Here is a 109,664-nt window from a genome sequence, read left to right as displayed (position 1 = left end):
GCCTGAACAACATTTCCTTCTGGCTGATCGTTCCGGCCTTCATCCTGCTGCTTCTTTCGCTCTTCGTGGAAGGTCCGGCGGGCGCCTACGGCGTCGGTGGCGGCTGGACCATGTATCCGCCGCTTGCCACAAGCGGCATGCCGGGACCGGCGGTCGATCTGGCGATTTTTGCGCTGCACGTTGCGGGCGCGTCCTCGATCCTCGGTGCCATCAACTTCATCACCACGATCCTGAACATGCGCGCACCGGGCATGACGCTGCACAAGATGCCGCTCTTTGCCTGGTCGGTTCTGGTTACGGCGTTCCTTCTGCTTCTATCCCTGCCGGTTCTGGCTGGCGGCATCACCATGCTTCTGACGGACCGCAACTTCGGCACCAGCTTCTTCTCGCCTGAAGGCGGCGGCGACCCGATCCTTTACCAGCACCTGTTCTGGTTCTTCGGTCACCCGGAAGTGTACATCCTGATCCTGCCCGGCTTCGGCATCATCAGCCACATCGTGTCCACCTTCTCGCGCAAGCCGATCTTCGGTTACCTCGGCATGGCCTATGCCATGGTCGCCATCGGTGCCGTCGGCTTCATCGTGTGGGCGCACCACATGTACACGGTCGGCCTGTCGCTCGAAGCGCAGCGCTACTTCGTCTTCGCAACCATGGTGATTGCGGTGCCAACCGGCATCAAAATTTTCTCCTGGATCGCGACGATGTGGGGCGGCTCGCTGACCTTCACGACACCGATGATCTGGGCAATCGGCTTCATCTTCCTCTTCACGGTGGGTGGTGTCACGGGCGTTCAGCTTGCCAATGCCGGTCTCGACCGTTCGCTGCACGACACCTATTACGTGGTGGCTCACTTCCACTACGTTCTGTCGCTCGGCGCCGTTTTCGCCATCTTCGCCGGTTGGTATTACTGGTTCCCGAAAATCACCGGCTACATGTACAGCCAGAAGATCGGCAATCTGCACTTCTGGGTCATGTTCGTCGGCGTGAACCTGATCTTCTTCCCGCAGCACTTCCTCGGCCTTGCCGGTATGCCGCGCCGTTACATCGACTATCCGGATGCCTTCGCTGGCTGGAACTACGTGTCCTCCGTCGGTTCGTATATCTCGGCAGTGGGTGTACTCATCTTCCTCTTTGGCGTATGGGAAGCCTTCGCCAAGAAGAGAGTGGCTGGCAACAACCCTTGGGGTGATGGCGCAACCACGCTGGAATGGCAGCTGTCTTCTCCGCCGCCATACCACCAGTGGGAACAGCTTCCGCGCATCCGCTGAGGCATTTTGTCCGAGCGTTTCTTCTGGCGTAACATGATAAATGTCAGTTTTACGCCAGAAGAAAGATGAAAGAAGGCGCCGCCCCGGAGCGTGGCGTCTTCTGTGAAAGCAGGAAATAATGACCGTTATCGACAATCGCGACACGCTTGCCATTGAACCGACTTCGCTTTCCGAAGCTGGCGCGCGCGATTATTTCGAGCTGTTGAAGCCGCGCGTCATGTCGCTGGTGGTCTTCACGGCTTTTGCCGGGCTCATCCTCGCGCCGGGTTCGATCAACCCCGTTCTCGGCGCCATCGCCATCCTCTGTATCGCCGTCGGTGCGGGTGCATCCGGCGCGCTGAACATGTGGTATGACGCAGATATCGATGCGGTGATGACCCGCACTGCAAAACGCCCGATCCCATCGGGCCGTGTGACGCCGGGCGAAGCGCTGGCCTTTGGCCTTACGCTGTCGGTCTTTTCCGTCGTCATTCTCGGTCTTGCGGTCAACTGGTTCGCAGCCGGTCTGCTCGCCTTCACCATCTTCTTCTATGCCGTCGTCTATACGATGTGGCTCAAGCGCTCCACGCCGCAGAACATCGTCATTGGTGGTGCTGCCGGTGCATTCCCGCCCATGCTGGGCTGGGCCTGCGTCACGGGTAACGTTTCCATCGACAGCACCATCCTGTTTCTGATCATCTTCCTCTGGACGCCCGCGCATTTCTGGGCGCTGGCGCTGTTCAAGATGCGCGATTACGGCTCCGTCGGCATTCCGATGATGCCGAATGTTGCGGGCGAACGCTCTACCAAGAACCAGATGATCGTCTATGCCGTGTTGACCATGGCCGTGGCAGTCGCGCCATATTTCACCGGCCTTGCCGGGCTTGGCTATGGCATCTTTGCCGCCGTTCTCAGCGCAATTTTCGTCATCTGTTCCATCTCCGTGCGCCGCATGCCGGATGGCGACGAGAAGATGGTGCCTGCCAAGAAGATGTTCGCCTATTCCGTCTTCTATCTTTTTGCGATCTTCTCGGGCCTGCTGGCGGATCATCTCGTGCCGTCCTTCGTGACGCTTTTCGGAGGAATTGCCTGATGGAAACGGTGAAGCTGAACGAGGCGCAGAAGAGATCGAGACGCGGGCGCAACATTGCGCTTGGCGTAGTGTTGGCGGCGCTGGTGGTGCTGTTCTACGTCATCACCATCATCAAGATCGGCGGTCACTGACCGATAGTTTGAGACCGTGGAGAGGAGGACACGATGGGAGCGAGTGAAACAAAAACGGTGAAGAAGACGAGTAACGGCTCGATCCTCGTCCTGTGCCTTGTCTTCGTCTGCGGCATGGTCGGAATGGCCTATGCCTCCGTCCCGCTTTACCGCCTCTTCTGCCAGGTCACCGGCTATAACGGCACCACGCAGCGCGTCGAGCAGTATTCCGATGTCATTCTCGACAAGACGATGAAGGTGACGTTCGACTCCAACACCTCGAATGGCCTCAACTGGGATTTCCGCCCTGTCGACAGACAGGTCGAGCCGCGAATCGGCGAGACGATACAGGTAACCTTCAAGGCGACGAACCGCTCGCCGGTGGCGACCACCGGTACCGCCGTCTTCAACGTCACGCCGATGGAGGCGGGTGCCTATTTCAACAAGGTGCAATGTTTCTGCTTTACGGAAACCACCTTGCAGCCGGGCGAAACGCTTGAAATGCCGGTGGTTTTCTTCATCGATCCCGAAATCGTAAAGGCTCGGGAAACGAAGAACATTCATACTTTGACACTGTCCTATACATTTTACCCGTCCAAGACGGAAAAACCGGTTGCGTCCTTGCCGGTAAAGACTGAACGTGACGAAACTAAACTGTGAGAGAGGGAGGCGCGGTCTCAATCGACCCGCCGCGGAATGAACGGTTCAGCGACCAAAAGTCGAGGAACGAGTTTAGTGAGATAGGGAAGAGCCTTCGGGGATTGTTCACATGGCAGATACGCATCAGAAAAATCACGACTACCATATCATAAGCCCCAGCCCGTGGCCGCTTCTGGCATCGATCGGCGCTTTCGTTCTGACCTTCGGTGGCATCTGTTACATGCGCTACCTGAATGGCGGTTCGTTCAAGCTGTTCGGGCACGAACTCGCCAATCCATGGCTGTTCTATATCGGCCTCGCCATCGTTCTCTACACCATGTACGCCTGGTGGGCGGATACGATCAAGGAAGGCGATGAGGGCAACCACACGCCGGTCGTATCCCTACATCTGCGCTATGGCATGATCATGTTCATCGCCTCGGAAGTCATGTTCTTCGTGGCATGGTTCTGGGCCTATTTCGATGCCAGCCTTTATCCGCACGAGGCCATTCAGGCGTCCCGTCTGGAATTCACCGGCGGTCAATGGCCGCCAAAGGGTATCGAGGTCATCGATCCCTGGCATCTGCCGCTCTATAACACCGTTATCCTGCTTTTGTCCGGCACCTGCGTAACCTGGGCGCACCATGCGCTGCTGCACAATGACCGTAAGGGCATGATTTCCGGCCTGGCGCTCACCGTTGCACTCGGCGTGCTCTTCTCCGCCGTGCAGGCTTATGAATACATGCACGCGCCGTTCGATTTCAAGAATTCCATCTATGGCGCCACCTTCTTCATGGCCACCGGCTTCCACGGTTTCCACGTTTTCGTCGGCACCATATTCCTGCTCGTCTGCCTGTTCCGCGCCATCTCCGGCGGCTTCACGCCAAAGCACCATTTCGGTTTCGAAGCTGCTGCCTGGTACTGGCACTTCGTGGACGTGGTCTGGCTGTTCCTCTTCTTCGCCATCTATGTCTGGGGCGGCTGGGGCGCACCTCTGGCACATTGAAGCCAGCGTGTATTGTGGTGAGGGGCGGCATCCAGCCGCCCTTTGCGTTTCTGCGACCGGAGGAGCCATGACGCAGAATATTGGTGATTTCCCGCCTGTCGATCCAATCAAGGTCGGATTGCAGGGTTGCTGCCCGCGTTGCGGCAGGGGAAAACTTTTCGATGGATTTCTGAAGATCAAGCCGAGCTGCAGTGCCTGCGGGCTGGATTATTCTTTCGCGGATGCGGGCGATGGGCCTGCCGTCTTCGTCATGCTGATCGTCGGTTTCCTCATCATGGGGCTGGCGCTCTGGTTCGATTCGCTCTTTGCGCCACCGGTATGGCTGCATGCGCTGATCTGGCTGCCGCTTGCCGTTATCGTTTCGCTGGTCCTTCTGCGCAAATTGAAGGGCATCATGGTGGCGCTGCAATATCGCAATAATGCAAGTGAAGGCAGGATCGATCATGGCTGAGCTGAGCGCCATAAAACCCTCGCAGCGCCGCCTGTGGTTCGCGGGGCCGCTGGTGCTGCTGGCCCTTGTCATTCTTCTGTCGCTCGGCACATGGCAGGTGCGGCGGCTTTACTGGAAAGAGGCTCTACTCAGCGATATCCAGCTGCGCGTTCATTCAGCGCCGGTGGAACTTGCCGAAATCGAGAGGATTTTGGCGTCGGGCGGCGATATCGAATACCGCACGGTGCGCCTGTCCGGCACCTTCGATCACGCACATGAGCGCCACTTCTTCGCCACCCATGAGGGGCAGACGGGCTATTACATCTACACGCCGCTGAAGCTGGATGACGGTCGCGAAATCTTCGTCAATCGCGGCTTCGTGCCCTATGAGATGAAAGATGCGGTAAAGCGTGAACAGGGGCAGGTGACAGGCCGTGTCACAATCGAAGGGCTTGCCCGCGCGCAGCTTGCGGCAAAACCCTCCATGATGCTGCCCGATAACGATATCGGCAAAAACATCTTCTATTGGAAAGACATCCGCGCCATGGCCGATAGTGCCGGTGTCGCACGCGCGGGTCTCGTTCCGTTTTTCGTGGATGCGAATGCCGCGCCCAATCCCGGTGGCTGGCCGAAGGGCGGCGTTACCATCATCGACCTGCCGAATAATCATCTGCAATATGCGATTACGTGGTACGGACTGGCTGCCGCCCTTGTGTTCGTGGCCGGTTTTGCCTATGTCCGGGACATAAGAGGCTCGAAAGAGTAGACCTTGAACGTGGCTCGGCGAGACATCGCAGGCCACAACAAGACCGCAAATCAGCAATAGCGACGGGCCGGATAATTTCGGCCATGCCGACGCCAGCGAAGGGGAGGCAAAAGGAGCAGGAATGAATATCGCCGTTTCCAAACCGCCCCTCACGATCCGCCTTTGCGGCCCGCGCGGCTTTTGCGCCGGTGTCGACCGTGCCATTCAGATCGTGGTTCTGGCGCTGAAGGCCTATGGCGCACCGGTCTATGTGCGCCACGAGATCGTCCATAATCGCTATGTGGTGGAAGGTCTGGAAGCCAAGGGCGCGATTTTCGTTGAAGAGCTGAACGAAATCCCGGCGGAACATCGCCAGCAGCCGGTCGTCTTTTCCGCTCACGGTGTGCCCAAGTCCGTGCCGGAAGATGCGCAGGCGCGAAACCTGTTCTATCTGGATGCGACTTGCCCGCTGGTTTCCAAAGTGCACAAGCAGGCCATGCGCCACCAGCGCCTCGGTCGCCACGTCGTCCTCATCGGCCATGCCGGTCACCCCGAAGTTATCGGCACCATGGGTCAGCTCCCCGAAGGCACCGTCTCTCTGGTCGAGACGGTGGAAGATGCCGAACGCTATCAGCCGCTCGATACGGAAAATCTCGGCTTCGTCACCCAGACCACCCTTTCCGTGGACGACACGGCTGGCGTGATCGCCAAGTTGCAGGAACGTTTTCCCGCCATGCAATCACCTGCGGCAGACAGCATCTGTTATGCCACGACCAACCGTCAGGATGCCGTCAAACAGGCCGCCCCCGGTTGTGATCTGTTCATCGTCGTCGGCGCGCCGAACTCTTCCAACTCCAAACGGCTGGTCGAAGTGGCGCTTCGCGCTGGCGCCAAGCGCTCCGTGCTGGTGCAGCGCGCAGCCGAAATCGATTGGAGCGAGATCGGCGATGTGCGCACGGTCGGCCTCTCCGCAGGAGCATCCGCGCCGGAGGTCATCGTCGATGAGATCATTCAGGCCTTCAAGGAGCGTTTCGAGACCACGCTCGATCTGGCCGTGACCGTTGAAGAAACCGAGCATTTTCTGGTGAATCGTGAGCTTCGCAATATTGAACTCACCACGGAAGACATGGCATTCGTCAATGGCAGCGCCCGCGATGCACTTCCGCCGAAAGCTGTGCTGAACAGCTGATTTACGCAAACCTTTTCGTTCAAGAGATATCCATTGGCAGTTTACACGGACATCACAGAAGATGACCTGAGACAGTTTCTCGGTCAGTACGACGTTGGCGAATTGACCTCCTATAAGGGCATTGCCGAAGGTGTCGAAAACTCCAATTTCCTGCTGCATACGACCAGCGACCCGCTGATCCTGACGCTGTACGAAAAGCGCGTGGAGAAATCGGACCTGCCGTTCTTTCTTGGCCTGATGCAGCATCTGGCCGCCAAGGGGCTTTCCTGCCCACTGCCTTTGCCGCGCCAGGATGGCGAGTTGCTGGGCGAATTGTCCGGTCGCCCTGCGGCGCTGATTTCCTTCCTTGAAGGCATGTGGCTGCGCAAGCCGGAGGCGCGCCATTGCCGCGAAGTGGGCAAGGCGCTGGCGGCGCTGCATCTGGCTGGCGAAGGTTTCGAGATAGAGCGCCCGAATGCGCTTTCCGTCGAAGGCTGGAAGGTGCTGTGGGACAAGGCGGAAGCCCGCGCCGATGAGGTTGAAGCCGGGCTTCGGGAAGAAATTCGCCCGGAGATCGATTATCTCGCGGCCCATTGGCCGAAGGACCTTCCGGCTGGTGTCATCCACGCGGATCTGTTTCAGGACAATGTCTTCTTCCTCGGCGATGAGCTTTCTGGCCTGATCGATTTCTACTTCGCCTGCAATGACCTGCTGGCCTATGACGTGTCCATCTGCCTCAACGCCTGGTGCTTCGAGAAGGACGGCGCTTATAACGTGACCAAGGGCAAGGCGCTGCTGGAAGGCTATCAATCCGTGCGACCCATGAGCGATGCGGAGCTTGATGCCCTGCCGCTTCTGGCGCGCGGCTCGGCCCTGCGCTTCTTCCTGACGCGTCTCTACGACTGGCTGACGACGCCGGAAGGCGCGCTTGTGGTGAAGAAGGACCCGCTCGAATATCTGCGCAAGCTGCGCTTCCACCGCTCCATCAGCCATGTTGCCGAATATGGATTGGCGGAATAATGAAGCACGTCGAAATTTACACCGATGGTGCCTGCTCTGGAAATCCGGGGCCGGGCGGCTGGGGCGCCGTTCTTCGTTATGGCGACGTGGAGAAGGAATTGTGCGGCGGCGAGGCGGAAACCACGAATAACCGCATGGAACTGCTGGCCGCAATCTCTGCGCTCAATGCGCTGAAGGCTCCCTGCGAGGTCGATCTTTATACGGACAGCGCCTACGTCAAGGATGGCATTACCAAGTGGATTTTCGGCTGGAAGAAAAAAGGCTGGAAGACCGCGGATAACAAGCCGGTCAAGAATGTGGAGCTCTGGCAGGCGCTCGAAACCGCGCGTGAGCGCCACAAGGTGACGTTGCACTGGGTCAAGGGCCATGCCGGGCACCCGGAAAACGAGCGCGCCGATGAACTGGCCCGCCGCGGCATGGAGCCCTTCAAACGGCGGTAATGAAACCGCGGTCTATTCGCGAACGGAACGATTCCGAACCGTGAAGAACGGATCGGCGCTTGCTTAGTTAGATGATGGGCGTGGTGGGGCGACGGCACCGTTTACCGCTCAACCGGGGCGGGTCTTGTTTGGCGGGTCTCGTAACCTATGTTCGGAAATAGCAGAAGAGGGACACTCAATGATACAGCACTGCGTTTTCCTGCGGTTCAAATCCGCTACCACCCCATCCGAAAAAACGGCGATCTACGAAGCGATTGCCGCGCTCAAAGACGTAATCCCCGGTATCACGGATATCAAATACGGCCAGAACGTCTCGCCGGAAGGCCTGAACGGCGGCTTCCTGGACGGCTTCATCGTCAACTTCGATAGCCTCGAAGCCCGCGACGAATATCTCGTCCACCCCCAGCATGTAGAGGTTGGCGATAGGCTGATCGGGCTGACCGATGGCGGGCTTGCGGGTATACTTGTGTTTGATATGGCGGTTTGAGGATTGGCGCACATCCTGAATTCGTCTGGATGTCATTTGCATCTTCATGCAGTGGGGTTGCAACAGCGCCAAAACCACCGCCGTCATCCTAGGGCTTGTCCCTAGGATCTAATCACGCTTCTGCGGATGGGACGTAGCAGATCCTCGGGACAAGCCCACTGCTGTCCGGTTTAAATTTCTGGACAAGGCGCATGACATTGATTCTACTCGGTTTCAGACGTTTCGCGGCGATCTGGACACGAACAGGAGATCAACGTCATGCGCCACCAGAATAGCGTTTTTCATCAAATACAGAAGCATGTTCCCTGGCAGGTCTTCGAAGGGCTTGTGGATAAGTACAAGGGCGATCACAGGGTTCGGCGGTTTTCGATGAAGGACCAGTTGCTGGCGCTTCTGTTTGCTCAACTTTCCGGCGCGCAAAGCCTGCGCGAGATCGAGGCAGGGCTGTCGAGCCACCGCAACCAGCTTTATCATCTGGGTGCCCACGGCGTGGCGCGCTCCACCCTTGCCGATGCCAATGCCACAAGGCCTGCGGACGTCTTTGCCGATCTGTTTTCCCATATGGCGGCTGCCGCCAGCCGAAGAACCCGTCGCCATATCCGCGATGCGGTGCGCCTGCTCGACGCCACCCGCGTCGCCGTCTCCTCCATGAGCAATGGTTGGGCCGATATGGTCAGCGGGCGCAGAGCCGCCAAGCTGCATGTCGCCTACGATCCGAATGGCGACATCCCCATGGCGATGACCATGACAGGCCAGAGAACCAACGACATCGTGCCCGCAAAGGCCATGCCGATCGAACCCGGCATGACCTATGTCTTTGATCTGGCTTACTATGATTTCGCGTGGTGGGCAGCGCTGGACCGGGCAGGCTGCCGCTTCGTCACACGGCTTAAGACCAACACGCATCTTCAGGCCGCCACCGAACAGCCTCCAAGCGAGAGCGATCACATCCTGTGCGACAGGATCGGGCTGTTGGCACAACGCATGGCGCGCTCGAGACGCAATCCCTTTTCCGAACCGTTGCGCGAGATCGCGGTGCGGATCGACACGGGCAGGACCATCCGGCTCGTCACCAACGATCTGGATGCGCCAGCCGAAGAGATTGCCGAGCTTTACAAACAGCGGGTCAAGCAGAACCTCAGGATACGCCATTTCTTCGGAGCATCCGAAAACGCCGTGCGCATCCAGACCTATGTCGCCCTCATCGCCTATCTTGTGCTGCGCATGGCGCAGGCCTGCCAGAGCGCCATCACGCAACCGCTCACCTTCACCCGCCTCGTACGCCTCAACCTCATGCACAAAAGGCGATCCGACCAACTCCTTAAACCACCCACACAACCGTCCAAATCCCCAAACCAGATGGTGCTGATGTGGGACTGAAATTTAAACCGGACAGTAGTGGGTCAAGCCCGAGGATGACGGCAGTGGGTTATTGGCTTAACCCAAGGGGCCCTAGGATGAATGTCCGCCAAAATCCCTCAACTCGACTTGCTAATAGCCGCCGCGATCTGATCCACATTGTAGCGGAACATCTTCTCATAGGTAGCAGCCGGGCCCTTGGCCTTGGAGAGTGATTCCACATAAAGCTCGCCACCCGGTTCAGCGCCGGTTGCCTTGGCGACCTGTTTCACCAAGCGTGGGTCGTTGGAGTTTTCGAAGAAATAAGTCTTCACATGTTCGGCCTTGATCTGCTCGATCAGCTTTGCCACATCGCCTGCTGAAGCTTCCGTCTCCGTCGAGACGCCGAGTGGCGACAGGAACTTCACATTGTATTCGCGTCCGAAATAGCCGAAGGCATCGTGGCTGGTGAGGATCTTGCGGCGGTCGTCAGGGATCGGGTCGAATTTCGTGTGGGCATACCGGTCCAGCTCGTCCAGCTTCTTCAGGTAAGCGGTCGCATTGGCCTTGAACTCGTCCTTATCCGCCGGGTCGGCAGCGGCGAGTGTCGTCTCGATATTTTCTACCCAAATCTTCACGTTGAGCGGGCTGTTCCACACATGCGGGTCAGTGATGGTCTTGCCGTCTTCGTCCATCTCGCGCGTCTTGATGCCATCCGAAACGGTAACGGGAGTACCCTTGTAACCGGAAGCGGAAATCAGGCGGTCCATCCAGCCTTCAAGGCCAAGCCCGCTGACGAAAACCACGTCCGCCGCCTTCAGACTTTTTGCATCGGCAGGCGAGGGCTCGAATTCGTGCGGATCGCCATCGGGTTTCACCAGGCTGGACACGCTGACATGCTTGCCGCCCACCTGCTTCACCACATCGGCCAGCACGGTGAAGGATGCGACCGCCTTCAACTCGGCTGCCGAAGCGGTTGCCGAAAATGCGATGAGGGCGGGGAGGGCGGTGGAAAGAAGCAAAAAGCGATATGGCATCGGCAGTCTCCTGATTAGGCCTTCAAGTGAGGGCGGGTGAAATAGCGGCCAGCAAGCCCCGCAGGCGCCACCAGAATGGAGAAGCCATAAATGCAGGTTGCGGCGATGATGATGGTGGGTCCGGAAGCAGTTTCCAGATGGTAGGACGCGACAAGCCCGATATAGCCAGAGGCAGCGGCACTTACCGAGGCCAGCACCAGCATGGCAGGCAGGCTGCGCGCCCAAAGCTGCGCGATTGCGGCAGGCAGCATCATCAGGCCCACGGCCATGAGAGTGCCCAGTGCCTGAAAGCTCGCAACGAGGTTGATGACGACGAGAAGCAGAAAGGCGACATGGTAGATCGGGCCGCGCCCGCCCACGGCACGCAGAAAGCCGGGATCGAAGCATTCCGTGACCAGCGGACGGTAGATGAAGGCCATAACGATGAGGGTCAGCGATGTGATCGCGCCGATCTGGTAAAGCGCTGGCGGATCGATGGCGAGAATGGTGCCGAAAAGCACATGCAGAAGATCGACATTCGAACCGTGCAGGGAAACGATCAACACGCCGATTGCAAGGGAAGCGAGATAGAAGCTCGCAAAGCTCGCATCCTCCTGAAGTGGCGTGATGCGGCTGACGATGCCGGATAAAAGCGCGACAGACAGGCCTGCGACGAGACCGCCGAGACCCATGGCGGTGAGCGAGAGCGAACCGGCGATCAGATAGCCGATGGCCGCACCGGGAAGAATGGCGTGGCTCAACGCATCGCCCATCAGGCTCATCCGCCGCAGGGCAAGCAGAACGCCGATAGGGCTTGCGCCGACGGAAAGGCACAGGCACGCGACCAGCGCGCGGCGCATGAAGCCGTAATCCTGAAACGGCGCGATGAAAAGATCATAGGCCGTCATGCCGCAGGCTCGCAAATTTCGCTCATCTCATCCCACCGCTCCGCCATGGCGCGGGCACGCAGCAGGTTGGCGGGCGACATGATGTGCTCCGTCGTGCCCCAGCCAACCAGTTCGCGGGCAATCAGCAGGGTTTGGGGAAAGTGCGCGCGCACCTGATCGAAATCATGCAGCACCGCCACCACAGTTCGTCCCTCGCCATGCCAGCGGGCTACGATGTCGAGCAGATCACGCGTCGTTCTCGCATCAATGGCGGTGAAAGGTTCATCCAGCAGAATGACCTTCGCATCCTGCACCAGCAACCGGGCGAACAGCACGCGCTGAAACTGGCCAGCAGAAAGCGAACCGATTGGCCGCTTTTCGAACCCTTCGAGACCGACGGCAGCCAGTGCCTGTCTTGCGCTGACAGTCTCATCCTTACCGATGCGACCGAATGCGCCCGCAATCTTCCATGCACCGAGAAGCACCGTGTCGAGAACGGAGATCGGGAAACGGCGGTTGATATCGGCTGCTTGCGGCAGATAACCGAAGTCGGTGCGCTTAAGCCCGTGAACGACCCGGCCCTCGGTGGCGCGCAGTTCCCCGATGATGGTTTTCAGCAGCGTCGATTTGCCCGCGCCATTCGGCCCCGTAATCGCAGTCAGGCTTCCGCTGTGGAATTCGCCCGAGATGTGATGCACCGCAGGATGCCGATCATAGGCAACGGTTAGGTTCTCAAAACGCAGGATTGTTTGACCGGTCATGAGAGTGTCACCGCCCAGAGGATCAGCAGCCAAAGGGGCAGAAGAATGAGGATAGTCAGAACCAGACGATGCGCCGCTGAGTATCTTAGCAACTGAGGAAGGCCGAAAAAACGCAACATGGCGCGCTCACATTTATGTTATACAATTACTGTAATGATATAACAAATAAGGCGGAAGAATGGCAAGGGATTTGGCTTCGTCCATGCGTTGAACGATAGGGCGACGGCAACGGAAAAGGCCCGCTGCAATGACAACGGGCCTTTCTAAAATAGCGTTGAACGCGAGACGGTGAACTGCGTATCAGAGTTGCTCGATCATCGTCGCAGCCGAGGAAACGGTTGCCTGGCCTGGGTTCTCTTCGATGTTCAGCGACTTGACGACGCCATCGTCTACCAGCATCGAGTAACGCTTGGAGCGCACGCCGAGGCCACCGGCGGACAGGTCGGCATCGAGGCCGAGCGCCTTGGTGAAGGATGCGTCCCAGTCTGCGAGGAAGTGGATTTTACCCTGGCCGCCCGAAGACTGCGCCCAAGCGCCCATGACGTGCCAGTCATTGACAGCGACGACGGCAATATCGTCCACACCGCGCGAGAGAATGGCGTCACGGTTTTCCAGATAGCCGGGAAGGTGGTTCAAAGAGCAGGTGGGCGTGAACGCGCCCGGAACCGCAAAGACGACAACCTTCTTACCGCTGAAAAGCTGGTCGGTCGTCGTTTCGACAGGGCCGTCCGCAGTCTTTTCCTTGAAGGTGGCGGAGGGCAGCTTGGCGCCGATTTTGATGGTCATGAATATCGCTCCTGTGGCAATGACGGGGCGACTATAGTGCATTTCCAGAAAAAGAATGAGGGTGAAGAGAAAAAAACGGGAAGACCGTTTTCCGACCCTTCCGCCCCGTTATTGCGCCGGAAAATCGAGCGGTGCTTCCATGGCCCTTTCGCCGGATTTAACCAGTATGTGCCAGGTTTGGCCCTTTGGATTGTAGCTCTTCGGCAGGCCTTTGATGTTCATGTAGAAGGAGAGCTTCCGCTTGTCGCGAACCAGATTCTGCGGTTCGAAATAGGCGTAGCCAGATGGTCCGGCGACGTAGATATCGACGTCCTTAGGGGCGTCTTCGGGCAGTCGCAGCTCCACGCCGAGCAGGGTCTTGTCTGGCGTGATGTGGAAGTTCTGAACCCTGAAATCATCGGATGCCTGTTCGGGCAGTATGGCGCTGCTTGCCTTGACGAACGCCATTTCCTCGTCCGTCGCCGCTGCGTTTCTGCGAAGATCGAAGCTCGCCTCGAATGGAATGCAGATGTTGAGGCATACGCCGATGAAGGCGTTCAGTTTTGCATCGTCACCGTTCCCGGCGTCCACCTGAAGCGTGAAGGGAAAGTTCACCGGCTGGTCGTATCCAATGTCGGTGATGTCGTCATTCTTGATCAGCTTGGGAACCGGAAACGACATGGAGGAGAGGCTGATGCCAGCCGCATCGGGTTTGATTTGCGGCGGAATGCCCGCTTCTCCCGGTTCACGCCAGTAGGTGATCCAGCCGGGCTTGAGGTCGATCTGCAAAACCGCGTCGATCCGTCCGCTGGCATCCGGCGGAAGGCTGATGACGCGCATGCGCCCGCCCTCGCTGGTGGCCCATTCGGTGGTATCTGCTTTGGCGCTCTGCGTGCCGGAAAGGACGGCCAGAACCATGGCGAGTGCTGCAGGAATGATGCGGCTTGCGGAGAAAAACTGAGCTATCATACTATTCGTCTAGCGCAACAGACCGGGGCCGACCAGTTACGATTTTGTCTCATTCATCATTTTCGGTTGATTGATCGTCAACTATGCCGCATCCTTAACGAATGACGAAACCAGATGCGGCGGCTTCTAAAAGCCGCGCGGCAACGGGAGGCGCTGGTGACTTTTTCGACCCTTATGGACAAGAAAGAACGCGGCTTCCTGGATGGCCAGTTTCTGATCGCCATGCCGGGGCTGGACAATAGCGCCTTCGAACGTTCCGTCATCTATATCTGCGCCCATTCGCAGGCAGGCGCGATGGGCTTCATCATCAACCGCCCTCAGCAGATTACCTTCACCGACGTCCTTCTGCATCTGAAAATCATGGACAGCAATGACGCCATCATGCTGCCTAACCGCACGCGGGAATTTCCCATCCAGTTCGGCGGTCCGGTTGAGGCGGGCAGGGGCTTCGTGCTGCATTCGGATGATTATTCGAGCGAATCCAGCATCCCGGTCAGCGATGACATCTCCTTGACGGCAACGCTCGACATCGTGCGCGCCATCTCCAATGGCCGCATGCCGCACCGCGCCACCATGCTGCTGGGTTATGCCGGATGGTCCGCCGGTCAGCTTGAAAACGAGATTGCCAATAATGGCTGGCTAAACTGCCCCGCATCCGAAGAGCTTATTTTCGACCGCTCGCTGGATGACAAATATGAGCGCGCGCTTGCGCTTATGGGTGTTGATCCTCGCATGCTTTCCGCCGAAGCGGGACATGCGTGAGAACGCACAAATTTAGCGGAACAAAAATTTACCCGTTACGTTTTCTAGCCGGTTGCCAGCACCGAGACTGGCCTGAAACTAGGGAGAAATGCAATGGGTAGCACATCCGACAAGATCGCTGGTAAGGCCAACGAAGTCGCCGGCAAGGTCAAGCAGAGCGTTGGTTCTGCCACCGGTAACGACCGTATGCGCGCAGAAGGCGCCGCTCAGGAAACCAAGGGCAAGGTTCAGTCCAGCGTTGGCAAGGCCAAGGATGCCGTAAAGGGCGCCGTTGACCGTATGTAATTGACCGGCAACCTCCACCCCAGCTGGAGGTTCGAGGAGCGCGTGTGTTCATAAACAGCACATGCGCTCTTTCTGTATCTGCCCGTTCCCGTACCATCTTCATGCCCGGAGAAACCCATGCAACTCTTTTCGTGTGCTGCCTGCGGGCAGCCCGTACATTTTGATAACCGTTCCTGCGTGCGTTGCGGCCACAGGCTCGCTTTCCTGCCGGAAACGCTGTCCATGGAAGCGCTCGATCCTGCGGGCGAGCCGGAATGGCAGCTTGTGGCCAAGCCGGACAGGAAGGTTCGTTTCTGCGCCAATGAGGTGAATGATATCTGCAACTGGGCCGTTCCGGCGGAAAGCGAAAGCCCGTTTTGCCCGGCTTGCAGCCACAACCGTCTCGTGCCTGATGTGAACACGCAGGAAGGCATCGAGCAGTGGCGGCAGATCAGTCAGGCGCAGCGGCATCTGTTCTATTCCATTCTGCGGCTGAAACTGCCGCATCCCAACCGGGATGCCGATCCTCAAGGCGGACTGGTATTCGACTTCCTCGTCGATGAGATTGCGCCGGATGGCTCCATCATTCCAGCGATGACGGGTCACGACGAAGGACTGATCGCGATCCGCGCAGCCGAAGCCGATGATGTGACGCGCGAGCAGGTTCGCGCCAACATGAACGAGCCATACCGCACCATGCTCGGCCATTTCCGCCATGAGGTGGGGCACTTCATCTGGAATAAGCTAGTTCGCGATGCCAACCTCTTCGAGCCCTTCCGCGCCGTATTCGGCGATGAGCGTGAAGATTACGGCGAGGCGCTGAAGCGCAATTACGAGCAGGGACCGCTACCCGGCTGGCAGGAAACCTTCATCAGCTCCTATGCCTCCGTGCACCCTTGGGAAGATTTTGCCGAGTGCTTCGCGCATTATCTTCACATTGTCGATACGCTGGAAACGGCCCATGCCTTCGGCATTGCCATCGAGCCGGAAGGCCATGAGGAAATGGCGACGGAAGTGGCTTTCGACCCGTACCGCGCACGCAGTGCGCAGCGTCTGGTCAATGCCTGGGTGCCGCTCAGCGTAGCGCTGAACTCCATGCAGCGCAGCATGGGGGAGGCGGATCTCTATCCCTTCGTGCTGACACCTGCGGTGGTAACCAAGCTGCAGTTCATTCATGATCTGGTTCATGGAAACGTCGCGGCGCAGGCGGGTGTCGCTATACCGCAACCCGCGCCACAACAGCAGAACGAGCAGGATCAGGCTCTTTTGACCACCTGAAAACGCTCCCGCAACAGGCGAAGTGCTGCTTCTCCTGTGTCCGGCGTGCCGAACAGGAAGCTTTGCCCGTAATGGCAGTTCATGCGGGCAAGCTCCGTTGCGTCCTCCGGCGTCTCGATGCCTTCTGCTACCACCTGCATTTCAAGCGCACGCGCCATGGCAATGATGGAGCGCAGCAGAACATTGCGCTTGTCGCTGGTATTGGCCACCAGCGCCTTGTCCAGCTTGATCGTGTCGAACGGGAAACGGGTGAGGTAAGCAAGCGACGAATAGCCGGTGCCGAAGTCATCCAGAGCGAGGCTCAAGCCCGTATCCTTGAGCTTGGCCAGAACGAGGCGGGCCTGTTCCGGGTTTTCCATCACGATGGATTCGGTCAGCTCCAGCTTCAATTGCTGCGGATTGCATCGCGTTCGCTGCAACATGCTGCGCACGTCGTTATAGAGTTCGTTGTTGAGCAACTGCGCGCTCGAAATATTCACGGAGATGAAGATCGGCAGCTTGTCGATGGCGTGCTGCCAATCCATCAGATCGGTCGCCGCACGCTCCAGCGCAAACATGCCGAGCGGCTCGATGAGCCCGGAGGCTTCGGCCACGGGAATGAATTCGCTTGGCGGAATATTGCCGCGCTTGGGGTGCTCCCAGCGCATGAGGGCTTCGAAGCCCGCCAGATCGCCATTGTCCAGCTTGATGATCGGCTGGTAGGCAAGCGAAAGCTCCTTGCGCTCGATGGCGCGGCGCAGGTCGCTCTCCATTTGCAGCCGGTCGGTGCCGGAGGTGCGGAAGGCAGGGCGGAACGGCTCGACGCGGTTGCCGCCCGCGCGTTTCGCCCGGTACATGGCCAGTTCCGCGTCGCTGAGCAGCCCGGCAGCACTTTCCTGCTGGTCGATCCATGAGACGAGGCCGATGGATGCGGTGAGGATGATTTCGCGGTTGGCGAAATTTATCGGCACCATGATCGCCTTGTTGACGGCATCCGCGAAGTCGGCAACGCGTTGCGGATCGCGCTCGGAAACGAGGATCAGGCCGAACTCGTCACCACCCAGACGCGCCAGCGTATCCTGCGGCTTCAACAGACGGCGAAGACGACGCGTCAGCGCGATCAGAATATTGTCGCCCGCAGCAATGCCCAGCGTATCGTTGACCAGCTTGTAACGGTCGATATCGATGGCCATGACCGTCGGGCGAACATTCTCGCCATCGGGCGCGAGGTTCAGCATGGATTGCAGACGGTCGAGGAAGACCTGACGGTTTGGAAGGCCGGTCAGATTGTCGTTCAACGCGTCCTGCAACAGTCGCTCGACGGAATTCTTTTGCTCCGTGATATCGGTTATGGTGCCGACGCAACGGATGATTTCACCGTTCGAGCCGAGAACCGGACGCGCACGGATTTGAAGCCAGTGGAAATGCCCATCTTCGGCGCGAATGCGGAATTCGTGGTTCAAACGGCCTTTGCGGTGGTCGAGCAGCACATCGAGCGTCGCCTTGAAACGATCCCGGTCGTCGGGATGCAGACGGGGCAGCCAGTTGCGCGCCGCGCCATGCATGGTGCCGGGGTGAAGGCCGAGCTTGATGGAGACATCGGGTGTCGTGACGATGCGGTCGCGGGTCACGTCCCAATCCCAAACCGTATCGCCGCTGCCGGTCAGCGCCAGAGACTGCCGCTCCAGATCCGAGAACAGGCCCTGCTGATAGGCACTTCCGGCAAAGGCGTGCTGAATGACAGTGAAACCAATCAAAAGCACGATCAATACGAGCCCACCGCCCAGCGCCGGTTGCACGATGTCGTTGTCCAGCTGCCCGGTCACCGTCAGCCAGCCGCCGAAGAGCCAGACGAGGATGAGCGCCCAGGAGGGTACAAGCAGAATGGCGCGGTCATAACGGTTGAAGCCGAGATAGACGATGAGCGCGATACCAGCCGTCGCGGTCAGGGCGAAGGAGACGCGCGCAATGCCCGATGCGATGGAGGGATCATAGATCGCCACGCCGAAGAGCGCGCCGAGACCGATGATCCAGGCAAATGTCGCATAGCCCAGATGCGCGTGCCACCTGTTCAGATTGAGATAGGTGAAAAGGAAGACCACGAAGCTGGAGGCGAGCGCCACTTCGGCGCCCGCCCTCCACATTCGCTCGTCACTGGACGTGACGGTGATCAGTTTCTCGAGGAAGCCGAAATCCACGCAGATATAGGCAAGAACCGCCCAAGCGAGTGCTGCCGAAGCTGGCAGAACCGAGGTGCCCTTGACGACGAAAAGAATGGTCAGAAGAACCGCGAGAAGACCGGCGATACCCAGCACGATGCCGCGATAGAGCGTAAACGCGTTGATCGTATCCTTGTAGGCTTCCGGCTCCCAGAGATAGAGCTGCGGCAACTGCGGTGTCTGAAGCTCCGCAACGAAGGTAATCACGGCACCCGGATTGAGCGTGATGCGGAAAACGTCCGCATCCGGGCTCGGCTGACGGTCCAGCGCAAAGCCTTCGCTGGGCGTAATCGCAATGATGCGCTGCGAGCCGAGATCCGGCCAGAAAAGCTTCGAATTGACTAGACGGAAATGCGGGGCGACGATAACGCGCTCGAGCTGCTCTTCCGAAACGTTGGCGAGCGCAAAAACAGCCCAGTCTCCCTGGTGAGTAGGCGAACTCGCCCGCACTTCGATGCGTCGGCGAATACCATCCGGGCCGGGGGCAGTGGAAACCTGAAAGGCTTCACCCTGATTGGCGTAGATATCGGTCGTGGCCGTCAGGTCCAGCGCATTGTCGTCGCGCGAAATCTTCACCGGCTCGAAGGCCTGAGCCTGCCCGACGAATAGCACGCAGACGAAAAACAGGACCGTGAAGCGTGCCGCCGCTGAAATATGTCCGAAAAGGCGCGACACGAGGCTAATATATGTCATCTATCCTACTGTATCCCGCCGGAAATTTGTCTGTCGCCGATAAGGGAGAACATCACATGATCCCGCCACTCGCCGTTTATTTTCAGATATTCCCGCAAGAGACCTTCCCGCTGAAATCCGGCATTTTCGAGCAGCCGGATGCTTTTGAAGTTTTCTGGAATACAGGCTGCCTCAATGCGGTGCAACTGAAGTCCGTTGAAGATGTAGGGTATTACCAGTTTTAATGCGGCAGACATATGGCCGTGACCGGCGTGAGCCTCGCCCATCCAGTATCCGATCATGCAGCTCTGCGCAGCACCTCGGCGAATATAGCCGATGGTGATGCCGCCGATCAGAGTGCCGTCGGATAGGAAGAGTAGCAGTGAGACGGCGGTGCCGGAGGAAAATTCCTGCCCGTTGCGCGTTACGCGAACGCGAAACGCGCTTTCCGTCAGCTCATCAGCACGCCAGGTCGGTTCCCATGGCTGAAGAAAGCTGCGGCTTTCCGAGCGCAACCTCTGCCACTGCTTGTAATCGGAGTAACGCGGCAATCTCAAAAGATAATCCGCGTTTCTAAGTTCAGGCGTATCGCTGTTGCGGGAGAGAAAACGCAGCATCTAGTCGTCCAACACCATGCTGCGGATCTGTGCCTGCCGTCAGCCGTTTGCCGTTATTTTTATGGATGGCGTCACAGAAAGCTCCGCCGTGATATCGGAAAGCGGCGCGAGGTTTTCCAGCGGGCCGATTGCCGACAATGTCGGAACTTTATCGAAAAACAGGCGGCCTGCAAGATCGGTCAAACGTTCGCGGGTAATGTCGCCAAGACGTGTCATCATCTCGTCATTCGGGATGGGGCGTCCATAGAGCATCATCTGCCGCGCGATCTGTCCGGCACGCGCCGCCGGGCTTTCCTGACCCATCAGCAATTGCGCCCGGATTTGCGCCCGCGCACGGTCGATTTCTTCCTGATGGATCTCTTGCGAAGACTTGCGCAATTCATCGATGATGACCGGAACGAGTTCCGGCAGATCGTTGCTGCCGGTTGCGGCATGAATGCCGAAAATGCCGGTGTCGGAAAAGCCCCAATGGAAGGCATAGACCGAGTAGCAGAGGCCGCGATACTCGCGCACTTCCTGGAAGAGGCGCGAAGACATGCCGCCGCCCAGAATGTTGGCGAGGATTTGCGAACAGTAGAAATCGCGCGCGTGGTAGGCCTTGCCCTCGAAGCCGAGCAGAACCTGCGCATCCATCAGGTCGCGCGTCTCGCGAATTTCACCGCCGGTATAGATCGCTTTTTCCAGAACCGGCGTAGATGCCGGCTTTTGCGGAAGACTGGAGAAACGCTCTTCCACCTGTTTGACGAAGGTTTCGTGATCCACTGCACCTGCGGCAACCACAAAAATACGGTCCGTCGTATAGTTGCGGCCGAGATAGTGGCGAATCTGGTTCGTGGTGAAGGATTGCACCGTCTCCGGCGTGCCGAGGATAGGACGGCCAATCGTCTGGTCGCGATAGGCGACGCCTGAGAAATTGTCGAAGATAACGTCGTCCGGCGTATCGGTGGCGGCACCGATTTCCTGAAGAATGACGTTCTTTTCCCGCTCCAGCTCGCCCTCGTCGAAGGCGGATTCGGTGAGGATATCGGCAAGGATATCCACGGCCAGCGGCACGTGGTCCTTCAGCACGCGGGCGTAATAGGATGTCGTCTCGGTGGATGTCGCAGCGTTGACTTCGCCGCCGACATTCTCGATTTCCTCGGCAATCTGGCGGGCCGTGCGCCGCGCCGTGCCCTTGAAGGCCATGTGTTCGAGAAGATGCGCGATGCCGTGCTCGTCATCCGTCTCGTTGCGTGAACCTGACTTGATCCACACCCCGAGAGCGACACTTTCGAGGTGGGGCATTCTTTCGGTGACAACCGTCAACCCGGATGCAAGCCGAGTTACGTTTACATTCATTTTCACGTCTTTCCGCGTTGCTTAGTTCTTGGCGCGAGCATGGTTGCCGATGAATGTTTCCACGGCGTCCAGCTCTGCTTCCAGAACGTCGAAACGCTCCTCCCGGTTCATGAGATCAGCAAGCCATACTGGTAGGGCAGGATCGATTGCGCAAGCGGATTTTACAGCATCCGGGAATTTCGCCGGGTGGGCGGTGGACAATGTCACCATCGGCGTATTTGTTTTTTCATGCTTTTTCGCCACAAACAGGGCTGTCGCCGTGTGCGGATCGAGAAGATAACCGGTCTCAGCCAGCGTATCGCGGATGGTTGCGGCAACCTGTTTTTCGGTCGCGCGGCCCGCGCGGAAATCGCGCTTGATGAACTTCATCGCCGCTTCCGGAATATCGAAAGCACCAGATTGCTTGAGCCCGTCCATCGAACGCTTCACGGCATCCGAATCGCGCCCATAGGCTTCGAACAGAAGGCGTTCGAAGTTGGAGGAAATCTGGATGTCCATGGAAGGCGAGGTGGTGGCGTGGACGCCACGCATCTCGTAACGGCCCGTCTTCAGCGTGCGCGCCAGAATATCGTTGTCATTGGTCGCAATCACCAGCTTGTCGATAGGCAGGCCCATCTGCTTGGCCACGTAACCGGCAAAAATATCGCCGAAATTGCCCGTCGGTACGGTAAACGACACCTTGCGATCCGGCGCGCCCAGAGAAATGGCGGCGGTGAAATAATAGACCACCTGAGCCATGATACGGGCCCAGTTGATTGAGTTGACACCGGAAAGCTTCACGCCATCGCGGAACTTGCCATCGTTGAACATATCCTTGACGAGGTTCTGGCAGTCATCGAAATTGCCGTTGATGGCAAGCGCGTGAACGTTCGAGGCGGTCGAACTCGTCATCTGGCGCTGCTGGACCGGCGAAACCTTGCCGTGCGGAAAAAGAATGAAGATGTCGGTGCGGTCGCGCCCGGCAAAAGCGTCGATGGCAGCGCCACCCGTATCGCCCGATGTCGCGCCGACGATGGTGGCGCGCTCGCCGCGCTCAGCCAGCGAGTAGTCCATCAGGCGGGCCAGAAGCTGCATCGCAACATCTTTGAAGGCCAGCGTCGTGCCGTGGAAAAGCTCCAGAATGAAGGCGTTCGGGCCAGTCTGCACCAGCGGCACCACTGCCGGATGGCGGAAGGTGGCATAGGCATCATCGATCATCGAGCGGAAGGCATCAGCGGGAATTTCGCCGCCCGTGAAACGGTAGAGAACCTCGAAGGCGATTTCCTGATAGGTCTTGCCGCGAAGCGCACGGATTTCCTTTTTCTTCATGGTCGGCCATTCGCGGGGAACATAAAGTCCACCGTCACGCGCCAGACCCGCCAGAAGCGCGTCGCAAAAACCCAGCGATGGGGCGCTGCCCCTGGTCGATACATACTTCACGGAAACAGTCCTTCGTCGTCAGCAGCTATTGCTGAAAAAGCCGTGTTCGCAGCCAATTTGCAAAATTCAGGCAAATACGAACGCAACCAATCGATTTTTTCCAGCGTCGCTGCTATAGACCATCGCCGACAGGCATGAAAGGCCAATAAATGGCATCTCCGGTCCTGTCGCGGGATAGTTTTAAAGGGTGGAATAGAGTGACAGGGAATATTTTGCGTTTATCCGTCGCAGCATCGCTGCTGGCCGTGCTTGCGGGTTGCAATTCTTCCAATCCATCGGACAGTCTGGCGGTCAATCCTCCAGCGGCGCAAGCCAATGCGATCGCCCCCGTCGTTCAGGCCAATTGCCCGACCATCACCATTCTGGACGCCAATGCCGTCCACCGCGTCTATGCTGGCGGCAATGGCGATCCGAGCAAGCTCGTCTATCAGGCCTCCCTGTCAGACACCACGCGCTCCTGCAGCATGAGCGAATCTACGCTGACCGTGAACGTGCTGGCACAGGGCCGCATCGTTCCCGGCCCGCTTTCCAAGCCCGGTCGCGTTACGCTGCCAATCCGCGTGACGGTGAAGGACGGCGACGGCGAACTTTTCTCGCAGGTAACGAATTTCGCAGTCGATGTTCCGGCGGGCTCTGCCGGCACACAATTCATCTTCAACAACCCCAACGTCGCCATCCCCAACGCCCCGGGCGGCGCTTCCCGCCAGACCAATGTTTTCATCTCGTTCGATGAAAGCGGCGCGAAAGCTGCGGGCAAGAGGGGCCGTCGCGGCTGATTTTTGTCGAATGAGGGCGGCTGTTTTATAGATCAGCCGCCTTGCGCATCGCTTCGAAAAACTCAGGCGGTAGAACATCGACAGCAGGTCGCAGGCGATCGAGTTCTTCGTCGGTCATCTCCGGAAAATCGACGGCGTCCCAATCTGCCTTATCGTAACCATGTCCGACCTCGAACTCAGTCAGCTTTTCGGTCTTGGCCATGGAAGACTTTCTCTGTTCGTGGCGGGACGGAGCGCAACTCAGACGAGGCTGCCCCAATCCGCCAATGCGGCGATCGTTGCGGGCAGGTCTTGCATGCGGGAAATCACGGTTTCTGCGCCTGCATCCGTCAGCTTGTCGGCATGGCTGGGGTAGGTGTGGGAGGCGCCGGTGAAGCCGATGACGCGCATTCCGGCGGCTCTTGCGCCGGTGATGCCGTGGACGGAATCCTCCACCACGACGACCCGCTCGGGCGAGACGTTGAACTGCTTGGCGCCATGCAGGAACACGTCCGGCTTCGGCTTGACGCGGTCGGGGCCGAGGTCTTTGGCGGAATAGATATGGCTGTCGAAATAGGGCTTCAGGCCGACCTTGGTCAGCATCATGTCCAGGCGGTGGCTGGAGGAATTGGAGCAGATGCAGCGCTGCGTGGTGAGGCGGGAGAGGGCGAATTTGACGCCTTCAATGACCTTAACGTCACGCTCCAGCCGCGCATCGAGCAGCTTTTCGGATTTTTCAAGCAGCGTCGCGGAAAGCGGAATGCTGGCTTCGCGCTCGACTTCCAGCAGAATGTTCTTCCACGTCATGCCGGAGAAGCGCTCACCCATTTCCTCGACGGAAATCGGGTAGCCCGCATCCGTCAGCAGGCGGGATTCGACCTGCGCGGCGATGATTTCGGAATCGACCAGAACGCCGTCGCAGTCGAAAATGATGAGGTCGAAGCCGCTCATGGGCGCTCCTTGATGTCGATGGGAGAATTTGAGGTCGGGCGCTTTTAGCTCATGTGAGCCGCAAGCTCAACCGGCTGATATGCAGGGCAGACCTGATGAGCGACGCTATCGCTCGACAATTCGGCGGCCTCGTCCTATGTCAGGTCATGGCCAAAAATCCGAAAACAAAGCCCGACGACACCATTGCCGCCCGGATCAGCAAGGCGCTTGCAGAGCGCATCGTGCGCGGAGAGCTCGGTCCCGGGGAGAGGTTGCGGCAGGACCATATTGCGGATGAATTCGGCGCCTCCCATGTCCCTGTTCGTGAGGCATTCAGGCGTCTGGAGGCGCAGGGGCTGGCGGTCAACATTCCACGCCGGGGCGTTCGGGTTGCCGATTTCGGGCTGGCGGATGTGCGCGAGGTGGCGGAAATGCGTGCAGCGCTGGAAGTTCTGGCCCTGCGCCACGCCATTCCCAACATGACGGGCGCCATTCTCGATGAGGCCGAAGCGGCGACGCATGAGGGGGATCGCGCGCTCGATGTGCGCCATTGGGAGGAGGCCAACCGTCGTTTCCACCGTCTGATTACCGCGCCCTGCAACATGCCGCGTCTGATGGAGGCCATAGACGGCCTGCATTCCGCTAGCGCGCGCTTTCTCTTTTCCGCCTGGCGTGCCGGTTGGGAACGGCGCACCGATACCGACCACCGGGCAATCATAGATGCGCTGCGCGCGGGGCGGACAGAAGAAGCGATCCGAATACTGGACGGCCATGTGCAGTGGATCGGGCGAACCGCTATTCGCACCCCAGCGGGAGCGACCCGCGATGCTTTTGCCATTGTCGGATAAATTATAGATAATTTTATTGGATATTAAATAGTTGAATCGATTGCGATATTGATTCTTCTGTCCACATCGCGTGCGCTTTAGCGATTTAAAATTCTCCCTAAAGTCTGGACTCCCTCCAAATTCGCTTTATCAATATCGCTGTCTTGCAAAAATTATCTATAATTTGGAGATCGCGTAAAATGACGGTTCAGACTCAAACTACGTCCCAGCCCGGCTTCTTCGATATGGCGGCGAAATCTCACATCCAGCAGGCGATCTTCGTCGTGGTGGGCACACTCGTTCTTGCGCTGGCATCGAAAATCTCGGTGCCGATGGTGCCGGTGCCGATCACCATGCAAACCTTTGCCGTGACCATGATCGGCGCGCTTTACGGCTGGCGTCTCGGCACGCTGACGGTGCTGGCATGGCTGGGTGAGGCAATGATCGGTTTGCCCGTTCTGGCCGGAGCGTCGTCCGGTCTTGCGCCCTTTGTGGGACCGACTGCAGGATATCTGGTTTCCTTCCCCATCATGGCGGCCATGGTCGGCTTTACCATGGAAAAGGGCTTCGGCAAGAGCAACATCGTTGCCTGCTTCAGCCTTCACTTTGCTGCGAATGTTGTGGGCCTTGCCTTGGGCTGGGCATGGCTCGCGGGCCTCATCGGTGGGGAGAAGGCCTGGATCGCTGGCGTCGCCCCCTTCATTCTCGGTGCGGTACTGAAGTCGGCGCTGGCAGCGGCGGTTCTCAAGGCGCTTTTTGCCAAAACCGAAAGCAAATGACGATCCGCCTGAGGGGCCACCATCTGCTCTGCATGCTGACCTATATCGGCAAAGGCTACACGCCCGGCTTCACGATCAATTACGATCGTGTGGCCGAGCGGCTGAATAGCGGAGAGGAGATCGAAATCGTCTCAGGCCCGGACGATATCTGTGCGCCTTTGCTGACGGAGAAGAGTCCCCATTGCCATGGCGAGAGCGTAAACGAGCGAGATGCCGCCGCACTTGCCTCGGTCGGGCGTTTGCTCGGACGTGACCTCGTTCCCGGCAGCCGCATAAAACCGGACCTCGCTTACCTCGCCAAACAGCGGCACGCATTCGGTACGGGTACGTTGCGCATGGCATGCAGCGGCTGCGAATGGAGCAGCCTCTGCGATAAAGTCGCGGGTTCCGGCTTTCGTGGCGCGAAAATCGTCGGAGAAAACCGGGCAGAACTCATACCAAGGCTCCTATCATTGAGCCTCGGTGTTACTCAGTGACGTTCAATTCGGTTCGCTCCGATGCCGTCACCACGGCATTGACTTCCTTCGGGTCGCGTTGCGACTTCTTGTCGTAAGTCACCTTCACGGAGTAGTTTCCGGGATGCAGTGTTTCCTGATGCGAGGTGCCGTAGCGCCCGGAAATTTCCTTCTGCGTTCCCTGCAGATCCTTGGTAATTTCCATAATGTCGATACGGTCCGCATCCGGCGCGTTGACGGCCAGAACGCCTGCATCGAGATCGATGGTCAGATCGGTGCGTTGCCCCGCCTTGACGCTGAAAGGCTTCTCGACAGTTACTTTTCCAAGGCGAGCGCGCATGATGAAATCGCCTGCTGGCATCTGCATGATCTTGCCGGGGCCATAGGTGCCGGTAATCGTCTCGCGTGAGCCGTCCAGCGTTTCCTCGGTGGAAAGCGCTTCGAAGCGGATATTGTCGGTCTCGACCTTGCGACCGCCTTCCTTATAGACCGCATTCGTCACAACGACGCCACTCGGAATGATGAGATCGTGGCTAATCGTATCGCCAGCCTTCACGCTGATCGTCTCTTCCGCCCGCGCAGGGCCGATGCGGCCTTCGAGCTTCAGCTCCCCGGCTGGCACGTAAATGTCCTTTGGACCATAGACGCTGTCGCTGAAGCTGCCTTGCGTAACCGTAACGCGAGACTGCGGCTCCGGCTCCGGGCTGTCAGCACTGCGCTTGGGAATAATCGTCAACAGCGCCGCCTCGAAATCCGCTTTCAACTCGGCAACAGCGCCATCTTTCACCTCGAAGGGCATCTCGCGAGTGATGTTGCCAAGTGCGGCCACGGCAACATATTTGCCGGGCGCTATCTTTTCCTCGAACGTCGCATCATAAGCGCCGCCCACATTATCATCGCTCCGCCCGCCGGTGCTGTCGGCCTTGTAGAAATCCCAGCGAACCTTGTCGCTGTCTCCGAGAGATGGCCCGCCTTTGAACAGAACGGCATCTGTCCGCACGTTGACCTGCGGTTTTGGCGCCTGTGGAGCAGGCTGCTGAGAAAAAGCGGCGCTGGCATAGAGCGTCGTTACGATCATCAAGGCAATGCGCATTTTGTTTTAACCCCTGCACCCTTCACTGGCACCATAATACCCCAGTGCGGAAAATTCCTAAATCAAAACGTTAAAAACAATATCCGGTTCCACTCTCATGTTTTTTCGGTTTTTTCATACACTTGTTCAGCCTTTGATAACCATCTTCGGTAACCATAAGGGCAGTTCAGTTGAGTAAGCGTATGGAGCGAGTACCTATGGCATCAGTGTTTCCGCTGGCCGATTTTCGGCGTGCCGGTTTTGATCTTGCAGGTGAGAGCGATGCCTGGAAGGACAGCATCATCAAGGGTGACTGCGTTGCTGCTCTCGAAGCGCTTCCAAGCCAGTCTGTCGATGCAATCTTTGCCGATCCGCCGTACAATCTTCAACTCGGCGGTACGTTGCATCGCCCGGACCAGTCGCTGGTGGATGCGGTGGATGATGAGTGGGATCAGTTCGCCTCTTTCGAAGCCTATGATGCCTTTACCCGTGCATGGTTACTGGCCTGCCGCCGCGTGCTGAAGCCGAATGGCACGATCTGGGTCATCGGCTCCTATCACAACATTTATCGGGTAGGTTCCATTCTTCAGGACATGAATTTCTGGATTCTGAACGATATCGTCTGGCGCAAGACCAACCCGATGCCGAACTTCAAGGGTCGCCGTTTTCAGAATGCACATGAGACGATGATCTGGGCGAGCCGCGATGCGAAGGCCAAGAGCTACACCTTCAATTACGAAGCGATGAAGGCGTCTAACGACGACGTGCAGATGCGCTCCGACTGGCTGTTCCCGATTTGCAGCGGCCATGAGCGGCTGAAGGGCGAGGATGGCAAGAAGGTTCACCCGACGCAGAAGCCGGAAGCACTGCTGGCCCGCGTCATCATGGCATCCACCAAGCCGGGCGATGTCGTGCTCGACCCGTTCTTCGGCTCCGGCACCACGGGTGCGGTGGCAAAGCGTCTTGGCCGCCACTTTGTCGGCATCGAGCGCGAGCAGGATTATATCGATGCGGCGTCCGCCCGTATCGCCGCCGTCGAGCCGCTGGGCAAGGCGGAACTGACCGTCATGACCGGCAAGAAGGCCGAGCCGCGCGTTGCGTTCAACGTGCTGCTGGAAAGCGGGCTGGTGCGCCCGGGCCAGGTTCTGACGGATGCGAAGCGTCGTTATAGCGCCATCATTCGTGCCGATGGTACCATCGCTTCCGGCGGAGATGCCGGTTCCATTCATCGCCTCGGCGCGAAAGTGCAGGGTCTCGATGCATGTAACGGCTGGACGTTCTGGCACTACGAAGATGGGGAAACTCTCAAGCCCATCGATGATCTGAGAACCGTCATCCGCTCGGAGCTGGCAAAGGCCGAATAGTCTGCGATCCACCGCCTCGTGCTGTTTGCCAGATGCCTTATCCGGTTTTAGTACCTTCAGTCCCGGATGAGGAGTAACCAAGACCCGGCGTTCCCTGGACGCCGGGTCTTGGTGTATCTGCCTGCCCGCCGCCATTTGCCTTATTCCGGTCGAAACTAAAACCGGCAAAACGATTCTGTTTCAAAAGGCAATGCATTAATTTTAGCGAAATATTTCAATTGCATGACAAGTTTCGAGCAAGTAAGGCTGTTTAACAAGTTTTCCCAAGGGAAACATAGCAAGCCGCCGATGCATTGCTCCGATAAGCCTGAATGGCTTTGCCGGTAGACGATGCGGGAATAGAAAAAGACGGATGCTTACCCGGTGCTGAAAATTCAAAGATCTGGCCGCTTGCGGCTGGACTGGCGCAGGAAGGGGACCGCCATTCCCGCCTGCGCCAGGAATTCTCAGAGACACGTTTCCTTACTCACTCACCCTTACGGATCGTATAATCTCGCGGAATGCCCTGCGTGACGGTGAACCAGTGCGAGTTCTTCATGCGCTGCTGGTGAGCATCGAAGGACGCCTGATCCGAAAACACTTCCGAGACCAGATAGCGCCCCTCGTTTTCCTCGTCAGCGATGACGTCGAAGGAGAGGCACCCGGGCTCCGCTCGGGTCAGTTCGATATGTGTGGGAAGGGCCTCCGCCACTGCGGAGCGGCGGTCCTCCGGCACATCGATATGGCCGTTCAGGTAAATCTTCTGCTCAGCCATGTCTCAAACCCGGATACCATATCCTGCAAGATCCGCCGCCAGCCTCTCAGCGCCGGTGAAATGAACGGACTGCCAGCCAGCCGCTTTCGCGCCCTCCACATTGGGAAGCGAGTCATCGATGAATATGCTGGTTTCCGGGTCGAGACCGAACGTCTCGGCATGCAGCTTATAGATCGCCACGTCCGGCTTGATGAGGCCGACATCGCCGGAAACCGTCACGCCGCGGGAAAGGGTGAGGAAGGGATACATTTTCTGCGCTTCGCGGAACGTATCGGAGGCGAAGTTGGTCAGCATCGTCACGTCGTGCCCGCTGTCGATCAGCCCGGTCAGGATGGAGACTGAATCGTCATAAGCGTGAGACACCATTTCATGCCAGTGCAGCCGGAAGGCGCGGATATGCTTTTCTCTGTCCGGGTGGCTGGAAAGAAGCAGGGCTTCCGCATCTTCCCATGTGCGACCGCGGTCCTGCTCCAAATTCCAGTCATGCGTGCAGACGTTTTGAAAGAACCACGCGCGTTCGGTCTCATCTGGAATGAGGCGGCTGTAGGGAATATGCGGATCGTAATGGATAAGAACCTTACCGATGTCGAAAACGATGTGATTGATCTGGCTCATTAATTCTTCCTGCTTTTCTCGAATGCCAATGGAATAGCCTGCGAAATCGCCTTTTTCATCACCGTTGGCAGCGCTTGCGCATCAAGATTTGTGACCGGCTCCCACCATCCGTCATCCGTTTTCACATCATTTCCAACCTGTGCCCGGAAAACCGAAAGCCTCAGTTCGAAATGGGTGAAGACATGCACGATGCTGCCTGCCGCCTCCCAATCAGCCGCAAATGGGGCGTGCTCCTTGCCCGTGCCGCCATCGATCCGTGCTGTCCACGCCGTGGTCGGCACCTCCGTCATGCCTCCGAGCAGGCCGCTCTCGATACGCCGCCGCAGCAGAATTTCGCCATCGGCATTGACCGCGACGAAGGCCGCACCAAGTCGCACCGGCTTGTCCTTTTTCTTGGCCTTGACGGGAAATCGCTCTGGCTCATCCTTGGCAAGCGCCAGACAGTGGCTGTTATAGGGACAGAGCGCGCAGGCGGGGCGCTTCGGCGTGCAGATGGTGGCGCCGAGGTCCATCATGGCCTGGGCAAAATCACCCGGCCTGTCCGCAGGCGTAATCTCCGCGACCTTCGCCTTCATCAGAGGTTTGGAGCCGGGCAGGGGTTCGCCGATCAGAAACAGGCGCGAAATCACGCGCTCGACATTGCCATCCATAACCGCTGCCTGACGGTTGAACGCAATCGCCGCAACCGCCGCCGCCGTATAATCGCCGATGCCGGGCAGCTTTTTCAGCCCTTCTTCCGTGTCCGGGAAGACCCCGTCATAATCTGCCGCCACCGCTTCGGCACATTTTTTCAGGTTGCGCGCGCGGGCATAGTAACCAAGCCCTGCCCATGCCGCCATCACATCGTCCGTCGGTGCGGCAGCCAGATCTTTCACGGTCGGCCAAAGGGCCAGAAACTTCGCAAAATAAGGCTTCACCGCCTGAACGGTCGTCTGTTGCAGCATAACTTCAGACAGCCACACATGGTACGGATTGGCCCGCAAACCTTTCGCCGCCATCGGTGGAGACGTCCGCCAGGGCAGGTCGCGGTGGTGGCGGTCGTACCATGCCAGCAGCATCTGCGCATAAGGCGGCTGATCGATTTTATGAAGCATAGTTTGCGGTCTGTCTCCGGTTCGTCCTATACTTGGTCTATCCGTTTCGCCCGATCAAGCCACGAGTTCAGAGTTGAAAAAAAGTCAGCCCCGCAAAGGTGTCATTCAGATTGCCGAAGTCGCAAACGGCATCATCGATCCGGTTCTCGCAAAGAGAGCTGGAATCAGCACATCTCTGCTCGGTTCGTGGGATGAAATTGCAGGCGAGGATTTTGCCGATTGCACGAGGCCGGAAAAGATCACATGGCCGCGCCGCGATGAGGGGCCGGATCGCGGTGGTTACCAGCCGGGCGTCCTGACCATTGCATGCGAGGGCGCGCGCGCGCTGTTTCTTACGCATGCTCAGGGTGAGCTGATTGCCCGAATAAACGGCTTTTTCGGCTTTCCCGCCGTGCGCCAGATCAGGATCGTGCAGAAGCCGGTATCGACGGCCTCCACCCGCCGCCGCAAGCCGCAGCCCCTGCGCGGAGACGCGGCAAAGCGGCTGGACGACATGATGGAAGGCATTGAAAGCGATGCCTTGCGCAAGGCGGTGGAGCGGCTGGGAACGGCGGTTTTGCAGAAGCGACAAAAAGGCCGCACTATCTGAAAAAGGCTTAATGTTTCAACAGTCCTTGACTGGTCACAATTCTTTGACAAGAACAACTGCAATGGCGCCTTGTTAGAAACAATGCCGCGCTATATCGGAATCGTAGACATTTCTCGTCTTTCACAAACAGGTGCTTTCATGCATTTTCCAGAACTGAACATGACCCGCCGTGGCCTTCTTGGCTCTGTCGCAATGGCGTCCGCTGCCGCAACGCTGCCTGTTGCAGCCGGCACCGCTTTCGCGGTGGACCTTCCGGAATCTTCCGGCAATGTGGATATGGCCGAAGTGCTGAAGCCGGGCCCTCTGCCCGAGCGCGCGCTGGGTGATGCGAACGCACCCGTCAAGATCGTCGAATATATGTCGATGACCTGCCCGCACTGCGCGCATTTCCACAACACCACGTTTGAAGAGATCAAGAAGAAGTACATCGATACGGGCAAGGCCTACTTCGTCATCCGCGAGTTCCCGTTCGATCCGCGCGCCGCAGCCGCCTTCATGCTGGCCCGTTGCGCACCGGAGCAGCAGTATTTCCCGTTCGTTTCCATGCTGTTCAAGCAGCAGCAAAGCTGGGCAACCGCGCAGGATGCCCGTGCAGCCCTGCTGCAAATGTCGAAAATGGCCGGTTTTTCACAGGAGAGCTTCGAGGCCTGCTTGACGAACCAGAAGCTTCTGGATGATGTGAACGCAACGATGCAGCGCGGCGCCACGGAATTCGGTGTCAATTCCACGCCGACCTTCATCATCAACGGCAAGAAGTATTCTGGAGACATGTCGGTTGAATCCATGTCGGCTCTTATCGACAGCCTTCTCTGAACCGTATCGTCTTGATGTGACGGGCGGCCCTAATCGGCTGCCCTCATTCCTGTTCCCCGGATCAAGTCCGAGGATGTCACGGGAATCCAATGCGCCCAAGTTTTTGGGCGCGGGAGAGTCATCCACGGCGCAGACGCGCCGTGGCTGGATTCCTGTGACAAGCACAGGAATGAGGGCGGTGGAGATCGCTATCCTCGCCTTCGTCTCTGTATTCTTCTGGACAAGACAAACCGAGGCAGCAGCATGAAGTTCAACAAGCTGCGCCTGCTGGGCTTCAAATCCTTTGTCGAACCTTCCGAATTCATCATCGAGCCGGGCCTGACCGGCGTCGTCGGCCCCAATGGCTGCGGCAAGTCCAATCTGGTCGAAGCGCTTCGCTGGGTGATGGGCGAGAATTCCTACAAGAACATGCGCGCATCCGGCATGGATGACGTGATCTTTTCCGGTTCCGGCAATCGCCCCGCCCGCAACACCGCTGAAGTCGGGCTTTACCTCGACAATTCCGACCGCACGGCCCCCGCCGCCTTCAACGATGCCGACGAAATTCAGGTCACGCGCCGCATCGAACGTGAGAACGGCTCCGTCTACCGCATCAATGGCAAGGAAGCTCGTGCCAAGGATGTGCAGCTTCTGTTTGCAGATGCCTCCACCGGCGCACGTTCGCCTTCCATGGTGGGGCAGGGGCGTATCGGTGAACTGATCAATGCCAAGCCGCAGGCGCGGAGGCAACTGCTGGAAGAGGCCGCAGGCATTTCCGGTCTTCATTCGCGCCGCCACGAAGCGGAATTGCGCCTGCGTGCTGCCGAAACCAATCTTGAACGGCTGGAAGATGTCACGGCACAGCTGGAAAGCCAGATCGAAAGCCTGAAACGGCAGGCACGGCAGGCCAACCGCTTCAAGATGCTGTCTGCGGATATCCGCGCACGCGAAGCCACGCTTCTTCATATTCGCTGGGTCGAATCGAGCCAGGCCGAGCGCGAGGCGGATAGCGCGCTGAACCAGGCCACCAATCTCGTTGCCGAAAAGGCGCAGCGGCAGATGGAAGCTGCAAAGGAGCAAGGCGTTGCCAGCTTCAAGCTGCCCGAACTGCGCGAGAATGAAGCGAAGGTTGCCGCCGCTCTGCAACGTCTGCAAATTGCCCGCACACAGCTGGATGACGAGGCAAACCGTCTGTCGCGCCGCCGCGATGAGCTCGCCCGCCGCCTGTCGCAGCTTGGCGAGGATATTCAGCGCGAAGAGCGGATGGTTTCGGACAATGCCGAAATTCTCGCTCGCCTCGATTCTGAAGAAGCCGAGCTTCTGGAAATCTTGTCGGATTCGGGCCGCTATTCCGAAGAAACGCACGAGGCCTTCGAGGAAGCCACCGCCAAGCTCGCGGAAAGCGAACGCCTGTTTACCGCGCTGACGGCGGAGCGCGCGGAAGCCGCAGCTTCCCGCGCCCAGCTGGAGCGCGCCATCCGCGAGCTTTCCGACCGCAAGATGCGGCTCGAACGGCAATCGGCTGACGCGACCTCCGAGATCGAGTCCATCGATGAGAAGCTGGGCGAACTGCCCGATCCCGCCGAAAAACGGGAAAGCGTCGAGGCGGCGGAAATGGCCGTCGAGGATGCGCTGATCGCGGTCGAGGAAGCGGAGACGGCGGTTGCGCAGGCCCGCTCTGCCGAAGCTCTGGCGCGCGGACCTGTCGATCTTGCCCGCAACCGTTTGAATGCGCTGGAAACCGAGGCCCGCACCATCTCGAAAATGCTGGCAGCGGGCGCCGCATCCGGTTCCTTCACACCTGTCGCGGAACAGTTGAAGGTGGATCGCGGCTTTGAGGCAGCGCTTGGTGCCGCCCTTGGTGACGATCTGGAAAGCCCGCTCGATAGCGCTGCTCCCGCTTACTGGACGCAGAATGGCGATGGCGTGGATGATCCGGAGCTGCCGCAAGGCACTACATCCCTCTCTTCTCACGTCTCTGGCCCGGACGCGCTCAAGCGCAATCTCCGCCAGATCGGAATAGTCGCCAGCGCGGCAGAGGCGCAGCGCCTGATGCCATCCCTGAAGCCGGGCCAGCGCCTCGTCACGAAAGACGGCGCGCTGTTTCGCTGGGATGGCCACATTACCAGTGCCGATGCACCCGGCAGTGCCGCGCTACGGCTTGCGCAGAAAAACCGCCTTGCCGAGCTGGAAAGTGAAGTCGAGGAGGCGCGCTTTGCTTTGGAGGCGGCGGAAGAGCAGCTCTCCGCAAGCGCCGAGGACATTCGTCTGGCGGATACAGGCCTGAATGAGGCGCGCGAACGCAGCCGTCTTGCAGCACGTCAACTGACTGAAGCGCGCGACGCGCTTTCCATGGCCGAGCGCGCGTCGGGCGATCTGCTGCGCCGTCGCGATGTCGTTTCGGAAGCGCTGAACCAGATCGGCAGCCAGATCGAAGAGATCGCCGTTCAGGAAGAAAATGCCCGCATCGAGCTGGAGGATGCCGCCGATCTTTCAAGGCTGGATGAGCGACTGCGCGACAGCCAGCTTGAGGTCGCAACGGATCGCAGCCTTCTGGCAGAGGCGCGTGCCCGCCATGAGGGGCTGAACCGCGAAGCGGAGACGCGCCAGCGCCGCATCAACGCCATCGCGCAGGAGCGCTCCACATGGGCCGCGCGCGTCGCCAGCGCCGCCGACCACATTTCCACGCTGCGCGAGCGCGAAGAGGAAGCGCGCGATGAGTTGGCGGAACTGGATATCGCGCCGGAAGAATTCGATGAGAAGCGTCGCAATCTCTTGAACGAATTGCAGAAGATGGAAGAGGCTCGCCGCGCCGCCGCCGACCGACTGGTGGAAGCGGAAAATCTTCAGCGCGAAGCTGATAAAAGTGCGGCCACCGCGCTTTCCGAACTGGCGGAAGCGCGCGAGAAGCGCGGTCGCGCCGAAGAGCGTCTGGTTTCGGCCCGAGAGAAGCGGCAGGAAAGCGAACACCGTATCCGCGAGACACTGAATGTCGAGCCGCATATGGCGTTCCGCCTCACCGGGCTTGCCGCAGAGGCTGCTTTGCCGGAAGTGCGCGATGTAGAGCGCGATCTGGATCGCCTGAAGATCGAGCGCGAACGTCTGGGCGCCGTCAATCTGCGCGCCGATGAGGAGCAGGCGGAGCTTTCGGCCAAGCTTGCCGCGCTGATAAAGGAGCGCGACGATATTATCGATGCCGTGCGCAAACTGCGCGCCGGTATCCAGAACCTCAACCGCGAAGGCCGCGAGCGTCTGGTCGCCGCTTTCGATGTGGTCAACACACAGTTTCAGCGCCTGTTCACCCATCTTTTCGGCGGTGGCACGGCGGAACTGCAACTGATCGAATCCGACGACCCGCTGGAAGCTGGCCTCGAAATCCTTGCCCGCCCGCCGGGCAAGAAGCCGCAGACCATGACGCTGCTTTCCGGCGGCGAACAGGCGCTGACGGCCATGGCGCTGATCTTTGCCGTTTTCCTCACCAACCCGGCCCCCATCTGCGTGCTGGACGAAGTGGACGCTCCGCTGGACGACCACAATGTGGAGCGTTACTGCAACCTGATGGACGAAATGGTGGCCTCCACCCAAACCCGCTTCGTCATCATCACCCACAACCCCATCACCATGGCCCGCATGAACCGCCTCTTCGGCGTGACCATGGCGGAGCAGGGCGTGTCGCAACTTGTCTCCGTGGATTTGCAAATGGCGGAGAAGCTTGCTGAGGCGGTGTGACCGTTTGATCGGGAAGGTCGTTTCGCATGGAATACGAGCGTAAATTGCAATGCATTCATGCATAAATTCTTGTGCGGAAAGCCGGAGCGTCGCTATCCAGCCATCATATTTGAATTTTAGAATATTGAATATATTGCCTTATCGCCTGATCATCGGCTCGATTAACCTTGCGGAAATGAGTTCACGCTAACGTCCGATTGATATCCGCTTCATGAAGAAGTCATTCCATTTCTGGTGGCACGATGCCAGTCGCCGACCCCTGTCGGCGCCATAATGTGTTCAGCCGGATTGTCTGAAGCGTTTATTCGAGGGGTTTCAAGCTCTGGCACATTACGACAATCGCGCTTGTTCGGTTTTCGTATTCATCAACATCCAAAATTCGTCAGCTCAAAGTTCAGGCGTCCGGTGCGCGGCAAGATCAAACAAGCCCGCACAGCTATGCCTGATCGAAGATTCTTCTACGCCACATAAGTTCAACATGCGTCCTTGGGAGGAATGGCGCATTAAAACCAGAGGGTTATCTCGTGCTCAACAATTTCCGCATTAAAACGCTTTTGCCATTCATGTTCGCAGTCGTCGTTTTCCTTGGCGCAGCGCAAGGCGCGTTTTCCATTTATTCGGTCAACCAGCTTCAGACAGAATTGGCGAGCATGGGATTTCGCCTGTCGCGCTCTGCGCAAATGGCTGATCTGGATCGCCTGCTCGGCGATGTCCGCCGTCAATACGCCTTTATGCTCGGTGCTCGAAATGCAACGGAAATTGCCGAGACAGAGGCCAATCTTCGCAAGGCAAGCGATGCGCGGGAGCGTGCGTTCAACGCATATATCGCCAGCTTGACTACCGAGGCCATGAAGGCGAAAGCGCGTGAAACGGAAGCTGCTATCGGCGAGTATGAGAAAGCAGGAGCCAAGCTGATCCAGCAAAAGAAAGCCGGTCAGGATGATGAGGCGAAAGCCACGATCACCGAACTCACCGCACGCGGCACCGAAGCTGTCGCACGTTTCTCTGAAATGACTGCGCTGAATAAATCCGGCGGAGAAAGCGCGCTGGAAGAAGCCACAGGCATCGCGCAGTTCTCACTCAATGCCACCATTCTGCTTGTCGCCATCGTCAGCGTCATCGGCACGCTGGCTGCCGTCTTCAGCTTCCGAAAAATCGCCCGCCCCATAGACGAAATCACGACGTCCATGAATAGGCTCGCCGCCAACGATACGTCTGCCGAAGTGCCGCATGGTGAAAGGAAAGACGAAATCGGCGCAATGTCCGCCGCCGTCTCCGTTTTCCGCAACAACGCCATCGAGCGCGCCCGTCTTGAACAGGAAGCCGATGCCAATCGCAGCCTGTCTGAGAAGGAGCGGATTGCGCGCGAAGAGCAGAAGGCACGCGAAGCAGCCGATACGCAGTTTGCCGTCGATAATCTGGCAAACGGCCTGTCGCGCCTGTCGGAAGGCGATGTGTCCTACCGCATCGGCCAGCCCTTCGTAGACCATCTCGATGTCGTGCGTAACAACTTCAACGCTTCCGCCGAAAAGCTTCAGTCGGCTCTTTCCCGCGTGGCCGAAAATGCCCGCGGTATCGATGCCGGTGCCAATGAAATCCGTGCTGCCGCAGACGATCTGGCAAAGCGTACCGAACAGCAGGCAGCCTCTGTCGAAGAGACAGCCGCGGCTCTGGAAGAGATCACGACCACGGTGAAGGATTCGACCAAGCGTGCGCAGGAGGCAGGCCACCTCGTTGCCCGTGCCCGCACAGGTGCCGAGCAGTCGGGCAATGTCGTTCGCAAGGCCGTCGTTGCCATGGAGCAGATCGAAAAGTCCTCGTCTGAAATCTCCAACATCATCAGCGTTATCGATGAGATCGCCTTCCAGACCAACCTTCTGGCGCTCAATGCCGGTGTCGAAGCCGCGCGTGCGGGTGAGGCGGGCAAGGGCTTTGCGGTGGTGGCTCAGGAAGTGCGTGAGCTTGCCCAGCGTTCGGCCAATGCCGCCAAGGACATCAAGGCGCTGATCACCACCTCAAACACGCAGGTTCAGCAGGGCGTCGAACTCGTCGGTGAAACCGGTCGTGCGCTGGAAACCATCGTGGCGGAAGTGCAGGAGATCAACCGGCACGTCATGGCCATCGTGGAATCGGCACAGGAACAGTCTTCCGGTCTTCAGCAGATCAACACGGCTGTAAACCAGATGGATCAGGACACGCAGAAGAACGCGGCGATGGTGGAAGAATCGACCGCCGCCAGCCACAGCCTTGCGCGGGAAGCGGCGTCTCTCAACCAGTTGCTCGGTCAGTTCAAGCTTGCCGGTTCCTACGAAGCACCGGTTCGCGCAGCAACGCAGGCCGAACGCCCGGCCCCATCACCAGCCCGCGCACTTGGCCGCAAAATCGCCTCCGCCTTCAACGGCAATGCAGCGGTGAAGCAGGATTGGGAAGAGTTTTGATAGTTTGTAAGTTTTAAATTACTGCGCCCGCGCGAAGCGCGGGCGCAGTAATTTTATAGCCTTCTATTATCTAGCGAAACTGCTTCTTGTTATCGGGAACAGCCGCGTCTACGATAATTTAGTATGCCTTACGTCCAATAAATGAATTCTTTTGCGTCTAAATCTCCAAGGAAAGAATTAAGAACGATACGACCGCTCTTGCTTTTTAGAACACCGTGGATGAGAGCCCCGTTTATCACTACTATATCACCGGTTTTGACTGGAACGTCTAGAACTTGTGCGTTTTCTAGCAGATGGGGTGGATAGGGATAACCTTTGCATTCTAGTCCAATCTCTTCAGCAACATCCGATGAGTGCTTTAGATCGAAAACTCTTAGAATGCCCTGACCAGCTTCGCATTTGGCGTAGTAATTAATGGCCACAAGCGTTTTGATTTCGGTTATTTCCCAGTCTTGGTTTCGCTCACAAAATACTTGAGACACGTCGTCGTGAGGTTGGAGGAGGAAGTCGCCGTCCGCTTTGTCTTGCCACTCGATTGCACGAGTATGAAGAGCTTCTTTGCTTTTATACGTAGCAGGTCTTACCTCTATATTGAGGCCTTCGGCGATATGGCTGTAAAATTGTCTCACTGGGCTCCGCTGTCCGTGGAAAAGATTTTCGACGTCTTCCAAAGTGTCTTGGCACCGCTGGTAGTAATACTCAGGATCTTTGAAATAATGAGATTCTCCTATCATAATCCCAGGCACATTATCTGCTCGTGGCTTCGCCGCTTCAGAACCGTAAAAGTTACGTGCCACTAAGTCACATTTCTCTACCGGGACGAATCCCCGAAGCCAAAGAACATCCAGTTCGTCATTAATAATTTGTCCGATTGCTTCCGCAAAATGATGCGGTTGATTGCAATCGTAATGAATTTCCTTAGAACGTATCATTTTTTATTTACTCCAATGAATATAGCATTAGGTATTGGCAATCGCCATTTGAGATTGATCCCTGCTGCGCCAATAAGAATAAGTGCGACGCCAGCCCATTGTGTGTGATCGAGCTGTACGCCGAGCATGATGGCGTCGAGCACGAGTGCAATGGCCGGATAGAGGAAAGAGATGGAGGCAACGCGCCAAGCCTCGATTTTCTGGATTGCGCCGTAAAGAAGCACATACATAAGGCCCGTATGGACAATGCCCAGCATGAGCGTTGCCAGAGTGGGAATATCCATTTCAGGACGGGTGAGTATGGACAGGTTCGCGAACGGTGCGAGCATTATGGCACCTATCAGGAATTGTATAAGTGCTATCAGCGCTGGAGGAGTTGACTTCAGCTTGCGCGCTATGATCGCGGCCACCGCATAAAGAAGAGCGGCAAGAAGTGCTTCACATATCCCCCAAAGATAAGAGCCCGACGCAACGATCTCGCCGTCTACAAAGATTTTGGAGATGAGCGCCAAGCCAGAAATGGAAATTGCCATCCAGCCCAATGTATTTGACGTGATCTTTTCGCCGAAAAGAACGACACCGAACAGGATCATCATGAGTGGCTGAGTGTTGTAAACGGTAGTAGCAACGCCGACAGACGTATTTCGATAGGCTGAAAAAAGGAAATACCAATTGGCCAGCAAGGCCAATCCACCAAGTGCAGCCCATATAGCCGTTTTGGTGTTCAAGTATGACTGGATGTACTTACGAGGAATGACGATGCCTGCGAGGAATATTGCGCCGAACAGACAGCGATAAAATATCAGATCCAGCTCTGTTTGGCCGGACGCGAGTACGGTTATTCCGATTGTTCCGCAGATCGCCATCGCGGCAATCATTTCGAAAGTGCCTTTATCGATCATTTTTCCACACCGTGATTTTCTGTAAAAATACGGAGTGTCTTTTTAGTTGTGTATATTTTTTATGAGGCACGCTTGCTTAAATGCGTTATAAAAATATCCAATTCACGATTTATCTTTATTTGGTAAGGCGATGGACGGCATCGATCAAAAGATCATCAAAGCACTGCACAGTGATGGGCGTATCACTGTCAAAGCCCTGAGCGAGCTTGTCGGGCTTTCTCAGCCAAGCGTGGCGGAACGCATCAAACGGCTCTGTGAGACCGACGCTATTCGCTTCACAATAGCTACGAATCCGAAAGTTCTGGGTTATCCCATCACGGCTATAGTCCGAATAAGCCCCTTGCCTGGTGCGCTCAAGAAGGTCGAGGATTTGATCTGTAATATCAAGGAAATAACGCAGTGCGACAAGGTGACCGGTCAGGATGCGTTCATATGCCGCCTGTATTTGCGGTCTATTGATGAATTAGACGGCGTTCTTTCGAAAGTGGCGCAACATGCAACGACAAACACCTCCATTGTAAAGGCGTCTCCCGTCGAAGGCGGTTTGCTACCAATTTCGTAGAACGATGGTGGTAGAAACTGAAGCACAGACAAAATCGACCGTCGTAGCCAAAGCCTGCCAACTTAAACGCTCTAAGCCCCAATCAAACGCAGCTTCGTGCCCCATGGATCGACAGCCTCTATCCCTCCGCTGACGGGCGAAACGGCGTACCCACCCGCGCCGAGGCGTTCTTGCTGTCGCTTTAGTTCTGCCTTGTCGCTCACCGTCAGGGAAAACCAGTCGAGGCCGGTTTGGCTTGTGTCTCTCTTTCCGGCGCCTCGGCTGTTCCATGTGTTCAGTGCCACATGGTGGTGGTAGCGGCCGGATGAGAGGAAGGCGGCATCCGCGCGTTCGCCGCGCGTCAACTGCATGCCAATCGTCGTTTCGTAGAATTTGCGCCCTTCTGCCACATCGCCTACGCGAAGATGCATGTGGCCGATCCTGAGAGTGCTGGGTGCCACCATATAGTTGTCCCGGCTGGTGTCGGTCAGCGAAACCAGATTGTCGATATCCAGCTGCTCGGTGCCCATGGTCACGCTGTTGCCCAGCCACAGCCAGCTATCCTTCGGTCGGTCGCTATAGACTTCGATGCCGTTGCCTTCCGGGTCGTTCAGATAGATTGCCTCACTGACATTATGGTCGGCAAAGCCGGTGAAGGGCACCTGGTTCATGGCGGCATGGACCAGCCAGCGGGCCAGATCCTTGCGGATCGGCATGAGGTAGGCGATGTGGAAAAGGCCTGCCGCCGTCTGGCTTTCGAAATCGGCGGAAGGCATATGCTCCAGGGTCAGGAGCGGTGCGTTGCCTGCGCCCAAAATCACCTTGCCGTTTTCTCTGCCGATCTCCTTCAGGCCGAGAACCTTGGTGTAATAAGCCGTCATCGACGCCAGATCCCGCACGCGAAGTGCAGCCTGATCGACATGCATGGGGGTCGTCAATGCGAAGGGCAGGGGTGGCGTACTCATGGGTGCCCCCGCGCCCTCTGCCCGAACCGCGCCGGCAACGGCAGCCGAGGCGCAGGAAAGACCGGTAAGTTTGAGGATATTGCGGCGTGTGAGCTTCATTTTAAAGTACATCCAAATCAGACAATCGCCTGTCTTTACGCCCGGATTTTGCGGAACGCATCTCACGAATGCGTCACTTCGTCGCCTGTTTTCAAGCTGGTTTTTGCGCCTTGTCGCGCGTTGCGCCGTAATTATGCTGCACTGCGATGTAAACTTGGCACATCTGGCGTTCCCAACACTGTGACAATACTGTAAAGGTTTGAAAAACAAGAACGCTTCTGGGTGGAGAGCGTATAATGAAGAAATGGGTCTATACCTTTGGCAACGGTGCTGCCGAAGGCCGCGCGAGCGACGTCGCCATATTGGGAGGCAAGGGGGCACACCTTGCCGAAATGGCGAGCCTCGGCCTGCCCGTTCCTCCCGGTTTTACCATCATCAGCGAAGCCTGCGCCCGTTATCATCAGGGTGGGCGGCACCTGCCGGAAGACCTGAAACTGCAGGTTTCCAGCGGCGTTGCCGGTATGGAGGCCATGACGGGGCGCAAATTCGGTGCCGGTCCACAGCCGCTGCTTCTCTCCATCCGCTCCGGTGCCCGCGCCTCCATGCCGGGCATGATGGATACGGTTCTTAATCTCGGCCTCAATGACGAGACAGTGCAGGCGCTGTGCGAGGATTCCGGCGATGCCCGCTTTGCATGGGATAGTTACCGCCGTTTCATCCAGATGTATGCCGATGTCGTCATGGGGCTGGATCACGAAGTCTTCGAGGAAATTCTCGAGGATGAAAAGGGTCGCCTCGGCCACGAATACGATACCGAGCTTACCGCCGATGAGTGGAAGCACGTCGTTTCGCTTTACAAGCAGATGGTGGAAGAAGAGCTGGACGAGCCTTTTCCGCAGGATACGCAGGTCCAGCTCTGGGGCGCCATCGGGGCCGTTTTTTCCAGCTGGATGAATACGCGCGCGGTTACCTATCGGCATCTCCATAATATTCCGGGGGACTGGGGAACGGCGGTCAACGTTCAGGCCATGGTTTTCGGCAATCTTGGCTCATCCTCGGCAACGGGCGTTGCCTTCACGCGCAATCCTTCCACGGGTGAGAAGGAGCTTTACGGCGAGTTTCTCGTCAATGCGCAAGGCGAAGATGTGGTCGCGGGCATTCGCACGCCGCAATCCATCACCGAGGCGGCACGCATCGCCTCCGGCTCCGAAAAGCCCTCGATGGAAAAGCTGATGCCGGAGGCTTTTCACGAGTTTATGGCCATCTGCCAGCGGTTGGAAACGCACTACCGCGACATGCAGGACATGGAGTTCACCATAGAGCGCGGCACGCTGTGGATGCTTCAGACCCGGTGCGGCAAGCGCACGACACGCGCGGCAATGAAGATTGCCGTCGATATGGTCGAGGAAGGACTGATCTCCGCCGATGAGGCAATCTGCCGGATAGAGCCGTCCTCACTCGATCAGCTTTTGCATCCGACAATCGATCCCTCCATCGAGCGCCCAATTATCGGTTCCGGCCTGCCTGCCTCGCCAGGTGCGGCGTCTGGCGAAATCGTTTTTACGTCGGATGAAGCAGTGGCTGCCGAGGCCGAAGGCAGACGCGTCATTCTGGTGCGTATGGAAACGAGCCCTGAGGATATTCACGGCATGCACGCCGCCGAAGGCATTTTGACCACGCGCGGCGGCATGACCAGCCATGCGGCGGTCGTCGCACGCGGCATGGGCATTCCATGCGTGGCCGGTGCAGGTTCCATGCGTGTGGATCTGCGCAACGGCGTGCTGATCGGCATGGGCTGCATGTTGAAGAAGGGTGATGTCATCACCATCGATGGCTCTTCCGGTCGCGTGCTGAAGGGCGAGGTGCCGATGACGCAGCCGGAATTGTCCGGCGATTTCGGCAAGCTGATGGAATGGGCAGATGGCGCGCGCCGCATGACCGTGCGCACCAATGCCGATACGCCTGCCGATGCCCGCGCCGCCCGTGCCTTCGGCGCGGAAGGCATTGGCCTTTGCCGCACGGAGCATATGTTCTTTGAAGGCGAGCGCATTCAGGTGATGCGCGAAATGATCCTTGCCGAAGACGAAGCCGGCAGGCGTCACGCGCTGGATCAGCTGTTGCCCATGCAGCGGGAAGATTTCACCGAACTCTTCTCCATCATGCATGGTCTGCCGGTCACTATCCGCCTTCTCGATCCGCCTTTGCACGAGTTCCTTCCGAAGACGGATGGTGAAATCGTCGAAGTGGCAGCCGCCATGGGCATGCCGCAGACCCTATTCCGCCAGCGGCTGGATGCGCTGCATGAATTCAACCCCATGCTTGGCCATCGCGGCTGCCGTCTTGCCATCTCCTATCCCGAGATCGCCGAAATGCAGGCGCGCGCGATATTCGAGGCGGCGGTTGAAGCGGCGCGCAGAACCGGGGCGCCGGTGGTGCCGGAAATCATGGTGCCGCTGGTCGGCCTGCGCTCCGAGCTGGATTATGTTCGCGCCGTTATCGATCGCGTCGCGGCTGAGGTTGCCACCGAAACGGGCATGACGCTGGAATATCTCTCCGGCACCATGATCGAATTGCCGCGTGCCGCCCTTCGCGCCCATGTCATTGCAGAAGCGGCGGAGTTCTTCTCTTTCGGCACCAATGACTTGACGCAGACGACCTTCGGCATCTCGCGTGACGATGCCGCACGCTTCATCAACACCTATCAGCGCAAGGGCATCATCGAGCGTGATCCCTTCGTTTCGCTGGATTTCGACGGGGTAGGGGAGTTGATCCGCATTGCGGCAGATCGCGGACGCCAGACGCGGCCCGAACTCAAACTCGGTATCTGCGGCGAGCATGGTGGCGATCCGGCATCCATCCATTTCTGCGAGGATGCAGGGCTGGATTACGTTTCCTGTTCACCCTTCCGCGTGCCAATTGCGCGGCTTGCGGCGGCACAAGCCACGCTTTCCATGGCCGATAAATATGATGCGGCGCCCGTCAGGAAGGTCGTCGCGATCTAAATCAGCGATTTTGAACGACAATGCGGCGCTCCACCACCACAGGCCGGTAGAACATGTCTCGGTTCACCTGCGCCTGCCATGCGCGCGCATCCGCACGACGGTCAAGGTCCAGATCAAGGAGGCAGCCTGCCATCTGGTCCGTATTCGGGCGGAAGCCATAGCCGCGGCAGGTCGCCTCATCCCGCGCTCGCCGCTCCTCGGGCGTCAGCGTCTGGCACGATGAAAGCGCCAACAGAGCCGCAAGTGAACCCAGAACGATTGAAACCCGCATGATCGTCTCTCCTGAAATATCTAGCTGAGTGTCTACGCCCTTTAGAGCGTTTCCTTGTTAAATGGAAACATTCTGCCGGGCATCTTTCCGCCAGGCTCAAAGGCGATTGGCTCGGACGTACCTATGGGTATGCCCTTCGCCAACCGCATTTGCCCTGACGAAAATCTGCTCCGGCAGAATGTTTCCATTTAACAAGGAAACGCTCTGACCGGTGTAGAAAAGTCCCATCCCCGGTAAAGGTTGCTCTGGCAGGCCAGCAAATAAAGGTGAGGCGATTCCATTCGCGGCCAAAAGGCTTTATGAAAATCCCGTACCGGTGATTCCGGCAGGAGACGCCTGTCCGGAGCGCTTTGTTGCCAATGCACGTGCTTCCGGGTGCCCGCTTCATGACTGTGCGTTTCGTTCGGCCCGTTTCCCATGCGGCATATCTCTCCCGCTATCTCGGGCTTTCGGCGCTATTGCTTTTTGTCATCGCTGCTCCGCTGCATCGCTTCGGGCCGTTGACGACGCCGGACTTCATCGCCCTGACATTGATTTCCGCTGGCATCGGCGCGGCGGCATTGCTGCTTGCGGTCATCGGTTTGCAACGCCTGTGGTCTGCGGGCGCAAAGGGCGGCATGTGGTCTCTTTACGCTCTAATGCTCTCGGCTATTCCGCTCGGCGTCGTCGGTTATGCGGGCTTTCTCTATTGGCAGAAGCCCCAAATTTACGATGTCACGACGGATGTTGCGGATGTGCCGAACTGGCTTTCCATCCCCACCGCCAACCAGCAATGGCTGCCGCGCCCGGCTGTCGTGGCAAAAGCGGAGCGGGATTTGCAACTGGCGGCCTATCCCAGCCTTGCGGGACACCGCTATGAAGGCGCCATCGACCGCGTCTATACCGCAGCCCGCAAGGTGGCGAAGGCACAGCACATCCGCATTGCCCACACGGATGGCCTGATCGGTGCCTTGCCGGATGTTCAGCCCGGCGTACCCAGACAGGACCGACAGCCGGAAACGACGGACACGCCGCCTATCGAGGATTTGCCAGCCATCGTGCCCGTGCCGCTGGCCCGCCCGGCAGAGGCCCCGGCCCCAACCTTCTTCAATGGCAGCGGCACGGTGCTGATGCAGGGGGAGATGCGCACGCTGATCTGGGGTGCCCGCTTCGATGTGCTGATCCGCCTGCGCGAAGACACCGAAACCACCCTCGTAGACGTCCGCGTCGCCTCCCGCTTCGGCCCCCACGATCTCGGCATGGGCGCGGAGATCGCCGAAGGCTATCTCGATGCGCTGGATGCGGAGATGCAGGGTTTGAACGACAACTAATTCCACCTCATTGAGAACGACGCAGCGATGCTGTATATGCAATCAATGATGAATGGAGGGCGTGATGGCAAGCATGACGATCCGCAACATCGATGAGGCATTGAAGCGCCGCCTGCGCGTTCGCGCCGCTCATCATGGGCGCTCGATGGAAGATGAAGCGCGTGATATCTTGAGAGCTGCACTGTCTCTCCATGGGGCCGAACCGGCCAATCTGGCTGATGCCATCCGCACCCGGTTGACCGGTGAGGGCGTGACACTCGACATCCCGGCGAGAGAACCCATCAGAGAAAATCCAGACTTCGGCACGAAATGATCATTCTGGATACGAATGTCATCTCGGAGCTCTTCGCTAAAGACCCCTCTACTGTAGTTGTAGAATGGGTCAGACATCTTCCAGTCCATTCCGTATTTACGACCACAGTTACGGAAGCAGAAATCCTTTATGGTCTGAGATTGTTGCCCGAAGGCCGTCGTCGTCAGCAGTTGGAAGATACTATTCAGCCAGTCTTCTCACAGGATCTGGCGGGACGGGTATTGCCCTTTGATCGGGAAGCGGCTGACATTTACGCCCGGATTGCTGTTGCTCGTCGCAAGATTGGCAAGCCGATCAGCCAATTCGATGCCCAGATTGCAGCAATCGCCATATCCCATGGCGCTTCGCTCGCCACGCGCAATGTCAGCGACTTTGAAGAACTTCCACTCCACGTCATCAACCCATGGGCATGAGTTTGATTTTCAGGCCGGATCATAAATGCCGGTAAGCGAAGGCGGGCCGTCCGTCTGGACCAGGCCTTTTTCGATGAGGTCTTCGATATGCGCCAGCACGGAAAGTGCGGCAGCCCCGTGCAGGCGCGGGTCGGTGCGGCGGTAGATCACTTTCACCATATCCGCGATGGTTCGGTCTCCCGCCTTGATACGCGTCAGGACCGCCTTTTCGCGCATCCGGCGGTGGGCGCGAAGACCACGCATGAAGGCGGTAGGATCGTTGACCGGGCCGCCATGGCCGGGCAAAAACAGGCGGTCCTTGCGCTTCAGTAGCTTTTCCAATGAGGACATGTAATCGCTCATTGCGCCATCGGGCGGGGCAACAATCGTCGTTGCCCATGCCATCACATGGTCGGCGGAAAACACGATGCCGCTGCCATCAAGAGCGAAGGCGCAATGGTTGGCGGTGTGGCCGGGCGTGTGAAGGCCGGTGAGTGCCCAGCCATCGCCCGCAACGGTATCGTTGTCGCCAAGCACGATATCCGGCAGAAAATCCGTATCGGCGCTTTCCGCAAACGGATTTTTCTCACCCACATGCAGCGGTCGCGCAGCGCGATGCGGCCCTTCCGCGACAGTCAAAGCCCCGGTCGCTTCCTTCAATCGCCTTGCCAAAGGCGAGTGGTCGCGATGCGTATGGCTGACGAATATATGCGTGACCTCGCGGCCTTTGAGCGCGTCCATCAACGCCTGAAAATGCGCCTGATCTTCCGGCCCCGGATCGATCACCGCAACCGATTTCGTGCCGACAATATAGCTGTTCGTGCCGTGAAAAGTGAAAGCCGATGGATTGTTGACGGTCAATCGCTGCACATTTTCCGCAACTGGAACAGCGGTGCCATAAGCCGGTTGAAATTCAAGGTCGAATACGGGTTCTGCCATGGTCGTCCAAAAGCTCTTAAAATTACGCCCTCCGGCCTAGCATGAACATGTGTCTCTACCCACAAGAAAACTTGCAACCACGCAAACATAATGATTGCCGGTGCCGCTCTGCTTTGCTAATCAGGCGCCGTTCAGGCAGTGGCGCTTCGCCCACCTGCTTCGTTGGGGCGTCGCCAAGCGGTAAGGCACCGGTTTTTGGTACCGGCATTCCCAGGTTCGAATCCTGGCGCCCCAGCCACAATCTTGCTTACGATTTTTGTCCCCAATCAAGATGTTTTGTGCCTACACGGCGTGGAGGGGAAACCGGCTCTTGACGCCACCATGTCCGTAATGCTTCAGCGAAATTCTCAGCCTTAGTCTCATCTTCGAACAAACGCTTGGGTAAAATATGGGTCTGTGTTCCCGAGGTCCAGAAATAGTAACGCTCTGCGTCTTCCTCAACCGTATCGAGGCTTTCCCACGGGCAAAACCATGTTTGCTGACGGACGAGGATATGGACGCCTTTTACATCTATGGTCATCTCGAGTGGAATATTGATTGCCTCGCGTGCATTGAGGAAGCCAATCCAGAAGCCCCAGACCTGTGCCCTGATGAAGCCATAGAGAAGTTTCGCCAGAAGAAGGCCCGCGATCAAAGAGACAGCAGCAATACATACGGCCGTCCAAGTGTCTCCGCTTTTCCACCATCCATGTGCAATTATCAATCCGACAAACAGTGAGCAGATCGTGACAAAACCGGCGAAGCGGCCAAATGGCAGCGGTTCCCTGCGAGCGTAACGGACCGCGAGATGATCTTCCACACTGAGCTCGAATTGTTTTGTGAAAGATGAGGGCGACGATGTTCGCCACACAGACGGGATCATAGATTTGGCCATTTGATCCTCCTGTGACAAGATTGGACTAAATTCTGTCCACAAAGCTGAACGCCGACGTTTTGCCGAACTACACGGCAAACATTTTCAATTTTTGCCACTGGTTGGTAACGGATTCAAGCTTGGATTGTTGAAAGCCGTACCGCTACGGCTGCGCCGACGAACCCAATGTCATCGACCCAGAAACCAAAAGGCACAGCCGTAGCCGTGCCTTTTTAGTTGATGATGCAAGCGCGTTCAAACGCGGCCTGGTGTATATTATAGCGCCATATCCGGCGTCTTCTTAACTGGCGCATCGGCAGGGGCCGCGCCACTGGCATTGATTACAGCCATATCGATCTGCGGCGGGGTTGGCAGTTGCAGGTGTTCGGCGGTGTAAGCCCATTCCTGCTGAACCTTTTCTGGGTCGTCATTCAGCTTGGTGCCGTAGCTGGGGACGATCTGGTGCAGCTTTGCTTGCCATTCCGGCGTTGCGACCTTGTCCTTGAACACCTTCTCGAGCACGCTGAGCATGATCGGGGCTGCAGTCGAAGCACCCGGGGAAGCGCCGAGGAGACCGGCGATGCTGCCGTCCTTTGCTGCGACGATTTCCGTGCCGAGCTTCAGGACGCCGCCCTTGTTGGCGTCGCGCTTGATGATCTGCACGCGCTGACCGGCCTGCCACAGGCGCCATTCTTCGGCCTTTGCCTGCGGGAAGTATTCGCGAAGCGCTGCGATGCGGTCTTCGTCGGAGAGCATCAGCTGGCCTGCGAGATATTCGACCAGCGGATATTCATCCATGCCCACCTTCATCATCGGCCAGATGTTGCTCATCGTGGTCGAGGTCAAGAGGTCGAAATAGGAGCCGTCCTTGAGGAACTTCGTGGAGAAGGTTGCGAAAGGTCCGAACAGCACGATCCGCTTGCCGCCGATAACCCGTGTGTCCAGATGCGGAACGGACATGGGCGGAGAACCGGTCGATGCCTTGCCGTATGCCTTGGCCAGATGCAGCATGCTGACATCCGGGTTTTCGTTGACGAGGAACGAGCCGCCAACCGGGAAACCAGCATAGTCTTCACCTTCCGGGATGCCGGACATCTGCAACAGGTGCAGCGCACCGCCGCCCGCGCCGATGAAGACGAACTTCGCATCCACCGTGTGCGAGCCTCCATTTGCAAGATTGCTGTAGCTGACGCGCCATGAACCATCCGCATTGCGCTCGATGGCGTCGACTTCGCTCGAAACCTGAAGATCGAAATTCGGCGTGCTCTTGAGGTGCGACACGAACTGGCGGGTGATTTCGCCGAACTCCATGTCGGTGCCGAGGGGAGACCATGTCGCGCCGATCTTCTGGGAAGGATCACGGCCTTCCATCATCAGCGGAACCCATTTCTTGATCTGCTCCGGGTCGCTGGAATACTGCATGCCAGCAAAAAGCGGGCTCGCCTTCAGCGCCTCGTAACGCTTTTCAAGATAGGCAATGTTTTCATCGCCCCAGACGAAGCTCATATGCGGCGTGTGGTTGATGAACGAGCGCGGGTTCTTCAGAACGCCGTTGCGCACCTGCCACGCCCAGAACTGACGCGAAATCTGGAAGGATTCGTTGATTTCGACCGCCTTGGAAATATCGATACCGCCATTGGCGGTTTCCGGCGTGTAGTTCAGTTCGGCCAGCGCAGAGTGGCCGGTACCTGCATTGTTCCAGCCATTGGAGCTTTCCATGGCCACGGCATCGAGACGCTCCAGCATCTGGATCGACCAGTTGGGCTCCAGCTCGCGCAGCCAGATGCCGAGCGTGGCGCTCATGATGCCGCCACCGATCAGAAGCACGTCCACCTTTTTATCGGCAGACTGCGCAATCGCCGGTGCGCCCGGAAGAGCTGCGGCAGCAAGGCCCGCAAACGCCGTTCCAAGAACCTGACGACGGTTCATGGTGAAGGCGTCTTTCGAGATTGCGGTCGGCAAGCCATTGCCCTTGTTGTCTTTGATCACGTCGCTACCTGCATGTCTTGAGGAATTTCAATTTTTGTGCGGCGCAATAAACCAAACATCAATGGGGGACAACTCTTGCAACATGTGCCAACACGGCACTTCACTTAGCGATAGCGGGTCGCTTCAAACGGTTAGCAAATGCCTGCGACAAAATGCAGCTGAGGCATTTTGCCATGTTTTTCCAACAGATAGCGCATTGATAAAACGGCTACATGCAAATGCCGAAATTTAGCTTTGCATAAATCTAATCGGTTTAAGTGGTAGCCATGTTTAATACGCATGGCTGATCTGCGCGCCGCATTTTGGCACATAATTCCGATAGGTTTTGCGCCGCGACAAAGAAAAACCCGCCTCGAGCTGAAGCGGGTTACTTTGATTGCCGAAAAGGCGGAGATTATTCCGCAGCGAGGAATTCCGCGCAGTAGCTCGGGCCGTTCACGCCCGGGCGGTCGGAAACGGTGCGGATCGAGCGAATCTTGTAGTCTTCGCCAACAGTCAGCTGAACCGTGCAGGACAGGTAGGACGTGCGGGCAGACGAAATCTGGCGGCCGCGCTTGCCATCCTTCTCTTCATACTTCGCCGGAATCTTGGCCGTCTTGTAGCCACCGCGCCATGTATAGGTCGTGGTGCTGCCGGAATCGACGTCGCTCAGCGGCGGGCCGAACTTGGCGAAGAAGACGCCAGCGGACTGGCCAACCCAGCGGGTTTCGACCGGGCTCTTGGCAGAGATGGATGGGGTTGTCGTGCAAGCGGACAGGGCAATGGCAAGCCCTGCAAGCATTACGCTGCGAAATCGCATGATGAAACGTCCTTTTGTGCCGATCCGGCTCTTTCGCCGGAGATGATGTTCCCCTAACAGATTTACGAAAGACGGGGAGTAGGAAGTGCACATCCGTTGAAAATTTCCTGCCACAATTGCTTTTTTGTAACGATTTTCACCACACTGAATTGGCACCTGAACTCCGGCGTCCCCCTGTCACAAAAAATTCGTGATCGATGCTTGTCCAAAGCAGGAGGCTGGTCTATAGAAACGCCGCTGGTCACGGAGTGTAGCGCAGTCTGGTAGCGCACGTCGTTCGGGACGACGGGGTCGGAGGTTCGAATCCTCTCACTCCGACCAGATTGAAAAAATCCCTTGTTTCTCCATTATATTGCTCCTCGTCCACGCTTTCTATGGTGCGCTTACGTCAGCTTGAGGAAAGCTTGTCGCTCTAGGTCTCGTTCATCACATCTTGCCCATTGTCGCGGGATGCTGGCCGACCAAAGGAGCGAGAGAATGTCCGAGGCTGAACTTTCGACGCGGGCGCCTGCGCTTTCCGAGCTCGCGCTTGGATTGGAGGTTTTGCAGACGCGGATAGAAGCTATCGGTCAGCAGGTCGAAATGCAGGGCGAAATCCAGCTTGAGATCGCAAAGCTTCTTCAGTCTCTTCATGGTGGTCTGCAGTCTATCCCGGAGCAGCTCATCGACGGCATCGATTTGCGCGTAGAGCAGAGGGATCGGGATAAGATCGCTGTCACGAAAGAGGTTCTTGTGCAGCTTGATACGCGTTTGACGCAGCTTCTGACGGGCGTTCACGCGGTAAAACAGACGTCCAATCTTGCTCTGCGAGAGTTGCGTGCAAACGCGCGCGTCGTGCGCGCCGTATTTGTCGTGCAGTCCATTGCCATGTGGGATGCTCTGGTGGGTGTCTATGAGGCGATGATCGAAGATCCCCGCTTCCACCCTCTGGTCGTCTCGATCAATCACAGTCATCTCGGGCGCGGCGATTTTGAAGGCGAGACGGATGTTCATCTTGCCCTGAACGCGATGGGCGTGCCTCATATCCGGCTGGATTTGTCCTCTATCGATGCGTCCGATGTTCTGCGCAATCTGCGGCCCGATGTGGTGTTTCGGCAGCAGCAATGGGACATGCCGGTGCCGCCGGGGTTGCGAACCCATGAGATCACCTATGCGCGCATTTGTGTTGTGCCTTATGGAATGGGTGTGCTTGCCAATCCGGATGGGAAGGATGAGGCCGATGAGGCCTATCATCTGAATTACGATCAGGTCTATCATCGACTGGCCTGGAAGGTGTTCTGCGAGACGGAAAAGACGCAGTCCTATTATCAGTCTTTCCAGCATTCCGACCCGGAGAAATTCGTTCTATCGGGTTATCCCAAGCTCGACAGGTTGCTGGAAGCGCGGGGGCACGGAGTGTGGCCGGTTGAGAGCGGTGATGGCCGCGGTTATCGCGTTATCTGGGCTCCTCACCATTCTCTCGTCATTCAGGGCGCGGGCTTCGGCGTCTTCCATCTCATCTGCAAGCAGATGTACGAGTGGGCTCAAAGCAGTCCCGATATTCAATTCGTCCTAAAGCCACATCCTGCACTCGCTTTTACCGCAACGCGGACCGGCGCGATGGCTCCTGAGGGTTACGATGCCTTCGTGGCAAAATGGTCCGCTCTGCCGAATTGCGCAGTATGCGAGGGTGACTATGCGAAGCTGTTCGATGCCTCGGACCTGATGGTAACCGATGGCGTTGCCTTCCTGACCGAATACCATCTCTTTGAAAAACCGATTATTTTCTTCGACTCTGGCATTCATGCGCCATTCAATGCGCTTGGACGTCTAGGTGAGCAGGCTGCACATCGTGTTGAAGATTTCGATGGCATGAAGCAGGCAGTCCTCGATTATAAAAGCGGAAAATCATGGCCGCTTGAGCAAGAGCGTAGAGCGCTCCTCAATGTCCTTTTGCCATCGGAAACGCCCGCGTCTCAGGTCATCCTGAATTCCATTTATGACGGCATCCATCTCTCAAGGTCTTAACATGTACAGACACGCAATCGATGTGCGGAATACAGCTGCGGAGCAGTCTCCTCTTCATCCTTATCCGCGTTCATCCGGCACCGCTTTCGCCTTTGATCTGGACGGAACCATTACCAAGGCCGAACTGCTTCCCATGATTGCCTCGGAACTGGGGCTCGAGTCAGAAATGCGTCTTTTGACAGAACTGACCATGGCTGGTTCGATCCCATTCGAGGATTCCTTCCGATTGCGTTTTGCCATTTTGCGAAGCGCGGGGATCGATCGTATCCGGTCGATTGTCTCGGAGGTGGAATTCGATCCCGATATCGAGGACTTCATCAGGAACAACATAGACAGATGTTTTGTCGTCACCGGCAATCTCGACTTGTGGATTCAGCCTCTCATCGAGCGGCTAGGCTGCAAATTCTATACGTCCACAGCCACAACGGATGACGAAGGACGGATTACCGGACTTGACGTCGTCATGCGCAAGAATGTCGCTGGCCTGGAGTTGAAAGAGCGCTTCGGGCGCCTTGTGTCCATCGGTGATGGATTCAACGACATTCCGATTTTCGATGTTGCCGATATCGGCGTTGCTTTCACCGGACTTCACAATGCTCCTGATGCGCTTGTGTCCGTATCCAATTATGTCGCGCTGAACGGAAAATCCTTATGTCGACTGTTAAACACGCTGTAATAGCGGCTGCCGGACTTGGGTCGCGTCTTGGCCACGGAAAGCCCAAATGCCTGGTCGAAATCGAGGGTGTCAAAATCCTCAAGCACTTGCTCAGCCTTCTCACGGAGGTAGAAGATGTGAGGGTGGTCGTCGGCTTTGAAGAGAGGGAGGTCATCTCCGAGCTTCGCAAAATCCGGCCCGACGTTCTTGTCGTGCGCAATCCGGGTTTTCGCACCACGACGACCCTTCATAGCTACGAACTCGGCGCACGCCATATCAAGGGCGACTGCCTTTTCATGGATGGCGATATGCTGATCGAAGAAGCAAGCTTCAAAGCTTTCCTCAAATCATGCATGCCGAATGTGCCGCGCCTGGCAATCACGAAAACAAAAACCCGCGATGCGGTTTTCATCACGATCGATGGAGATCAGGTCACATCTTTTCGACGTGAGGATCCGACCGAATTCGAGTGGGCGAACATTTCCTGGCTGCCCAACGAGTTTTTCGCAGATATCGGCAACACGCCAGTCTATGAGCATCTCCGGCAATTTCTTCCCATCAGCGCCCAGGAATTGACTGCCTATGAGATCGACAACGAGGATGATCTCGCACTTGCCCGCGAAAACCTCCATCTTTTTTCCCTGAACGAGCTCGCCTGATATCATGCTGGATTTTACGGACGCGAACAGGACGATTGGAATCATTGGTGGAGCAGGCGTTGCGGCGTCTGCCGAGCTTGTTCGGCGCATCGAGGAGAAGATCACGGCTTTCGGCGCTTTCCGGGATTCGCAACACCCCGAACTCCTCCTTTATAATGCGACGCAGGTTCCAAGCCGCAGCATGTATCTGGAAGGACGCGGGGAAAGTTTCGTTCCGGGTTATGTGAAGGCTGCGGAGAAACTGAAAAACGCAGGCGCTTCCTTTGTCGCCATGTGCTGCAACACAGCTCACTATGCCCGGCAGCAGATTGCCGACGAGGCGGATGTTACGATCATCAACCTTCTGGCGGAGAGCCTCACGGCAGCACTTGCCGCTGCTCCGGACGCCCGAAGAATTGGAGTGCTATGTGCGGATGGCACGAGGTCGATTGACCTTTATGGCGTGGAAGCCGCAAAACTGGGTCTTGCGGTGGAGATTGTCTATCCCGATGCAGCCTTTCAGGAAATGCTGACACGCGGCATTTGCAACATCAAGAAGGGCTACCATCGAACACTGCCGGTTAGCGATGCAGAGAGACCTGCGCATCTATATGCTCTGGCTGCTGCAAATCTGGTGGAAAAAGAGGTGGATGCCATCGTTTTGGGATGCACCGAAATCCCGTTGGACTTTGCAGAGGTTGAAGTCGCCGTACCCTGCATCGATACGATCGAGGTTCTTGCAGATGTCTGCATCGCAATGGCCGCTGGCTCCAGAAACCTGGCGAAGTAAGGCTGATCATGGCTCGGATTTACGATACGCACGAAAACATCGATAGCCTGCAAATTCAGAACTTCTTCAACGCACGGGCGAAAAAAGAGACCGATGCGGTGAACGCGGTGATGTTGCAGTCTGCAGGCTCGTCTCTTGCGACGGATCGTGACATTCACGAGCGTTCTCATCTTCTTCCAAGACCAGCCTCGCGCTCCAAGATTCTGGAGCTTGGATGTGGTGCAGGACGGCTGGCTTTGGCATATCGCGACGAAGGTCACGCCTATCTCGGAATCGATTTTTCCGACGAGCTCATAGCGCGCGCAAATGCGGATGTGGCTATTCCAGACAGAATTCACTTTCAGGTGGGGCAAGTCCCATCGATAGAGGTGGAAGATCTTAGGCTTCAGCCGCCCTTCGACCTTATCATCGTCACGGCGCTCCTGCTTTATCTGAACGATGAGGCTGTGTTGCAGACTTTTGAATTGATCGGTAAACTCGCAGCACCGGTAGCGGAAGTCTATGTTCGCGAGCCGCTCTCCGATATCGCCAAACGCATGACGTTGAAGCAGCATTTCTCGGAAGAGCTGGATGACGTCTATAACGCCATCTACAGGACGCCAGACGAAATGAAAGCCGTGCTGGATCAGACGCTGGTCTCGGGCGGCTTCACCTACAAGGTCTGTGGAGATTACGCATTTCCACCTTCGTTGCAAAACCGGGCAGAAACGGCACAGCGGTATTTTTCCCTGTCGCGAGGCTAGAGCTTTTCCTTTTTAAATGGAAACGTTCCGCTGCACCATCTTACCGCTGTCGGATCAAAAAAGGCGCCGATTTGTTCGGCGCCTTTTCGGTTAGTCCAGGTCTTCCAATATTCTGGAAGCGGTTGCCGCGCTGGTGCGCCGGAGTTCGATTTCGTCGCGGCGGCTGGAGAGGAGTTCGCTGGCGAGCAGCGCTTCGGCCATATCCGCCGGTAGTGAAAGGATGACGCGTTCGCCCTCGGAAATCTTGCCCGTATCGCTGCGCTTGCTGAGAATCATCCCACCCGCGACCGTGTTGTTGGTGTCGGGGTCGATCAGGATGAAGGAGCCGGTGGAGCGGTTTTGCTCATAAGGGTCGAAGATCGCGGTTTCATCGAAAGCCAGACGTACCTTGCCGATGGCATTCATCTGAAGCGTTTCGGCGTGCGGCTGCCACTGGCCGTTCTTCAGGTCCAGCTGGGTTACAGGCTGAACGCTGACGCGCTGGCGGCGGCTGCCGCTTTTTAGCCAGTAGCGCTTGTTCGGCTCGATGCCGCCCGGCTGCAGCGCCACGATCTGCGCATCGAAGGCAAGGCCGGTCTGAGGCTGCGAATCTATGGAGACGATCATGTCGCCGCGCGAAACGTCGACCTGGCGATCCAGCACCAGCGTCACGGCATCGCCCGCAACGGCTGCATTGCGCACCAGATCGAAGGTCACGATCTGCTTCACATTGGCGACCATGCCGGAGGGAAGAATGACGACCGAGTCGCCCGGCTTCACCGCACCACCGGCAACCGTACCCTGATAGCCACGGAAGCTTTCGCCCGGACGCGAAACGCGCTGCACGGGCAGGCGGAAGCCGCCAGTCTGGGTGGAGCGAACGGTGGCCAGTTCCAGCGTTTCGGCCAGCGTCGGACCCTCATACCACGGCATCGAAGCCTTCGCCGAAAGAACGACATTCTCGCCCTTCAGCGCCGACATGGGGATGGAGGTGATCTGCTTGATGCCGAGCGACAGCGCAAATTCCTTGAATTCATGCGCGATCAGCTCGAAACCGGCCTTGTCATAATTGGTCAGGTCGATCTTGTTGACGGCCAGCACAAACTGACGGATGCCCATCAGTGCCGCAATGGTGGCGTGGCGGCGGGTCTGTTCCAGAATGCCGGTGCGGGCATCCACCAGCAGCACGGCGAGATCGGCGGTTGAAGCGCCGGTTGCCATGTTGCGGGTATATTGTTCATGGCCGGGCGTGTCGGCAACGATGAAGGCGCGCTTGTCTGTGGCGAAATAACGATAGGCAACATCGATGGTGATGCCCTGTTCGCGCTCCGCCTGAAGACCATCCAGCAGCAGCGCGAAATCGGGCAGGCCAAGATCGTTCTGCTTGCCGCTATCCCGCTTCAACGTCGCGGCCTGATCTTCCTTCACCGCCTTGGTGTCCCAAAGCAGACGGCCGATCAGGGTGGACTTGCCGTCATCGACGCTGCCGCAGGTGATGAGGCGAAGCGGACGCGTGTCCTTGACTGATTTCGCAGGCTCGACAAATGGCAGAATGGTCGCGGATTGCGCCGTAGAGTTCTGTGTCATCAGAAATAGCCCTCGCGCTTTTTCTTTTCCATGGAGCCGGACTGGTCGCGGTCAATCGCGCGACCTTGGCGTTCGGAGACGGTGGCAATCTCGAGCTCGGAAATCACTTCGTCCAGCGTCGTCGCTTCGGAGCGGATGGCACCCGTGAGCGGGAAGCAGCCCAGCGTGCGGAAGCGGATCGAATCATACTTGATCTCTTCGCCCGGCTGCAGCTCCAGACGCTCGTCTTCGGCAAGGATCATCATGCCGTCACGCTCGATATAGGGGCGTTCCGCAGCATAATAGAGTGGCACGAGCGGAATGTTTTCCGCCTGAATGTAACGCCAGATATCGACCTCGGTCCAGTTGGAGAGCGGGAAGGCGCGAACGCTTTCTCCCTGACGGACCATGCCATTATAGATGTTCCACAGTTCCGGGCGCTGGTTGCGCGGGTCCCATTTGTGGTCAGGCGTGCGGAAGGAATAGATGCGCTCCTTGGCGCGGCTGGCCTCCTCGTCACGGCGCGCGCCACCGAATGCGGCGTCGAACTTGCCGGCATCGAGAGCCTGACGAAGCGCTTCCGTCTTCATAATGTCGGTGTAGAGCGCCGAACCATGGGTGAATGGCGTTACATTCTCAGAGGCACCGCGAGGATTGGTGTAGGAGATGAGATCGAGATCATATTCCTTGACGATATTATCGCGGAATTCGATCATCTCCTTGAACTTCCAGCCGGTGTTGACGTGCAGAAGCGGGAAGGGGATGCGGCCCGGAAAAAACGCCTTGCGCGCAAGGTGCAGCAGCACGGACGAATCCTTGCCGATGGAATAGAGCATCACCGGTCGGTCGAACTCGGCTGCAACTTCGCGGAAAATATGGATGGCTTCGTTTTCGAGGGCTTTCAGATGAGGATCGAGCGGCTGCTTGGGGCTGCTTACGCTGTTGCCTTCCGTTTCCGGAACTGCATTGGACATTTTAAACTCCGGGCAATGTACTGAATGAGAATTAGTTCTGTGGGGCGGTGGGTATGGCTGAGCTTTGCGCTGCTTCGGCAACATGCAGGCCGCATTCGCGCTTCTCGTCATTTTCCCACCACCATCGACCGGCGCGCTCAGGCTCGCCGGGCTTGATGGCGCGGGTACACGGCTCGCAGCCGATGGAGGGATACCCACGCGCATGAAGTGGATTGACGGGAATGTTTTCCGCCAAAACATGGGCCTTGATCGTATCGATATCCCAGTCTGCCAGCGGGTTGATCTTGATGAGATTGCGATCCGCATCGAACTCCGCAAACGGCGTCGTGGCGCGGTTGCCGGACTGGCCACGACGCAGGCCGGTGATCCAGAAACCGGCACCCTCCAGCGCCTTGGCCAGCGGAATCAACTTGCGGACATGGCAGCAGGCATGGCGGGCCTCGACGCTCTCATAAAAGCCGTTCAGGCCGTATTTCTCCGCGTAGGCGTCGATATCGTCCTTCTGCGGATAAAAGCGGGTGATGGTGAGATCATAGCGATCTTCCGTCTCGTCAATCAGGCGGAGCGTTTCGGGAAACAGGCGACCGGTTTCGAGTGTCGCGACTTCGATCGGCAGACGATGCGTGCCGATGGCTGCCGTAATCACCTGATCCTCGATGCCGAGGCTGGTGGTAAACACGGCGCGGGCACCGAGACCCGCAACCAGCGCCAGCCTTTCGGCAAGGCTCAATGCTTTCAAGGCATCATCCAGAGAGGCGACATCGTGGCTGGAAACGGTATGCGAAGGCGTATTGATCGTCATTTCTCGATTTCCGAAACTTTACTGTCCCGATAATCCCAGAAACGCGCAACAGATGACAGGAATGGCTATTCTTCTACATCGCGGTGATGAGCAAATATCTCTCTTCTGGCGACCTTACGCGCAAAAGACTCCCAGTAAGGGCAAATTGATACACTTAGCCGCCGCGACCTTAAGAGCATGTGGTTCGAAATTGCAAGAGGTAAGATTATATTTTCTGTAATTTTTATAGATTTCTCTTCTCAGCCTTGGCGCGGCGTGAGTGGCAAGTGAGTGAAACGCTATTCTCTTCAAGCGAATTTTATGTGCGTAACGAAGAAAAATATGCGAAAAACGAGAACAGTTTTTGCGTTCGAAAGAAAAATGGTGCGCAACTTGTTGCGTATTTCCGGGGCCAGACGGTGCTTTTGTTATCGTCGGAGTAAGCCGAGGGGAAACACTTTTGCGATTGCGATTGCACCAATTGATTAGTTTTTCGCAACGGTTAGTTTGAGGCTCAACGCATCCAGGAGGGTAGTGATGTCGAAATTTCTTTCCAGCCTCAGCGCAGTTGCGCTCAGCCTGTCTGTAACTTTGGGTGCTGTGGGAACGGCCTCTGCGGAAACAAAGCTTCTTAATGTTTCTTATGATCCGACCCGTGAACTCTACAAGGATTTCAACGAAGCCTTTGCCAAGAAGTGGAAGGCCGATACGGGCGAAGATGTCGCAATCCAGCAGTCGCATGGCGGCTCCGGCAAGCAGGCACGCTCGGTTATCGATGGTCTCGAGGCCGATGTGGTAACGCTCGCGCTGCAGAGCGATATCGATGCCATCGTCCAGAACGGCGGCAAGATCAACAAGGACTGGCGCACGCGCCTTCCGCACAATTCTTCTCCCTATACATCCACCATCGTCTTCCTCGTTCGCAAGGGCAACCCGAAGGGCATCCATAACTGGGGTGATCTCGTAAAGGGCGATATCCAGATTGTAACGCCGAACCCGAAGACTTCCGGTGGCGCACGCTGGAATTATCTGGCGGCATGGGCTTGGGCGAACGAAGAGTTCAAGGGCGATCAGGATAAGATCAAGGCCTATGTCGGTGAACTCTACAAGCGCGCTCCGGTGCTGGATACAGGCGCACGCGGCTCCACCGTCACCTTCGCACAGCGCCAGATCGGTGATGTTCTGCTCGCCTGGGAAAACGAAGCCTATCTCGCCGGTCAGGAATTCGGTGCTGACGCTTTCGATATCGTCGTTCCGCCGATTTCCATTCTCGCAGAACCGCCTGTTGCCGTGGTTGACGCCAATGTCGATGCCAAGGGCACGCGCAAGGTCGCAGAAGCCTATCTCCAGTACCTCTACTCGGATGAAGGCCAGAACATTGCGGCCAAGCACTTCTACCGCCCGTCCAACCCGTCCGTCGTTTCCAAGGATTTGCTGAAGCAGCTTCCGGATATCAAGCTCGTCACCATCGATGATCCGATCTTCGGTGGCTGGGCAAAGGCGCAGCCGGAACATTTCGGTGACGGCGGCATCTTCGACCAGATTTACAAGCCCGCAAAGTAAGCGGATGATGCGAACAGTCCGGACGAGCCGCTTCTGCGGCTCGAACCGGAACGGGAGTAGAGATCGACCGGCTGAAAGGCCGGTCGATGGTGCATAAGAGGGTGGCTGACGATGACACCCGTTTTTACCCGGAGCCTTGATGAGCAGTACCCCATCGCAAAGCGGATGGAAGTGGCGTCAGTCCAGCGTCTTGCCAGGATTTGGCCTGACGCTCGGTTACACGATAACCTATCTCTTTCTCATTATTCTCATTCCCCTCGGTGGCCTCATCTGGTCCACGGCAAAGCTGGGTTTTGCGGATTTCTTCGCCATTGCCACCGATAGCAGAACGCTGAATGCATTGCGCATCAGCTTCGGCACCGCCTTCATCGCCGCGATGGTCAACGCCTTCTTCGGCGTCATTATCGCCTGGGTGCTGGTGCGCTACCGCTTTCCGGGCCGCCGCTTTGTCGATGCCATCGTGGACCTGCCTTTCGCGCTGCCGACAGCCGTTGCCGGTATCGCGCTGACGACACTTTATTCGAACCGCGGCTGGATCGGCTCGCTGTTCGAACCGCTCGGCATAAAGATCGCGTTTACGCCGACGGGTATCGTCATCGCGCTCATCTTCATCGGCCTGCCATTCGTGGTGCGCACGGTGCAGCCCGTGATGGAAGAGATCGACCGTCAGGTGGAAGAGGTAGCGGCAACGCTCGGCGCCAACCGTTTCCAGACCATCACCCGCATTCTGCTGCCGGGCCTCACGCCTGCCATCCTCACCGGCTTCGCGCTGGCCTTTGCGCGTGGTGTGGGGGAATATGGCTCCGTTATCTTCATCGCCGGTAACATCCCCTATGTCTCGGAAATCGCACCGCTTTTGATCGTCATCCGGCTGGAGGAGTTCAACTATGCGGGCGCAACCGGCATCGCTACGATCATGCTGATCATTTCCTTCGCCATGCTTTTCATCATCAATCTCATTCAGGCCTGGAGCCGCAAGAGGTACGGTTATGCCTGATAATGCGCGCACCCTTCCAACCAGACCGTTCCGTGATCCGGCGAGTGAATCGCTACCGGCAAAGCTTGGCCTCTTCTTCGTCGCCTTCCTGTTTCTGGCGCTGTTTCTCGTGCTGCCGCTTGTTTCGGTCTTCTTCGAGGCCTTCCGCAAGGGCGCCGACGCCTTCTGGGAAGCCATCGTCGAGCCCGACGCCCTCTCGGCCATCCGCCTGACTCTGCTGGTCGCGGCCATCTCGGTGCCGCTCAACCTCATCTTCGGCGTTGCTGCCGCCTGGGCCATCGCCAAGTTCGAGTTCAAGGGCAAGGCGTTTCTGATCACGCTGATCGACCTGCCGTTTTCCATCTCACCGGTCATTTCCGGTCTGGTCTATGTCATTCTGTTTTCCTCGCACAGCGTGCTGGGGCCGTTCCTCAAAAGCTACGGCATCGAAATCCTCTTCGCCGTGCCGGGCATTGTGCTGGCCACCATTTTCGTGACCTTCCCCTTCGTCGCGCGTGAGTTGATCCCGCTGATGCAGGATCAGGGAACGGGAGACGAGGAGGCGGCGATTTCGCTCGGCGCATCCGGCTGGCAGACCTTCTGGTACGTCACGCTGCCCAACATCAAATGGGGACTGCTCTACGGCGTACTTCTGTGTAACGCCCGCGCCATGGGTGAATTTGGTGCCGTGTCCGTGGTCTCGGGCCATATCCGCGGCGAAACCAACACCATGCCGCTGCATGTCGAAATTCTTTACAACGAGTACAATATCGGTGCCGCTTTCGCCGTTGCCACGCTTCTGGCTGGCCTCGCGCTCGTTACCCTTGTTCTTAAAACCATTCTCGAACTACGCTTTGGCGCGGGCAACGCTGCCGGCAAGCATTGAAGGGCATATTTATGGAAGTGAAAGTTTCCGGCATCACCAAGCAGTTCGATCGCTTCCCGGCGCTGAACGACGTATCGCTCGATATCCGCTCCGGGGAATTGATTGCGCTGCTCGGCCCATCCGGCTCCGGCAAGACGACGCTTCTGCGCCTCATCGCGGGCTTGGAGCAGCCCACGCAGGGCCAGATTTTCTTCGGTGATGAAGATGCCTCGCACCGCACGGTGCAGGAGCGCAATGTCGGCTTCGTGTTCCAGCACTACGCGCTGTTTCGCCATATGACGGTTGCGGAAAATATCGCCTTCGGCCTCAAGGTCCGCCCATCTTCCAAGCGCCCGCCAAAGGCCGAAATCCGCAAGCGCGTGTCCGAACTTCTGGACATGGTGCATCTCTCGGGTCTCGAAAAGCGCTATCCCAACCAGCTCTCCGGCGGTCAGCGCCAGCGCGTGGCGCTTGCCCGCGCGGTCGCCATCGAACCGCGCGTCCTGCTTCTGGATGAGCCTTTCGGTGCGCTGGATGCCAAGGTCCGCAAGGAACTGCGCCGCTGGCTACGCGAATTCCACGACCGCACCGGCCACACCACCGTCTTCGTGACGCATGATCAGGAAGAAGCGCTGGAACTCGCCGACCGCGTGGTGGTCATGAGCCAAGGCAAGATCGAGCAGGTCGGCACGGCTGACGATGTCTACGACACGCCGAACTCCCCCTTCGTCTTCTCCTTCATCGGCGAATCCTCCAACCTCCCGGTCACGATCAAGGACGGCCACGTGCTGTTCCAAGGCGAAAGCATCGGCATCAGCGAGAGCGAAGCAGGCGAAAGCGACCTGTTCTTCCGCCCGGAAGACGTGGCACTGACAACCGAGCGTGACGCCCTCTACGGCAAAGTAACCACCTGCCGCCGCCTCGCAGGCACCCGGATTGCTGAAATCGATATCGCCAATAACGGCCATGAGCCGTACCACCTCGAAATCGAGGTGCCGCTGGATGCCACAGTGGCGGTGGGCAACGATGTGCGTTTCCGCCCGACGCGGTGGAAGGTTTTTCGGAAGTAGTGCGTCTATAGTGGTCAGCTATTGGTGACGATGCAGCCGCGCGTAGCGATGTACCACGGCGTCCTGCTAAAAGGCTCGCATCTCCTCCACCGTCATGCCGGACCTGATCCGGCATTCAGTTCGGCGCGTCTGCGCCGAGGAAGAGTCTTCAGCGATCAAAGACTTGATCGCGCTGGATCCCGCATCAAGTGCGGGATGACGGAGTAAAAAGAACGGCTGGCGCACACCATTATCGTTGAATAAACCCTGTCCCAGAAACGGAAAAGGGCCGCTTGCGCGACCCTTCCATGAGTTTGGCCATTGTCTCAGACCCGAAACGCTTTGCAACGTTTCAAAGGGAAGGCGGATCAGGCCGAGGGCTGCCTCGTCAAAATCAAATCCTTTCCATTGCCTGCTACGAAGACCGAAATCTCACTAGACATTGGATCACCTTCCTTTCTCTACGTTGAACATAAGAGAAAGGTAATACGATTCGCAGGGATTGCAAGGGGTGTCGAATTCAAGCGGCTTTTTCAGCCGTCACATCGAACTCGAAATGGATCTGATCGTAAGGAAATTCCACGCCGTTTTCGTGCCGGTCAATGATACCCGAATTTATCAGCGTCGTGATATCCCGATGCACCGCCTGAACATCCCGTCCAACGCGACGCGCCACTTCGCGGATGGAAAGTGCTCCTTGCCCTACAAGGGTTCTAACGATTGCCAACCTTAGCGGCGCAAGAATGCGGTGGAGGTCATCGTAACTCGAAAACTCGATCGAAGGCTTGGCGTCTATTGCCTTTCCCGACATGGCGAGTTGTCCTGCTTTCGCAAAACGGGCCTTCATGTCGTCCATCGTGCTGAGCCGCACTGTCAATGTCGTCATATCAGGATCCTTTCCATATCGGTTTGAAACGCCTCGAAAAGCTCTTCCAAGCCCAAAAACACGATGGGTTGTTCTTGTCCATCAATATGGCGATGGTCGCCCTTGCCACGCTCGTTATCGTATCGAAGCACGCATTCACCGTTGATCACCAAGGCCAGCCGATACTTGAACGGATGTTCACTACCCGGAACAGGCTCCGGCAAATGCCACAGCACAACCTCGAAGAAAGCCGTTTCGCTGATAACTTTGCGCATTTTCTCGATAAGAACGGCTCTCATGTTGTCATCATTGACAACATCTGCATCTGTTGTCAATGAAAACAACAGATGCCGTACGGGTTCAGCCAACCCGCATCACGATCTTTCCAATATGCCCACTGCTTTCCATCAACCTGTGACCTTCGGCAACCTGCGCGAAATCAATCACATCATGGATCACAGGCGCGAGTTTCCCAGTCTCCAGCAAGGGCCAGACCTGCTCCACCAGCTCATCGCGGATTGCGCGTTTTTCGTCTGCTGTGCGCGGGCGCATGGTGGAGCCGGTGACGGTGAGGCGTTTGACCATGATGGGGCGCAGATCGACCTTTTCCGCAATCGTACCGCCGAGGAAGGCGATGATGGAGAGGCAGCCGTCTTTGGCGAGCGAGGCGATGTTCTTTTCGAAATAGGATGCGCCGATCATGTCGAGGATGACGTCTACGCCCTTGCCGCCAGTCTCTTCCTTGATGACGGCGGCGAAATCTTCCTCGCGATAATTGATCGCCCGCTTTGCGCCGAGTTTTTCGCAGGCATCGCATTTTTCCTTCGAGCCCGCAGTCGTGTAGACCTCCGCGCCGAATGCCTTGGCAAGCTGGATGGCCGTCGTGCCGATGCCGCTGCTGCCGCCATGGATCAGCACGCTCTCGCCTTCGGTCAGGCCTGCCATCTGGAACAGATTGGCCCATACGGTGAAGAAGGTTTCCGGCAGAGCCGCGGCTTTCACCGCATCATATCCCCTGGGGAACGGCAGGGCCTGCCCGGCAGGCACCACGCAATATTCCGCGTAGCCGCCACCATTTGCCAGCGCACAGACGTGATCGCCAATCTTGTAGTCGCTGACACCTTCGCCAAGCGCCACGACCTCTCCGGCAATTTCCAGGCCCAGCACAGGGCTTGCGTCTTTTGGCGCAGGATAATTGCCCTGACGCTGCGCCACATCAGGCCGGTTGATGCCCGCCGCCTCTACCTTCACCAGAATTTCCCCGGCCTTGGGCGAGGGCAGGGAACCGTTCGAAAACGTCATGACCTCGGGCCCGCCGAAGCTTGGCAGATCAACGAAACGCATGGTGGATGGCAAAGTCATAAGGGGCCTCCTCGAAGCTTATCAATGACCTGAACTTAGGTCAGCCGGACGGCTTATGAAAGGAGGCGTATTGCCGCTGTGGATGATAATTGGATGGATTTCTGTGACTTCAGGTGCCGTCACCCCGGCCCCGAGCCGGGGTCCAGTGCGATCAAGTCTTTGATCGCAGAGGACTCTTTTGCCTTGCAAACGCAAGGCTGCTGGATACCGGGTCAAGCCCGGTATGACGGAGGTGGTGTGTCTGCGCGGCGAAAGAGTCTTTTCATCCCAAAGACTTGGCTGACTGGATTCCTGTGACTGATCCCCGGATCAAGTCCGAGGACAGGAATGAGGGAGGCATTACTTCGTCTCGCCATAGCTCCGAATAACCAGTCCGGAATCGCTTTCCTTGGCGGCCTTTTTGATACTGGCGATTTCTGCTCCGATCTTTTCGGGGCTCCCGATGATCAATTCTTTCGGCAACTGCAACACGCCGATAGAGCAGCGCAGCAGTGCGAAATCACGCTCGACGCCAAAGCGATCATGCCCTTTGATCTGGCCCGCCGCGCGGTCCTCATCGGAGTAAAGCGCAACCACATCATCGTGAAAATCACTGAGCAGACGTTCCAGAATTTCGGTCAGTTCTTCCTTCGTCCAGTCGCGCACGCCGATGAAGAAATCGTCGCCGCCGATATGGCCGAGGAAACAGCCCCCGGCGAAGAAGTAGCGCCGCATCAGCGCGGAAAACAGGCCGATGGCGTGGTCGCCGACGTGGAAGCCGTATTTGTCGTTGAACGGCTTGAAGTTATCGAAATCGCAGTAGCAGAAGAAGCGGTTGTCATCATTGTCGCCGCAGGCATCCTCGATGAAGCCGCTGATGGCGCGGTTGCCAGGAAGGGCGGTGAGGGGGTTCTGCTCCTGCGCCAGCTTCAGCTGCTTCTCGTTGATGACCTTGATGAGCGAAGCGGCGGAAACCACGCCTACATAACGCATATTCTCTGTCAAAATAACGCAGGCGCTGCCACCCATATTGGCGAAAATATTCATCAGCTGATCGGCATCGGCATCGAGACCGACGATGGGCGCGCCATCCACGAAGTGAGAAATCGTGCGCTCATAGACCTTGTTCTTCAGCAAATCGCGCCCGAACGGCTGATAGATATATTCCTTCAGATGATATTCGTTGATGACGCCGCGCGGCTCGCCATTGGCATTGAGAACCGGGAAGAAAGCCTGTGCCGGGTTGCGGCGGAAGAGTTCGAAAACGCTGTCGATACTGTCATTTTCAAACACGGTCGGCAGGCGCTCGATCTGTCGGCGGATGAGGATTTCGTCCAGCGTCTGGCTGCTGCGGCGCGTTTCGCCCAAGTGCTGAAGGTGCGGAAAAGCCGTCTGCAATTCGGTGACGAACGTAGTGGGGCGGGAGATGAACCAGCCCTGCACCAGATCGACGCCATGCTCACGGCACGCCAGAAACTCCGCTTCCGTCTCAATGCCCTCGGCAATCACCCGCACGCCAAGTACGTGCGCGATGTTGACGATGTTCTTCACCATGTGGCGCTTGCGCGGGTTGCTATCGACACCCTCGATGAAATAGCGGTCGATTTTCAGATAATCGACCGGAAAGTCGCAGAGCAGCTTCATCTCGCCATGGCCGACGCCGAAATCGTCGATGGCGAGCTTAAAGCCTTCGCGTCGCATGCGGCTGATCAGCGTCGAGAATTCCGGCACGCTGGTATTATCGAACCGCTCGGAAAGCTCGAAGCAGATGGAGGAAGGTGGAATCTCGGCCTTTGCCAAATGCGCCAGCAGCGTATCCAGAATGGCATCGCCGTGGCGGATGAGGCGGACATCGAGGTTCAGAAACAGCGTCGCCGAGGAAAATTCCGGCAGGGTGGAAAACTTGGCCAAAGCCCGGCCCGCCAGCATCTGCTCCAAAGCAACCAGCTGTCCGTCCGCTTCGACATGATCGAGAAGCTCAAGTGGATTGGAAAAGCCGATCCGGTCATAGCCGCGCATCAGCGACTCGTAACCGAACACGGTTCCGGTCGTCGCTTCCACGATGGGCTGAAAGGCAGATTCCAGAACGAGCTTCGCCATGGAAATCATCTGACCGCTGGCAAACCGTCTTATGGCTTCATGATCGATAGCCGTAGACAACATGAATATATCTCCACCGTATGAAGACCTGTAACCTGCCTTAGAGCGTTTCCATTTAACAAGGAAACGCTCTAGAACGCGGCGGATGCGGGTACTTTTTGATGGACATTGACGGAAAGTTCTCAACGAAAACTTTCCGCTATGTGACGGTTTGATGAAAGTTTTATGTCTTATATTTCAGTCATTTAAAATGCAGTGGAGTTTGGAAATCCATTGTCAACCATGGCGGCGTCTGGAGTGGGCGGCGTAGAGATCCGCAACGTTCAAATGCTCTTCGGCAGCCTCTGGCGATACAGGCGAGGATGCGTTTTCCTGCTCCACGGAGGCGACCCATAGTCTGAGCGCGGCGCGCACAACTTCGCTACCGGAAGCGTAGGAGCCACCGGCAACAGCCTCGCGCATTTTCGTGGCCTGTTCCGGGGAAATGGAGACGGTAACCATCGGCATCGTGTTTCCTCCTATTCGAATGGCCCGCCACGGGATCATCCCTTGGCAAACACCATTTTTGGCCTTGTTTTTCGTTCAGCCGCGGCCAACCGGATGAACTTAAGTGATTATTATTTTAGCACAAACGCGTTATGCGACCGAGAAACGTAAACCTCCGCCGTTGGTTCCGGCGTAAACGTTCGTTTTCTCAAATAGGAAGAGCGGGAAAAGAAATGCTGGTCAGACCCAGGCTTTAAGAAGCGGTTGCGGGTCATCAATTCGACTTACGCCCTTCCACTGCAAGTGCCCGAACATTAGCAGCAATCCCCCATAAGCGCAAAGTATTAGAAGAGCTCGATATGGCGCGGGGCACACATTTGCGTGTCGCATTTTTTATTGATTGATCAATCAATCAAGAATAAAAGAGCGCGTAAAGGAGATTGCTCATGCCCAAAGTTGGAATGGAGCCGCTGCGGCGCAAGGCGCTGGTGGATGCTGCCCTCCGCACCATAGGCCATCATGGTTCTCTGAATGTAACGATGTCGGATATCGCGCGCGAGGCGGGCGTTTCTGCAGCGCTTGCGCATCACTATTTCGGCAGCAAGCAGCAGCTTTTGCTGGAAACCATTCGCAGCCTGCTGCGTGATTTGCGGCGCGACGCCATTGCCGCCTTGACCCGCGCTTCCGGCCCGCGTGAGCGGCTCAGCGCCATCGTGCGTGTCTCTTTCCAGAGCGATCAGTTCACCCAGGAAACGGTTGCCGCATGGCTGGCCTTTTACGTGGAGGCGCAGCGTTCGGAAGAAACGCGAAGACTGCTCGTAGTCTATACCAAGCGCCTTCGCTCCAACATCATGGACAGCCTTAACCGCCTCTGCCCGCCTGATGACGCGGCGCGGATTGCGGAAGGGGCGGCGGCCATGATCGACGGTCTCTATATTCGCCACAGCCTGCAAGCCGCGCCGCTTGGCCTGTCCGCAGCGCCCGCGCTGGTCGAGGATTATTTCGACACACAGCTGAAACAGTTTTCGGACAACAAGCCGTCCATCCGCATTCTTTGAGGATCAATATAATGACGTTGAAAGCCCAGCCCAAAGCCTCGCATTTCATCGATGGCGAGTATGTCGAAGACACCAACGGCACTGTCATCGAGAGCATCTATCCCGCTACCGGCGAAGTCATCGCCCGGCTGCATGCCGCGACACCTGCCATCGTGGAACGTGCCGTGGCCTCTGCCAAGCGCGCCCAGAAAGAATGGGCGGCGATGAGCCCGACGGCACGCGGGCGCATTCTGCGCCGTGCGGCGGATATCATGCGCGAGCGCAACCGCGAGCTTTCCGAACTGGAAACGCTGGATACCGGCAAGCCCATTCAGGAAACCATCGTCGCCGACCCGACCTCCGGTGCCGACAGCTTCGAGTTCTTCGGCGGCATCGCGCCGTCTGCGCTGAATGGCGATTACATTCCGCTGGGTGGTGATTTTGCCTATACCAAGCGCGTGCCGCTCGGCGTCTGCGTCGGCATTGGTGCGTGGAACTACCCGCAGCAGATCGCCTGCTGGAAGGCGGCTCCAGCACTCGTGGCGGGCAATGCCATGGTCTTCAAACCATCGGAAAACACGCCGCTCGGCGCGCTGAAGATTGCCGAAATTTTGATCGAAGCCGGTTTGCCCAAGGGCCTGTTCAACGTCATTCAGGGCGACCGCGATACCGGCCCGCTGCTGGTCAACCACAAAGATGTCGCCAAGGTGTCGCTCACCGGCTCCGTGCCGACAGGCCGCAAGGTCGCCGCTGCCGCTGCCGGGCACCTGAAGCACGTAACGATGGAACTCGGCGGCAAGTCGCCGCTGATCGTCTTTGATGATGCCGATATTGAAAGCGCCGTTGGCGGGGCCATGCTCGGCAACTTCTATTCCTCCGGTCAGGTCTGCTCGAATGGTACCCGCGTTTTCGTGCAGCGCGGCGCAAAGCAGCGGTTCCTCGACAGTCTGAAGAGCCGCACCGAGGCCATGGTGTTGGGCGATCCGATGGATGAAGCCACCCAGATCGGCCCGCTGGTGTCCAAGGCGCAGCAGGAAAAAGTGCTGGCCTATATGGAAAAGGGCAAGGCCGAAGGCGCAACGCTTCTCACCGGCGGCGGCATTCCCAATAATGTCTCCGGCGAAGGCTTTTACGTACAGCCCGCCGTCTTTGCCGATGTGACTGATGAGATGACCATCGCCCGCGAAGAAATATTCGGCCCCGTCATGTGCGTGCTGGATTTCGATACCGAGGAAGAGGTCATCACCCGCGCCAACGCCACCGAATTCGGCCTCGCAGGCGGCGTCTTCACGGCAGATATCTCCCGTGCGCATCGTGTGGTGGATCATTTGGAAGCGGGTACGTTGTGGATCAATACGTATAATCTCTGCCCGGTTGAGATGCCGTTCGGTGGTTCGAAGCAGTCTGGCTTTGGGCGGGAGAATTCGGCTGCCGCGCTCAATCATTACAGTGAGTTGAAGACGGTTTATGTCGCAACGGGGAAGGTTGAGGCGCCGTATTGAGGCGGCGCTCCCCTGCTAAGGGAGTATCCGGCCAGTCGGCTCATCCTCGCCCTTCGAGGCCCGTTACACGGGCACCTCAGGATGAGGATGAGAGGAGCCGCCGCGTTTGAGGTGTCGAGTTAATACGGCCCCATCCCTAAGCCCAGCTTCAAGAAAGTGGGTCGCAGCTTCGCTTCAGGCACCTGATTTTTAACGCAATGTTCTCTCCACCTCATCCTGAGGTGCCCGTGTAACGGGCCTCGAAGGGCGAGGTGGCCACAACCAAGAGATAACCAGAATGCAACAGGCAGATTTCGTCATAGTCGGTTCAGGCTCCGCTGGCTCAGCCATGGCCTATCGCCTGTCGGAGGACGGCAGATATTCCGTTATCGTCATTGAGGCGGGCGGTTCGGATTTTGGGCCGTTCATCCAGATGCCAGCCGCTCTCGCATGGCCGATGAGCATGAAGCGCTACAATTGGGGTTATCTCTCGGAGCCGGAGCCGAACCTCAACAACCGCCGCATCACCGCGCCGCGCGGCAAGGTCATCGGCGGCTCGTCCTCCATCAATGGCCTCGTCTATGTTCGTGGCCATGCGGAGGATTTCAACCGGTGGGAAGAGTTGGGTGCTCAAGGGTGGTCATATGCGGACGTGCTGCCCTACTTCAAGCGCATGGAACACAGCCATGGCGGCGAGGAAGGCTGGCGCGGGACGGATGGGCCGCTGCATGTACAGCGTGGACCGGTGAAAAATCCGCTGTTCCACGCCTTCATTCAGGCAGGCCAGCAGGCCGGTTTCGAGATGACGGAAGATTACAACGGTTCCAAGCAGGAAGGCTTCGGGCTGATGGAGCAGACCATCCACAATGGTCGCCGCTGGTCTGCCGCCAATGCCTATCTGCGCCCGGCGCTGAAGCGCGGCAATGTTACGCTCGTCCATGGCTTCGCGCGCAAGATCGTGATCGAGAACGGTCGTGCAACGGGTGTCGAGATCGAGCGCAACGGTGGCGTGGAAACGATCAAGGCGAACCGCGAAGTCATCGTCTCCGCATCCTCTTTCAACTCCCCGAAATTGCTCATGCTTTCAGGCATCGGCCCGGCGCAGCATCTGGCAGAGATGGGTATCGAAGTGAAAGCGGATCGCCCCGGCGTCGGTGCCAATCTTCAGGACCATATGGAGTTCTATTTCCAGCAGGTCTCCACCAAGCCGGTTTCGCTCTATTCATGGCTGCCATGGTTCTGGCAGGGCGTGGCCGGCGCACAATGGCTTATGACCAAGGGCGGGCTCGGTGCCTCCAACCAATTCGAAGCCTGCGCCTTCCTGCGCTCAAGCCCCGGTCTCAAGCAGCCGGATATCCAGTTCCATTTCCTGCCCGTCGCCATTTCCTATGACGGCAAGGCGGCGGCGAAAAGCCACGGTTTTCAGGTGCATGTCGGCTATAACCTGTCGAAATCGCGTGGCAATGTCACGCTGCGCTCGTCTGATCCGAAGGATGATCCGGTCATCCAGTTCAACTATATGAGCCACGCCGAAGACTGGGAAAAATTCCGCCACTGCGTGCGACTGACGCGAGATATATTCGCCCAGAAGGCGTTCGATGAGTTTCGCGGACCCGAAATCCAGCCGGGCGAAAACGTACAGTCGGATGCCGAGATTGACGCCTTCCTGCGCGAACATCTGGAAAGCGCCTACCACCCCTGCGGCACCTGCCGCATGGGCGCGAAAGATGATCCACTTGCCGTGGTCGATCCCGAATGCCGCGTCATCGGCGTCGATGGCCTGCGCGTAGCAGACAGCTCCATCTTCCCGCACGTCACCTACGGCAACCTCAACGGCCCCTCGATCATGACCGGCGAAAAAGCCGCCGACCATATTTTGGGACGCCAGCCGCTGCCGCGCTCCAATCAGGAGCCTTGGGTCAATCCGCACGCTGCATTGAGCGATCGGTAGGGGTCAGTGATAGTCGTCTTCGCGTTGGTGGCGGATCGCGAGTATAGTGATCCGTTCCGAGGATTCGATTTCGAACAGAACCACATATCCTGCTGAGCCGAAGGGAATAATGAGTTCACGCAAAAAAGGATTGTCGGAATCTGCTTTACGGCAACTCATCGGAAAATCGCTAAGAGCGCGGATTCCCTTTTCGATGGCAGTGTATGCACGCTTCGCAGCGTACTTATCGTAATCCAGAAGATATCTGTACAGGCGCGTAATATCGTCGCGCGCTTTTTCGGCAAGAAATATTTGATACGTCACTGTTTGTTATCTTCAGCAAGTTTTGCATCTAACATGGCTTTGAGTTCGCCAAGAACTTCATCTGCGGTGTAATAAATCCCGGTCCGCTTTGCGTCTTCTCTTGCCGCCAACCCACGCGCAATAAACTCCGCTTGCGATTTGCGGATTTCCACCTGCTTGCGGACCGCCCCTTCGATAAAGCTGGAAAGCGTCTCACCTTCTCGCAGAACACTTTCAGCCTTGTCGCGAAATTCCGGCTCGACGCGGAGCGAAGGCAAGCTGGCGGTTTTTATGTGTTTGCTCATGGGTTCGTCTCCTGCATTGCAAATGCGATGCGCCATCCTCTTCCTTTTCTCGACAAATGTCAAAGACACGGTTGTAATCACCGGAAGGGGGGCAGATAACGAGCTATTCCTGACGCGCGTCATTTAGCCGAACAAAAAAATGTCTGGACCCTCAATGCCTGCCAAATACAAGAAAATGAAAATGGTGCGTCGCTCCCGTGTCGTCTGGGGTTCCTGGCGCATCTGGAAACCGCGTGCCGTGTTCTGGATCGGTGCTCTGGCGGTTGGCATCATCAGCGTTGGTTTTGCCAAGGCGGCGGATTGGGCGCAGCACCTTTTCCTGTCAACCACGACGTCTGGAGAGTGGACCTTTCTGCTTCCGCTCATCATCACACCGCTCGGCTTCATGCTCTGCGCGTGGCTGGCCATGGTTGTCTTCCCGAATTCCGGCGGAAGTGGTATTCCGCAGGCCATCGCCGCCCGGCACTTTCATGATGATGAGGATCGTTCGCGGCTGCTGTCGCTGAAGCTTGCCGTCGGGAAAATCGTACTGACGATTGCGGGCCTGCTATCGGGCGCATCCATCGGTCGCGAAGGGCCGACGGTGCAGGTCGGGGCCTCGATCATGTTACAGGCGGCGCGCATTGGCGGCATGGCACAGGCGAGGGGATTGATCCTGGCCGGATCGGCGGCTGGTATCGCGGCGGCCTTCAATACGCCGCTTGCGGGTATCGTCTTCGCCATCGAGGAGATGAGCCGCACCTACGAATCGCGCGCCAACGGGCTGGTGCTGACGGCCGTCATCCTGTCCGGCATGGCCTCGCTCGGGCTGGTCGGCAGCTACACCTATTTCGGTACGAGCACAGTGCTGATGCAGTCGGCGGCCGATTGGGGCCTTGTCGTCATCTGCGGCATTGGCGGCGGACTTTTCGGCGCGCTGTTCAGCGCGGGCGCTCTCAGGGTCTCGCAGCGCGTCCGCCGCTGGGCACACACGGTTCCGCTGAAGCGTATGCTGATCGTGGCGGGTATCTGCGGGCTCGCTTCGGCCATCATCGGTGTCGCCACCGGCGGCGCAACATTCGGCACGGGCTATGAACAGGCGCGCGCAGCCATCGAGGGAGAAGCAGCGCCATCGCTTTACTTCCTTGAAAAGCTCGCTAGCACCTTCCTCGCCATGATGTCGGGCATCCCGGGCGGCATTTTTGCGCCGTCGCTGTCCGTCGGCGCGGGTTTTGGCAGCACCGTCTCAAGCGTACTCGGCACCAGCATCGGGCTCGGCGCAATCCTCGGAATGGCAGGATATTTCGCGGGCGTGGTGCAGGCACCGATGACGGCATTCGTCATCATTCTGGAAATGACCGGCAATCATGATGGCGTCATCGCCATCATGGCCGCATCCATGCTCGGCTATGGCACGTCACGCCTGATTTCAGCGGAGCCGCTCTATCATGGCCTGTCGCGTGTCTTTATCGCGCAAGGGATAAGGGCCAAGCGGGCCAGCCATCCGCGTGCGCCGGAAACAGGCGCTTAAGCCGAAACCGGCTTTCGCTCCGGCGCAGGCTCGAAGGAATTGACGCCGAAATACCCAAGACCGGGGATTTTGAGGCCGGGGTGCTGAATATCCAGACCGGCAACGAGGCCGAGGAAGTTCACCTCGAAGCCACTGCGCGCGCCCAGAGAAACGCCGAAGAAGCCGCCCAGCGAGAAGCTCGCATCCTTCCAGTCATCGGCAATGTGGAAGAACTCACCATTGGGCAAATAATCGCGGCCCACCGCATCCGGTGGCAAGACCACGCCAAGCTCCGGCACGCTGCGCAGCACATGGGCGACGAAGGTATTGGAGTTCGGGCCGGGATAGATGCGGTATCCGCCAGCCTTGCCATAGGGATAATCCGCAATCGCTTTCTGTATTTTCGGGATCAGCCTTTCGGCCTCGTCGCCATGCAGTTCCAGTACCTTGCGCGGCATGTTGGAATACCAGTAGGCGTCTGGCGCATAGGCGTTGCGGCGAATGGGCGTGCCCCAGCCGACCTTGTCGTAACGCTCGTAGCTCGTGGCATTTTCCGGCTTCATGACGATCCATGCATGGCTGGCGATGGAGCCTTTGAAGCCGCCGGTCATGGCTGAATAGATGTAGATCGCAGCCGGTTTGTCTGCGGGCGCTTCCGGCAGAATGCCCGCGGAAGACCAGCGCGCGTTGCGATAGCCCGTTGGGTGCTCCTTCATGGCCCATAATCCGGCGGAGGCCAGAGCGGGCAGGAGATAGATGATGAAGACGACAGCGAAAAACCGTTTGGCAAATTTCAATGAGATGGCCCCGTGCATCATGCGGCTGATTTAGGTAAGAACAGTCGCAATTTCGAATTTTTTGAGGCCAGCAGCATGCACAACCCCGTTACCGTAGAAGTCACGCGCGGAAATCTCGTCGAAAGCCGCCATAAGGGCATGGCGGTGGTGGTGGATGGAAATGGCAAGACCCTGTTTGCCGCTGGCGATGTGGAAAGCGGCGTCTTCCCGCGTTCGGCCTGCAAGGCAATGCAGGCGCTGTTTCTTGTCGAAAGCGGTGCCGCGGATGCCTATGGCTTCGGCAATCGCGAGCTTGCACTTTCCTGTGCCTCGCATTCGGGCGAAGATGCGCATGTGGAATTGGCGGCCTCGATGCTGGCGCGGGCGGGCAAGGATGTGGAGACGCTGGAATGCGGCGCGCACTGGTCGCTGGACCAGAAGGCGTTGATCCAGCAGGCGCGTGGGATGGACAAGCCGACCGCGCTGCACAACAACTGCTCCGGCAAGCATTCCGGCTTCATCTGCGCCTGCTGCCATAACGACATCGAGACGAAGGGATATGTGAATTACGAACATCCCTTGCAGCGCGAAATCCGCACCACGATGGAACGCCTGACAGGCACGGCGATTGCGCAGGATAATTGCGGCGTGGACGGCTGCTCCATCCCCACTTACGCAGTGCCGCTGAAGGCTTTGGCGCATGGCTTTGCGAAGATGGCGACAGGTCAAGGACTGGAGCCTGTGCGCGCCAAGGCCTCGCGCCGCCTGATCGATGCCTGCATGGCGGAGCCATTCTATGTTGCGGGCACGGGCCGCACCTGCACGAAGCTGATGGAAATCGCACCCGGCAAGATCTTCGCCAAGACGGGCGCGGAAGGCGTATTCGTCGGTGTGCTGCCAGAGCAGGGCATTTCCATTGCGGTAAAATGCGAGGACGGCACCACGCGCGCCGCCGAAGCAATGATTGCAGCGCTTCTGGCGCGCTACTTCGAAAAGGACAGCGCCGAACAGGCAGCGCTTCTCTCCATGGCAAACCGCTCCATGAAGAACTGGAACGGCATCCATGTCGGCGATATCAGAGTGACGTCAGCCCTCTCTTAAATATCAGGCAGGTTCTGCCGTGCGGGCATCCCACATGGCCTTGAATGCCGGGCGGGCCTGGCAGCGTTCCAGCCATGCTTTGACGGCAGGGTGCGCGTCGAACAATGGGGCGTGCGCGTGGGCATAGCGAACCACTTCCGCAGCATTGATATCCGCCACGGTAAAGCGGTCGCCAACCAGATACTCCTTGTCCGAGAGGTGCTGTTCCAGCACGCGGAAGGGGCGGCGCAACATACGGGCTGCCACTTCGATCACGGCCTTGCCGGTTTCGCTGTCTCCCAGTCCTTCTGCAAAGGTTGACGAGATTTTCAGCGCATTCGCCTCGATCTCGGTTGCCGCGAAGAAGGACCACTGCATCATATGCGCATCTTCCGCCAGATCGGCAGGCGCCAGCGCTCCGCCATGCTTGCGGGCAAGATAAAGGCTGATTGCCATGGATTCATACAGAACCATGCCCTCATCATCGATGCAGGGAATAGTGCCCATGGGGTTCACGGCAAGATAGGAAGGTGTCAGCGTGTTGAGCGGCGCATCTACTGCCAGCGGGTCTGCCACGCGGCGCGCCTGAATGACTGGCACATGTTTGAATTCAATACCCAGTTCGCCAGCAAGCCACAGCGTGCGTGTGGCGCGTGAACGATATACTCCATAAATTGTCAGCATTCTCGAAGCCCCTTCCTATGCTGCACGCAAACTAGATTTGCTTGCCAAGAAACGAAAGGCTTGAGGAAAGGGGTTTTCGATGATTTTTTCTGAATTATGCGTAGCTTTCAATTGCCGAATGCTAATGAAATATGTATTTGAGGTTGCAATTTCGAGACAGTCCCAATTCGGGATATATTTACGGATAGTGAGACTGTTGTAGAATATATTAATTGAGCATAAGCAAATGTGCTTCATTATGGGCGCAGTTGAATTGTCCAGAATGATGATAATGCTCCGCTGATTGGGCGATAGCGGATAGGGACCGTGTTTTTTGGGGGCGCTTGCGCAATGCGTGAGGAACAGGGCATTCGCATGTCCAGAGTACAAGATCCTTTGCTGGACATACTTGTCTCTGACACACTCGACAGTCGTTTGACTTACCTGTTGGACAATATTCCTGAAATGGTCTTCATCAAGGACCGTGAGGGATACTACACCTATATGAACGCGGCAGCCCTTGCCTGTCTGGGGCACGACAAGGATTACATAAAGGGTCGCAGACTATCGATCTTCGATCTCACCTCCGGCGAGACTGCGCGGCGCATACATGAGATGGATCAGGGCATCATGGCCAAGGGCGTGGGGCTTTACAATGCGGAACAGCGCGTCGTCGGGCCGGAGGGTAGCGTGCGCTGGTATTCCGGCACGCGTATACCCGTGCGGGACGAGGCGGGCGCTATCATTGGCCTTGCAGGCATTTCGCGCGATATTACCGCTGCCAAACGGCAGGAAACGCTGCGCAAGAGCCATGCAAGCCTGCTGGAAATGATCGTGCATGGCGAGCCGCTGCCAGCGGTGCTGGATGCACTGGTCCGCACGGTGGAGCGCTTGCTGGACAATGTCCGGGGTTCCGTTCTTCTTTTGGATGACAAGACCGCGCGGCTGCGCCACGGGGCTGCGCCAACCCTGCCGGAAAGCTATGTTTCGCTGGTGGATGGCGTTGCCGTTGGCCCGAAAGTCGGCTCCTGCGGAACGGCTGCATGGCGGCGCGAGGCGGTTTATGTCAGCGATACGTTTCAGGATCCGCTCTGGGAAGATTTCGTCGAGATCGTGATGCGCCACGGGCTTCGCTCCTGCTGGTCCACACCGATTACCGGTAATAACGGCGTGCTGCTCGGCACCTTCGCGCTTTATTCGGGAACCGTGCGGATGCCTTCGGAGCTGGAGAAGGAAATCATCGATATGGCGACCAATATCGCCGGTATCGCCATCGACCGCCGCCGCGCCGAAGACCGGGTGCATTTCATGGCCCATCACGATCCGCTGACGGGCCTGTCCAATCGCAACCTGTTCTGGAGCCAGTTCCGCCGGGCGCTGCATGAGGCCAAGCGCGAGAGCCGCCTTGTCGCGATCACCTATATCGATCTCGATAATTTCAAGCAGATCAACGATGTCTATGGACACGCCACCGGCGACGAAGTTCTGCGCTGCGTGGCAGAGCGGATCTCCAGCTGTATTCGCGCATCCGATATTGCCGTGCGACTGGGGGGTGATGAATTCGCCATCATCTTCAGCAATCCAAGACATGACGAGGCGGGTATTCTGGCGCGGCTGGAGGAAATACGTGGCCTTGCAGGCCAGCCGATTCCGCTGGAAACCGGCTCGATCAGCGTCACCTGTTCTTCCGGCACGGCCTTCTACCCTTCGGATGGCGAGACACCGGAAAGCCTTCTCGCAAAGGCCGATGCTGCCATGTATCAGGCAAAGAAAAGCGGTCGCAACAGCATCCGCGTTTTTGAAAACCAGAACCTCAGCGGCGCTGGTATCTAAGAGTCTGTTTGGAAACTCGGCGGCGGAGAGCCGGGGAATGATTTTTGTGGCCTGCTGCGTCGAAAATCTTGCCGACATCAAAGCACAGCCTGCGTCAAATCGCCCTTCTACCGGCTTGATCTCGGTCAAGTTCAGTCCGTTCGCCGCGGCTAGACTGCCTTCATCGAAGCGATGGAGGGGTCAACATGACCAATCACAATATGGTTCTGGATGCGCTGGCTTCGCCCGTTTATGCGGGCTTTGCAATCGCCGTTTTGCTCTCGGCACGGCAGGTGGAGCGCTGGAAGCCCAAGGGCGTGACGGGTGAGGGCAGGGTCAGCAGAATTGCGGAAACACCGCGTCACTCGAAAGCTCAACTCTGATTTTACGAACAGGCGGGGCTGTCCATCTCCCGCCTACTTCGCCTCACTCTCCCTTGCGGCGGCACACTGGCTGTTGGCATCGGGAGTGAGGCGCTTTTCGAAGCGGTCCACGAAGCGGTCATAGAGGCGGGCGAAACTGGCAATATCGTCTTCCGCCCAGTCGCCAACGACATCACGTATGATGCCGATCTTGGCGTCGCGCATTTCCGCCAGAATGCTTTCGCCCAAGGGCGTAACGCCGATGATGCTGCGCCTTCCATCCTCCTGCGAAACCTCTCGCTGCAAAAGCCCGCGTCCAACCATTTCCGCCACGACACGGCTGCCGCGTGAAGGATCGATCCGCATGGAGTCGGCAATGGCGCCCACGGTCACATCGCCGGTTGCGCGTTTCACCACGTCCAGCACATCGATATGCGAAAGCTCCAGCCCCGGCGCCAGCTTGGCGATGGCCATGCGACCGATCACACGCCGACCGATCATGATGCGCATCCGCGTCATCGTGTGGCTGATGGCCAGCACGTTGTCTTCTCGCACATCTGGCTCCTGTGCGGAAATGCGTGGCTGATCGTTCATTCCTTCCCCCAAGTTGTCGTCTCACGGCACCTTAACAGAATGTCACGAAACATGCCATTGACATATATATGCTAAAGGCACATAAATTGAAGCGTCAAGCGCGAGACTCTTCCCATGGATATGTCGGTTACGCCTGCGGCTCCCCTTGTTGCGGATCCTAGACGCAGGCTTGTTGTTTTCTTCTTTTTGATGTTTGCCATGTTCATGGCGACGCTGGATAACCAGATCGTTTCCACTGCATTGCCAACGATTGTCGGTGAATTCGGCGCTCTGGAACGCTTCGGCTGGATCGGCTCTGCCTATCTGTTGGCCACCAGCGCCGTGATGCCCGTCTATGGCAAGCTGGGCGATCTTTTTGGCCGCAAATATGTGATGATTTCCGCCATCGTCATCTTCACGCTGGGCTCGCTGGCCTGTGGTCTGGCATGGTCCATGAACTCGCTGATTGCCGCCCGCGTGCTTCAGGGTCTTGGCGGCGGCGGCATCATGGTGTCGATCTTCTCGGTCAATGCCGATCTTTTCGCACCGCGTGAAAGAGCGCGCTATCAGAGCTATTCCAGCCTCGTCATCATGGCGTCGGGCAGCGTCGGGCCCATCCTTGGCGGCACAATGAGCGATCTCTTCGGCTGGCGTTCCATCTTCCTCATCAACCTGCCCATCGGCATTCTCGTCATTGCCGGTCTTGCTTTCCTGCTGCCTTACCGCCGTCCGGATCGTCAGCCGAAAATCGATTATATCGGTGCCATTCTGCTCGCCGCTACCATCTCCAGCGTCGTACTCTGGGCAGATAGCTCGGAACTGTTCGGCTCGCTCTTTGCATGGCAGAGCCTTGCCATCGTGGCTTTCGCCATCATTACCGCCACGCTCTGGGTGCAGGTGGAAAAGAGGGCGCCGGAGCCCATCGTTCCGCTACGCCTGTTCAAGGATTCGACCTTCCCCTTGCTCATGATCATCTCGCTGGTCGCCGGCGGCCTCGGTATCGGCATGGTCAATTATTATGCGCTGTTCCTGCAGACCACCACGGGCCTGTCGCCATCTTCGGCGGGCCTGTTCTTCATCGCCGTTACCGGCGGTATCGTCATGGGCTCGCTGACGGCAGGCCGTCTGATTTCAATCACCGGCAGCTATAAGCCGTTCTCGGTCATCAGCATGTCGATTGCGCTTGTCGCCATGGTCTGCTTCTCGCAGGTTCACGCAGGCACACCGCTCCCCATCATCGCGCTGTTGATGCTGTTGCAGGGAATGGGCGTTGGCCTTGGCCAGCAGGCGCCGATTATCGGCGTGCAGAATTCCGCTTCCAAGTCGGATGTTGGCGCAGCCAGCGGTGCGGTTTCGCTGACCCGCATGGGCGGCGCGGCGATTGCCATTTCCATCTATGGCGCGGTGATTTCCTCCAATCTGAAGGGTGTCGGCGGGGATATTCCGGGCGTCGGCAAGATCCAGGAGCTGACGCCGAAGATGCTGGCGGAGCTCCCCGCAGCGTCCCAGAGCGCTGTCGCAAACCTCTATGCCGGGGCGTTCACACCGCTCTTCCTCGCTGCCGCCGCCACCGCCGTCATCGGTCTCATCGCAGCCATCATGCTGAAGAACGTTCGGCTTCCCATGGCAGCGGAGGAGAAGCCCGCCGTAGCGGAAGCGTGATGCCTGAAACGCTTTAGGACGATGCAGGGAACGCGCGGGGGCGGCGCGCGTTTTATGCAGATGCTCAAACGCAAATGTCGCCCATGAAGCCAGAGAAATTGCTCAATCCCACGCCGAAGGGCCTCTATTGCCCTGTTGGTGATTTCTATGTGGACCCGGTCCGCCCGGTGCCGCGGGCGCTGATAACGCATGGCCATTCGGACCATGCGAGGGCAGGGCACGAGAGGGTTCTCGCCACCCGCCAGACGCTGGACATCATGCGCCTGCGCTATGGTGAGGATTTCACCACGAGCGAGCAGGCCGTCAATTTCGGCGAGACTGTCGAGGTCAACGGCGTCAAGGTCGGCTTTCACCCCGCAGGCCATGTCCTCGGCTCCGCCCAGATTTCCATCGAATATGATGGGACGCGCATCGTTGCGTCCGGGGATTACAAGCGCGGTGTCGATCCCACCTGCGCGCCCTTCGAACCCGTGCCTTGCGACGTTTTCATCACCGAAGCGACATTCGGGCTTCCGGTTTTTCACCACCCTGCGCCTTCCCGCGAAATCGCCAAGCTGCTGACATCGATCAGGCAGTTTCCCGAACGCACTCATCTGGTTGGCGCATATTCGCTGGGCAAGGCGCAGCGCGTGCTGCGGCTGCTGCGCGATAACGGCTATTCCGGCCCGGTCTATATCCATGGAGCGCTGGCGAAGCTCTGCGATTACTACGTTTCACAGGGCATCGACCTTGGCGATATCCGCCCTGCAACGCTGGAGAAAAGCAATTCAGCCCAGTTCAAAGGCGCCATCGTCGTCGGCCCGCCTTCAGCATTTCAGGAAAAATGGGCGCGCCGCTTCAACGAACCACTGATTGCCTTCGCCTCCGGCTGGATGATGGTGCGCCAGCGCGCCAAACAGGGCGGCGTGGAACTGCCGCTGGTCATCTCAGACCACTGCGACTGGCCGGAACTGCTGGAAACGATCAAGGAAGTGGCACCGTCACAGGTTTGGGTCACGCATGGGCGTGAGGAGGCATTGGTGAGGTGGTGCGAATTGCAGGGCATTCCAGCTAGGCCGCTTCATTTGGTGGGTTATGAGGATGAGGGGGATTGATGGTGCGACATTCGTGGCTTACCCCCCTCTGTCCTGCCGGACATCTCCCCCACAAGGGGGGAGATCGAATCGCAGCGATCTATCGCCCATATCAGACGTCGAGATTGGGGTTATGCGGGCGCGTCTTGCCAATCTCCCTCCTTGTAGGGGAGATGCCCGGCAGGGCAGAGGAGGGTATAGCCCCACCAACTGACCTTGCCGTCTCCCCGGAGGCCCACCCATGAAAGCCTTCGCCACCCTTCTGGACCGCCTTGTCCTAACCCCCTCCCGCAACGGCAAACTCAAACTCCTCACGGACTATTTCCGCGACACGCCTGATCCGGACCGGGGCTACGGTCTCGCCGCCATCGCAGGCACGCTGGACCTCAAAAGCGTCAAGCCCGCCATGCTGCGCGAACTCGTTCTGGAGCGTATGGACGAGGTGCTGTTTCGCTATTCCTATGATTATGTGGGCGATCTGGCCGAGACGATTTCGCTGGTCTGGGATACCAGCCAGAATGCCGATCAGCCAACGGATGATCCGGGCCTCGGCGAAGTCGTGCACCAGATCAATGCGCTGGGCAAAACCGAAGTCCGCGCCGCCGTTCGCGATCTGATGAACCGGCTCGATACCTCATCACGCTTCGCCTTCCTCAAACTCGTCACCGGCGGCCTGCGCATCGGCGTTTCGGCGCGGCTGGCGCGGCAGGCTCTGGCGGATTTCGCAGGCAAGGATATCACCGAGATTGAGACGTTGTGGCATGGCCTAACGCCGCCCTATGAGCCGCTTTTCGCCTGGCTGGAAGGCAAGTCCGACCGCCCGGTTCTGGCCACGCCCGCCATCTTCCACTCTGTCATGCTATCCACGCCCGTTGGCGATAACGATCTGGAAAATCTCGATCCGCAGGATTTCGCTGCCGAGTGGAAATGGGATGGCATCCGCGTGCAGCTATCCCGCTCCGGCGATACGCGCAAACTCTACTCCCGTTCCGGCGACGATATTTCCGGCGCATTCCCGGATATTCTTGAGGCCGCCAATTTCGATGGCGTTATCGATGGTGAGCTTCTGATTGGCGGCACGGCGCGTTCCAACAGTTCGACCCGAACCTTCTCCGATTTGCAGCAGCGCCTGAACCGCAAAACAGTGACAGGCAGGATGATGGAGGATTATCCCGCTTTCATCCGCGCCTATGATCTTCTGTTCAAAGGCGATGAGGATATCCGCGCCAAGACCTATCTGGAACGGCGGAAAGGCCTGACCGAGCTGATCGAAAAAGCCCCGCATGATCGTTTCGATCTTTCGCCCATCGTGCCCTTCTCAAGCTGGCAGGAGCTGGACGATCTGCGCAAGGCGCCGCCCGATCCGGTTATCGAAGGCGTGATGATCAAGCGCAAGGACAGTATCTATCAGGCAGGCCGCGCCAAGGGGCCGTGGTTCAAGTGGAAGCGCGATCCCTTCAATATCGACGCGGTGATGATGTATGCCCAGCGCGGCCACGGCAAACGTTCCAGCTATTATTCGGATTTCACCTTCGGCGTCTGGTCGGAAGGGGAAGATGGCGAGCAGCTGGTGCCAGTGGGCAAGGCCTATTTCGGCTTTACCGATGCGGAGCTTGAAGTGCTGGACAAGTTCGTGCGCGATAACACGGTAGAGCGCTTCGGTCCGGTGAGGGCAGTTCGCGCCACGCCGCAATTCGGCTTCGTTCTGGAAGTGGCTTTTGAGGGCATAAACCGTTCCGCCCGCCATAAATCCGGCGTGGCCATGCGCTTTCCAAGAATAGCCCGCCTGCGCGCGGACAAGCTGCCCTCGGAAGCCGACAGGCTGTCCACACTGGTGAGCATGATCGATGCGCGCGAAGCGTGAATATATATGGGAAGTCGCAAAACATTGAGTAGACAAGATGATTTTCAAGTGCTGAAATTCAATTGTGCAACGCTGATCCAGGTATCTCGTCAATGACTGACAAGCGCTCCGCCGACATAAATCTTCTCCAGCCCACGCGCCGCAGCTTCCTTGCGGGCACGGTAGGTCTCGGTCTCGCCACCATGCTGCCGGTCGCCGCCCATTCGGAAATCGACCTGCCGCCAACCCTGCCGCTTGAGCGGGAGGATTATGCCAAGGCGCGCCTGCGCTTCCACACCCATCTGCTGAAGAAGATTTCAGCGCCTGAAAAATCCGGCCCTCTGGGCACACCTCCCGGCGCACGTCGCGTCACTTATCCGGGCGGTCCGAACGGCTCCATCGAACTCGTTGCGTGGCTTTCCGAATATGTGCCGGACGAGAAGAAGCTGAGGCCCGCCGTTCTGTTCCTCCATGGCGGCAACGCAACTGGCGATGGCCATTGGGCCATGATGAAGCCCTATTGGGATGCAGGCTTCGTCGTCATGCTGCCGTCCTTCCGTGGGGAAAACGGACAGAAGGGCAATTATTCCGGCTTTTACGATGAAACCTCCGACGCGCTTGCCGCCGCCACCTATCTGGAGAATCAGCCGGGCATAGACAGGAATCGCTTCTTCGTCGCGGGCCACTCCAATGGCGGCACGCTGTCTCTGCTGGCCTCGATGACGAGACAGTTCCGTGCGGCGGTACCCATTTCGGCGGGCGTGAATTCGTGGCGCTATTTCAACCGCTATACTGATGAGCTCTGCTTCGATGAGTCGAACCCGCAGGAATTCATCATGCGTTCCTCGGTCTGCTTCGGCCCAAGCCTGAAATGCCCGACGCTTTTGCTGCGTGGCATGGAGGAACGGCCTTTCGATGCGGATCACCACCTGCTTGTGGAACGCGTACGCGCCACGGGCACGAGAATCGCGCATGAGCTGCTTCCCGGCACGCATAATGGCGTAGTTCCGGGCGCTGTGGGCGAGAGTATCAAATTCTTCAACGAATTTACCTGACGCCGAGCAGCCGCGCCTTTGCGGCTGTCTTTTCCAAAACGCACCGATTATCCAGCCTCGCGCCAGCCGCGCTTGCCATTGTGCCGTCATTGATATCTCTATGAAGCGGTCCGATGACACTTTTTGCCTTGAAGACTTTCCGCCGATTTGCCTGCATTCTGGCGCTGTCACCGCTTTTGAGCGGCTGCCTTTTCGTGACGGATACCAGCCGCATGAATGCAGATGTCTTCGTGCAGGAAACGGCTCCGGTCTTCAATTATAATAATGTCGGCTCCATTCCGCGCCCGCCGCTGCCGCCAACGCCCGGCTCCATCAACAGCCGCCCGCCGGATCTGTTCCGCTCGCAATTCCAGCAGCTCTACGGCCCGCCGACAACGGCACGCCCTGCACCGGCATTGTCACCAGCCTATACGGACCGCACGGTGGGTTACGGCCTGCCGGTTTCCAATCCACTGCACCGCGCCATGTATGATGTCGTCTCGGATGATGGTCACACTCTGCCCGCCATTCCTTACAGCCGCATCGACCCGCGCTATCTTCGCCAGGAAGTAAGCTACCAGACGGCGGAAGCGCCCGGCACCATCGTCGTCGATACCAAGCAGCATTTCCTTTATCTGGTTCAATCGGACGGAAAGGCCGTTCGTTACGGTGTCGGCCTTGGTCGCGCGGGTTATGCATGGGCAGGCAAGGGCAAGATTCAATGGAAGGCCAAGTGGCCACGCTGGACGCCGCCGGATGAGATGGTGGCCCGACAACCGGAGCTGGCTTCGATTTCCGCCGCCAATGGCGGCATGGTTCCCGGTCTTAACAACCCGCTCGGCGCGCGGGCTCTTTACATTTTCAAGGACGGTAAAGACACGCTGTACCGCGTTCACGGAACGCCCGACTGGCAGTCCGTCGGAAAAGCCACGTCTTCGGGCTGCGTGCGCATGCTCAATCAGGACGTGATCGATCTTTACGAACGCGTACCGCAGGGCGCCCCCATTGTGGTTATCTGATCACTAAGGCCGGGGAAAGCGTTTTGGGGATGCTAATGTTGCAATGCTGCAACTGGCATTCAGTATGTTTTAACGACTATACCAATACGTGATCTACTCGTGGAACAAACGACGTACAGCGAGATTGAAAGGCAGGTTCTGCAAGCTTTCGCAAAGCAGCCCGCCCCAGTCGCTTCCGATGTGAGAAAACCGGCCTTATGATGAGCACCGACACAGATCTTTCCAGACGTACTTTCCTTTCCCTTCTTGGCCTCTCCTCTGCATCGCTTTTGGCGGGCTGCGCTTCTTCCGGCGTCCGGCCTTATAACAGCGTTCAGCCGGGCAGCCTTGCAAGCAACTTTGCGGGCGATGTCCGCTCCATGTTCGCAGGCGGCATTTCAGATGCCGAACTGGCTGTCATGTATGGCACGGTCGAAGATGGCGGCTTCGTCATCCCGGCGGTTCCCTACCAGAAAATCGACCGCCGCTTTTATCGCCAGCGCGTCGTGGACCCGACGGGCGAACGCCCCGGCACGGTGGTTGTCGATACGCGTTCGCGCTTCCTCTACGTGGTCGAGCCGGGCGGTTCCGCCATGCGCTACGGCGTCGGCATTGGCCGCGAAGGCTTCGCATGGTCGGGCGAGGGCGTCATCCAGTGGCGTCAGAAGTGGCCAAAGTGGACCCCGCCAGACGAAATGGTTGCCCGCCAGCCGGAACTCGTCAAGTTCTCCTCCAAGAACGGCGGCATGCAGCCGGGCCTGAAAAACCCGCTAGGCGCCCGCGCCCTCTACATCTTCCAGAACGGCCAGGACACTCTCTACCGCCTGCACGGCTCGCCGGAATGGAACTCCATCGGCAAAGCCGTCTCCTCCGGTTGCGTGCGCCTGATGAACCAGGACATCATCGACCTTTACGATCGCGTGCCGAACAAGGCTCGTGTGGTTGTTTGGCAGTAAGCCTTATTAACCTAAAGCCCAGGCAGACGAGAAGACTGCCTGGGCTTTTACATTTAAATTCAATTTTTAGTTGATATTTTTCTTTTTGACGCGATATTCTTCCGGCTAAAACATGCCTGGAGAGCTTATCATTGGTCAACATCCCCAAAATTCCACGCGGCGCGGCCTCCGATACTGGCGACGAGCGTTACCGGACGAAGCTTCCTGATCGTAAAATAACCTGGGTCGCGTATCTCTTGCTTTTACTGGGCGGAGGCGGAATATTTGGGTTTCACCGGTTTTATCTCGGATTTTATCGTTCCGCAAAAATTCAACTCTGCTTAGGCATCGGAGCGTTATTATCACCGTTTTTGCTGCGTGGAACATTCATTGATGATGTCTTCTTTTTCGCTGCAATGAGCTGGTATCTAGTCGATCTCTTTTTAATTCCCGGCATGGTGAAATCTGCGAATAGCCTATTTGAGTCATAATCATTCGCTGACTTTGTGAGTCGGTGTCGCACAATTCTTGATTTTTACGCGAGCTACTTGGGCAGGTTAAAGATTACGTCCTGTCTTTGATGCAAAATGCGAACGATATCCAGCCTGTCACCTTGATCGCGGAAGTAGATCATATGCGCGCCGGTGTTATATTTCAGATAGCCGGAGCGTACATCGACCGGGCGGCCATGCCTGACGCCAGCGGCCAGATCAAGGCAGGCATCCCGGATTTCATCGGTATAGCGGTCGGCCTGATCCAGCCCCCAATTCGTGGCGCTGTGTTCCCAAATGTGGTCAAGGTCCGCTTCTGCCGCAGGCGAGAGAGCAAGGGCCTTCATCGGCCCTCATACTCTGCGCGCTTGCGAGTCTTGAATGCCTCAAAGTCGAAAGCTCGTGGCTCCCCTGACTGCTCCCCGGCGATCAGGGCGTCTTGAAGGGACTTCACCTTGGCCTCATGCTCTTCCAGCAGCCGCAGTCCTGCTCGGACAACGTCACTCGTAGAGCCGTAGCGACCTGTCTGCACCTGGTCCCTGATAAAGCTGGCGAAGTGATCTCCGAGCGTTATAGAGGTGTTCCGGGCCATTTGTGCCTCCCTTAGCCAAATAACCGGCTGTACCAATAAGTATTACATCCGGTCGGTTTGGACAAGGCTGAGAGGTTCAGAATTAGCCAAGACATTTTGAGTCTTGCGAGCAAATTTGGAGAGGATAAGCGCTTCGACCAATGGCGATCAAAGTCGCAATCCTTACACCTTCACCAAATTATCCCTAAGCGTATTCAGTCGATCCCGCATCTGCCCCAGTTCCTCAAGGCTGCATCCCGTCGCTTCCCCAATCGAGCGCATCACATTCACAGCCCTCTTCTTCAACTCAGCCCCATCGGACGTCAGTGTAATCATCACCTGCCGCTCGTCCACGGTACCGCGTTTGCGGGTTATGAGCCCTGCCTGTTCCAGTCGTTTGAGGAGGGGGGAGAGGGTGCCGGAATCCAGTCCCAGCATTTCGCCAAGCGTCTTGACTGTGGCGGTGTCCTTTTCCCACAGCGCCATCATGACGAGATATTGCGGGTAGGTGAGGCCCAGCGGTTCGAGGAGGGGCTTATATGCGCGGTTGAACGCGTGGGATGCGCCGTAGAGCGCGAAACATATTTGCAGGTCCAGCCTTAAAAGGCCTTCCATCGTGTTGTCGTCCATCGTGGGGGCGTCCATCTTCGTGGGCTCCAAAATGCAGTTGGAGAGGGAACATTTTATCCCGTCACTCGGTTCCTGCGCCATGCACAGGCGATGCAATCTTCTGGAATTAATAGCGGAAAACGAAAAACATCTCAATGTGCAAAATTATATTGCGCACAATCAAATTGTGCTATATATGATAGTCAACGCAAACGAAGGGAGTAACTGACATGCCAATTCTCTACACAACCAAGGCAACTGCAACGGGTGGCGGACGCGAAGGCAATTCCAAGACCGAAGACGGCGTACTGGACGTAACGCTGACCGTTCCGAAAGAACTCGGCGGCAATGGCGCGCATGGCACCAACCCTGAACAGCTTTTCGCAACCGGCTACTCCGCCTGCTTCCTCGGCGCCCTGCGCGTCGTTGCCGGCAAGGAAAAGGTAAAGCTGCCTGATGATACGACTGTGACAGCAAGCGTTGGCGTTGGCCCGCGCGAAGATGGCGGCGGCTTCGGCATCGATGTGTCGCTGAAGGTCAACATCCCCGGCTTGGAAAAGGCCACAGCAGAAGATCTGGTGAAGAAGGCGCATATCGTTTGCCCTTACTCCCACGCGTTGCGCACCTCCACGGAAGTCCCGGTTTCCGTTGAGTAATTGGGTTTTGACGTAATCTCGTCCCCGTGATTATCGTCACGAGAACGACCGGTTGCCCTCAGCCGGTCGTTCTTGTTTTAAGAAAGAAATATGCTATATTCTTTCCATGGAAAGGATATGACGATGAATATCCAGATCAAACCGGTTGATGACCCGCATGCGCAGGGCAGGGTGGTAACCAAGGCTGCAATGGCCGCCGCAGAGCGCCTCGGCCTGAACGCCGCACGTATGGCGGATATTCTAGGCCTTTCCGCACCCACCGTATCGCGCATGAAGCGGCTGGATTTCATTCTGGAACCGGGCAGCAAATCCTTCGAACTCGCCGTCCTCTTCATTCGCGTTTTCCGCTCGCTTGACGCTATCGTGGGCGGAGACGAGGCCGTGGCGCGCGCATGGCTGCGCAATGAAAATGAAGCGCTGATGGCCGTTCCCGCCGAAAAACTGACCTCCATTACCGGATTGCTTGATGTCCTCACATATCTGGACGCCAGACGCGCTCCGATCTGAACTCGTCCCGACTTCCGGTCAGTGGTGGCGTCTTGTCGAGGCGCAGCACCGTGTCTCGACTATGAAGCTGGTAGACACGGTGGATGAACAATCCCTGCTCGAAGATATTCTGGAAGGCAGCAAACGACGCTTTCCGCCTGAATGCGTGGGGCTGGATTATCTTCTTGCAACCCCGTTTCGCTATGGCTCCGCCTATCCCCACGGCTCCCGCTTCCGCCGTGCCGGGTTGACCAAGGGCGTCTATTACGCGGCTGAGAGGGTCGAAACCGCGCTGGCCGAGATGGCCTTCTATCGCCTGCTGTTTTACGCGGAATCGAAAAACACGCCGCTGCCCGCCAACCCGGCGGAATACACCGCCTTCGCCGCAGACATCGAAACGCAACACGCCATAGACCTGACGCGGCCCGATCTCGTTCGAGATGAGAACCGCTGGACGCATCTGACGGATTACGAGCCCTGCCAGTCGCTTGCCGAGACAGCGCGGGAGGCTGGTGTCGATGCGATCCTTTACCGCTCCGTGCGTGATCCGAACGGCGGGATGAATATCGCGCTGCTGACGCCGGTCGGCTTCAAGGCGAAGCGGCCCGTGGCGCGGGCGAGTTGGCGCATTCGCTTATCAAAGGTGGGTGTGCAAGCGCTGTGCGAAGTGCCGCTTCAGCGGATCGGATTTTCGATTGAGGATTTTGCGGAGGATCCGCGAATTGCGGGGTTTGTGAAAGTATGACCCCCACCCGCCCTCATTCCTGTCCTTGTGACAGGAATCCAGTCATCGTGCGTCCGCACGATGGTAGAGTCTTTTCAGCCCAAAGACTTGGGCTGGCTGGATTCCTGTGACAAGCACAGGAATGAGGGTGAGAGGGAAAGACTCACCCCAAATCCACCAAATCTCGCCGCAACCGCTCCGCATCGCCGCTGCCAATCTGCGCTTCCACCTCCGCATGCGTCCCCGTCCATATCGGCATCGCGGCAGCCAATATCGTCAGCCCTTCCGCCGTCAGCCGCAGGCGTTTGCCGCGCTTGTCCTTCGGGTCCGGTTCAACCACCAGAAGCCCACGCTTTTCCAATGGCTTCAACGCCGCCGTCAGTGTGGTGCGGTCCATGGCGAGCAGGTTCGCAACCGGCCCCATGGGTGGCGGCTCGGGGCGGTTGAGCGACATCAGCAGGGAAAATTGCCCATTCGTCAGGCCGACGGGCTTCAGCGCATTGTCAAACCGCCGGGCGAGCGCCCGCGCCGCGCGCTGGGCATGCAGGCAAAGGCATGTATCGCGCACAAGGAGGGTCGTCGAAAAAGGAATCACGGCTGCGTTTGACATAAGCAATATATGTTGATATCAACGTAAATAGTCAAGCGCATTCGCTTGGGACTGGATTTGCTGAACATCGTACCATGATCGTCGCTACGCCGGGAGGGCGGGCGACAGGAGGAGGACTTCATGCAGAATACCGTCGTATCCCGTGAAGAATGGTGGGAGGCCCGCCGAGAGCTTCTGACACGAGAAAAGGAACTCACCCGCGCGCGGGACCGGTTGAACGAGGCGCGCCGGGCGCTGCCTTGGGAACTGGTGACAGAGGATTACATTTTCGATGGTCCCTCCGGTCCTAAATCTCTCAGCGAACTCTTTGGAGATTGCAGCCAGCTGATCGTCTATCACTTCATGCTGGCGCCGGATTGGGAGGAGGGCTGCGTTGGCTGTTCATTCTTCGCGGATCATCTGGATGGCGCAATCGTTCACCTGAAGGCAGCCGATGCCGCTTTCGTCGCGGTCTCCCGCGCGCCGTTGGAAAAGATCGAGGCCTACAAATCCCGCATGGGCTGGAAGTTTCCGTGGGTTTCTTCGGAAGGCAGCAATTTCAACTACGACTATCAGGCATCCTTCCGCGATGAGGATGTTGCCGCGGGCACAATCACCTACAACTACACTGAAATGCCTGCGATGGGCGACCTGAAGGATCTGCACGGCACCAGCTTTTTCGCCAAGGGCGAGGACGGCAGAATCTACCATACCTACTCCACCTATGCCCGCGGCGCGGAGCAAACTCTGACCACGCTGATGATGCTCGACCTCGTACCGAAAGGTCGCAACGAGGAAGGCACCATGAACTGGGTGCGCCGTCACGATCAGTATGAGGATGCACCGAAAGCAACGAGCTGCTGCCATTAACGGAGGACGGGTAATGGAATGGTCCAAGCCGCAGGATGAGCACGCCTTTCTGCACCGCATGGTCGGCGATTGGAAAATGGTCTCGACTACGAGCGACGCCAATTATAACGCTGACGACCCTAGCCAGTGCTTCCGCGAAACCATCCGCTCTATTGGCGGCCTCTGGATCGTGGGCGACAGCCGGGGCCGCATGCCGGATGAATCTCCGATGACGGCAGTTATGACCCTCGGTTTCGATCCCAAGAAAAACCAGTTCGTCGGTTCCTGGGTAGGCTCGATGATGAGCAATCTGTGGATCTATAAGGGCTGGATGGAGCCGGATGGCAAGACGCTGGTACTCGAGGCCGAAGGCCCGAGTTTCGATGGCAGCGGCGAAATGGCGCTCTATCATGATGTCATTACATTGCACGACGATAATCACCGTACCTTCGCAAGCAGCGCCCGCCAGCCGGATGGCAGTTTCAAGGAGTTCATGTCTTCAGAATTCCATCGCGTGAACTGAAAATAAAATACGGGCAACCATGCCGCCAACAGGGAGTGAACCAATGTCTGAGACCCACGGAAAATACATATGGGCGGAATTGATGACGCCGGATAAGGACGATGCCGGCCGGTTCTACGCCCATGTCGTCGGCTGGGAACTGAAGGATTTCGGCTCACCGGAGATGGGTTACAAGATTTTCGAAGCAAACGGCGTTGGCGTCGGCGGCATGATGGAACTGACGGAAGAGCATAAGGCCGAAGGCATTCCGCCAAACTGGACCCGCTATGTGGCGGTGGACGATGTGGATGGTTCCGCCAGGCTTTTCGAAGAAAAGGGCGGCAAGATCATGCGCCTGCCATTCGATATTCCGGACGTGGGACGCATGGCTGTCGTGACAGACCCCTCCGGTGCCGTCCTTTGCATCATGACGCCACGACCGATGGATGGCAGCGGCAGCTTCCCGAAGGAACCGCAAAATATGAACGGCCATGTCGGCTGGAACGAGCTGTTTACGGATGACGTGGACCGCGCGATGGCCTTCTATGGCGATGTCTTCGGCTGGGTAAAGAACCGCGATTTCGACATGGGGGAAATGGGCCCATACCGCATTTTTGGCTATGCCGGTCATGACGGCAAAGACATCGGCGGCATCATGAAACGCCTACCCCAAGTCCCCGTCTGCCATTGGGGGTACTACTTCAACGTCGATGGCCTGGAAGACGCGATCACCCGCGTCAGCACCGGCGGCGGCAAGGTCATCAACGGACCAATGCCAGTCCCCGGCGACAGCTGGATCGCCAATTGCCAGGACCCGCATGGCGCTTATTTTTCGCTGGTTTCGATGCGGAAGTAATTCCAACCATAACGGTGGTCTGCCGCCGTCCCGGCAGATCACCCACCCCTCGGCAATCTCACATGATCGATGAATGCCCTGAGCTTCGGCGCCAGATTTCTACGGCTGGGGTAGTATCGATAGAAGCCTGCGAAGGTTGGAGAGTAGTCTTCCAGCATCGAGATGAGCTGGCCGCTTTCGATGAACGGGCGGAAGGTTTCTTCCATGCCAAAAGTGATGCCCGCCCCGGCGCAGGCAAGCTTGATCATCAGTTGCATGTCGTTGGTGGTGAATTCGGGTTTGACGGCAACAGAGACGTTGCGGTCGTTTTCGACAAGTTCCCATCGGAAGGCGCGGGCGCCAGCCGATTATCGGAAACAGACCAGCCCAACGGGTGGGCTGGTCGTGGCTTTCTGCTGCCCGTCACCATGCCAAAGAATTAACCTGAAGTGACGGAGAAGACCTTATCAATCAATCATCCCATTCCGGTGCCAGATGACCCGGATTGACAATCCGGCCATCCTTCTTCGCCAGCGCGAAGACCGCCTTCATTTCCTCTTCCGAAAGCTCGAAATGGAAGATATCGAAGTTCTCGCTCAGGCGGCTTTCAGTCGCGGTTTTGGAGAGGGCAATGATATCCGGCTGCTGCACGGCCCAGCGCAGCGCGATCTGGGCGGCCGTCTTGCCGTGCTTGGAGCCGATGTCTTTGAGCACCTCGTCATGCGGAACCTTGCCGTCCGCCATCAGGTAGTAAGCGGTGATCGAGATGCCGTGTTTGCGGGCGGCTTCGATGACTTTGGTCTGGTCGAGATAGGGGTGATACTCGATCTGGTTGTTGGCGATTGGCGCATCGGAGAGCTTTACGGATTCATCCATCAGCGCAACGTTGAAGTTGGAAATGCCGATATTGCGCACCTTGCCCGCGTTGCGCACTTCGTTGAGCGCGCCGATGCGCTCTGCCAGTGGCACGTCACTCTTCGGCCAGTGCAGCAGAAGAAGATCCACGTAATCCGTCTTCAGCTTCTTCAGGCTTTCATCGACGGATCGGATGAAATCACCGTGCTTGTACTGGTCGACCCAGACCTTGGTCGTCAGGAAGATATCGCCGCGTGCGACGCCGGAACTGGCGATGGCGTCACCTACCGCCGCTTCGTTCTTATAGACCTGCGCCGTGTCCACATGCCGGAAGCCGAGCTTCAGGGCTTGCGGCAAAATGCGGTGCACATCATCTTCCGGCATACGAAAGGTGCCGAAGCCCAGAGCCGGGATGTTTGCGCCATAGGCGTTCACTGTCTGCATGGTGTTTCTCCGTTTTGTGGGAGTTGGCCCCGTCAGATGCGGGGCAGGAGGGTCCTTTTATTAAGTGTGTCGAACCACGTTCGGTTCAAGCCGGTTGCATAAGTTTTGACTGAGGAAGGTGCGAATTGGTGCGGATCAGCTTCGATCCAGCCCCTGGAAGCGCGGTGAATGGTGGCGCGACGACAAGCCCGCCAATCCATCCCGCCGTTCGTTTGCTGCCGCGTGATACATAGGCAAAGGGCGAGTATGTAAGCCATACTCGCCCTTTGCATGACATTCTATATCATGCTGAACAGCTATCAGCTGGTCAAACGCGGCGCCGTAATCACCCGCTTGAAGAGCGCGGCCATGGCGTCGGTAATGCCCTGCGTCGGGCTGACTTCGAAGAACAGGCCGGGCGTTGCGCACTCCTGCATCCTGGTGGAAATCTGGGACTGGAACGGGCTGATCCAGGTGTTGTACCAGGCATTTGTCGGCAGGGGCAGATAGGTGGTGTAGAGAACCGCGATGCGATAGCCCTTCTGCTTCAGCGCCGTGCAGAACTTGGTGTCGATTGGCTCCTGACAGCGGCCACCCGTGCTTTTCTTCGTGCATGTCGAAGGCTTGTAGCTGTCGCCCACGCCATCGGAAACGAAGAATACCACCTTGTCCGGAGTTGCGGTGCTGGTGCCGTCTCCGGCAGTGCCCATTTTGGCGCCGACCTGCGTCAGCGCGCCGTCGATGTCTGTCTGCTGGTCGTTGTTATAGCCCTGATAGGGAATGGACATGAGGTCGATCGTGGCCGCTTTTTTCTTGGCCGTGGCAAGATCCGTGGTCAGCGGCACGACTTCCAGAACCTTGGCATCCTCCGCCTTTTCACCGAAGGTGTACACGGCCATGCGGTACTGGTTGCTTGTCTTGCGCAGCGATGTCGCGGTGTCCATCAGGGCAGCAGTTGCCTGCGCCACCACGTTGATGCGTGTGGTAACGCCGAGATTCTTGGCGAGGTAATAATAGCTGTTCTTGTCCGCTACGCCGTCCTTAACGACGTGACAGGCAAAGGCGCATTTGTCCTTGGTGTTGTCGACCAGCGTCTTCACGTCAGAAGGCGTTGCCCCCACGCCCATGGAAGGCGTATTGTCCAGCAACAGATAGAAATCGCTGTACATTTCGGTCTCGTACTTGGCTGTCGCCTGGCCGCTGACCGTCACGAATTCCTTACCGAGCAGAGCGGTGAGCGTGGTCTTGACGGTGGCTTTGAACTGCACTGACGATAGTACGGCGTTGCCCTTCTTCACGACGGAAACCGTGGCATTATCCACATCGAAGTCGTCGCGGCCCACCTTGTCGCTGCTGAAGAAGTTGAAGGCTTCTCCTTCGGGAAGCTCTATCGTGCCATCGCCAGCCATCTTGCGTGCGGCCTCCACCTGTGGAGACATCTTGGCAACGGCGGCAAGCGCTGCGGCGTCCGCCGCCTGCTGCAGGTCTTCCTTCACGGCCATGGCCTGGCTGATATCCAGCGCCACACCTGCCGCTCCAAATAAAGGAACAATGAGAAGCGCGGTAAGAACGCCGAAATTACCCGCTTTATCCTGCCAAATGTTGCGCATGTGTTTCCCCAGGCCTTAAGTAGTTCGGGAGTGTATTCGGCTTCTATTGAAAAGCGGTTGCTATAAATAACTAATGCAAGATGAATCGTTATATTCAATACCCTCACGTTTCGGCGGGTGTTTGCACATGGCGACAGGCAGGCTTATGAGAATATCGGCGTGCCCGTTAACCGCCAGCTTCCACGGCCCGGAGAAGTGATTGTCCCGCTCGCAACGCCTGCTCGATCTTTTACAATTGCTGCGCAACCACCGCAGCCCCGTCAGCGGCGTGTATCTGGCGGAAAAAACCGGCGTCAGCCTGCGCACGCTTTATCGCGATATCGCGACGCTTCAGGCGCAGGGCGCCAATATAGAAGGCGAGGCGGGCGTGGGTTATGTGCTGCGGCCCGGTTATCTGTTGCCCCCGCTGATGTTTTCGGAAGCCGAGATAGAAGCGCTGGTGCTTGGCTCACGCTGGGTGGCCGGGCGTGCGGATGGACCTATGGCGGCTTCAGCGCGCGCGGCGCTGTCCAAGATCGCCGCCGTTCTGCCGGAAGAATTGGCAGAGGAACTGGAAAACTCCACGCTTCTCATTGGCCCGGGAAAGGTGGTAGAACTGCCGCATATAGACCTTGCGACCATCCGCGCCGCCATTCGTAGCCAATCCAGAACCGAAATCGACTATTGCGACGAAAATGGCCGCAGCAGCAGCCGTACCATCTGGCCCTTTGCGCTGGCCTTTTTCGATCAGGTGCGCGTTGTTCTGGCATGGTGCGAGCTGCGGCAGGATTACCGAAGCTTCCGCGCAGATCGCATCAACACCTTCACGCCACTGGGTGCGCGTTACCCCAAGCGGCGGCAGGTGCTGCTGAAAGGCTGGCGTGAGATGATGACGGCGCGCAGCAAGGATACTGACACAAACTGACAGTAGGGGCAGCTAGGGTCTTCCCATCAACAAAGGAGACCAGCCATGAAACACCCTAACTTCACCGTGCTTTTCGTCGAAAACCCACGCATCAGCGCAGATTTCTACGGCAAATTGCTTGGCGCAGAACCGGTGGAACTATCGGATACCTTCGCCATGTTCATTCTGCAAAGCGGAATGAAACTCGGCCTCTGGTCCCGCCACACGGCAGAGCCTGCCGTCTCGGCCACGGGCAGCGGTACGGAGATGGTGTTTCAGGTGGACGGCGACGCGGATGTCGACACCTGCCACGAGGAATGGAGCGCCAAGGGCCTGCCAATCCTGCAAAAACCAACACTGATGGACTTCGGCTACACCTTCACCGCAACCGACCCAGACGGCCACCGCCTGCGTGTTTATGCGTTTCATGAATGAGGGGAAGTGAGGGTGATGCCCGATGCCCGACCCTTTGCCGTCCGGTTTAGACTGCGAGGGTAGTTTGGGGCGAGAACAGTTCCCCCACCCGTCACCCCGCACTTGATGCGGGGTCCAGCAGACGCGCGTCTGCGCGTCAACAGAGTCTTTCAGACCAAGGACTTGGTCTGACTGGATACCGGATCAAGTCCTGTATGACGGTGGTGTGGGATGCACGATCTCCACCCTATAGCGAGCGCAGTCAACGCGTGTCCCAACGGGCGTTGAAATCCGAAAGTCGATTATCTTCGCCGCCTCCCAAACCTACTTCTTCACCGCCACGACAAACAACCGCGGAAATCTCAACAGCCGCCGCCCGTCCGCAAGTGGCGGGTAAGCGGCTTCGATGCGCTGGAGATAATCGGCAAGAAACGCCTCCCTATGCTCGCTTCCCGCAATATCCAGAAATGGGCGAAGCCCGGTTCCTTTTACCCATTCAACGATGGCTTGCGCATTCTGCATGGGGTGATTGTAAATGCTGTGCCACACATCGACGCGCGATGATTTCGGCGTAAGCCTGTCGATGTATTCTTCAGGCGAGGGCAGCTTCTTGCGTTGCGGTCCAGCCTCCGCGAACCTCTGCTTCCAGGGCCCGGCCTCCGCCGTCTCACGCATCGAGCGGTGCGAAGACTCATCCAGATTATCCGGCATCTGCACAGCCAAAACGCCGCCCGGCTTCAGGTGATCCATCAGTTGCACAAGCACGTCCAGATGGTTCGGCAGCCATTGAAACACGGCATTCGCATAAAGCAAGTCCGCCTTTGCGGCAGGTTTCCACGACGACAGATCGGCTTTGATGAACTCCGTATTCGGCAGTCGAAGACGCGCCTTCTCCAGCATATCCGCATCCGCATCCACACCGGTAATGACGTTGACGCCGAAGCGGTCGGCCAGAAGCTCGGTGGAGTTGGCAGGCCCGCAGCCTAGATCGTAACCGGCAGTGATCCGCTCCAGCGGAACCTGCGCCAGCAGGTCGCGGGCAGGGCGGGTGCGCTCGTCCTCGAACTTCAGATACTGGTTTGCCGACCACGCCATTGCGAACTCCTCTATGCTTTTCTTCGCGGAACATCGCACAGCCAATCAGACGCAGCCAGATGAATATCCATCAAAACTTCTGATGAGACCATCGACGGCGTTTTTGGCTCTACGCAATAAAACCAAAACCAGCGGCGGTATCAGGGCAATATTCCATCAATTTCACAAATCAGGGGAATTTAAACTTGACGTCATTGTCGTGCGGGCATTCATTCCGACGCAATTTAAGAAGGAGAACTCCATGTCCGTCGATACCGCACCCCGTTCCACCACCTGGACCTATGTCGATGGTCAATGGCTTCCCGGCAATCCTCCTTTGATCGGCCCCACCTCGCACGCCATGTGGCTCGCCTCCACCGTTTTCGATGGTGCCCGCTGGTTCGATGGTCTTGCGCCAGATCTCGACCTGCACTGCCAGCGCGTCAACCGCTCCGCCCTCAACATGGGCATGAAGCCGACCATGACACCGGAAGAAATCGAGCAGCTGGCGCTGGAAGGCGTGAAGAAGTTCGATGGCAACATGGCCATCTACATCAAGCCGATGTACTGGGCCGAGCACGGCATGCGCGGCTCCGTCGTTGCGCCGGATGCAGAATCCACCCGCTTTGCGCTCTGCCTGTTCGAAGCGCCGATGGATGCAGGCGTTCCGCTGACGCTTACCGTTTCACCACTGCGCCGCCCATCGCCAGAAACGGCGATGACGGATGCCAAGGCCGGTAGCCTTTACCCCAACAGTGGCCGTGCCATCATCGAGGCCCGCGCGCGCGGTTTCGATAACGCACTGATGCGCGACATGAACGGCAATGTTGCCGAATCCGCCTCGGCCAACGTCTTCATGGTCAAGGATGGCGTCGTCTTCACCCCCGTCCCGAACCGAACCTTCCTCGCCGGCATCACCCGCTCCCGCGTCATGGGCCTGCTGCGCCAGGCGGGGTTCGACGTGCGCGAAGCAACACTCTCCGTCGAAGATTTCCGCAACGCCGACGAAATCTTCTGCTCCGGCAACTACTCCAAGGTCTCCCCAGTCACCAAGCTGGACGACCGCGAACTCCAGTCAGGCCCGGTGGCCCGCAAGGCGCTGGAACTCTATATGGACTGGGCAAAGTCCACGGTTGCTGAGTAAGGAAATTCATGGGAGCCCTCTTCTTGGCGAGGGCCCATCCACTTTTCAAGCGTGGTGACAGAATAAGCGCAACGAGTGGAAATCGTGAAGAAAACCCGCTATATGAAGGCGGGTTTCAACTTGGAGTGCTCCTTTGAGCATCGTCGCAGAAAGTCTTGGTGGACGCGTCGCACTAGCCGGAAGATTTCCGGAGTTGGGACCACTTCTTGCGCGCATCAAAGAGGCTTATAATCCCGTCGACATCGTCCTGTACGGCAGCCGCGCGAGAGATGATGCCACGGCCCAGAGCGACTGGGACCTCAAGGTCATCGTTCAAGACGATGCCCCTGAGCGTTTGTTTTCACCATTGTTTGGATGGCGCGTTCAGGAAGGCTCCGGCGTTTATGCGGATGTCTCCTGCGCACGCCTTTCGGATTTCGTTGCCGACCTTGAAATAGCGAATTCCGCAGCCAGCCATATTGCAGACGATGGCATGGTTTTGGATGTCCGCTGAGCTTCATATCGCAAATGCCTTGCGGTTGGCGCATGAAGATTTGGAAGCGGCAGAAATGCTTGCAGCCAAAGGCAACCGATATGATGCCTATCACGCGCAGCAGGCCGCCGAGAAAATCCTGATCGCACTCCTGACTTCAGAGGGCATCAGAGCGGAAAGACGAGATTCGCACCGTATCGACGTGTTGCGTGATCTTTTGCCTGATACCAACAGCTTCAAATCGCGCTTTGCTACGCTGACCTTCCTGACAGTCTACGCCACGACCTACCGCTATCCGAAGGATGCTGGGCGGTTACCTTCGAAAGCAGACGAAGCCGATCTTCTTCCAGCCATGAAAGCTCTGAGGGAAGTACTGAGCGATGCCTCCACACATTTCGGCGTCGATCTTTCTGCATCCGACCGAATACCCGCCGCTTCGATAAGACCACCTAGAACCTGATCGAGCCAAGCCTCACAGAGCCGATTAAGCTCATGCGCTCATGGGCATCAACTCCCGCCGCGCAACCTCAACCACCGCGTCCGTCAAAGGCCTCAGCCGATCTGCGGCCAGCCGGTTTACCTGCCAGAACAGCGGAACATCCAGCACCGTTCCCGGTACGAGTTCCACGAGGCGGCCAGCTTCGAGGTGATCGCGCACCAGCAGATGCGGGTTCATGCCCCAGCCCATGCCAAGACGTGCGGCGTCCACGAAGCTCTGGGTGGAAGGCAGCCAGTGGGTGGGGTGGACGACGGGGGCGCCGAAGATTTGTGATATCCACTGATGCTGCAGGCGGTCTTTCTGGTTGAAAGTGATGGCTGGAGCTTCCGCCAGTCGGGCCTCGGTCACGCCACCTGCGAAGTATCTCTCCATGAAATCCGGGCTGGCCGTGGCGTGGTAACGCAGGCTGCCGAGCGGCGTGACCCGACAGCCCTGCACCGGCTTTTCAAGGCTGGTAACAGCTGCCAGAACACGGCCGCGTTGCAGCCATTCCGCCGTATGGTCCTGATCGTCCACCGCCACGTTCAACAGATAGCCGGAACTGTTGGTGAAGCTCGACACGGCCTTCAGAAACCATGTTCCGAGACTATCCGCGTTGGTGGCGATGTGCAGCGTGACTTGCCGTCCCGGCTCATCGGGGGAAACCAGTGCGGGAAGCTGGCTGAAAAGCTCCGATTCCAGCATTCCCACATGCTCCATGTGACGGCAGACCCAGTCGCCCTTCTCGGTTGCCGTACAGGGATTGCCGCGCAAGATCAGCACTGCGCCGAGCCGCTCTTCGAGCTGCTTCACCCGCTGGGAAACGGCGGATGGCGTGACGTGAAGCGCCATGGCGGCTTTTTCGAAGCTGCCCGTCTGCACCACCATCGCTACTGCGCGTAGCGCCGCATAATCGACCATAGAATTAGCCTGCCTTAATCAACGTAAGCATCTTTAACTGGATTAAGCCTGAGCGCCCACCTATTGCAAGGAAAACGAAAGGGCAGTGCATGTTATCTGGTGGAGAATTTTCAATCTATCTGACAGGCTTCACCATGGGGCTGACACTGATCGTCGCAATCGGCGCGCAGAATGCCTTCGTGTTGCGGCAGGGGCTAACGGGGGAGCATGTCCTTGCCGTTTGCCTTGCATGCGCCGTGTCCGATGCCATTTTGATCGCCGTCGGCGTCACTGCATTCCGACAGATTGCCGAAATTATGCCTGCACTGGAACCGGCCATGCGCTACGCGGGCGCAGCCTTCCTGTTCTGGTATGGCGCAAAAAGCCTGCAATCGGCGCTTCGTTCCTCGCAGGTGCTGGTCGCCGCGTCCGGCAACATCACGCCGCTTGCCCCAACGCTGATGACCTGCCTTGCCCTGACATGGCTGAACCCGCATGTCTATCTCGATACCGTCGTCCTGCTCGGCACCATCTCCACCCAGTTTCCGGGCTCGGAACCGGTATTCGCCGCAGGTGCGATCACCGCCTCCTTCGTGTTCTTCTTCTCTCTCGGCTTCGGCGCGCGATGGCTGAGACCTGTCTTCGCCAACCCATCCGCCTGGCGCATTCTGGAAGGCGTGATCGCGCTGACCATGTGGCTGATTGCGATCAGTCTTCTGACGGGCAGTTGATGGCGGCAGCGAGCGCCCGCAAGGGTGCGGTCATGTGCTTGTCCCGGCGCAGAGCAAGCGCAAGCTTTCGCTCCAGCCTTGGCGTCAGGGATCGTGCCTGAAGCCCGGATGATCCTCCATCTATCGACATTGCAGGCACGATAGCCACGCCCAGCCCGGCCTCCACCAGCTTCTTGAGAGCCTCGACGCTGCCAAGCTCCATGATCGGCTGAACCCGTTTGCCTCCGCCTCTCAGCCACCCATCCACCAGCTTGCGCGTGTTGCCGCCCTGATAAAGCAGCAAAGGCTGGCTGGAGAGAAACTCGGCATCCACTTCCAGCGGCACACCGGTCGCCTCGCAAGGAAAGATCGCAACAAGCCCCTCCTGATGAATTTCACGTATATCCAGGCTGCGACCGCTGGCAGGCAGGGTTACGATAGCCGCGTCGATCTCGTTCTCCTCGAGAAAACGGAGGATATCCGGCGTGTTCCCGGTCTCCACCCGAATTTCGATGCCCGGCAAAGCCTGCCGGATTTGCCGTAATATGGCGGGCAGGAAGTAGATCAGCGCAGTTGCGCCCGTGCCGATGCGCAAAAGCCCACTCGTACCGCTGCGATGCGGCGCAACGGTTTCAATCGCCTGAGACACTTCATCCGCAATCCGCCTGGCATGCACCAGAAGATCGCGCCCGGCAGAGGTCGGCTGCGCCCGCCGCCCGACCCGTTCGATAAGGCGCACGCCGAGTTGCTTTTCTAACAGGCGGATGTGCAGGCTGACGGCAGGCTGGGTGAGCCCCGCCTTTTCCGCAGCCGCTGAAAAGCTGCCAAGATTCGCCACATCCACAAAGCTGCGCAACTGCCTGAGATCGAGGTCCATATCAAAGAAATCCTTATGTCTTGCATAAGGTCTATAATCTTTATTTTGAATTGTCTCTGGTGCAGATTGCGCACTTACGAATACGCATTCAGGACCCCGCAATGACTTCCCCTCTCAAGCTCGCCATCACAATCCGCCCCTGCGAAGAGGACGATATTCCCCTCATTACCGAAATCTACCGTGATGCGGTTCTGCACGGCAGCGCCAGCTTCGAAATCGAACCGCCGTCGACGCAGACGATGCTGGAGCGCCGGGCAACGCTGCTTGCGGGAGGCTTCCCCTATATCGTCGCGCAAATCGAAGGCGTGGTCGTCGGCTATGCCTATGCCGGCCCCCACCGCGCCCGCCCGGCTTATGGCGCCACGGTGGAAGATTCCATCTATGTCGACCCGAACCGCAAAGGCCTCGGCATCGGCAAGCTCCTACTTCTGGCTTTGATCGATGAGGCTACAGCGCGCGGCTTTCGCCAGATGGTAGCCGTCGTCGGAGATTCCGAAAACACCGCCTCCATCGGCGTCCACCGCGCCACCGGCTTCGAAATGGTCGGCACCCTCAAATCCGTGGGCTGGAAACACGGCCGCTGGCTGGACATCGTGCTGATGCAACGACCGCTGGGAGCGGCGGATACGACGCCGCGGTTTTGAGCTGCGGGAGATTAACAGCTGGGGCGCTGGTTGATGACGTGATTAAGTCTGCTCAAACTGGTCACGTAATCTCCTGTATGCGCGGAGATTAACGAGATGACTGCGATTACATTGTGCAGTCGAGTTTGAGGGTGCCGGTCGAAAACCGCAGCGTGATGCATGATGTCGTTACGCAGTTTGCGCATGTCATCCAGCATGAGATGGATGGCGGCCCGATCCTGATGCTTGGCCGCGTGAGGGAAGGAGGTCATTACGCCGTTGTGCCAAAGATGCTTGTCGTAGGAGGCACCCATTAAAGCCACCCAGAAACCGAGCGACAGAGCCGATACGACGTGTCCTTCCGTGAGCGCTGATCGATGCTTGCGGCGTTCCTTGGAAACGGCGTCGTTGAGTTCGAGAAGGAGCCTTGGAGGCAAGAGGTTTTGGAACGCCCCGTTCTGATACCATTCTGTCTTGAAGCGTTTTTGCAATGGTTTCAAAATCGCATTTCTTGCAGCGACTTCAGCGAATTGGACAGGTAAATAGAAGCATTCGCATAAGCGGATATTCCAGATGTAGAGCCGCAGCGCTAACTGCCTGTCGTAACCCGCTGCAGGCATGTACCGCGAAAGACGTGAGGCTGAGAGAGTACGTTCAATTTCTTCATACACATCCGGGACGCAAGAAAATGGGTCTTGTATCAAAGCGAAATAGGCCTTAATTATCCTGCGTGCGCTGCGGAGCAGATCACTGCCTTCGGGTAAATCTACTGCGGACAAAAATCAGGGGCAGGCCTTCGGGCGCTGCCCTTTATTTTTACGTGCATATTTGCATCGTGCAATCCGTCTGGCAAGTGGCTGCCAGCGATCATGGCTTCGTAGAACCCGGCAATTCCACCTTCACCGAATCAGCGGAAAGTTCGCTGCCCAGTTCCACGGCCTTGGTTTTCTTGTCGTAAACGCAGATGTGGCTGATGGTGGTGTCTGCGCCCTTTGCCTTTCCGGTGAGGATGGCGAGGCCGTAGTTTTCGCTGCCGGTTGGGTCTACCACGGCCTTGGCGTCATCGATAAGGGGTGCTGCGGCGGATAGGCATTTGGCCTGTACATCTGCGACGAATTCTTCCCAGGCGCTGTCGGAAGATGCCATGGCGGGCAGGGCGGAGAAGGTTGCAAGGGTGAAAGCCAGAGCCTGTCGTTTCATTGCAATGTCCTTTCAGTAATGTCTCGTGCATGGTCTGAGAGAACCGATCTCCCGGAAATGGTACGCAAGGATCGGCACAGAAGATGTTTTCACCGAGGCACAGGTGGAATTTTCTCTTTTGCCGGAACATTTTGATAATTCACAGGTTGCCTCAATTGATGTCCGCTTTTATGGTCCGCCCACAAGGTTTCAAGGAGCGGCCAAGCCGCTGCAACAAGGAGTAAAACCATGGCCTTCGAACTTCCCGAACTCCCATACGATTACGACGCGCTTGCGCCTTACATGTCGCGCGAAACGCTGGAGTTTCACCACGACAAGCACCACAAGGCCTATGTGGACAACGGTAACAAGCTTGCTGCAGAAGCCGGTCTTGCAGACCTGTCTCTCGAAGAAGTCGTGAAGAAGTCCTTCGGCACCAATGCTGGACTCTTCAACAATGCCGCACAGCATTACAACCACGTCCATTTCTGGAAGTGGATGAAAAAGGACGGCGGCGGCAACAAGCTGCCCGGCAAGCTGGAACAGGCTTTTGCCTCCGATCTCGGCGGTTTCGACAAGTTCAAGGCTGATTTCATCGCAGCTGGCACGACGCAGTTCGGCTCCGGCTGGGCATGGGTTTCCGTCAAGAACGGCAAGCTCGAAATCTCCAAGACCGCTAACGGCGAAAACCCGCTGGTCCACGGCGCAGAACCAATCCTCGGCGTCGACGTGTGGGAACACTCCTACTACATCGACTACCGCAACCTGCGCCCGAAGTACCTCGAAGCCTTCGTCGATAATCTCATCAACTGGGATTACGTTCTGGAACGCTACGAAGCTGCTGCGAAGTAAATTTCCGAATTATCGGATGTGAAACACCCGGCCTTTGTGCCGGGTGTTTTGTTTTGGGGTAGCGCAATGCCGGTTTGAACTCACCCATGCACCCCATTCACCATCCCGAACACCTTGTCGAAATTGCCACTTTCCGCCGCAAATCTCAGTGGCTTGCAGCGTTCCACGATCACTTCCTTCTCATCCGGACGGTTCGTCAAAATATCCATCACCTCCGAGATAAACGCATCGAGCGGCATGGCGCGTTCGTCGGTGGCTTGCTGTTCGCCCTGCAACGTCGTCTGCACGTAGGGTGGCGCGATTTCGATGACCTCGACCGACGTGTCTTTCAGTTGCTCGCGCAGCGCCATCGAATAGGCGTGGATGGCGGATTTGGTGGCGCTGTAGGTAGGCGTCGCCACCATCGGCACGAAGGCAAGGCCGGATGAAACGGTCAGCACTGCCGCTGCTGGTTTTTGCAGGAAATGCGGAAGAAGTGCTGCAGTAAGGCGGATCGGGGCGAGGAGATTGGTGGAAATGGTTTCTTCCGCTGTATCCAGATAATCCGGTGCGGCCTTGATGTTCTCGTTCTTCATGATGCCGGCATTGTTGATGACGACGTTGAGGTCGGGGTAGTCGCGCGTCAGCGTCTCGGCGAAATTGCGGATGCCATCAGCCTCGGTCGCATCCATCACCACCGAGATCATACCAGGGTTGGCCTTCGTTACCTCATCCAGCGCAGACTGGCGACGACCGGAAATGATGACCGTGTTGCCAAGCGCATGAAAGGCTTGCGCCAGCGCGCGGCCAATGCCGGAACCACCACCGGTGACTAGAATTGTATTACCTGTCATCTTCATCGGGCTATCCTCTCTTGTTGGCCTCTCTTGTTGGATGACAACAAGTTAGCTACGATGCTCTCTATTCGAAAGTAGGCACCCAAAAGATTTATACTTACCCAAAAGAGAGCGTCTGACATGAAAAGACATCTGGCCGATCCCGAGATCGAAAACAGACGCCAACACCTGCCGCCGGAACAGACCGACCCGGTGATCGAGGCGCTGGTTCAGGACATTATCTCCAGGGTGGCGGACAAATGGACGATGCTGATCCTCGAAGCTCTGGAGGAAAACGGCACGCTGCGCTTCACGCAGATCGGCAGGATCGTGGGGGATATCAGCCAGAAGATGCTGACGAAAACGCTACGGCAGATGGAGTGCGACGGGCTGGTCAAGCGCACCGTGCACCCCGTCATCCCGCCGCATGTCGACTATAGCCTCACGCATCTCGGCAAGACGCTGGGCAGCGCCTTTTGCGGCGTGTGGATTTGGGCCGAGACGCACCATGCGGAAATAGAAAAGGCGCGGAAAGCCTTTGAAGAGCATTCTCCGCGCCTGAAATAGTCTAGATTTTCACGTCCCAACCCTCCTCACTCCTGTCCTCGTGACAGGAACCCAGTCATCGTGCGTCTGCACGATGGGAAGAGTTTTGCAGCCCAGGACTGGGCTGGATGGATTCCTGTGACGAGCACAGGAATAATGGATGCGTATCCTACCGCGCATCCATTATGGACGCACGACGCCGTCAGCCGATCAAGCGAACTGGCTCAGCCCCGGAACCGAAGCAATAACCTTGTCCACCACCTCATCGCCAGCATGTTCGCGGGCAATGGAAATCGTCGTCTTGGCGAGAGCGGAAATTTCACCCATGCCGAGGCCGATGCTCATCAGTTGCTGGCCGAGGCCCATGATGCCGCCGCCGCCGATGGCGCTCATCAGGCCGCCGAGGAGGCCGCCGCCCTTGCTGCTGCCTTCGCCGTTGAAGCGGGCAACCAGTTCCGGTGCGCCGGGCATGGACTCGATCATCTGGGCGACAGCCGCGTCATCGGCTTCGCGCTGGAGGAAACCCAGCATCATGCCGAGAGCTTTTCCCGCCTGATCCGGAGCAATGCCCACTCTATCGGCGACCTGGGTGACGATTTCGCTCATAAATTCCTCCTGAATGCGAAAATTACGTTCACGTCAACGTAAAACAAA

115 protein-coding genes, 2 tRNA genes and 2 pseudogenes (1 of these 119 cut by a window edge) are annotated in these 109,664 nt (G+C 57.7%); 69 read left to right on the top strand and 50 right to left on the bottom strand.

Translation table 11 applies throughout. From position 1 onward, the window contains the following. From ctaD to CFBP5473_RS11775, 12 genes are all read left to right on the top strand, one after another. On the top strand, positions 1-1,268 hold the 3' portion of the coding sequence (ctaD, locus tag CFBP5473_RS11830; RefSeq protein ID WP_027677011.1) for a cytochrome c oxidase subunit I. 427 nt of this gene lie to the left of the window's left edge; the window shows 1,268 of its 1,695 coding nt (coding positions 428-1,695); the start codon falls outside the window, past its left edge; it ends in the stop codon at positions 1,266-1,268. A 118-nt stretch (positions 1,269-1,386) separates the two neighbouring features. Continuing rightward, a complete protein-coding gene (locus CFBP5473_RS11825; RefSeq protein WP_027677010.1) occupies positions 1,387-2,340 on the top strand; it encodes a heme o synthase in 954 nt (317 codons plus the stop codon). Then, on the top strand, positions 2,340-2,471 hold the full coding sequence (locus tag CFBP5473_RS25585; protein WP_027677009.1) for a hypothetical protein: 132 nt from the start codon (positions 2,340-2,342) through the stop codon (positions 2,469-2,471). Before CFBP5473_RS11825 ends, CFBP5473_RS25585 begins: the two co-directional genes overlap by 1 nt. 33 nt (positions 2,472-2,504) lie before the next feature. After that, a complete protein-coding gene (locus CFBP5473_RS11815; RefSeq protein ID WP_027677008.1) occupies positions 2,505-3,110 on the top strand; it encodes a cytochrome c oxidase assembly protein in 606 nt (201 codons plus the stop codon). Between the two features lie 109 nt (positions 3,111-3,219). Continuing rightward, complete coding sequence (locus tag CFBP5473_RS11810) at positions 3,220-4,095, top strand: cytochrome c oxidase subunit 3 (RefSeq protein ID WP_027677007.1); 876 nt, start codon at positions 3,220-3,222, stop codon at positions 4,093-4,095. Between the two features lie 67 nt (positions 4,096-4,162). Then, positions 4,163-4,546: a DUF983 domain-containing protein gene (locus CFBP5473_RS11805; protein WP_027677006.1), complete on the top strand. Its 384-nt coding sequence runs from the start codon at positions 4,163-4,165 to the stop codon at positions 4,544-4,546. Then, the gene (locus tag CFBP5473_RS11800) at positions 4,515-5,291 is read left to right on the top strand and encodes an SURF1 family protein (protein WP_106389469.1); all 777 of its coding nucleotides are present in this window, start codon (positions 4,515-4,517) and stop codon (positions 5,289-5,291) included. The genes CFBP5473_RS11805 and CFBP5473_RS11800 overlap by 32 nt, the downstream gene beginning before the upstream one ends. Positions 5,292-5,412: 121 nt before the next feature. After that, on the top strand, positions 5,413-6,459 hold the full coding sequence (ispH, locus tag CFBP5473_RS11795) for a 4-hydroxy-3-methylbut-2-enyl diphosphate reductase (protein WP_027677004.1): 1,047 nt from the start codon (positions 5,413-5,415) through the stop codon (positions 6,457-6,459). Between the two features lie 33 nt (positions 6,460-6,492). Beyond that, complete coding sequence (locus CFBP5473_RS11790) at positions 6,493-7,458, top strand: homoserine kinase (RefSeq protein ID WP_027677003.1); 966 nt, start codon at positions 6,493-6,495, stop codon at positions 7,456-7,458. Beyond that, on the top strand, positions 7,458-7,898 hold the full coding sequence (rnhA, locus tag CFBP5473_RS11785; protein WP_027677002.1) for a ribonuclease HI: 441 nt from the start codon (positions 7,458-7,460) through the stop codon (positions 7,896-7,898). The genes CFBP5473_RS11790 and rnhA overlap by 1 nt, the downstream gene beginning before the upstream one ends. 178 nt (positions 7,899-8,076) lie before the next feature. Continuing rightward, positions 8,077-8,385 carry a Dabb family protein gene (locus CFBP5473_RS11780; RefSeq protein ID WP_027677001.1) on the top strand — a complete coding sequence of 103 codons (309 nt, stop codon included), beginning with the start codon at positions 8,077-8,079 and terminating at the stop codon, positions 8,383-8,385. 258 nt (positions 8,386-8,643) lie between these two features. Next, complete coding sequence (locus CFBP5473_RS11775) at positions 8,644-9,765, top strand: IS4 family transposase (RefSeq protein ID WP_136954354.1); 1,122 nt, start codon at positions 8,644-8,646, stop codon at positions 9,763-9,765. A gap of 98 nt (positions 9,766-9,863) precedes the next feature. Here the strand turns inward: CFBP5473_RS11775 and CFBP5473_RS11770 are convergent, their stop codons facing one another. The 5 genes from CFBP5473_RS11770 to CFBP5473_RS11750 form a co-directional block, all read right to left on the bottom strand. Then, complete coding sequence (locus CFBP5473_RS11770; protein ID WP_027675704.1) at positions 9,864-10,760, bottom strand: metal ABC transporter substrate-binding protein; 897 nt, start codon at positions 10,758-10,760, stop codon at positions 9,864-9,866. Positions 10,761-10,774: 14 nt separating this feature from the next. Next, positions 10,775-11,647 (bottom strand): metal ABC transporter permease, encoded by an 873-nt coding sequence (locus CFBP5473_RS11765; protein WP_027675703.1) that lies wholly within the window; start codon positions 11,645-11,647, stop codon positions 10,775-10,777. Continuing rightward, entirely contained in the window at positions 11,644-12,387 is a 744-nt protein-coding gene (locus CFBP5473_RS11760; protein ID WP_027675702.1) for a metal ABC transporter ATP-binding protein, read from the bottom strand. The genes CFBP5473_RS11765 and CFBP5473_RS11760 overlap by 4 nt, the downstream gene beginning before the upstream one ends. Before the next feature lie 300 nt (positions 12,388-12,687). Further along, the gene (locus tag CFBP5473_RS11755; RefSeq protein WP_027675701.1) at positions 12,688-13,173 is read right to left on the bottom strand and encodes a peroxiredoxin; all 486 of its coding nucleotides are present in this window, start codon (positions 13,171-13,173) and stop codon (positions 12,688-12,690) included. Positions 13,174-13,281: 108 nt separating this feature from the next. Beyond that, the gene (locus CFBP5473_RS11750) at positions 13,282-14,121 is read right to left on the bottom strand and encodes a protein-disulfide reductase DsbD domain-containing protein (protein ID WP_037171014.1); all 840 of its coding nucleotides are present in this window, start codon (positions 14,119-14,121) and stop codon (positions 13,282-13,284) included. A 156-nt stretch (positions 14,122-14,277) separates the two neighbouring features. On the opposite strand from CFBP5473_RS11750, the gene CFBP5473_RS11745 reads away from it, so the two are divergent. The 3 genes from CFBP5473_RS11745 (at position 14,278) to CFBP5473_RS11735 (ending at position 16,425) form a co-directional block, all read left to right on the top strand. Next, entirely contained in the window at positions 14,278-14,883 is a 606-nt protein-coding gene (locus CFBP5473_RS11745; protein ID WP_027675699.1) for a YqgE/AlgH family protein, read from the top strand. Between the two features lie 93 nt (positions 14,884-14,976). Continuing rightward, positions 14,977-15,168, top strand: coding sequence for a CsbD family protein (locus tag CFBP5473_RS11740; RefSeq protein WP_027675698.1), 192 nt, complete (start codon positions 14,977-14,979; stop codon positions 15,166-15,168). Between the two features lie 117 nt (positions 15,169-15,285). Further along, positions 15,286-16,425 carry a zinc-binding metallopeptidase family protein gene (locus tag CFBP5473_RS11735; protein WP_051441291.1) on the top strand — a complete coding sequence of 380 codons (1,140 nt, stop codon included), beginning with the start codon at positions 15,286-15,288 and terminating at the stop codon, positions 16,423-16,425. Here the strand turns inward: CFBP5473_RS11735 and CFBP5473_RS11730 are convergent. From CFBP5473_RS11730 to thrC, 4 genes are read right to left on the bottom strand one after another with little or no spacing between them, the layout of a single operon-like run. Then, complete coding sequence (locus CFBP5473_RS11730) at positions 16,404-19,316, bottom strand: EAL domain-containing protein (RefSeq protein ID WP_027675697.1); 2,913 nt, start codon at positions 19,314-19,316, stop codon at positions 16,404-16,406. The genes CFBP5473_RS11735 and CFBP5473_RS11730 overlap by 22 nt on opposite strands. A 5-nt stretch (positions 19,317-19,321) precedes the next feature. After that, positions 19,322-19,912, bottom strand: coding sequence for a GNAT family N-acetyltransferase (locus tag CFBP5473_RS11725; RefSeq protein ID WP_027675696.1), 591 nt, complete (start codon positions 19,910-19,912; stop codon positions 19,322-19,324). Between the two features lie 39 nt (positions 19,913-19,951). Continuing rightward, the gene (locus CFBP5473_RS11720; protein ID WP_027675695.1) at positions 19,952-21,250 is read right to left on the bottom strand and encodes a M16 family metallopeptidase; all 1,299 of its coding nucleotides are present in this window, start codon (positions 21,248-21,250) and stop codon (positions 19,952-19,954) included. Between the two features lie 21 nt (positions 21,251-21,271). Further along, positions 21,272-22,669 carry a threonine synthase gene (gene thrC, locus CFBP5473_RS11715; protein ID WP_027675694.1) on the bottom strand — a complete coding sequence of 466 codons (1,398 nt, stop codon included), beginning with the start codon at positions 22,667-22,669 and terminating at the stop codon, positions 21,272-21,274. A gap of 197 nt (positions 22,670-22,866) precedes the next feature. Here thrC and CFBP5473_RS11710 point away from each other — a divergent pair, with 197 nt between their 5' ends. Next, entirely contained in the window at positions 22,867-23,445 is a 579-nt protein-coding gene (locus CFBP5473_RS11710; protein ID WP_027675693.1) for a hypothetical protein, read from the top strand. 40 nt (positions 23,446-23,485) lie between these two features. Here the strand turns inward: CFBP5473_RS11710 and CFBP5473_RS25070 are convergent. Together CFBP5473_RS25070 and CFBP5473_RS11705 are read right to left on the bottom strand one after the other, a co-directional pair. Further along, a pseudogene (locus tag CFBP5473_RS25070) lies at positions 23,486-23,647 on the bottom strand (BrnA antitoxin family protein); the annotation flags it as partial. Positions 23,648-23,685: 38 nt separating this feature from the next. After that, complete coding sequence (locus CFBP5473_RS11705; protein ID WP_027675692.1) at positions 23,686-24,375, bottom strand: HAD family hydrolase; 690 nt, start codon at positions 24,373-24,375, stop codon at positions 23,686-23,688. A gap of 146 nt (positions 24,376-24,521) precedes the next feature. On the opposite strand from CFBP5473_RS11705, the gene CFBP5473_RS11700 reads away from it, so the two are divergent. The 3 genes from CFBP5473_RS11700 (at position 24,522) to CFBP5473_RS11690 (ending at position 26,436) form a co-directional block, all read left to right on the top strand. Beyond that, positions 24,522-25,202 carry a GntR family transcriptional regulator gene (locus CFBP5473_RS11700; protein WP_027675691.1) on the top strand — a complete coding sequence of 227 codons (681 nt, stop codon included), beginning with the start codon at positions 24,522-24,524 and terminating at the stop codon, positions 25,200-25,202. A 179-nt stretch (positions 25,203-25,381) separates the two neighbouring features. Beyond that, positions 25,382-25,960: a biotin transporter BioY gene (locus CFBP5473_RS11695; protein WP_027675690.1), complete on the top strand. Its 579-nt coding sequence runs from the start codon at positions 25,382-25,384 to the stop codon at positions 25,958-25,960. Then, positions 25,957-26,436 carry a DUF1284 domain-containing protein gene (locus CFBP5473_RS11690; protein ID WP_027675689.1) on the top strand — a complete coding sequence of 160 codons (480 nt, stop codon included), beginning with the start codon at positions 25,957-25,959 and terminating at the stop codon, positions 26,434-26,436. The genes CFBP5473_RS11695 and CFBP5473_RS11690 overlap by 4 nt, the downstream gene beginning before the upstream one ends. Here the strand turns inward: CFBP5473_RS11690 and CFBP5473_RS11685 are convergent. Continuing rightward, positions 26,426-27,493: a hypothetical protein gene (locus tag CFBP5473_RS11685; protein WP_106389407.1), complete on the bottom strand. Its 1,068-nt coding sequence runs from the start codon at positions 27,491-27,493 to the stop codon at positions 26,426-26,428. The genes CFBP5473_RS11690 and CFBP5473_RS11685 overlap by 11 nt on opposite strands. A 212-nt stretch (positions 27,494-27,705) precedes the next feature. On the opposite strand from CFBP5473_RS11685, the gene CFBP5473_RS11680 reads away from it, so the two are divergent. Further along, entirely contained in the window at positions 27,706-28,851 is a 1,146-nt protein-coding gene (locus tag CFBP5473_RS11680; protein WP_027675687.1) for a site-specific DNA-methyltransferase, read from the top strand. 466 nt (positions 28,852-29,317) lie between these two features. On the opposite strand, the gene CFBP5473_RS11675 is transcribed toward CFBP5473_RS11680, so the two are convergent. Genes CFBP5473_RS11675 through mutY form a run of 3 tightly spaced genes read right to left on the bottom strand, consistent with a single transcriptional unit; the run spans position 29,318 to position 31,314 of the window. Then, positions 29,318-29,605: a putative quinol monooxygenase gene (locus CFBP5473_RS11675; RefSeq protein WP_027675686.1), complete on the bottom strand. Its 288-nt coding sequence runs from the start codon at positions 29,603-29,605 to the stop codon at positions 29,318-29,320. A 3-nt stretch (positions 29,606-29,608) separates the two neighbouring features. Beyond that, complete coding sequence (locus tag CFBP5473_RS11670) at positions 29,609-30,220, bottom strand: HAD family hydrolase (RefSeq protein WP_027675685.1); 612 nt, start codon at positions 30,218-30,220, stop codon at positions 29,609-29,611. Next, positions 30,220-31,314, bottom strand: a complete 1,095-nt coding sequence (gene mutY, locus CFBP5473_RS11665; protein ID WP_027675684.1) for an A/G-specific adenine glycosylase — start codon at positions 31,312-31,314, stop codon at positions 30,220-30,222. The genes CFBP5473_RS11670 and mutY overlap by 1 nt, the downstream gene beginning before the upstream one ends. Positions 31,315-31,387: 73 nt before the next feature. Between mutY and CFBP5473_RS11660 the strand changes: the two genes are divergently transcribed. From CFBP5473_RS11660 to CFBP5473_RS11645, 4 genes are all read left to right on the top strand, one after another. Next, entirely contained in the window at positions 31,388-31,903 is a 516-nt protein-coding gene (locus tag CFBP5473_RS11660) for a DUF721 domain-containing protein (protein ID WP_027675683.1), read from the top strand. Positions 31,904-32,041: 138 nt separating this feature from the next. Next, on the top strand, positions 32,042-32,716 hold the full coding sequence (locus tag CFBP5473_RS11655; RefSeq protein ID WP_027675682.1) for a DsbA family protein: 675 nt from the start codon (positions 32,042-32,044) through the stop codon (positions 32,714-32,716). Positions 32,717-32,959: 243 nt separating this feature from the next. Then, positions 32,960-36,424, top strand: coding sequence for a chromosome segregation protein SMC (gene smc, locus CFBP5473_RS11650; RefSeq protein ID WP_027675681.1), 3,465 nt, complete (start codon positions 32,960-32,962; stop codon positions 36,422-36,424). Positions 36,425-36,987: 563 nt separating this feature from the next. Further along, positions 36,988-38,862: a methyl-accepting chemotaxis protein gene (locus tag CFBP5473_RS11645; protein WP_051441295.1), complete on the top strand. Its 1,875-nt coding sequence runs from the start codon at positions 36,988-36,990 to the stop codon at positions 38,860-38,862. Positions 38,863-38,990: 128 nt separating this feature from the next. On the opposite strand, the gene CFBP5473_RS11640 is transcribed toward CFBP5473_RS11645, so the two are convergent. Together CFBP5473_RS11640 and CFBP5473_RS11635 are read right to left on the bottom strand one after the other, a co-directional pair. After that, entirely contained in the window at positions 38,991-39,794 is an 804-nt protein-coding gene (locus tag CFBP5473_RS11640) for a 2OG-Fe(II)-dependent halogenase WelO5 family protein (protein ID WP_027675679.1), read from the bottom strand. Continuing rightward, a complete protein-coding gene (locus CFBP5473_RS11635; RefSeq protein WP_027675678.1) occupies positions 39,791-40,696 on the bottom strand; it encodes a DMT family transporter in 906 nt (301 codons plus the stop codon). Before CFBP5473_RS11635 ends, CFBP5473_RS11640 begins: the two co-directional genes overlap by 4 nt. Before the next feature lie 130 nt (positions 40,697-40,826). Here CFBP5473_RS11635 and CFBP5473_RS11630 point away from each other — a divergent pair, with 130 nt between their 5' ends. After that, entirely contained in the window at positions 40,827-41,258 is a 432-nt protein-coding gene (locus tag CFBP5473_RS11630) for an Lrp/AsnC family transcriptional regulator (protein WP_027675677.1), read from the top strand. Positions 41,259-41,329: 71 nt separating this feature from the next. Here CFBP5473_RS11630 and CFBP5473_RS11625 read toward each other — a convergent pair whose 3' ends face one another. Further along, the gene (locus CFBP5473_RS11625; protein ID WP_027675676.1) at positions 41,330-42,301 is read right to left on the bottom strand and encodes a VOC family protein; all 972 of its coding nucleotides are present in this window, start codon (positions 42,299-42,301) and stop codon (positions 41,330-41,332) included. A 236-nt stretch (positions 42,302-42,537) separates the two neighbouring features. On the opposite strand from CFBP5473_RS11625, the gene ppdK reads away from it, so the two are divergent. After that, the gene (ppdK, locus tag CFBP5473_RS11620; RefSeq protein ID WP_027675675.1) at positions 42,538-45,243 is read left to right on the top strand and encodes a pyruvate, phosphate dikinase; all 2,706 of its coding nucleotides are present in this window, start codon (positions 42,538-42,540) and stop codon (positions 45,241-45,243) included. 1 nt (position 45,244) lies between these two features. Here the strand turns inward: ppdK and CFBP5473_RS11615 are convergent, their stop codons facing one another. Then, complete coding sequence (locus CFBP5473_RS11615) at positions 45,245-45,514, bottom strand: hypothetical protein (protein ID WP_037171013.1); 270 nt, start codon at positions 45,512-45,514, stop codon at positions 45,245-45,247. 386 nt (positions 45,515-45,900) lie between these two features. Here CFBP5473_RS11615 and CFBP5473_RS11610 point away from each other — a divergent pair, with 386 nt between their 5' ends. From CFBP5473_RS11610 to CFBP5473_RS11600, 3 genes are all read left to right on the top strand, one after another. Then, positions 45,901-46,824, top strand: coding sequence for a DUF1499 domain-containing protein (locus CFBP5473_RS11610; RefSeq protein ID WP_027675673.1), 924 nt, complete (start codon positions 45,901-45,903; stop codon positions 46,822-46,824). A 64-nt stretch (positions 46,825-46,888) separates the two neighbouring features. Further along, on the top strand, positions 46,889-47,137 hold the full coding sequence (locus CFBP5473_RS11605; protein WP_027675672.1) for a FitA-like ribbon-helix-helix domain-containing protein: 249 nt from the start codon (positions 46,889-46,891) through the stop codon (positions 47,135-47,137). Beyond that, positions 47,134-47,550, top strand: coding sequence for a type II toxin-antitoxin system VapC family toxin (locus CFBP5473_RS11600; protein WP_027675671.1), 417 nt, complete (start codon positions 47,134-47,136; stop codon positions 47,548-47,550). Before CFBP5473_RS11605 ends, CFBP5473_RS11600 begins: the two co-directional genes overlap by 4 nt. Positions 47,551-47,559: 9 nt before the next feature. Here CFBP5473_RS11600 and CFBP5473_RS11595 read toward each other — a convergent pair whose 3' ends face one another. Continuing rightward, a complete protein-coding gene (locus tag CFBP5473_RS11595) occupies positions 47,560-48,468 on the bottom strand; it encodes an MBL fold metallo-hydrolase (protein ID WP_027675670.1) in 909 nt (302 codons plus the stop codon). Between the two features lie 163 nt (positions 48,469-48,631). Between CFBP5473_RS11595 and CFBP5473_RS11590 the strand changes: the two genes are divergently transcribed. Further along, positions 48,632-48,706 (top strand) — tRNA-Gln (locus CFBP5473_RS11590). A gap of 9 nt (positions 48,707-48,715) precedes the next feature. Here CFBP5473_RS11590 and CFBP5473_RS11585 read toward each other — a convergent pair. The 3 genes from CFBP5473_RS11585 to CFBP5473_RS11575 all read right to left on the bottom strand — a co-directional run bounded on the left by CFBP5473_RS11585 (position 48,716) and on the right by CFBP5473_RS11575 (position 52,109). Continuing rightward, positions 48,716-49,342, bottom strand: coding sequence for a YcxB family protein (locus CFBP5473_RS11585; RefSeq protein ID WP_027675669.1), 627 nt, complete (start codon positions 49,340-49,342; stop codon positions 48,716-48,718). A gap of 255 nt (positions 49,343-49,597) precedes the next feature. After that, the gene (gene mqo / locus CFBP5473_RS11580) at positions 49,598-51,250 is read right to left on the bottom strand and encodes a malate dehydrogenase (quinone) (protein ID WP_084631668.1); all 1,653 of its coding nucleotides are present in this window, start codon (positions 51,248-51,250) and stop codon (positions 49,598-49,600) included. A gap of 454 nt (positions 51,251-51,704) precedes the next feature. After that, a complete protein-coding gene (locus tag CFBP5473_RS11575; RefSeq protein ID WP_027675667.1) occupies positions 51,705-52,109 on the bottom strand; it encodes a hypothetical protein in 405 nt (134 codons plus the stop codon). A 244-nt stretch (positions 52,110-52,353) separates the two neighbouring features. Here CFBP5473_RS11575 and CFBP5473_RS11570 point away from each other — a divergent pair. From CFBP5473_RS11570 to CFBP5473_RS11545, 6 genes are all read left to right on the top strand, one after another. Continuing rightward, positions 52,354-52,430, top strand: a tRNA-Pro gene (locus CFBP5473_RS11570). 156 nt (positions 52,431-52,586) lie between these two features. Next, entirely contained in the window at positions 52,587-54,116 is a 1,530-nt protein-coding gene (locus CFBP5473_RS11565; RefSeq protein ID WP_027675666.1) for a CDP-glycerol glycerophosphotransferase family protein, read from the top strand. Between the two features lies 1 nt (position 54,117). Then, positions 54,118-54,792, top strand: coding sequence for an HAD-IB family phosphatase (locus CFBP5473_RS11560; RefSeq protein WP_051441290.1), 675 nt, complete (start codon positions 54,118-54,120; stop codon positions 54,790-54,792). Continuing rightward, positions 54,768-55,430: an NTP transferase domain-containing protein gene (locus tag CFBP5473_RS11555; protein ID WP_027675664.1), complete on the top strand. Its 663-nt coding sequence runs from the start codon at positions 54,768-54,770 to the stop codon at positions 55,428-55,430. The genes CFBP5473_RS11560 and CFBP5473_RS11555 overlap by 25 nt, the downstream gene beginning before the upstream one ends. 4 nt (positions 55,431-55,434) lie before the next feature. Then, entirely contained in the window at positions 55,435-56,199 is a 765-nt protein-coding gene (locus CFBP5473_RS11550) for an aspartate/glutamate racemase family protein (RefSeq protein ID WP_037171010.1), read from the top strand. Between the two features lie 8 nt (positions 56,200-56,207). Beyond that, positions 56,208-56,942: a class I SAM-dependent methyltransferase gene (locus tag CFBP5473_RS11545; RefSeq protein ID WP_051441289.1), complete on the top strand. Its 735-nt coding sequence runs from the start codon at positions 56,208-56,210 to the stop codon at positions 56,940-56,942. Between the two features lie 90 nt (positions 56,943-57,032). On the opposite strand, the gene cysN is transcribed toward CFBP5473_RS11545, so the two are convergent. From cysN to CFBP5473_RS11530, 3 genes are read right to left on the bottom strand one after another with little or no spacing between them, the layout of a single operon-like run. Next, entirely contained in the window at positions 57,033-58,508 is a 1,476-nt protein-coding gene (gene cysN, locus CFBP5473_RS11540) for a sulfate adenylyltransferase subunit CysN (protein ID WP_027675662.1), read from the bottom strand. Further along, positions 58,508-59,461: a sulfate adenylyltransferase subunit CysD gene (gene cysD / locus CFBP5473_RS11535; RefSeq protein ID WP_027675661.1), complete on the bottom strand. Its 954-nt coding sequence runs from the start codon at positions 59,459-59,461 to the stop codon at positions 58,508-58,510. The genes cysN and cysD overlap by 1 nt, the downstream gene beginning before the upstream one ends. Before the next feature lie 31 nt (positions 59,462-59,492). Further along, positions 59,493-60,263 (bottom strand): phosphoadenylyl-sulfate reductase, encoded by a 771-nt coding sequence (locus CFBP5473_RS11530; protein ID WP_027675660.1) that lies wholly within the window; start codon positions 60,261-60,263, stop codon positions 59,493-59,495. Positions 60,264-60,779: 516 nt separating this feature from the next. Between CFBP5473_RS11530 and CFBP5473_RS11525 the strand changes: the two genes are divergently transcribed. The 4 genes from CFBP5473_RS11525 to CFBP5473_RS11510 all read left to right on the top strand — a co-directional run bounded on the left by CFBP5473_RS11525 (position 60,780) and on the right by CFBP5473_RS11510 (position 64,716). Beyond that, positions 60,780-61,805, top strand: a complete 1,026-nt coding sequence (locus CFBP5473_RS11525; RefSeq protein WP_027675659.1) for a sulfate ABC transporter substrate-binding protein — start codon at positions 60,780-60,782, stop codon at positions 61,803-61,805. Between the two features lie 139 nt (positions 61,806-61,944). Beyond that, on the top strand, positions 61,945-62,802 hold the full coding sequence (gene cysT / locus CFBP5473_RS11520; RefSeq protein WP_027675658.1) for a sulfate ABC transporter permease subunit CysT: 858 nt from the start codon (positions 61,945-61,947) through the stop codon (positions 62,800-62,802). Next, a complete protein-coding gene (cysW, locus tag CFBP5473_RS11515) occupies positions 62,795-63,667 on the top strand; it encodes a sulfate ABC transporter permease subunit CysW (RefSeq protein ID WP_027675657.1) in 873 nt (290 codons plus the stop codon). Before cysT ends, cysW begins: the two co-directional genes overlap by 8 nt. Positions 63,668-63,678: 11 nt before the next feature. Next, positions 63,679-64,716: a sulfate/molybdate ABC transporter ATP-binding protein gene (locus tag CFBP5473_RS11510; protein ID WP_027675656.1), complete on the top strand. Its 1,038-nt coding sequence runs from the start codon at positions 63,679-63,681 to the stop codon at positions 64,714-64,716. 499 nt (positions 64,717-65,215) lie between these two features. Here the strand turns inward: CFBP5473_RS11510 and CFBP5473_RS11505 are convergent, their stop codons facing one another. From CFBP5473_RS11505 to CFBP5473_RS11485, 5 genes are all read right to left on the bottom strand, one after another. After that, positions 65,216-65,581 (bottom strand): HVO_A0114 family putative DNA-binding protein, encoded by a 366-nt coding sequence (locus CFBP5473_RS11505; protein WP_027675655.1) that lies wholly within the window; start codon positions 65,579-65,581, stop codon positions 65,216-65,218. Further along, complete coding sequence (locus tag CFBP5473_RS11500) at positions 65,578-65,859, bottom strand: toxin-antitoxin system TumE family protein (protein ID WP_027675654.1); 282 nt, start codon at positions 65,857-65,859, stop codon at positions 65,578-65,580. The genes CFBP5473_RS11505 and CFBP5473_RS11500 overlap by 4 nt, the downstream gene beginning before the upstream one ends. Positions 65,860-65,920: 61 nt before the next feature. Further along, positions 65,921-66,922, bottom strand: coding sequence for an NAD(P)H-quinone oxidoreductase (locus CFBP5473_RS11495; protein WP_027675653.1), 1,002 nt, complete (start codon positions 66,920-66,922; stop codon positions 65,921-65,923). A 339-nt stretch (positions 66,923-67,261) separates the two neighbouring features. Beyond that, positions 67,262-69,064 carry a GGDEF domain-containing protein gene (locus CFBP5473_RS11490; RefSeq protein WP_027675652.1) on the bottom strand — a complete coding sequence of 601 codons (1,803 nt, stop codon included), beginning with the start codon at positions 69,062-69,064 and terminating at the stop codon, positions 67,262-67,264. 213 nt (positions 69,065-69,277) lie between these two features. Next, positions 69,278-69,508: a ribbon-helix-helix domain-containing protein gene (locus CFBP5473_RS11485; protein ID WP_027675651.1), complete on the bottom strand. Its 231-nt coding sequence runs from the start codon at positions 69,506-69,508 to the stop codon at positions 69,278-69,280. A 425-nt stretch (positions 69,509-69,933) separates the two neighbouring features. On the opposite strand from CFBP5473_RS11485, the gene betI reads away from it, so the two are divergent. From betI to betA, 3 genes are all read left to right on the top strand, one after another. Further along, on the top strand, positions 69,934-70,545 hold the full coding sequence (betI, locus tag CFBP5473_RS11480; protein ID WP_027675650.1) for a transcriptional regulator BetI: 612 nt from the start codon (positions 69,934-69,936) through the stop codon (positions 70,543-70,545). 17 nt (positions 70,546-70,562) lie between these two features. Then, the gene (gene betB / locus CFBP5473_RS11475) at positions 70,563-72,026 is read left to right on the top strand and encodes a betaine-aldehyde dehydrogenase (protein WP_027675649.1); all 1,464 of its coding nucleotides are present in this window, start codon (positions 70,563-70,565) and stop codon (positions 72,024-72,026) included. Between the two features lie 277 nt (positions 72,027-72,303). After that, entirely contained in the window at positions 72,304-73,956 is a 1,653-nt protein-coding gene (betA, locus tag CFBP5473_RS11470; protein ID WP_027675648.1) for a choline dehydrogenase, read from the top strand. Between the two features lie 3 nt (positions 73,957-73,959). On the opposite strand, the gene CFBP5473_RS11465 is transcribed toward betA, so the two are convergent. Both CFBP5473_RS11465 and CFBP5473_RS11460 read right to left on the bottom strand, forming a co-directional pair. Further along, positions 73,960-74,259 (bottom strand): type II toxin-antitoxin system RelE/ParE family toxin, encoded by a 300-nt coding sequence (locus CFBP5473_RS11465; protein ID WP_027675647.1) that lies wholly within the window; start codon positions 74,257-74,259, stop codon positions 73,960-73,962. After that, the gene (locus tag CFBP5473_RS11460; protein WP_027675646.1) at positions 74,256-74,531 is read right to left on the bottom strand and encodes a YlcI/YnfO family protein; all 276 of its coding nucleotides are present in this window, start codon (positions 74,529-74,531) and stop codon (positions 74,256-74,258) included. Before CFBP5473_RS11460 ends, CFBP5473_RS11465 begins: the two co-directional genes overlap by 4 nt. Before the next feature lie 166 nt (positions 74,532-74,697). Between CFBP5473_RS11460 and CFBP5473_RS11455 the strand changes: the two genes are divergently transcribed. Then, entirely contained in the window at positions 74,698-76,053 is a 1,356-nt protein-coding gene (locus CFBP5473_RS11455; RefSeq protein ID WP_027675645.1) for a chloride channel protein, read from the top strand. Here CFBP5473_RS11455 and CFBP5473_RS11450 read toward each other — a convergent pair. Further along, entirely contained in the window at positions 76,050-76,829 is a 780-nt protein-coding gene (locus CFBP5473_RS11450) for a DUF3750 domain-containing protein (RefSeq protein WP_051441293.1), read from the bottom strand. The two genes, CFBP5473_RS11455 and CFBP5473_RS11450, sit on opposite strands and share 4 nt — an antisense overlap. Before the next feature lie 75 nt (positions 76,830-76,904). On the opposite strand from CFBP5473_RS11450, the gene CFBP5473_RS11445 reads away from it, so the two are divergent. Continuing rightward, positions 76,905-77,909 carry an asparaginase gene (locus CFBP5473_RS11445; protein WP_027675644.1) on the top strand — a complete coding sequence of 335 codons (1,005 nt, stop codon included), beginning with the start codon at positions 76,905-76,907 and terminating at the stop codon, positions 77,907-77,909. A gap of 3 nt (positions 77,910-77,912) precedes the next feature. Here CFBP5473_RS11445 and CFBP5473_RS11440 read toward each other — a convergent pair whose 3' ends face one another. After that, positions 77,913-78,572, bottom strand: coding sequence for a glutathione S-transferase family protein (locus CFBP5473_RS11440; RefSeq protein WP_027675643.1), 660 nt, complete (start codon positions 78,570-78,572; stop codon positions 77,913-77,915). Between the two features lie 354 nt (positions 78,573-78,926). Between CFBP5473_RS11440 and CFBP5473_RS11435 the strand changes: the two genes are divergently transcribed. Both CFBP5473_RS11435 and CFBP5473_RS25065 read left to right on the top strand, forming a co-directional pair. Beyond that, complete coding sequence (locus tag CFBP5473_RS11435; protein ID WP_169696887.1) at positions 78,927-80,384, top strand: sensor domain-containing protein; 1,458 nt, start codon at positions 78,927-78,929, stop codon at positions 80,382-80,384. Positions 80,385-80,569: 185 nt separating this feature from the next. Beyond that, complete coding sequence (locus tag CFBP5473_RS25065; protein WP_157835801.1) at positions 80,570-80,746, top strand: hypothetical protein; 177 nt, start codon at positions 80,570-80,572, stop codon at positions 80,744-80,746. Between the two features lie 33 nt (positions 80,747-80,779). On the opposite strand, the gene CFBP5473_RS11430 is transcribed toward CFBP5473_RS25065, so the two are convergent. Then, positions 80,780-81,319 (bottom strand): MarR family winged helix-turn-helix transcriptional regulator, encoded by a 540-nt coding sequence (locus tag CFBP5473_RS11430; protein WP_051441287.1) that lies wholly within the window; start codon positions 81,317-81,319, stop codon positions 80,780-80,782. Between the two features lie 114 nt (positions 81,320-81,433). On the opposite strand from CFBP5473_RS11430, the gene CFBP5473_RS11425 reads away from it, so the two are divergent. The 7 genes from CFBP5473_RS11425 (at position 81,434) to CFBP5473_RS11390 (ending at position 89,334) form a co-directional block, all read left to right on the top strand. Then, the gene (locus CFBP5473_RS11425; protein ID WP_027675642.1) at positions 81,434-82,960 is read left to right on the top strand and encodes an MDR family MFS transporter; all 1,527 of its coding nucleotides are present in this window, start codon (positions 81,434-81,436) and stop codon (positions 82,958-82,960) included. An 83-nt stretch (positions 82,961-83,043) separates the two neighbouring features. After that, positions 83,044-84,054, top strand: coding sequence for a ligase-associated DNA damage response exonuclease (locus CFBP5473_RS11420; protein ID WP_027675641.1), 1,011 nt, complete (start codon positions 83,044-83,046; stop codon positions 84,052-84,054). Positions 84,055-84,274: 220 nt separating this feature from the next. After that, positions 84,275-85,897 carry a cisplatin damage response ATP-dependent DNA ligase gene (locus tag CFBP5473_RS11410; protein ID WP_027675640.1) on the top strand — a complete coding sequence of 541 codons (1,623 nt, stop codon included), beginning with the start codon at positions 84,275-84,277 and terminating at the stop codon, positions 85,895-85,897. Between the two features lie 92 nt (positions 85,898-85,989). After that, a complete protein-coding gene (locus CFBP5473_RS11405; RefSeq protein WP_027675639.1) occupies positions 85,990-86,931 on the top strand; it encodes an alpha/beta hydrolase family protein in 942 nt (313 codons plus the stop codon). Positions 86,932-87,044: 113 nt separating this feature from the next. Further along, on the top strand, positions 87,045-87,929 hold the full coding sequence (locus CFBP5473_RS11400) for a L,D-transpeptidase (RefSeq protein WP_027675638.1): 885 nt from the start codon (positions 87,045-87,047) through the stop codon (positions 87,927-87,929). 197 nt (positions 87,930-88,126) lie between these two features. Then, a complete protein-coding gene (locus CFBP5473_RS11395; protein WP_084631661.1) occupies positions 88,127-88,864 on the top strand; it encodes a L,D-transpeptidase in 738 nt (245 codons plus the stop codon). Between the two features lie 131 nt (positions 88,865-88,995). Next, a complete protein-coding gene (locus tag CFBP5473_RS11390; protein ID WP_051441286.1) occupies positions 88,996-89,334 on the top strand; it encodes an NINE protein in 339 nt (112 codons plus the stop codon). 53 nt (positions 89,335-89,387) lie between these two features. Here CFBP5473_RS11390 and CFBP5473_RS11385 read toward each other — a convergent pair whose 3' ends face one another. The 3 genes from CFBP5473_RS11385 to CFBP5473_RS11375 all read right to left on the bottom strand — a co-directional run bounded on the left by CFBP5473_RS11385 (position 89,388) and on the right by CFBP5473_RS11375 (position 90,550). Continuing rightward, positions 89,388-89,681: a type II toxin-antitoxin system RelE/ParE family toxin gene (locus CFBP5473_RS11385; protein WP_027675635.1), complete on the bottom strand. Its 294-nt coding sequence runs from the start codon at positions 89,679-89,681 to the stop codon at positions 89,388-89,390. Next, entirely contained in the window at positions 89,678-89,926 is a 249-nt protein-coding gene (locus tag CFBP5473_RS11380; RefSeq protein ID WP_027675634.1) for a type II toxin-antitoxin system ParD family antitoxin, read from the bottom strand. Before CFBP5473_RS11380 ends, CFBP5473_RS11385 begins: the two co-directional genes overlap by 4 nt. A gap of 162 nt (positions 89,927-90,088) precedes the next feature. Further along, positions 90,089-90,550, bottom strand: coding sequence for a MarR family winged helix-turn-helix transcriptional regulator (locus tag CFBP5473_RS11375; protein ID WP_027675633.1), 462 nt, complete (start codon positions 90,548-90,550; stop codon positions 90,089-90,091). Positions 90,551-90,744: 194 nt separating this feature from the next. Here CFBP5473_RS11375 and CFBP5473_RS11370 point away from each other — a divergent pair, with 194 nt between their 5' ends. The 3 genes from CFBP5473_RS11370 to CFBP5473_RS11360 all read left to right on the top strand — a co-directional run bounded on the left by CFBP5473_RS11370 (position 90,745) and on the right by CFBP5473_RS11360 (position 92,401). Next, positions 90,745-91,170, top strand: a complete 426-nt coding sequence (locus CFBP5473_RS11370) for an organic hydroperoxide resistance protein (RefSeq protein WP_027675632.1) — start codon at positions 90,745-90,747, stop codon at positions 91,168-91,170. 123 nt (positions 91,171-91,293) lie between these two features. Further along, positions 91,294-91,677 carry an MbcA/ParS/Xre antitoxin family protein gene (locus tag CFBP5473_RS11365; RefSeq protein ID WP_027675631.1) on the top strand — a complete coding sequence of 128 codons (384 nt, stop codon included), beginning with the start codon at positions 91,294-91,296 and terminating at the stop codon, positions 91,675-91,677. Next, positions 91,637-92,401: an RES family NAD+ phosphorylase gene (locus CFBP5473_RS11360; protein WP_027675630.1), complete on the top strand. Its 765-nt coding sequence runs from the start codon at positions 91,637-91,639 to the stop codon at positions 92,399-92,401. Before CFBP5473_RS11365 ends, CFBP5473_RS11360 begins: the two co-directional genes overlap by 41 nt. Positions 92,402-92,543: 142 nt before the next feature. Here the strand turns inward: CFBP5473_RS11360 and CFBP5473_RS11350 are convergent, their stop codons facing one another. Next, the gene (locus CFBP5473_RS11350) at positions 92,544-92,990 is read right to left on the bottom strand and encodes a MarR family winged helix-turn-helix transcriptional regulator (RefSeq protein ID WP_027675629.1); all 447 of its coding nucleotides are present in this window, start codon (positions 92,988-92,990) and stop codon (positions 92,544-92,546) included. Between the two features lie 120 nt (positions 92,991-93,110). Between CFBP5473_RS11350 and CFBP5473_RS11345 the strand changes: the two genes are divergently transcribed. Genes CFBP5473_RS11345 through CFBP5473_RS11335 form a run of 3 tightly spaced genes read left to right on the top strand, consistent with a single transcriptional unit; the run spans position 93,111 to position 95,176 of the window. Further along, entirely contained in the window at positions 93,111-93,839 is a 729-nt protein-coding gene (locus tag CFBP5473_RS11345) for a DUF899 domain-containing protein (protein ID WP_027675628.1), read from the top strand. A 13-nt stretch (positions 93,840-93,852) separates the two neighbouring features. Continuing rightward, the gene (locus tag CFBP5473_RS11340; RefSeq protein ID WP_027675627.1) at positions 93,853-94,341 is read left to right on the top strand and encodes a DUF1579 domain-containing protein; all 489 of its coding nucleotides are present in this window, start codon (positions 93,853-93,855) and stop codon (positions 94,339-94,341) included. Positions 94,342-94,384: 43 nt separating this feature from the next. Beyond that, positions 94,385-95,176 carry a VOC family protein gene (locus tag CFBP5473_RS11335; RefSeq protein WP_027675626.1) on the top strand — a complete coding sequence of 264 codons (792 nt, stop codon included), beginning with the start codon at positions 94,385-94,387 and terminating at the stop codon, positions 95,174-95,176. Positions 95,177-95,214: 38 nt separating this feature from the next. On the opposite strand, the pseudogene CFBP5473_RS11330 reads toward CFBP5473_RS11335, so the two are convergent. The 3 genes and pseudogenes from CFBP5473_RS11330 to CFBP5473_RS11320 form a co-directional block, all read right to left on the bottom strand. Further along, a pseudogene (locus CFBP5473_RS11330) lies at positions 95,215-95,517 on the bottom strand (LysR substrate-binding domain-containing protein); the annotation flags it as partial. Positions 95,518-95,626: 109 nt separating this feature from the next. Beyond that, positions 95,627-96,454, bottom strand: coding sequence for an aldo/keto reductase (locus CFBP5473_RS11325; RefSeq protein ID WP_027675624.1), 828 nt, complete (start codon positions 96,452-96,454; stop codon positions 95,627-95,629). A 299-nt stretch (positions 96,455-96,753) separates the two neighbouring features. Next, entirely contained in the window at positions 96,754-98,043 is a 1,290-nt protein-coding gene (locus CFBP5473_RS11320) for a pilus assembly protein TadG-related protein (protein WP_027675623.1), read from the bottom strand. Positions 98,044-98,242: 199 nt separating this feature from the next. On the opposite strand from CFBP5473_RS11320, the gene CFBP5473_RS11315 reads away from it, so the two are divergent. Beyond that, positions 98,243-98,947 (top strand): helix-turn-helix transcriptional regulator, encoded by a 705-nt coding sequence (locus CFBP5473_RS11315; protein ID WP_027675622.1) that lies wholly within the window; start codon positions 98,243-98,245, stop codon positions 98,945-98,947. 45 nt (positions 98,948-98,992) lie between these two features. After that, the gene (locus CFBP5473_RS11310; RefSeq protein ID WP_027675621.1) at positions 98,993-99,361 is read left to right on the top strand and encodes a VOC family protein; all 369 of its coding nucleotides are present in this window, start codon (positions 98,993-98,995) and stop codon (positions 99,359-99,361) included. Between the two features lie 303 nt (positions 99,362-99,664). Here CFBP5473_RS11310 and tam read toward each other — a convergent pair whose 3' ends face one another. Next, positions 99,665-100,435 (bottom strand): trans-aconitate 2-methyltransferase, encoded by a 771-nt coding sequence (tam, locus tag CFBP5473_RS11305; protein WP_027675620.1) that lies wholly within the window; start codon positions 100,433-100,435, stop codon positions 99,665-99,667. A 241-nt stretch (positions 100,436-100,676) separates the two neighbouring features. Between tam and CFBP5473_RS11300 the strand changes: the two genes are divergently transcribed. The 3 genes from CFBP5473_RS11300 to CFBP5473_RS11290 all read left to right on the top strand — a co-directional run bounded on the left by CFBP5473_RS11300 (position 100,677) and on the right by CFBP5473_RS11290 (position 102,490). Next, positions 100,677-101,558, top strand: a complete 882-nt coding sequence (locus CFBP5473_RS11300) for a branched-chain amino acid aminotransferase (RefSeq protein WP_027675619.1) — start codon at positions 100,677-100,679, stop codon at positions 101,556-101,558. Positions 101,559-101,691: 133 nt separating this feature from the next. After that, complete coding sequence (locus CFBP5473_RS11295; protein ID WP_084631660.1) at positions 101,692-102,051, top strand: nucleotidyltransferase domain-containing protein; 360 nt, start codon at positions 101,692-101,694, stop codon at positions 102,049-102,051. Then, complete coding sequence (locus tag CFBP5473_RS11290; protein ID WP_027675618.1) at positions 102,041-102,490, top strand: HEPN domain-containing protein; 450 nt, start codon at positions 102,041-102,043, stop codon at positions 102,488-102,490. Before CFBP5473_RS11295 ends, CFBP5473_RS11290 begins: the two co-directional genes overlap by 11 nt. Positions 102,491-102,520: 30 nt before the next feature. On the opposite strand, the gene CFBP5473_RS11285 is transcribed toward CFBP5473_RS11290, so the two are convergent. Then, the gene (locus CFBP5473_RS11285; protein ID WP_027675617.1) at positions 102,521-103,429 is read right to left on the bottom strand and encodes a LysR family transcriptional regulator ArgP; all 909 of its coding nucleotides are present in this window, start codon (positions 103,427-103,429) and stop codon (positions 102,521-102,523) included. 89 nt (positions 103,430-103,518) lie between these two features. On the opposite strand from CFBP5473_RS11285, the gene CFBP5473_RS11280 reads away from it, so the two are divergent. Beyond that, complete coding sequence (locus CFBP5473_RS11280) at positions 103,519-104,139, top strand: LysE/ArgO family amino acid transporter (protein ID WP_027675616.1); 621 nt, start codon at positions 103,519-103,521, stop codon at positions 104,137-104,139. Here the strand turns inward: CFBP5473_RS11280 and CFBP5473_RS11275 are convergent. Further along, positions 104,117-104,995 (bottom strand): LysR family transcriptional regulator, encoded by an 879-nt coding sequence (locus tag CFBP5473_RS11275; protein WP_027675615.1) that lies wholly within the window; start codon positions 104,993-104,995, stop codon positions 104,117-104,119. The genes CFBP5473_RS11280 and CFBP5473_RS11275 overlap by 23 nt on opposite strands. Positions 104,996-105,096: 101 nt before the next feature. Here CFBP5473_RS11275 and CFBP5473_RS11270 point away from each other — a divergent pair, with 101 nt between their 5' ends. Beyond that, complete coding sequence (locus tag CFBP5473_RS11270; RefSeq protein ID WP_027675614.1) at positions 105,097-105,639, top strand: GNAT family N-acetyltransferase; 543 nt, start codon at positions 105,097-105,099, stop codon at positions 105,637-105,639. A gap of 11 nt (positions 105,640-105,650) precedes the next feature. Here the strand turns inward: CFBP5473_RS11270 and CFBP5473_RS11265 are convergent, their stop codons facing one another. Then, positions 105,651-106,397: a hypothetical protein gene (locus CFBP5473_RS11265; protein ID WP_136954352.1), complete on the bottom strand. Its 747-nt coding sequence runs from the start codon at positions 106,395-106,397 to the stop codon at positions 105,651-105,653. A gap of 88 nt (positions 106,398-106,485) precedes the next feature. Beyond that, complete coding sequence (locus tag CFBP5473_RS11260; protein WP_027675613.1) at positions 106,486-106,818, bottom strand: hypothetical protein; 333 nt, start codon at positions 106,816-106,818, stop codon at positions 106,486-106,488. A 228-nt stretch (positions 106,819-107,046) separates the two neighbouring features. On the opposite strand from CFBP5473_RS11260, the gene CFBP5473_RS11255 reads away from it, so the two are divergent. Beyond that, positions 107,047-107,649, top strand: a complete 603-nt coding sequence (locus CFBP5473_RS11255; protein WP_027675612.1) for a superoxide dismutase — start codon at positions 107,047-107,049, stop codon at positions 107,647-107,649. Between the two features lie 80 nt (positions 107,650-107,729). Here the strand turns inward: CFBP5473_RS11255 and CFBP5473_RS11250 are convergent, their stop codons facing one another. Beyond that, entirely contained in the window at positions 107,730-108,488 is a 759-nt protein-coding gene (locus CFBP5473_RS11250; protein ID WP_027675611.1) for an SDR family oxidoreductase, read from the bottom strand. A gap of 117 nt (positions 108,489-108,605) precedes the next feature. Here CFBP5473_RS11250 and CFBP5473_RS11245 point away from each other — a divergent pair, with 117 nt between their 5' ends. Beyond that, positions 108,606-109,031 (top strand): winged helix-turn-helix transcriptional regulator, encoded by a 426-nt coding sequence (locus tag CFBP5473_RS11245; RefSeq protein WP_027675610.1) that lies wholly within the window; start codon positions 108,606-108,608, stop codon positions 109,029-109,031. Positions 109,032-109,220: 189 nt separating this feature from the next. Here the strand turns inward: CFBP5473_RS11245 and CFBP5473_RS11240 are convergent, their stop codons facing one another. Further along, positions 109,221-109,616: a hypothetical protein gene (locus tag CFBP5473_RS11240; protein WP_027675609.1), complete on the bottom strand. Its 396-nt coding sequence runs from the start codon at positions 109,614-109,616 to the stop codon at positions 109,221-109,223. Positions 109,617-109,664 lie beyond the last annotated feature (48 nt).

The sequence above is a fragment of the Agrobacterium larrymoorei genome (assembly GCF_005145045.1).
Classification (GTDB): Bacteria; Pseudomonadota; Alphaproteobacteria; order Rhizobiales; family Rhizobiaceae; genus Agrobacterium; species Agrobacterium larrymoorei.
Note: the sequence above shows the minus strand (reverse complement) of the source record. Positions and strands in the feature narration are given on the sequence as shown.

Excerpts from the sequence above, each read along its gene's own strand:
- CFBP5473_RS11575 (WP_027675667.1), bottom strand. The coding sequence starts at position 52,109 with ATGCGATTTCGCAGCGTAATGCTTGCAGGGCTTGCCATTGCCCTGTCC.
- CFBP5473_RS11765 (WP_027675703.1), bottom strand. The coding sequence starts at position 11,647 with ATGACGGCCTATGATCTTTTCATCGCGCCGTTTCAGGATTACGGCTTC.
- CFBP5473_RS11640 (WP_027675679.1), bottom strand. The coding sequence starts at position 39,794 with ATGATACGTTCTAAGGAAATTCATTACGATTGCAATCAACCGCATCAT.
- CFBP5473_RS11430 (WP_051441287.1), bottom strand. The coding sequence starts at position 81,319 with ATGAACGATCAGCCACGCATTTCCGCACAGGAGCCAGATGTGCGAGAA.
- ppdK (WP_027675675.1), top strand. The coding sequence starts at position 42,538 with ATGAAGAAATGGGTCTATACCTTTGGCAACGGTGCTGCCGAAGGCCGC.
- CFBP5473_RS11730 (WP_027675697.1), bottom strand. The coding sequence starts at position 19,316 with ATGACATATATTAGCCTCGTGTCGCGCCTTTTCGGACATATTTCAGCG.
- CFBP5473_RS11280 (WP_027675616.1), top strand. The coding sequence starts at position 103,519 with ATGTTATCTGGTGGAGAATTTTCAATCTATCTGACAGGCTTCACCATG.
- mqo (WP_084631668.1), bottom strand. The coding sequence starts at position 51,250 with ATGAACCGTCGTCAGGTTCTTGGAACGGCGTTTGCGGGCCTTGCTGCC.
- CFBP5473_RS11780 (WP_027677001.1), top strand. The coding sequence starts at position 8,077 with ATGATACAGCACTGCGTTTTCCTGCGGTTCAAATCCGCTACCACCCCA.
- CFBP5473_RS11680 (WP_027675687.1), top strand. The coding sequence starts at position 27,706 with ATGGCATCAGTGTTTCCGCTGGCCGATTTTCGGCGTGCCGGTTTTGAT.
- CFBP5473_RS11260 (WP_027675613.1), bottom strand. The coding sequence starts at position 106,818 with ATGAAACGACAGGCTCTGGCTTTCACCCTTGCAACCTTCTCCGCCCTG.
- CFBP5473_RS11455 (WP_027675645.1), top strand. The coding sequence starts at position 74,698 with ATGCCTGCCAAATACAAGAAAATGAAAATGGTGCGTCGCTCCCGTGTC.
- CFBP5473_RS11645 (WP_051441295.1), top strand. The coding sequence starts at position 36,988 with ATGTTCGCAGTCGTCGTTTTCCTTGGCGCAGCGCAAGGCGCGTTTTCC.
- cysW (WP_027675657.1), top strand. The coding sequence starts at position 62,795 with ATGCCTGATAATGCGCGCACCCTTCCAACCAGACCGTTCCGTGATCCG.
- CFBP5473_RS11445 (WP_027675644.1), top strand. The coding sequence starts at position 76,905 with ATGCACAACCCCGTTACCGTAGAAGTCACGCGCGGAAATCTCGTCGAA.
- CFBP5473_RS11595 (WP_027675670.1), bottom strand. The coding sequence starts at position 48,468 with ATGGCAGAACCCGTATTCGACCTTGAATTTCAACCGGCTTATGGCACC.
- CFBP5473_RS11325 (WP_027675624.1), bottom strand. The coding sequence starts at position 96,454 with ATGCAGACAGTGAACGCCTATGGCGCAAACATCCCGGCTCTGGGCTTC.
- CFBP5473_RS11740 (WP_027675698.1), top strand. The coding sequence starts at position 14,977 with ATGGGTAGCACATCCGACAAGATCGCTGGTAAGGCCAACGAAGTCGCC.
- CFBP5473_RS11385 (WP_027675635.1), bottom strand. The coding sequence starts at position 89,681 with ATGAAGGCCCTTGCTCTCTCGCCTGCGGCAGAAGCGGACCTTGACCAC.
- CFBP5473_RS11495 (WP_027675653.1), bottom strand. The coding sequence starts at position 66,922 with ATGACTTTGCCATCCACCATGCGTTTCGTTGATCTGCCAAGCTTCGGC.
- CFBP5473_RS11370 (WP_027675632.1), top strand. The coding sequence starts at position 90,745 with ATGCCAATTCTCTACACAACCAAGGCAACTGCAACGGGTGGCGGACGC.
- CFBP5473_RS11350 (WP_027675629.1), bottom strand. The coding sequence starts at position 92,990 with ATGTCAAACGCAGCCGTGATTCCTTTTTCGACGACCCTCCTTGTGCGC.
- CFBP5473_RS11240 (WP_027675609.1), bottom strand. The coding sequence starts at position 109,616 with ATGAGCGAAATCGTCACCCAGGTCGCCGATAGAGTGGGCATTGCTCCG.
- CFBP5473_RS11400 (WP_027675638.1), top strand. The coding sequence starts at position 87,045 with ATGACACTTTTTGCCTTGAAGACTTTCCGCCGATTTGCCTGCATTCTG.
- CFBP5473_RS11695 (WP_027675690.1), top strand. The coding sequence starts at position 25,382 with ATGACGGTTCAGACTCAAACTACGTCCCAGCCCGGCTTCTTCGATATG.
- tam (WP_027675620.1), bottom strand. The coding sequence starts at position 100,435 with ATGGCGTGGTCGGCAAACCAGTATCTGAAGTTCGAGGACGAGCGCACC.
- CFBP5473_RS11285 (WP_027675617.1), bottom strand. The coding sequence starts at position 103,429 with ATGGTCGATTATGCGGCGCTACGCGCAGTAGCGATGGTGGTGCAGACG.
- CFBP5473_RS11600 (WP_027675671.1), top strand. The coding sequence starts at position 47,134 with ATGATCATTCTGGATACGAATGTCATCTCGGAGCTCTTCGCTAAAGAC.
- mutY (WP_027675684.1), bottom strand. The coding sequence starts at position 31,314 with ATGCTTCATAAAATCGATCAGCCGCCTTATGCGCAGATGCTGCTGGCA.
- CFBP5473_RS11505 (WP_027675655.1), bottom strand. The coding sequence starts at position 65,581 with ATGACGACATTGACAGTGCGGCTCAGCACGATGGACGACATGAAGGCC.
- betA (WP_027675648.1), top strand. The coding sequence starts at position 72,304 with ATGCAACAGGCAGATTTCGTCATAGTCGGTTCAGGCTCCGCTGGCTCA.
- CFBP5473_RS11360 (WP_027675630.1), top strand. The coding sequence starts at position 91,637 with ATGTCCTCACATATCTGGACGCCAGACGCGCTCCGATCTGAACTCGTC.
- CFBP5473_RS11530 (WP_027675660.1), bottom strand. The coding sequence starts at position 60,263 with ATGACGATCAATACGCCTTCGCATACCGTTTCCAGCCACGATGTCGCC.
- CFBP5473_RS11560 (WP_051441290.1), top strand. The coding sequence starts at position 54,118 with ATGTACAGACACGCAATCGATGTGCGGAATACAGCTGCGGAGCAGTCT.
- CFBP5473_RS11805 (WP_027677006.1), top strand. The coding sequence starts at position 4,163 with ATGACGCAGAATATTGGTGATTTCCCGCCTGTCGATCCAATCAAGGTC.
- CFBP5473_RS11290 (WP_027675618.1), top strand. The coding sequence starts at position 102,041 with ATGTCCGCTGAGCTTCATATCGCAAATGCCTTGCGGTTGGCGCATGAA.
- CFBP5473_RS11255 (WP_027675612.1), top strand. The coding sequence starts at position 107,047 with ATGGCCTTCGAACTTCCCGAACTCCCATACGATTACGACGCGCTTGCG.
- CFBP5473_RS11395 (WP_084631661.1), top strand. The coding sequence starts at position 88,127 with ATGATGAGCACCGACACAGATCTTTCCAGACGTACTTTCCTTTCCCTT.
- CFBP5473_RS11275 (WP_027675615.1), bottom strand. The coding sequence starts at position 104,995 with ATGGACCTCGATCTCAGGCAGTTGCGCAGCTTTGTGGATGTGGCGAAT.
- CFBP5473_RS11775 (WP_136954354.1), top strand. The coding sequence starts at position 8,644 with ATGCGCCACCAGAATAGCGTTTTTCATCAAATACAGAAGCATGTTCCC.
- CFBP5473_RS11760 (WP_027675702.1), bottom strand. The coding sequence starts at position 12,387 with ATGACCGGTCAAACAATCCTGCGTTTTGAGAACCTAACCGTTGCCTAT.
- CFBP5473_RS11345 (WP_027675628.1), top strand. The coding sequence starts at position 93,111 with ATGCAGAATACCGTCGTATCCCGTGAAGAATGGTGGGAGGCCCGCCGA.
- CFBP5473_RS11510 (WP_027675656.1), top strand. The coding sequence starts at position 63,679 with ATGGAAGTGAAAGTTTCCGGCATCACCAAGCAGTTCGATCGCTTCCCG.
- CFBP5473_RS11705 (WP_027675692.1), bottom strand. The coding sequence starts at position 24,375 with ATGAGCGGCTTCGACCTCATCATTTTCGACTGCGACGGCGTTCTGGTC.
- rnhA (WP_027677002.1), top strand. The coding sequence starts at position 7,458 with ATGAAGCACGTCGAAATTTACACCGATGGTGCCTGCTCTGGAAATCCG.
- CFBP5473_RS11375 (WP_027675633.1), bottom strand. The coding sequence starts at position 90,550 with ATGGACGCCCCCACGATGGACGACAACACGATGGAAGGCCTTTTAAGG.
- cysD (WP_027675661.1), bottom strand. The coding sequence starts at position 59,461 with ATGTCCAATGCAGTTCCGGAAACGGAAGGCAACAGCGTAAGCAGCCCC.
- CFBP5473_RS11245 (WP_027675610.1), top strand. The coding sequence starts at position 108,606 with ATGAAAAGACATCTGGCCGATCCCGAGATCGAAAACAGACGCCAACAC.
- CFBP5473_RS25585 (WP_027677009.1), top strand. The coding sequence starts at position 2,340 with ATGGAAACGGTGAAGCTGAACGAGGCGCAGAAGAGATCGAGACGCGGG.
- CFBP5473_RS11435 (WP_169696887.1), top strand. The coding sequence starts at position 78,927 with ATGTCCAGAGTACAAGATCCTTTGCTGGACATACTTGTCTCTGACACA.
- CFBP5473_RS11610 (WP_027675673.1), top strand. The coding sequence starts at position 45,901 with ATGACTGTGCGTTTCGTTCGGCCCGTTTCCCATGCGGCATATCTCTCC.
- CFBP5473_RS11615 (WP_037171013.1), bottom strand. The coding sequence starts at position 45,514 with ATGCGGGTTTCAATCGTTCTGGGTTCACTTGCGGCTCTGTTGGCGCTT.
- CFBP5473_RS11565 (WP_027675666.1), top strand. The coding sequence starts at position 52,587 with ATGTCCGAGGCTGAACTTTCGACGCGGGCGCCTGCGCTTTCCGAGCTC.
- CFBP5473_RS11420 (WP_027675641.1), top strand. The coding sequence starts at position 83,044 with ATGAAGCCAGAGAAATTGCTCAATCCCACGCCGAAGGGCCTCTATTGC.
- CFBP5473_RS11810 (WP_027677007.1), top strand. The coding sequence starts at position 3,220 with ATGGCAGATACGCATCAGAAAAATCACGACTACCATATCATAAGCCCC.
- CFBP5473_RS11340 (WP_027675627.1), top strand. The coding sequence starts at position 93,853 with ATGGAATGGTCCAAGCCGCAGGATGAGCACGCCTTTCTGCACCGCATG.
- CFBP5473_RS11735 (WP_051441291.1), top strand. The coding sequence starts at position 15,286 with ATGCAACTCTTTTCGTGTGCTGCCTGCGGGCAGCCCGTACATTTTGAT.
- CFBP5473_RS11380 (WP_027675634.1), bottom strand. The coding sequence starts at position 89,926 with ATGGCCCGGAACACCTCTATAACGCTCGGAGATCACTTCGCCAGCTTT.
- CFBP5473_RS11250 (WP_027675611.1), bottom strand. The coding sequence starts at position 108,488 with ATGAAGATGACAGGTAATACAATTCTAGTCACCGGTGGTGGTTCCGGC.
- cysT (WP_027675658.1), top strand. The coding sequence starts at position 61,945 with ATGAGCAGTACCCCATCGCAAAGCGGATGGAAGTGGCGTCAGTCCAGC.
- CFBP5473_RS11825 (WP_027677010.1), top strand. The coding sequence starts at position 1,387 with ATGACCGTTATCGACAATCGCGACACGCTTGCCATTGAACCGACTTCG.
- CFBP5473_RS11425 (WP_027675642.1), top strand. The coding sequence starts at position 81,434 with ATGGATATGTCGGTTACGCCTGCGGCTCCCCTTGTTGCGGATCCTAGA.
- CFBP5473_RS11555 (WP_027675664.1), top strand. The coding sequence starts at position 54,768 with ATGTCGACTGTTAAACACGCTGTAATAGCGGCTGCCGGACTTGGGTCG.
- CFBP5473_RS11440 (WP_027675643.1), bottom strand. The coding sequence starts at position 78,572 with ATGCTGACAATTTATGGAGTATATCGTTCACGCGCCACACGCACGCTG.
- CFBP5473_RS11670 (WP_027675685.1), bottom strand. The coding sequence starts at position 30,220 with ATGAGCCAGATCAATCACATCGTTTTCGACATCGGTAAGGTTCTTATC.
- CFBP5473_RS11500 (WP_027675654.1), bottom strand. The coding sequence starts at position 65,859 with ATGAGAGCCGTTCTTATCGAGAAAATGCGCAAAGTTATCAGCGAAACG.
- CFBP5473_RS11655 (WP_027675682.1), top strand. The coding sequence starts at position 32,042 with ATGCATTTTCCAGAACTGAACATGACCCGCCGTGGCCTTCTTGGCTCT.
- cysN (WP_027675662.1), bottom strand. The coding sequence starts at position 58,508 with ATGACACAGAACTCTACGGCGCAATCCGCGACCATTCTGCCATTTGTC.
- CFBP5473_RS11630 (WP_027675677.1), top strand. The coding sequence starts at position 40,827 with ATGGACGGCATCGATCAAAAGATCATCAAAGCACTGCACAGTGATGGG.
- CFBP5473_RS11365 (WP_027675631.1), top strand. The coding sequence starts at position 91,294 with ATGAATATCCAGATCAAACCGGTTGATGACCCGCATGCGCAGGGCAGG.
- CFBP5473_RS11720 (WP_027675695.1), bottom strand. The coding sequence starts at position 21,250 with ATGAATGTAAACGTAACTCGGCTTGCATCCGGGTTGACGGTTGTCACC.
- CFBP5473_RS11525 (WP_027675659.1), top strand. The coding sequence starts at position 60,780 with ATGTCGAAATTTCTTTCCAGCCTCAGCGCAGTTGCGCTCAGCCTGTCT.
- CFBP5473_RS11685 (WP_106389407.1), bottom strand. The coding sequence starts at position 27,493 with ATGATCGTAACGACGCTCTATGCCAGCGCCGCTTTTTCTCAGCAGCCT.
- smc (WP_027675681.1), top strand. The coding sequence starts at position 32,960 with ATGAAGTTCAACAAGCTGCGCCTGCTGGGCTTCAAATCCTTTGTCGAA.
- CFBP5473_RS11725 (WP_027675696.1), bottom strand. The coding sequence starts at position 19,912 with ATGCTGCGTTTTCTCTCCCGCAACAGCGATACGCCTGAACTTAGAAAC.
- CFBP5473_RS11635 (WP_027675678.1), bottom strand. The coding sequence starts at position 40,696 with ATGATCGATAAAGGCACTTTCGAAATGATTGCCGCGATGGCGATCTGC.
- CFBP5473_RS11410 (WP_027675640.1), top strand. The coding sequence starts at position 84,275 with ATGAAAGCCTTCGCCACCCTTCTGGACCGCCTTGTCCTAACCCCCTCC.
- ispH (WP_027677004.1), top strand. The coding sequence starts at position 5,413 with ATGAATATCGCCGTTTCCAAACCGCCCCTCACGATCCGCCTTTGCGGC.
- CFBP5473_RS25065 (WP_157835801.1), top strand. The coding sequence starts at position 80,570 with ATGACCAATCACAATATGGTTCTGGATGCGCTGGCTTCGCCCGTTTAT.
- CFBP5473_RS11320 (WP_027675623.1), bottom strand. The coding sequence starts at position 98,043 with ATGCGCAACATTTGGCAGGATAAAGCGGGTAATTTCGGCGTTCTTACC.
- CFBP5473_RS11800 (WP_106389469.1), top strand. The coding sequence starts at position 4,515 with ATGCAAGTGAAGGCAGGATCGATCATGGCTGAGCTGAGCGCCATAAAA.
- CFBP5473_RS11270 (WP_027675614.1), top strand. The coding sequence starts at position 105,097 with ATGACTTCCCCTCTCAAGCTCGCCATCACAATCCGCCCCTGCGAAGAG.
- CFBP5473_RS11750 (WP_037171014.1), bottom strand. The coding sequence starts at position 14,121 with ATGATAGCTCAGTTTTTCTCCGCAAGCCGCATCATTCCTGCAGCACTC.
- CFBP5473_RS11690 (WP_027675689.1), top strand. The coding sequence starts at position 25,957 with ATGACGATCCGCCTGAGGGGCCACCATCTGCTCTGCATGCTGACCTAT.
- CFBP5473_RS11815 (WP_027677008.1), top strand. The coding sequence starts at position 2,505 with ATGGGAGCGAGTGAAACAAAAACGGTGAAGAAGACGAGTAACGGCTCG.
- CFBP5473_RS11585 (WP_027675669.1), bottom strand. The coding sequence starts at position 49,342 with ATGGCCAAATCTATGATCCCGTCTGTGTGGCGAACATCGTCGCCCTCA.
- CFBP5473_RS11770 (WP_027675704.1), bottom strand. The coding sequence starts at position 10,760 with ATGCCATATCGCTTTTTGCTTCTTTCCACCGCCCTCCCCGCCCTCATC.
- CFBP5473_RS11485 (WP_027675651.1), bottom strand. The coding sequence starts at position 69,508 with ATGCCGATGGTTACCGTCTCCATTTCCCCGGAACAGGCCACGAAAATG.
- CFBP5473_RS11545 (WP_051441289.1), top strand. The coding sequence starts at position 56,208 with ATGGCTCGGATTTACGATACGCACGAAAACATCGATAGCCTGCAAATT.
- CFBP5473_RS11755 (WP_027675701.1), bottom strand. The coding sequence starts at position 13,173 with ATGACCATCAAAATCGGCGCCAAGCTGCCCTCCGCCACCTTCAAGGAA.
- betI (WP_027675650.1), top strand. The coding sequence starts at position 69,934 with ATGCCCAAAGTTGGAATGGAGCCGCTGCGGCGCAAGGCGCTGGTGGAT.
- CFBP5473_RS11700 (WP_027675691.1), top strand. The coding sequence starts at position 24,522 with ATGGCCAAAAATCCGAAAACAAAGCCCGACGACACCATTGCCGCCCGG.
- CFBP5473_RS11625 (WP_027675676.1), bottom strand. The coding sequence starts at position 42,301 with ATGAAGCTCACACGCCGCAATATCCTCAAACTTACCGGTCTTTCCTGC.
- CFBP5473_RS11405 (WP_027675639.1), top strand. The coding sequence starts at position 85,990 with ATGACTGACAAGCGCTCCGCCGACATAAATCTTCTCCAGCCCACGCGC.
- CFBP5473_RS11550 (WP_037171010.1), top strand. The coding sequence starts at position 55,435 with ATGCTGGATTTTACGGACGCGAACAGGACGATTGGAATCATTGGTGGA.
- CFBP5473_RS11335 (WP_027675626.1), top strand. The coding sequence starts at position 94,385 with ATGTCTGAGACCCACGGAAAATACATATGGGCGGAATTGATGACGCCG.
- CFBP5473_RS11675 (WP_027675686.1), bottom strand. The coding sequence starts at position 29,605 with ATGGCTGAGCAGAAGATTTACCTGAACGGCCATATCGATGTGCCGGAG.
- CFBP5473_RS11490 (WP_027675652.1), bottom strand. The coding sequence starts at position 69,064 with ATGTTGTCTACGGCTATCGATCATGAAGCCATAAGACGGTTTGCCAGC.
- CFBP5473_RS11605 (WP_027675672.1), top strand. The coding sequence starts at position 46,889 with ATGGCAAGCATGACGATCCGCAACATCGATGAGGCATTGAAGCGCCGC.
- CFBP5473_RS11310 (WP_027675621.1), top strand. The coding sequence starts at position 98,993 with ATGAAACACCCTAACTTCACCGTGCTTTTCGTCGAAAACCCACGCATC.
- CFBP5473_RS11300 (WP_027675619.1), top strand. The coding sequence starts at position 100,677 with ATGTCCGTCGATACCGCACCCCGTTCCACCACCTGGACCTATGTCGAT.